The sequence below is a fragment of the Paenibacillus sp. NPDC056722 genome, from assembly GCF_042790635.1.
GTDB lineage: Bacteria > Bacillota > Bacilli > Paenibacillales > Paenibacillaceae > Paenibacillus_AQ > Paenibacillus_AQ agri.
In genome coordinates this window covers 517,285-632,627 of record NZ_JBHTYV010000001.1, presented here as the reverse complement: position 1 = coordinate 632,627, position 115,343 = coordinate 517,285, and the positions used below count along the sequence as shown (strand labels likewise).

Here is a 115,343-nt window from a genome sequence, read left to right as displayed (position 1 = left end):
GGGTCATTCGCCAGGCAAATGTAGGATACTATATGCGTTACGGTAATAATGTTAAAATTGCGGGGAATCAGCTCTTACTAACCGATGGGAAAACATTGCGTCTGATCGAAGATGGAACGGGCAATGTAACCCAGACCCTAGACCTGACCAAGCTCGGTGGTGTATCTGATACCTATTTGGTGGAAGGAATGGATGATGATTTTCTACTGATCCGTCCCAATCAACAAGGTTTCCTCATGCTGATCGACCGTAAAACAGGGTCCGAAACATTGCTTTACAAAGAACTGCTGGATCCCGAACAGCAAAACTTCGCGGAAACCAATGATCTTCCCTTCTTTGGGGACAATCTAAAGTTTGTGAAGCGAGAAGGCAATGCTCTGCTATTTACGAACGAATACGTACGAGATGGTAAGGTGTACAAATTTAATTTGAGTGGGAATAATAAATAATAAAACTACAGCTATATAAGCCGAACAAAAGAAAGTAAAAAAGTGAGGAGGAACGAAGGGGGAAGTTTGGAACTGTAGGAGCGAAAGCGATAGTTGTGCAAGAACAAGGAAAGGAATGAATAAAAGAATGTTTGTTTTAAGATTTACCCAAACTTTATTGAAAGATATGAAAATTACACCTGTAGAGTACGAAAATATTTCACCACTCTTGAGTTGGCATGCCAATATTATTCGATTGAATAAACGAAAACATATTTTATTTGTCAATGACCTTAGTCGACTAAGTATCATAATTGATGGCGTTAGAACTTCGCAGTTAAATATTTTATTAGATAAATTCCATTCAAGACTGTTTGAATACTTAGTAAGCGAAGGAATAGAGCAGAAAGTAATAGAGTCTTATTTGAAAGAGGGACTCGAAACGAACATCTCCAAAACTAACAGTAGAAGTGTCTTAGGGACAATGAAAGAAATAACAATGTATTGTGACGTAACGCAATTGGAATTTGCAGATCAAGAAGAAAGGGACAAATGGCTGAATAGAACAATACATAAACCCATTGACTATAAAAAACCTATTGATGTATTTAAAGAAGAGATTCGGAAATACTCTTTATAAAAGTTTTACGAACAAGTCGGAACATGATGGGTCATGTGCTCTGGCTTGTTTTTTGTTATTAAATATGATAATTTTAAATCAAGTTTTATCTAATGATATATAGTTTCATCTAATGAAACAAACAGAGAGGAGCTAATGTATGTCTGAGGAAATGAAGACACGAGTACAACAGCAATTTGGTAAGAATGCTGAGAAGTATGTAACAAGTGTTCGTCATGCCAAAGGGGAGGATCTGACACTGCTGGTATCTGCCGCGCAGGCCACTAAGGAGATGACTGTACTTGATATTGCGACAGGAGGAGGCCATGTAGCGAATGCGCTTGCTCCTCTTGTCAAGCAGGTTACTGCTTTGGATTTAACGCAAGAGATGCTGAATTCAGCTAAAGTGTTTATTGAAGGGAACGGTCACGGAAATGTGGAATTTGTGAAGGGGGATGCAGAGCAGTTACCCTTTGAGGATGCTTCGTTTGATATTGTGACTTGTCGAATTGCCGCCCATCATTTCCCTAATGTACCTGCTTTTTTGCGAGAAACTTACAGAGTTTTAAAACCAGGAGGCAAACTGCAGCTAATTGATAATGTATCTCCGGAAGATGGTCGTTTGGGGGAGTTTTATAATGAGGTTGAGCGATTGCGTGATCGGAGTCATGTTCGTGCCCTGTCCAAATCAGAATGGATTGGACAATTGGAACAAACCCATTTCCAACTGGACGCTTTAATTTGCTTTCAGAAGCCTTTTGAGTTCCAGAGCTGGTGCCAGCGGATGGGGCTTACGCCAGAAGAGCAGGATGAAGTCAAAGCTGAATTTATTAAGGCAGAACCGGCCACATGGGAGTTTTTCCGCATTACCGCAGATGCAGGGGAGATCATCAGCTTTGTTGGGCAATCTGCGTATTTTCAGGCTTCGAAATCATTATAAGTAATAGTAAAGCTAAATATCTCTTGAATCCATTTAAAACGGCCCATTCCTTTACAAGGGAATGGGCCGCTATTTTTACTTTGATAATTCTACAAAACCTTCTCCAAACACATCTCTTACATCATGAATGGTCAGGAAGGCGTCCTTATCGGCATTTTCAACGATTTTCTTGAGTGTGGACACTTCCTGTTTGCTAATGACGATATAGAGCACTTCTTTAGGCTCCTGGCTGTAGTAGCCTTTTCCTTGCAGCACGGTCACGCCTCTGTCCATGACCATGTTGACCTGTTCAGCGATTCTATCCTGCTGTTTAGAGATAATCGTAACTGCTTTTTTAGGGTTCAGTCCTTCAATAATAAAGTCCATTACCTTCGTACCGACATAAAGCATAATAATGGTTACCATAAGCTTTTCTGTCCCGATAATGAAGTAAGAAGCAAATACAACGATCAAATCAAAGAATAGCAGGGCGTAGCTAATATTCCAATGGAGATATTTATTAGCGATCTTTGCGAGAATAGTGGTACCCGCAGTACTGCCGCCAACCTTAATGATCAGCCCAATGCCTGATCCGACAAGTATGCCCCCAAATATCGCATTCACTATTAATTCATTAGATTGAATTCTCCAATCGTGGGTCAGATGGAGGAACATGGAATGAAGCAACACGGCGATAATTGTATAAATAATCATCTTCTTATCCAGGAATCGATATCCGAAAATCAGCAATAAAGCATTGATTACTAAGTTGACTATACTGGGTGACCATTGAAATAGGTAATACAAGATGATAGAAGTTCCGGTAACTCCTCCCTCGCCTAGTTCATTGGGAATGACAAATACATTGACTGCTAAGGCAAACAGAAATGCTCCAAGTATTAAGTAAAAAAGATCGTGCGTTATTTTCTTCAGCATTGTTACCATCCTTACGTTTCGCAATAATCACAATACTATATATCATCTCGGTGAGCTTAGGCAATCCTTTTTTTTCAAAGACTAAGGACTCATAAAAGTGCAAAGATTGCTGTACTGCTGCGATTATGCACTCTTCTGTATAAGGATAAATTGTCAGCTGTTCGATCCAGCTTTAACATTTCTTTAAATTCGTCTTGTATAATGGACTACTATATAAGACGAATAAAAGAAAGTAACAAAAGCGAGAAGGAACGAAGGGGGAAGTTTGGAACTGTAGGAGCGACAGCGCCCGCCTTTGTCTCCGGATTTCAACCGCAAACAGCGGTACCATAGAAAGAAATCTGGAGACAACAGCGGCCGGAAGTCCAAACATTCCACCGTAGTGACGACTGAGCCTTATGTTCGGATCTTAAGTTTGTCTTATATAGTTAAGGAAGGAGCAAACTAAGTGCAAAAAGACATCTTAATCGTCGAAGACGATATGAAAATAAGAAAGCTTTTAAGATTGTATTTGGAAAAAGAAGGATATAGCGTAATGGAGGCTCAGAACGGAGAAGAGGCCAGAGAGATGTTTCAACAGGATGAGCCTTGTTTCGTAATTACTGACCTGATGATGCCAAAGTTTAGCGGTGAACAATTATGCAGGTGGATTCGACATGAACAGAAAAGCGATATTCCTATTATGATGCTCACAGCTAAAATCACGGAATCCGAACGGATCGCAGGTCTGCAAATGGGTGCGGATGATTACATCATCAAGCCATTCAGTCCACAAGAAGTTGTTGTGCGGGTCAATACGATACTCAAACGGATGGCCAATCGCTGCAGCAAGATTAGTTACCGGGGACTGATGATCAAGACGCAATCCTGTGAGGTTAAGTATAACGGAGTCGATATTGCCTTAACGCAACATGAATTTAAGTTGTTGCACTTCCTTATGAAGCATCCCAATCAAATCTTGTCCCGTGAGCAAATTTTAAATGAGCTTTATCCCAATGATGAGCGGTCTGTGATCGATCGTACGGTTGATGTTCACGTTGGTAAGCTAAGAGAGAAGATTGAGGTATCCTGCCAGACGCCGTACTTCTTTCAAACGGTACGTGGAATGGGGTATCGCTTTGTTGCCTATTAAGAAACTGAATATATGGAAACAGTATGTCGCTTGGAAATTGATTTGGGTAAATGTGCTGGTGATGCTCGTTGTGATCTGGTTAGTAGGCGTATCTGTCAAAGACTTCGCGTGTGTGCTAGTTGCCAAGTATCAGCTTGTGGGCGATGTCAAAAATGATTTTTTTCAACGTACCATGCAGTTCTATCTTATTAGGGCAAGTGTGCTTGCCATTGTTGTGGCTGCCATCATTCATTTTATTTTTATTAAGAAGATTCTGTCTCCTTTGAAAAGATTAACAGAGTCGACTCGTCAATTAATGGAAGGATCATATCCTGAGCCCATCCAAGTAACCGCTGGGGATGAGATTGGAGAATTGACGAAGCGCTTTAATGCTATGACCCTAACCCTGCAGCGGACGGAACAGAATCGTAAAGTAATGCTCAGCAATGTGTCACATGATTTAAGAACGCCACTTAGCAATTTGAATGGTTATTTAGAGGCGTTAAGCAGTGGTGTTATTGAGGGAGACCGGGAATTGTATTTATCTCTGTTGGAAGAGTCGCAGCATATCACACGGCTTGTGGAACAGCTCCACCAACTATCCCTTTGGGAGGACAGGGGGGCTGACAGTATGGTTTTTAGCCGGATACCCATCGACGAGTTCATTACACGAAGCTTGCAATCTTTTCAACTAGAACTAGAGCGCAAAGGGATCACCTTGGAGGTTTCTCTAGAACCACATGTCATTGTTAGTAATGAGGATGGCTTGCGACAGGTCCTAACCAATCTGATACAGAACGCAATTACTTATAATTCGGGACATATAGTTTGGGTATCAGGGGTTGTGGCAGGCGAGGACTACCGAATTACAGTATGTAATTTGGGAGAAGCGTTGTCAGAGGAGCTGCAGGAGTTGGTTTTTGAACGTTTTTTCCAATCCGATGGTTCCAGACAGCGTAGAGAAGGGATGAAGGGGAGTGGACTTGGCCTAGCCATCGTGAAGGAGATTGTGGGGAAACTTGGAGGTCAGGTAGAGCTGACTTCAGACAAGGATAAGCATTCTTTTTCAATCACGGTACCGCTCAAACTGGTCAAGAACTGAAATATCATATCACTGAATAGGTCAGAAAGGAGGGCAGAGGTTATGGATAATATCCAGCTCGGATCATTATTAATAAACGGACGACTTGTGATGTACATGACTTTTGGAGTAATCGGGTGGCTTGTGCTGCATTACCGGTTACGGAATATTCCAGAACAAGAGCTGTTCACCTCCTATGCAAGCAATGCATTCTGGATATGGCTGCTTGTATGGAAAGGGAGCTTTATGTTTCTATATCCCATTGAATTTATAGAGACGCCTATAAGCTTGCTGTATTTTGACGGCGGCAAACGTGGGATGTGGCTGGCGAGCCTGCTTGCAATACTTTACCTGTGGGTACGATCGAGAAAACAGAATTTGCCCATAAAAATATGGATGGATATCGGACTATGGTTCATCTCTGGCTGCTGGCTAATCTATCCCATACTGCAGGTTATAGCCGGGCATCAGCCTGTTTTATATGATAAGTTAAGCGCTTTATGGTCAGGGGGATTCATGTTGATCCTGTTCCTGACACGAAGAACCTCCCGCTTTGGTGACCGGAGTGGGTATGCCATTTGGTTTCTAATTGGACATGTAGTTCTTCAGTTTCTGTTGCCTGACCGTACATTATGGCTGCTTTCATTTAGCCGGCTGCAAATCATATGTATTGCAATAGCCGCAGCCCTAACCGTATGGTCATACTTCCAGGAGAAGAACGAGAAAGGATGATGATATGAATCACATTACCATTGTAGTAGCTTTTGCCGCAGGAATGTTGTCTTTTCTATCCCCCTGTATCTTTCCATTGATTCCTGCTTATCTATCCCATTTGACAGGCTCCTCGCTGCAAGACGGCAAGCTTGTAGTACATAGAGGGAGATTGTTCTCCCAATCACTCTTTTTTATTCTGGGATTTAGTCTGATTTTTATCGCCATGGGCGCTTCGGCCAGCTTTATCGGCCAATTTTTTGCTCAGCAACGAGATTTGGTTCAGAAAATAAGCGGCTTATTCATTATTATCTTTGGTCTGCAAATGATCGGATTGCTCAATCTGTCCTTTCTAATGTCGGGCAAAACCTGGGAGACCAAAGGCGGACATAACCGTGGAGCTATTCGTTCTTTACTTACTGGATTTGCATTCGGAGCAGGTTGGAGTCCATGTGTTGGACTGGCATTATCTTCGATTCTACTGATGGCCGGCTCAGCTGATACATTATGGAGCGGTATAGGCATGTTGGCCGTGTATTCGCTTGGTCTCGGTATTCCGTTTCTGCTGATCTCCTGGCTGCTAACATACTCTATGAATGTGCTTAAAAAAATGAACAAATGGATGCCCCTGTTATCGAAGGTGAATGGGGTACTGCTTCTAGGGATGGGACTTCTCCTGTTCACAGGGCAGCTGCAGCAGCTGAGTGCTTGGCTGGCTAAATATACGTTATGGGATATTACTTTTTGATAGACTGGAGGTAGTTAATATGAAGAAAAACGTCATTGCCATCATCTTTATCATTGGATTAGTACTATATGGGGGATATGAATACTTCAACAAGTCTGAGCAACAACCCCTGCAAAGCGCAAGCTCAGAAGCGGAAAGTCATGATGTTGGTATTGAGAAAGGGCAAGTAGCTCCAGATTTCACATTACAAGATCTGAGTGGAAATCCAGTGCGGTTGTCCGATTTTCGAGGGAAAAGAGTAATGCTCAACTTCTGGGCTACATGGTGCCCTCCGTGCCGGGTAGAGATGCCGCATATGCAGAGCATTTATGAGAATTATGAATCGGAAGATGTAGTGATCCTCGGGGTGAATATGACCTTAACGGAAAAGGCGCTTGGAGATGTCCAGCCATTTGTTCAAGAGCAGAAGCTAACTTTCCCAATTGTATTGGATGAAGATGGGGAGCTTATGCAAACATATCAGATCGTTGCCTACCCAACGACTTATGTACTGGATGCCGATGGCGTCGTACGGGAGAAGGTGCGGGGCGCTATGAATTATGAGATGATGTCTGAACTGCTTGCAGAAGTGAAATAGATGTTAGAATAAGAATTGAACAGAAAAAAAGTGGCAGTTAGGACTTTATTATCTTGTCCAAGACTGCCACTATTTTTTATAATCGGGGTCAGTCTATATAGGACGAATATAAGAAATTACAAAGGGCGAGAAGGAACGAAGGGGAAGGTTTGGAACTGCAGGAGCGTTAGCGCTCGCCTGAAAGCTTTCCGCAGGAAAGCTCGCATCGGAAGCATGGGCTGTACCGGATTTCAACCGCGACCGGATGTCCAAACTATCACCGTAGTAACGACCAAGCTTTGAGTGAGAATCTTAAGTTCGTCTTATATATAGTACTGTAAACCAACAAGATATAATAAGGAGCAAAATTATGAATTGTCCTCATTGTGACAACGAATTAAGTGAACTTCCATTATGTTATGGAATTGAAGCACCACACTACTTTAATTTGGTACCAGAAGAGCAAAGAACAGAATTAACTGGCGATTTTTGTGTAATTGATGAACAGCACTTCTTTATTAGAGGGCATATTGAAATACCAATAGTGGGTAGTAATGAGAAGTTTATTTGGAGTGTGTGGGTGTCTCTTAGTGAAGAGAATTTTTTTAGAGCGAACGAATTATTGTTAGTAGAAGGCAGAGAAGAGGAAGGACCTTATTTCGGCTGGTTATCGACTGAACTTTCAATGTATCCAATATCGACGTTGTCATTGAAGACAATGGTACATACACAAGAAGTGGGTGTCGTTCCGCTAATCGAATTAGAACAAACAGACCATCCCCTTGCAGTTGAACAAAGGGACGGAATTACGATGGAAAGAGTTAAGGAGATTGCTCATTTGGTGTACCACGTGTAGTTGTAAGGAGATGGACGGCAAGTTGATGAATTATAAGTAGAACATAGGAGGGAGGCAGCAATTTTGATGAAACATAAACTGGACACATGGAAGCGGCAGTGGCAGTGGCTTGTTCAGGCCCTGGAGCAAAAGGGGGCAAGCACCTTTATTACCATTGATCACCCTGCACCAGAGCGGGAAATTGCTGAAGCTGAATCCCGGCTCAGAATCCAGTTGCCTGAGGAGTTCCGTTCACTGCTAAAGGATGGCTCGGGCAAAGTATTAGTATACTGGAGCTTGCCATGTGAGACGATTAAACCTTTTGATGTGAGTGGAGATATAGGCTGGGGTACAGATCAGCTTTGTTTCTCCGATTTTGCCGATGAGGAAATGGAGGGGCAACGGCGGTATCTTACCTTTCATGTCGCCGGTAACGGGGATGAATTACTGCTGGACTTGGGCAGTCCTTCCGGAACTTCCGTTGTGCATTGGGCACATGAGACGGCAGAATTCCGGCTCCTTGCGCCATCCATAACGGCTTTTGTAGACCGGGTAACAGAACTGGGTTGTGTCGGAGCCGAGGAATGGCAGTATCCGTATTTTTGCGGGGAGTTCGGCTTGGATTTGGAGAGTGGAAATAGCAAACGCTGGAAGGCATGGCTGAATCAATACCTAACGCTTTCATTGGAACAGGCTCAGGAGGAGCTTCCGCTGCTCATCACCTATACAGAGATGAACGGGGTGGACAAGGAGGTGGCAGCAGCCTTTGCCCGCTATGATGGAGAGGCAGTGCTGCAAGCCTGGTTGAAGCGAGCCAGTGCAGAGCAAGATCCCAATCAAATCGATGCTTTAATGTGCAGTGCAGGTGATGTTCTGAAGGAGAACGCAGCTGATGTGGTGCGATCACTGTGGTCGGAAGCTCCAACGGTTAAAGTGAGCCCCACTACTCGTGCTTATCTTTCTGCACGCTGTCTGCCGGAAGGTGAGGGACTTAATCGGGTCTTCGAAATGTTGGAAGGCTCTGCGAAACAGAATAAGCTGAGTGGTTATGAAGCGAATTCGCTGCTTCAGCATTTTGGAAGCGGCAAAGTGCTGAAGTGGATGGAGGAGAAGGTGTCTTTTCCTTATAACGGTTGGGATACGTTGTATGTCCATTCACAGCCTTCAGTATCCGACATCTTACACTGGCTCAGCGGCAAGGATGTACAGCGTCAGGTTGTCATTTCGGCCTTATCCAGTCTGCCGGAGAATTACGTGCTGTTCAATAGTGATGTGGACGCACAGCAGGTCCGCAGCTTGCTCGAACAGGCGTTGGACACAGCTGTGCTTAAAAAAGAAAAGCAAGTCATCCGTAAGGCGCTAGAACGGCTTGCTTAAAGCAACACCTGTTAATGTGAGCTGATAAGGGTAAATCATGAATAAATCAATGGAACTAAACAAAAACTTTACTGAATAACGTCACTACTTTGACAGTTCAGGAGGGATTGTTATAAAACCGTTGATTGTAATTGCAGCACTAGTACTCGTTACGGCTTGTTCTAGTAATCATTCGGCTGACAAGCAAATGACAACTAAACAAACGAAAGTTGAGACTCGTGCTCGCCATGGTGCTTCAGCGTCAACCTTAACTCAAGCTTCTTCCATTTCCACAGATGCTCCAAAGGATTCAATACTTAGAGCTAAACAAGCACAAGTACCTGGTGATGTTTCGGGTTTGTTAGGGGGGCTTTTAGGCAACAATACGCCGACAGAGAGAACACCTACGCAGACTGCGTATCCGCAATCAGCTACTAACCCGGAACCGTCAGCCAATCCACAGCAGTCTGCTTATCCAGGGCGGTCAACTAACCCGCAGAAGTCTGCCAATCCAGAAGCATCCGGCGATTCATCCCAATTTGTGCAGCAAGTATTGGATCTGGTGAACCAAGAACGAACGAAAGCAGGTTTGAAATCCCTTAGCTTAAATAGTGCGCTCTCGAAAATGGCTCTGGCCAAGGCGCAGGATATGTACGACAACAATTATTTTGACCATCAGTCTCCGACGTATGGCTCCCCATTTGATATGATGAAGGCGTTTGGGATCACCTATAATTCAGCAGGTGAGAACATCGCCAACGGCCAGACAAGCGCGGAGGAAGTGATGAACCAATGGATGAACAGTCCTGGTCATCGTGCGAACATCCTGAATAGCAGCTTCACCGAAATTGGAATTGGCTACTATAACAAAGAGTGGGTTCAAGAATTTACGGGCTAGTCTCGTTATAAAAAACAGGCCGGAGCGAGGGGATTCGCTTCGGCCTGTTTTTTTATTTAGTCGATACAGACTTGAACCATTCGTTCACTTCTTTGGTGATCTGGTCACCGCCGTTAGCTTTCCAATTGGTTACGAACTGGTCGAAGGCATCTACTGGCAGTTTGCCGTAAATGATTTTGTTGAACGTTTCCATTTCGGACTGACGAAGCAGGTTCCATTTGGAGACCATTGTTGGCGTCGCAGCACCTGTGAAGTAGTTTTGCTTACGAACGTCTAATTGCGACATAACCACTTTAGCAGCTGCCCAGTTTTCCGGTTTACGGAACTCAGCCATCTGTTTTTCATAAGGAGTTTCTGGTGTCTTACCATCTGCTAGTTTAACAAGTGTCTTCATGTACAGATCAGGAATACGTGCCGGACCAGTCAAGAAAGGGAACTCATTGGAAAAGTCTTTAATTTTCTCTTTATCACTGGTCGGTTGTCCATCAATAATGTCCCAATCGTAGCCCTTAGCGAAGCCATATTCGAATTCACTGCCTGCAGCCGGGTTAGCTAAATTATCAAGCAAGTAGTTATAGTATAAGAAAATCGCTTCAGGATGCTTGGCATCCTTGTTAATCATGATACTGGCGTTTACGCCGGAGTTCTGCCACTTCGTACCGATGAATCCATCTGGTCCCGCTGGAACTGGGTAAGCTTTAATCTTCGCCCCAGGTACATTTTTCAACAGATCGGGAGCAGGCCAGTCCGGCACCCAGTTCGCGCCTGGCAGGATTCCTGCTGCGCCTTTTGTCCAGCTCTCAGCAGATTTACCTTCATCCCACAGCGCGGAGTCTGTATGAATATAGCCTTTATCCATCCATTCACTAAGCTTTGCTAGTGCTTGCTTGGCACCAGGATTAATGGAGCCGTATTCAAGATTACCATCGACATCTTTGTTCCATTGCTCTTGAATGGTGCCGTAGGCTCCGAATAACCAATCGAGTGAGCCCATCCAGGTGTTTGTGTTATTTTTTAAAGAAATCGCCAGTGGGAAAACATCTTTAGGTGCTAAGCCATCCGGATTCTCGTTCTTGAATTTATCCATGATATTCTCAAGATCAGCGATGGTTTTCGGAGCTTCAAGATGCAGCTTTTCCATCCAATCTTCGCGCAACCACAGCAGCGTGTCGTCATTATCCGTATACTCAAGGATCGGCATATTGTATTTCTTACCGTTCTTGGTGAACGGGTACCACAGTTCCGGATGCGCTGCCGCATGGTCTTTCAAAATCTTATTGGCATACTTGTCAAAGAGTTCATCGATAGCAATGAACTGACCGGAATCAATCAGCTGATTGGTCAATACCGCGTTAGTTGGAACAGCCACGAAATCAGGCAGCTTCTCACCAGATGCAATGGCCAGCTGCAGCTTTTGTCTGTATTGATCGTCATTGGCAGGGTACCAGGTATCTTTATGCTTCATGCCCAGCGTCTCCAGCATCCAGCGATCGTGAACGTTATTTTCTTTCGTATCCCCTTGTACATATTTCTTCGGCATCAACACCGAGCTGAATTCGATGGGTGGATCGTATTTACCTTTTTCAAAAGCAGCATCTGCTTCGGATGAACTTGGAGTGGCATTGCCTGATTTGGCGTTCTCATTCGAAGTTCCGCCACTGCCACAGGCTGTGAGTGTGATAAGTGCGGTGACTGTGAGCATCGACCACATTTTTTTGAATTTGATCATTCTTCAATTCCCCCTACTGTGTATGATCTTTACAAGTGTAACTTTAACAAGTTGTCGGGGATGGCATCTATATGAGTTTTTTAGTTTCGATAGGACTCTATCATGCTATTTATTATTGTCTCTGTACTCCTGCGGCGTTACCCCAAACTGCCGTTTGAACACTTTGATAAAATAAGCCGGGTCCATATATCCAATCTCCATGCTGATTTCATACACTTTCTTGGAGGTTGTTTTCAGCTTGTGACAGGCACGATCCATGCGCAGGCGTGCGATATAATCGCTGATTCCTTCGCCCGTCTCGATCTTATAAATTTTAGATAAATGGGTCGGGTGGAGATTAACATGATCAGCTAGCACACGTAAGGAAACATCAAGATGGAGGTTTTTATCGGTAAAACCCTGAATTTTCTTCACATACTCTGACCGTATGTCTTTGATATCGTTGGATGTGCCTTCTTTAAGTTTGTCTAGGACACTGAGCGACCATTTTCTAAGCTTACTAATCGTGGTAAAAGCATCTCCGCTCTGTAGCTCCTCAATGTCAGTCCCCATTAACTTAGCCAGCGTAAACCCATTGCGGTGAGCGAGATTCGTGAACGAAGCCGTAATTAAAAAGCCAGCCTCCATACAGTGCTCCCAGGATTCAGACCATTTCTCATCCAGCTCCGCGCAGACAGCGAGTAATTTCTCTTCCGCCGCATCCCACTGCCCGCTTTCCAGCAGATGAATCAAAGAGGGCGGGGTATAGAGCGCGTCCAAAGGGCCATGTGCCGCAGAATGATCCACGTCACTAACCCGCATCACGAATTCGCGCTCGTCTCCGACGATTTGCCGGAAGTAACCCGTAGCCTGACGAAAACGATTGGACAGCTGTTCAGGAAACATGAACCACTCTGTGATAACAATGGAGAGGGAACCCTTCAGAAATTGCTTGACCTTATACTGAAGCTGTAAAGAAAGCTTCTCCAGCAAAGTTTCTTTTCCAATGTCGGTTCCTTGTTCTTTCAGCTGAAGCAGAAACACCAGATACCCATGCTCCTCCTTAACGCCCCAGACTTCCATAAATTCACCGAGAATCTCTTCCGCCATATTGATGATCGCATATTCGATCAAAGTCTGATCGTTGTTGTTGTATTGTCCAAACTCTTCTTCCAACCGTACAAGCATTAACGCGCAATCCCCGGCGTGGAAGGGGAGACCGTAATTCACAAGCTTACGTTCCCACTCGCCGGCTTGGAATCGATGTCCTTGCAAGGCATCCAGAAGTAATCGACCCCGTAATAGCGGCAGATTCTCGCGAAGGGTAAACTGGGTTCGTGTGAGGGAGCTTACGAGCTCCCATTCGTTGTTCAATTGATCAATGGCAGTCTTTACTGCACCCATCAATTCATCGTCAGTCGGTGGCTTGAGTAAGTAATCAATGGCCTCGTACTGCAGTGCTTTTTTGGCATAATCGAATTCGGAATGGCCGGATAAAATAATGCATTTTATCTTTTTATCACGTATTCTTATCCGCTCGATCAGTTCAATTCCCGTCATTTCCGGCATTTGAATATCTGAGATCACAATATCTATGGGGTGGGTATCGATAATTTGTAGCGCTTCATGCGCCGAATAGGCTTTGTGTACCTGTTCAATCCCCAGCGTATGCCAAGGTTTTGTTGTGGAAAGATTATCTACCCAGTGGGCTTCATCGTCTACGATGATCATCTGCATGTTGTTAGTCTCCTTGATGGTTTGTTATATAAGACGAACTTAAGTTCCTAACGTAAGGCTGGGTCGTCACTACGGTGGAATGTTTGGACTTCCGGTCGCTGTTGTCCCCAGATTTCTTCTTTATAACCGCTTCTAGCGGTTGAAATCTGGTGACAAATGCGAACGCTGCGCTCCTCCAGTTCCAAACTTCCCCCTTCGTTCCTACTCGCTTTTGTTGTGTTCTGTTGCTCATCTTATATAGTTATTGTTTTATTCCTCTATTGGGATTTCCCAGATGATCTCTGTGCGGAATCCTCCGAGAGGAGAGGGGCCAAATATAAGACAGGATTGATTGCCGAACAAGTGAATGATCCGCTGATTCGTATTCCAGAGACCACAGCCCATTTCCTCTTGCAGTGGCTGCTGCATTTTCCGATTCAAAGCTTCTAGCTGATCCGGGTTCAGGCCGGGTCCATCGTCATCAACGTAAATTTTGCAGAAACCGTTCGCACGTTCGCCGCTAATTCTGATTTCCCCTGATGAATAGGATTTCGCCACACCATGAATGACCGAATTCTCCACAATCGGCTGCAGCATTAAGCGTGGCACAGACTGGCTAAGCATAGGCTCAGGGATATCAATATGATATTCTATTCTGCCATTGCGCAGCTTTTGGATATCCAAGTAATTGACGAGTAATTTGATTTCATCATTCAGAGAAGCGGTCTCCCGTTCCATTCGGGTAGTATAGCGATAGTACGCACTTAAGTTATAAGCCATAGAGATGACGGCTTCCTGCTCTTTCATCTGGGCCATATTGATAATATAACCAAGGCAGTTATAGAGAAAATGGGGGTTGATCTGCGCTTGTAACTGCTTAAGCGTAGCTTCTCTGGCCCTAATCTTTTCATTGAACACATTCTCTATCAGATCTTGAATTTGATGTGACATATCATTAAACCGATGGAACAGAAATGAGAACTCATTCTGATCCTTGCTATGAAGACGAACGGAATAATCTCCCCGCTGCACGCGCCGTAAGCCTTGGATCAGCTTTTTGATAGGAGACTGCACGTTTCTGTATAGTAGAATCGAAGCCGAAATGCCCACAACAAATAGTAAAATCATCGAGATATAGAACAAGTCCCGGCTGAGTGAAATCGGTTGAAGAATTTGATAGAGTGGGACCACATCTACTAAATGCCAATCCAGATAGGAGGATTTCACCGAGCTGACCAGATAGTTCTTCCCATTCAGCTTCACTACATCCTGGGTCGTATTCTCAGGGGAGTGACTATCCAGATAACGAATAAGTTCTTCTGATAGCTGCTTGTCGGCACTACGGTTCAGAATGGGCAAATTGCCCTTATGATAAAAGAAGGGATCGCCTTGTCCACCTTCCTTGTACTTATCCAGCATGTTCTGAATGTTCTCATAGCTGAAGCTGGCTTCAATCACCAGATTGCTGCCCGTCAACATCCCCGGCTGGGCTAAGGAATCCGTAAAAAACCAGTAAAAGGATTGCAGCTTATTTTGCGACTCTCCCCCTTGATCACCATAGGTCCATTTTCCACTCATATTTCTCTTTAAGTAATCCTCATCATACCCCGTCGAACGGTTGTAATTGGCGATAACATCTTTATTCTGCTGTGAATGCACAGCGTATCTGGTGGGCCAAATATCGGTGACTCCAGACTGCAGCACCATTTTCTCCTGAATGACATAGCGGGTCTGCATCTGATCATAACGATCATCCCAAATATTCAAACCGTTGAAAGCTCTAACATTGGGATCTCTCGAAAGAATAAGACTAAAATCCATCATCTGATTGATTCGGGAATCGATTTGACTGGATAGAAAGGTGAGCTGTTTAGTATTGGAGACCTGTAACTCTTTGCTAACGACATCGAATGTGACGTTATTCGAATAGGTATACACGATGATAATCGGGATGAACAAGACAATGATCAGACAATTGATTTTGGCAAAGAGGCTAAACCGGGACCGTGCCTGTTCCTTTAGTAGTATAAAGCGCTTCCATAGATTCATGTATGACTCCTCCAGATGATGCCCTAATAAAACCATATCAAGCCTAACAATGTTATATAGTCAGACCTGAGAAAGGCCTGATACTATTTATAGCAGAGATCCCCATTACACACAAAATATTTTTTTGGGAACAGGAGAGCGCTATGGAGGCTAATATGGAGGTCAACTCGATACCGCAGGCGAACACCCGGAGTAAGCCGAATAGAAAAAGAAAAAAAGGCTTTAACCAGTCATGGATTCTCCATTTGATGGTATTGCCGGCGGTCATTATGGTGTTTATTTTTTCTTATATTCCGATGTCTGGAATTCTCATGGCCTTTCAAGAGTATAAACCTGCATTAGGTTTTTTTAATTCGGAGTGGGTCGGACTGAAGCATTTCAGGTACATGTGGGAAAATGATTATTTCCTGCAAATCACGTGGAATACGCTTTTTTTTGCCTGTTCCAAAATTGTGATGAACCTGATTATTCCCTTTATCTTCGCCTTATTATTGAACGAGGTACGGAAGATGGCGCTCAAAAGAACCATTCAAACGCTCGTGTATCTTCCACACTTCTTGTCTTGGGTTACACTGTCAGGCATTCTGATCGATATCCTGGCCCAGACAGGTCTCATTAATCAGTTCATATCATCTGTATTCGGCATCAAGCCGATTTTCTTCCTGGGAGATGGCAACTGGTTCCGCTTTACGATTATAGCGAGTGATGTCTGGAAGGAGTTCGGCTTCAATACCATCATCTTCCTGGCGGCATTATCCGGGATTAGTCCGTCACTCTATGAAGCTGCTGAAGTGGATGGGGCGGGGCGCTGGAAGCAGACGATGTATATTACCATACCTGCGCTGATTCCAATTGCGATCGTGATCGCGACTCTGGCTCTAGGCAATGTGCTCAACGCTAACTTCGACCAGGTGTTTAATCTCTATAGTCCTTTGATTTATCAGCAAGGGGATATCATTGATACCTTTGTGTACAGGGAAGGCCTTCTTAGCGGGCAGTTCAGCTTCGCTACTGCAGTGAATCTATTCAAATCGGTGATCAGCCTGATTTTAATCGTGATTTCTTACCGACTGGCCTATAGATTTGCAGGGTACCGAATCTTCTAGAAAGGATGAGAACAAATGTATCATAAAACAATCCCTTATCGCATTTTCAGCATATTCAACAATGTGTTCTTGACGATCCTTGCTGTACTCTGCTTATTGCCTTTGTATCACTTGCTCATGGTCTCACTTAGCGCGTCGGCTCCTGCTAATGCCGGATTGGTTACTTTCTGGCCGATAGGTTTCACGCTGGAAGCCTATGCGAAGACTTTTAACAACGCGAATTTCCTATCCTCCTTGTGGGTGTCTGTGGAGCGGACCGTACTTGGAACAGGACTTGCACTGGTGGTCAATACGATCGCAGCCTATGCGCTGTCCAAGGAGACACGGGTCTTCCGGGCGCGGAACATTTACCTTTGGTATTTTGTCGTAACTATGCTGTTCAGCGGAGGACTGATTCCGGGCTATATCCTGATTCTTAAGCTTGGGTTGATGAATTCTTTGTTAGCGCTGATTCTGCCTGGATTAGTTGCGGTATTCAACATTATTCTACTGCTTAATTTCTTCCGGACCGTACCCAAGGAGCTTGAGGAAGCTGCGTTTATTGATGGGGCAGGGCATTTTACGACCTTTTTGAAAATATACTTGCCGGTTTCCTTACCCGTGCTTGCTACGGTTTCTCTATTCCTGATGGTGGGGCATTGGAACTCCTATTTTGACGGTATCATTTATATTAGAGATTCAGACAAACTGCCACTGGCGACCTTTATGCAAACGATCATCGTTCAGGCAGATATGTCAAAGCTCGATCCGTCAGCCGTTGCCAATCTGTCACAACGTACCATTCGGGCTTCGCAGATCTTTATCAGTGCGCTGCCGATCCTGCTGGTATATCCGTTCCTGCAGCGTTATTTTGTGACGGGGATTGTGGTTGGGGCTGTGAAAGAGTAGTCACTGGAGAGAACCATCCTCCCGAATAGATTTGAAGTGTAAATAAGGGCACAGGATAACGAGAAGGAAGGAATTAACCAAAATATGTCGAATACGATGGATTAAGATAATGAAAGGGGGATTTGCTATGTGGTTTTACAGCTACAGAAAACCAATAAGAATCCGTCACCTCCCTCAATATTAAAAAAATTGAGGAGGATTACAATGAAAATAAATGATAATTATTTGAAGGAACAATTAAAGCATGTATATTGGTTAAATGGTGGTTGTTGTGCAGGGAAGTCCACAATGACAAAGAAATTTGTTAAAGAGTTAGGATTTCAAACACTGGAAGATAACGTGATGAAGTACAGACCATTCACAAATCCAGTTGAATACCCTGCCTTACAGTATCCTCATTCGGGTTTAGATTGGGATAAATGGTTCAATAAACCTAATGATGAACATGTTCATTGGCTTTTTCAAATTGTCGCAGAGATGATGGAATTTTTTGTTACGGATTTATTAAAAATGCCCACTGATAAACCAATCATTATAGACTTAGGAATTATGCCCGAGCGTATATTACCCTTTATTCCAAAAGAAAGAATGATTTGCCTCTATACTTCTGACGAAGAAATAGAAAGGCTATATTTCTTTAGAGAAGACCATAAGATGATTTTGGATGTTATTAATCTTACATCAAATCCAGCGGCAACAATCGCAAATGGTAATAAAAACATGGTGAGATTTTCACATGACGTAAAAAGCGCTTGCATTCGAAATGGCATCAAAACACTGGAAAGAACACCCGAAATGAGTGTTGAAGAACAGTTTAAATTAGTTCGTGAGCATTTTGGATTATGAGATGAAAACAAACAATTGTTGATTTCATTGGTAGGTAACACAGTTGGTAGCCTGTTGAACTAACGATGAATGATAGTGTAATAAAAGGCAAGTCCCTTCAAAAACCCACTTCCGTTAAAAAAAGGAGTGGGTTTTTGTTTAAATTGTTATACAACGTATGGATTTGGTTTGAATGACAGACTCACTCTTTAAAATAGGGCGTAATCCCTTTTGAATATAGGTTCTCCACTAACATGAAAAATTCTTCTGACGATAAATCCTGTTGACGCTGGAGCCAAAGACGAAATAAAGAAAGAGAAGTTGTCAGGTAAAACTCAACGAAGTACGGCGTTAAGGAATGGTTTTGCGGAACGTTTAATTCTAATTGATCCAAAGTGATTTCTTTTTTTAAGCGTTTTAAAAAACGCACACTTCCATAATCACCCAAAAGGGCATTAAGAACCAGGAGATGTTCTCTTTTGTCCAGACAAAAGAGCGTATCTTGAACCGTATGCATCGATAGCTCATTATTCGCCAATTCTTTTTTCATCTCATTCAATAAGTCATTTTCAACAGCGTCTAACAATTCGTAAATGTCAGTAAAGTATTGATAAAAGGTGCTGCGGTTATATCCTGACTTATTCGCAATTTCCTGAACCGAAATTTTCTCAATCGGCTTTTGGCTATATAACTCACAAAAAACTTCTACAAACTTTTGTCTTGTTTTCTCCGTTATTTGGGGTTGCTTGTTCATGTTTCCCTCCTGCTAGCGAATAAGAATATCATCCGACAAATCATAAAAAACTGATGGTTGATCAAGGAATAATGAAGATTTATAATCACATCATACAACATGTTGTCGGATAATCAAAAGGAAATGTTAATAAGTAGGGGTGGTTTTAATGACAGCAAAACAAGATAGAATTTTAATTTTTGGTGCAGGTGTCATCGGGAGCATGTACGCAATAAAGCTTATTGAAGCAGGGTTTGACGTTAGCCTGTTTGCACATTCTAATAGATTTAAATCATTAAAAGAAAATGGCCTGCAATATATAGAAAAAGGTACAGTTAGATCGATACAAGTGAATGTCATTGATACGCTCGAAAATGACGATGTATATGATTTTATTTTCGTTACCGTTCGTTATGACCGGTCCGAATCAGCGTTGTTAGCGCTAAAAGATAATCAAAGCAAAAATATAGTTACGATGACTAATAATTCAATTGGATTTTCTTCATGGCTGGATATCGTAGGGGATAGACTTTTACCAGCTTTTCCCGGCTTCGGCGGACAGATTAAAGATGGAGTATTGCATGCTCGATTTCTGCCAAAGATTATAGCGGCAACTGCATTTGGAGAAATTAATGGTGTAGTGACAGAACGCATAGAAAAACTCGCAAACGTATTTAAAACAGCAAAGCTTCCCTACGTTATAAAAAAGGATATGCAAGCGTATCTAATCACACATTCCGTATCAGACATTGCCATGTTGAGCTTTTTGCATTCAGAGAATAAGATAAATGACAAAAAAACAGCCAGAACCAAAAAGATAGCACGCAAAATAACAGTCACTTTAAAAGCGTATCTAAGGGCAATACAAAAAGCTGGCGTTCCAATTGATCCACCAATGCTTAGAATGGTGCTTAGATTGCCAAACTTATTGTTGGATCTTTTCTTTATGACATGGCTACGAACTAAAATGGTTAGGGATATGATGTTGCCGGATTATGCGAATAGTGCTAACAATGAGATTGTGCAGCTGAGTAATGATTTAATGAAATTTTTAAGCCAAAATGATATCAAATCGGAAATACAAGTTCAGTAATTTATTTACGGGAAACGATAATTGAACAACAACAGCGGCAGTCTAAGACTTTATTTATCAAGTCTTGTTCTGTCGCTGCTTTATTTTCACAGAACACAGGTGATTATTACACGGAAATAGTTTTTAATTGAAGAGATGACAATAGTAATACTTTTCCATCAAGTAATATAATAAGATTACAATTCATTAGGACGACGGTAGCGTGGGGGAAATGGAGAGTTATTATTCAAAAGGGCGGTTTCACTGATGATAAGAATTTGCATTTGTGATGATGACCAATTACATAGCTCCAAATTAGAGAAGATAATCATGGATTGTGTAAGCAAGTATCCAAACATAGCCCTAGATATTGATATTTATGGATCCGGAGCAACTTTACTGAATGCCTTACATGTTAGAAATGAAGAATATCAAATCTTATTCCTGGATATTGAAATGGACTCTTTGAATGGCATTGAAGTAGCCAGGAAAATCAGGGAAACAGATAAAAGTATGATTATCATTTATGTTACTAGCTATGCCGAATACACTATGGAAAGTTTTGAAGTATCACCTTTTCGCTATATCCTAAAACCTATTGATGATGAGAACATCAGTAAAGTGCTACTCCACGCAGTGGAAGAGATTACGAGAAATAATCAATATTTATTCTTCAAATCGCAAAATCTGAATTATCAAATCAAAAGTGAGACGATTCTTTCTATTTCATCACTAAAAGGTAGGATTATACATGTTGTAACTTGTGATAATGAGTTTACTTTTTATGGAACCATAAAGGATGTGGAAGACATGCTTGATCCGTTGTCCTTTATAAAAGTAAATCAAGGTACGATGGTGAATTTAAACTATATTCATATTATTTCCGGAACGGATGTTATTCTCACCAACAAAGAGAAATACGCTATTAGCAGGGGGCAGAAAAAAATAGTCAAAGATGCGTATAACCATTTTATTAAAAGGAGAATTGGATTTTGAGAGGCATAGAGGTTATAAGTGTTGCGATCCTAGCTGTGCTATATACACTTGTTCAAGTTACATCGATTTCTATTTACTTCAAAGGGTTCCTTAGTCTAAGAATTTCGAAGCAAAAATTTTATGTATTAGTCTTTCTCTGTATGGGGGCGATAAAATTTCTATCCAGTGACACAGACCCTATCGTCAGGTTGTTTTTATTCGTTGCTTTATTAAGCAGCTGCATTCTGTATTCATTTTATGGATCGATGGCTCAAAAGGGATTTCATATTATCTTCTTTACGCTGATTACTACATTGGCGGACTTGGCGCTGTCCATAATCACATTAAATTTTGAGCAAAAATTTGAAGGCGGTTGGTTTACTATGCTCACGATATATTTTGGTGCTAACTTTGTATCGTTGTTGATTGTAATGCTAACTGTCAAGCTGTTACTTTACTTCAAATCAGAGAGTGAAATAGGATTAAGTAATAAGGAAAGTTTGCTATTAAGTATAGTGCCTTGCTTGTCCTTATTGAGTATATACTGGATCTTTGAATACAAAGATTTGAATCAATTTATTCCATGTATCTTTTTATTAATTGTTAATGTGTGTATCATGGCGGTTTACAATAATCTAGTGAGTAAAAGTTTTCAGATTCATAAATATTCTATGCTTGAAGCCCAGAATAAGCATTATGAAGAGAGCCTAGCCAATCAGCGGGAAATCTCCAAGCTAAAACATGATCTCAAAAATATTTTAGTGAATATAGTTTATGGTTTAGAAAGAAAAAAGACAGACGAGGTAAAACAGGAGCTTGATGCGTTATTGCAAACGAATGTATTCTCATATCGACTGTTATCAGGTTGTATACCGATCGATGCCATTCTGAATAGTAAACTAGAACAAATCAAGAAGCTCAATATTGAGAGTAAGTTAGACCTGCAAGTCCCCCATGATTTAATTATTGAACATACGATTGATCTAGCGGCTATTTTAGGAAATCTACTAGATAATGCGATTGAAGCAGTACTTAGATTAGGAGAAGAGATAAAGAAGGAGATTGAAATCAACATCAAATTTAATGATAATAAGTTATTTATTATTATTGTTAATTCGTCTAACAACATTAATATAGACTTTTCAAGCGGGACATTGATTTCCGAAAAAGAAAATAACAGATACGGCCTTGGAATCAGCAGTATTAACGAAAGGGTGCAAAAATTAAAGGGCTATTATGACTTTTCTTACGAGGATGGATTTTTTAATTCGATTGTAGTTTTGCCTACTCCATAAAACGTGGGTGTTTCTGCAGATTACAACGAGAAATGTGCGGAATACAACGAGCCGAAAAAATGCGGGAAAATAGCAGCTAAAATGAATCATATAAGTAATCCATTCTTAAAGGGGAGAGGGAACAATATGATTCCATTAGTCTTATTAGTTGTTGTATTTGCGTTGCTGACTATAACGTTATCTTGTTTATGGATTTATAACGATTGCGTAGGTCGAGGACTAGTTCCTTGGATATGGGTAGTATTAATGATTATCACGACTCCTATATTGGGATACATTCTGTATTCGTTTATTGTCAGAAAAAATGGAACATTACCTTCAGATCAATCTAAAGAAGCTAAGTATTTAACCTCTTCGCTCTTTATTACTGTTCTGTTGCTGATCATGTCGAGCATCGGATTGGCATTTTATTCAGTGAGTTAGGTAGATGGTGCATTGGTGAAATCGATAAGGGACTATCTTTTAAGTCATTGAAAAGACTTAGGATAGCCCCTTATATCCGATTCAGGTAGCGTTATGATGGAACAGCTAACACGGAAGAGCCGGTGTCATTGTAATACTTAAGAATATAGTTGATATATTCTACCGCACTGTGATTGATCTCCTCATCGCTAGCTTGAAATGAAGCGCCGAAGACAGCAAAGTAGGGGAGTGCTACTGCGCCCACATGTTTAATACTGGCTTTGAAAGGCGTAGTCACTTCATCCACGGTAAAAGAAACAGAGCCTTCTGGCACATAATTTTCTTTTTTATCGCCTATGGACATGGCAAGCCCCATCTTCTTCCCTTTAAGCTTGTCACCGTTTGATCCATAAGCCCATCCATATGCAAACACATCATCAAACCACTTTTTCAATAACGGCGGATAACTGTACCAATACAAAGGGAATTGCAAGATAACATGGTTATGTGCTTCTAATAGCTTTTGTTCTCTATGAACATCAATGTTCCAGTCAGGATATTCCTTATAAATCTCATGAATGGTAATATCGTTTGGATATTGTAGCAGTTCTTCTTTCCATCTCTGGTTTACCCTTGAATCCTCAAGGTTCGGGTGCGCTATAATCACTAGTGTTTTCATTATGAAAATTCCTTTCTCAGGCCCATATCAAAGAGTGTATCCTCTGGTGCCTTGCCTTTTTTTGCGAATATCATCATTATGTTGCAGGCTTAATAAAAAGAAAATACACACAATGAGGTAAGATGGTTACTTCAAAGTAAGTACTGGACTCGAAAAAAAATGTATGCAACAATGAAATTTTAGACGACTGTAGCAGTCAGCATGAGTGAGGGGTTACTTTTATGAAACAATACAATCTGGGTATAGAAGCCACACTTGAAATCATCGGCGGTAAGTGGAAAGCTCTGATTATTTGCTTGTTAATGTCTGGGGTGAAGAGAACAAGCGAATTACAGCGCAATATTCACGGCATTTCACAAAAGGTTCTAATCCAGCAGCTTCGTGAGCTTGAAAAGGATGGACTTGTAAGCCGACACGTATATCAGCAGATGCCGCCAAAAGTCGAATATAGCCTTACGGAATATGGTGTCACCGCCAATAAAATCGTTGAAGTTATGTGTTCTTGGGGCAAAGAAAATATTCAAATGAGGCAACAGCGAGGAGAAGATATTGTCTTGCTGGAGGAGATGCCACCGGATCATTAATTCATCCTAATTGCCTTACTTACCTGCTGTGTTCTGTATTTATTATTAAATAGTTGACAGCGGGTAAAAGTCGGTCTAGAATCAAACAAACGTTTAATTTAAACGATCATTTAATTGAAGCGAATAAAAAAGGAGAGATACTTATGCTTAATGCTTTAAAAGCTTATCTGAAGAAACCGGCGACCATTGTCGGAATTGTGATGCTTCTGATGTTTCAAGTTATTTTTAGCATCATCTGGATGACGGGCTACAAAGGAATTAATGAGAATACGAGTAAGCTATCGATTGCGATAGTCAATGAAGACCAAGGGGCTGGTGCAAAGATCAGTGAACAGCTCGCAGCGTCACTTCCGTTTCATATGATAACAGGAATGAGTTTGGAAGAGGCGAAAGGAAGTCTGGAACGGCGCGAGGTGCAGATGGTGCTGCAGGTGCCAGCAGATTTCTCCCAACAACTCCAAAGCCAGGGGCAACAAGCTGAGCTTCGTTACACGATCAATGAATCCAATCCAATGATGATTAAGAGTGTGATGCAGAGCGTCGCAGCTCAAATTACAGCAACCGTGGGCAAGCAAGTTACGATTCAGGGAACGGAAGCTGTACTGAAGCAGGCAAATGTGCCGGCAGCTCAAGCGCAGGGTATCGCACAAGGCGTCGTAGATAAAGTCAATGCAAATATGACATTTACCAACCCTGTTCAGGGCATGAATAATCAGATGGTACCGATGATGATGGTGCTCGCCTCGTTTGTTGGCGCCATGATCATGGGGATGAATTTTCAGCAGGCGACGGATACGATAGGTCCTGGCATCTCAAAATGGAGCAAGTTTGGTGCCAGGGTGGTCATTAACGTTAGTTCCGCAGTCGTCGTCTCTTTGATCGGATCATCATTGATCGCCGGGCTGGGGGGCCAGCATGCAGGAGGCTTTATCTCTGTCTGGTTGTTCCAAGCATTATTCCTTCTGACCTTTATGTTCTTCGCTCAGATGTTCTTGATTGTTTTCGGTATGGCTGGAATGCTGTTCAATATGACCCTATTGTCGTTGCAGCTGGTTTCCTCGGGGGCGATGGTTCCACGGGAATTACTTAGTGGATTTTACCAAGGGTTAGGTCATTACCTGCCAGCGACCTATGCGGTGGATGGCTTGATGAATCTATTGTTCGGAGGTCCAAGCGTTGTCTCTGACGTTCTCTTGCTGGTGGCGATCCTCGCAGCTTCGCTTTTCGTGAGTCTGGCTGCGACAGGACTTCGCAAACAAACTCAGCGCGCGGTAGCACCTGTAGCGGTTCCTGTTAAATAGAAGGTCTCTGCGACAGACTTGCCTATCCGTCATAGAGCATCCATAATAGGTTCTATATGATCACGCGAGGAGATTGATTGAATCATGACTACAGCTGATCCCGACATGAAGCTGCGCATCCTGCTAGCGGCCAAGAAATTGTTTGCGCGACAAGGCTATGACGGTACCAGTGTCAGACAAATTTGTGAGGAAGCAGGAGCGAACGTGGCGCTCGTCTCTTATTATTTTGGCGGCAAGGAGAATTTGCTGCGTGCTATATTTGAACAGTTTTTTTCAGGGAATCGGATAAAGGACAGTGGCGACCTCTTGAGTCATCCTGTAGAGGGGCTGACTCTGCTGATCCGGGAGATTATTTTCTTCGGGCTAGAGGACTCAGAACTGAGTAACATCATCAAGCAGGAGATTGAACTCACCTCTCCACGTGCTGATATCGTGCTTATCTATGTCCAACCAGTATGGAAGAAGGTACGCGAACTGCTGGAGCGGGGCCGCAACGAAGGCTTCTTCCACTTTGATTCACTGGATCATACGCTGATGTTTGTCATTGGAGCCGCTCTTTCATTCAAGATTCATACCGCGCATAGCAGCTTGCTAGAGAATACACACTATGACTCTGCAGTGACCGCAGACCATATCGTTAAGCTCGTATTGGCTTCCTTACGTACAACTGACATAGACTCCTAAGCTTTGATGAGCTGGATAATGTTTATTTTAAACTTGACCGATGAAGACGTTAACGGATGTAATATATCTGGTTAGCGTCTTTTTCATTTTTAGTATTACAGCGGAAAAGGCACGAGCAGATCTCAAGAATGATTAAAGGATACATCTCCAGTCCGATCCACAAGGGTCGGTTTTTTTGTTTTAATAAATCATGAGAAAACGCTACTGACGTAGTGTGATGGGTTATTTTGAAACGTTAAGTTACGAGTTTAAATTCAGTTTATAAACGTCGGTTACCATCGTTACACAATCAATTGTTTAGGGGGAGTAGAACGTGAATCAATTTCAAAAAGCGAAAACAGCACGCGACAAAAGTGACTGGGCGATCGAGGCACAAGGGCTTGTCAAAACGTATGGAAGCAACCGTGCCGTTGATGGTGTGAATCTGAATGTAGGCACGGGGATGATCTATGGAGTGCTAGGTCCGAACGGGGCAGGGAAGACAACCGTAATTCGCATGCTGGCAACTTTATTGCTGCCGGATGGGGGTTCAGCGCGTGTCTTCGGTCATGATGTGGTTAAGGAGCCTCAGATTGTGCGTCAATTAATTGGCGTGACTGGCCAATATGCATCGGTTGATGAGTCACTTAGTGCGATCGAGAATCTGGTAATCTTCTCCAGACTCCTAGGCCTGGGGCGGGCCGAAGCACGGCAAAAATCTGCAGAACTTCTAGAGGAATTCGGACTGAGCGAAGCAGCGAAACGTCCACTTAAGAACTTCTCTGGTGGTATGCGCCGCCGGCTGGATTTAGCGGCAAGTCTCATTGCTCAGCCGCCGCTCATTTTCCTGGATGAACCAACAACCGGCCTTGATCCGCGGACGCGTAATCAAATGTGGGACACCATCCATCGGCTCGTAAGTACTGGATCAACCGTATTGTTAACTACGCAGTACCTGGAAGAAGCGGATCAGCTCGCTGACCGGATTGCGGTTATTGACAAAGGGCATGTCGTCGCTGAAGGTACCGTAGACGAACTGAAGGCATCCGTCGGTACTTCATCGTTGCATTTAAAGGTCCAGAATACGCAGGATTTAAAAAATGCCCGGCAGACTGTTGAACAAGTGCTTAAGGTTCGTTCTAATATATCGCTGGAAGCAGGGGAAATCACTGCCCCAATGGGGAACGTTGACGTGGTCACCGACCTGCTGATCGCGCTCCGCGAGGCGGGGATTCTATTATCAGAGATGAGTGTACAGAAACCAACACTTGACGAAGTTTTCCTAACGCTCACAGGCGATGGAGTGAAAGCGGACGCCCAGCTTGCGTCAGAGCAATTGAAGAATACGAAGGAGGTAACAGCGTGAGTACTTTAATAAAACCAGGTGCAGAGCGCCAATTAAAAAATCATACCAGCTTCGGTCAAACGGTACGTAATTCGTTGACTATGGCCTACAGGGGTCTGCTCAAAATCCGGCGCACTCCTGAACAACTGTTTGATGTTACGCTTCAACCCATCATTTTCACCCTGATGTTCACTTATATCTTTGGCGGGGCTATTTCAGGGGATGTAGTGAGTTATTTGCCCGTTATCATCCCCGGCATCCTTGTTCAGACGGTGATAACAACCTCCATCGTTACTGGCGTACAGCTACGTGAGGACATGGAAAAAGGTGTGTTCGACCGATTCAAATCACTGCCGATCTCGCGGATTGCCCCGCTCGCCGGAGCCCTGCTTGCAGATACAGTCCGGTATACCATAGCGACTGTGCTCACTTTTGTCATGGGCTATATCATGGGCTTCCGTCCAGAGGGTGGCCTTGGATACGTTGCACTTGCTGGACTTCTTGTCATCGCATGTTCGTGGGCAATTAGCTGGATATTCGCCTTCTTCGGCGTGATTGCACGTACTGCTTCCAGTGTGCAAGGGATCTCGATGATCGTCCTGTTTCCGCTCACGTTTCTCTCGAATGCCTTCGTACCCGTCGATACCATGCCGAACTGGCTCCAATGGTTTGTTAAGATCAATCCGATCTCGCATCTTGTCACCGCCGTCCGCAATCTGGTCAACCATGGAACCGTGGGCAGCGATCTTGTCTACTCTATAGTCGGCGCCGCAGTCATTGTGGCCATCTTCGTTCCAATTACTGTTCGCGCTTATATGCGCCGCACATAATTGAAGTGGTTCTTCTGAAGATTATGGTTTGTGATGTTCACGTGAATCTATTATTCGAAGCTTCCGCCATTGTTATTGGCGGAAGCTTTTTTTGCAAATAACTATATTGCCGCAGTGAAGTAGACGGATAGAACGTCAAATAGATAAAGAAACTCCGGAATATACGAAGTATGCAATGATTATGATCCGAAGGAAGGGGAAGCAATGGGTAAGTTCTTTAGGAGAAAAAAGGCAGTATCAGCAAGTATAGCCCTATTAATCGTGATCATTATTGCTGCTGTTTGTTGGCAACAGCTTGGGACTCTGTTCACAGTAGGGAAATATGAAAATGTCGATGAAATGGTAGAGACCATAATGACCAAAACAGCAACTCCTGGAGTTGCAATGGTTTCATCCAAGCAGGGCAGGACAGAATTTAAAGTATACGGGTTCGCGGATGTCGATCAACAAAAGGAAGGGAATGAAGAATCACTGTTTGAATTAGGATCGACTACCAAGGCATTTACGGCCCTGGCTATAATTCTATTGAAGGAAGAGGGATATTTAGCGTATTCGGATCATGTCTCAGATTATCTTCCCGCGTTCGCCCCAACCTTTAAAGGAGAGAAGGCCAATATTACAATTAACCAGCTGTTGGCTCATACAAGCGGGATTCCAGCATGGAGTATTCGATTGATTCCTGAAGGAACTACTTCGGAAATGCTTGGAAACACAATACATAAAATTTCAGACATTGCACTAGATACATACCCGGGTACAGAATATCAGTACGCAACCGTTAATTATGATATTTTGGCGATGATTATTGAAAATGTTACAGGTATAAGCTATCAGGATTATGTAACTCAGAATGTTCTACTTCCGCTGGGAATGACAGATAGCTATTTTTCCACAGGCCAGGAAAAGAAAGCGGATCAGCTTAGCAGAGGATATCGCTTATTTTTTGGCAAAAGCTTAGAGTATGATGCTCCCAGATATTATGGGAACATTGCTGCAGGGTATCTGGTGTCAAACATAAAGGATTTGGCGCGCTGGATCAATGCCCAGATGGGAATAGGGGATATACCAGATGATCTAAGAAAGGCTATACTGCAATCTCATGAAGCCGACCTGCAGAGTGCCGGATATGAAGCTGAGGGTCAGTACTATTCATATGGATGGAGCAATGAGCCGGCTACGCGGATGATTAGCCATACTGGAAGCAATCCTAATTATTCGTCACACGTCATGATTAATTTAGAACGGCAGGAGGCTGTATTCGTACTGTCTAATTTGAATTCAACTGCCCCGTCACTGATTGCGCAGAACATTTATGAGAATATGAACGGGAATCCCATGACGCCCTTTAAATATGATGATAGCAATATCTTAATGGATTGGGTATTTTCATTCTTAGTCCTGTTAGCAGTTATTAGCATAATTGTTAAGGCGGTTAAACTGGCTGGGGCAAACATACAAACCCTGCATACTAAACGATCAAGACGCAGGAAAAGAATTGGAACGGGTATCTATCTGTTCTTAAACGTGCTGTTACTGATATTAATTCTGATCTGGCCTTATCTGATCAACTACAATTACTATATGATTAGCGTATGGATGTCGTTTTCAGTATTATTATGGATGGGGCTTGCTGCGATCAGTTGCGTATTATCGGTTATAGCACTTGTTCTTGATGAGATGTTCGCGTAAATCAATTATTTTAGAAACTTCTGCCGATGGTACTGGCGGGAGTTTTTTGTTTGAAAGTATGATTTTAGTAATCGTCATATTCTTCCATTTAATAGTATGATAGAAATAAGTTCTAAAAGTTTGTTTAAACACGGTATTTTCATAAGTAGAATTATACATTTAACCAGACTTGGAGGTAGTTTTTTTGAAATCGACTGATGTTATACATGACTTTATGAATTGCTTAAATCAACTAAGAGCCTATGATATTTCCCCGACATTCGAAACTAACATGCCTGGATTTCATAATCATCCCTCACTCGGAATTGTGGAGAATGCAACTTTTGCCACCATGGTTATTATGCACAAACCTTAATTATTTCAGAGCATACGGGCTCTCATGTTGATGCCCCAGTCCATTGTCATGGAGAACAAGCAACGATTGATCAACTGCCCGTCGATTGTTTAATGGGTCCATATAAGAAATACGATCTTTCGTCCTTTGCTCCTGAGGCAGGTAAACCAGTTGAATTGCAAATCATTAAAGAAATTGAGAAGCGTGATGAATTCTCCCTTCAAGCGGGTGATATTGTCCTAATTGATTTTGGGTGGGACAAATATTACAAGCCGGATAGTAGCGGTAGTGAAAGAGAATGGTGGGGTAAAAATGAACCAGGTCTAACCAACGAAGTATGCAAATATTTTAGTGAGGCAGGAATTAAAGCAATTGGGGCAGATACCCCAGGTGTAGATATTTGCATGTTAGATGGGAAAATTCTAAGTGCTCCTGGACATGTTGAATATTTTTTGCCGAACAACATTTTAATTATGGAGGGATTCAGTAGAATGAGCCAAGCTCCTGCAATTGGGGTTTTTATGGCACTTCCATTGAAGATCAAAAATGGTTCTGGATCTCCTATTCGTCCTATTTTGTTGGCCTAGATATAACAGATCATTCCAACTGCGTCGCTTAAGCTAACGAAACACTATGAATACCTATGACAACAAGTTACTGTCAATATAGGTTGTCTGTCAGGGGAAAGGAGATACATAATGATAATAGATGAGGGCGTAGCAATAATTCCGTTGAAAATTGCTATCATGAACTCTCTGAATAATGCGCTAGTTATAATATCCAAAAAAATTATGGGGTGAAATATGAAGTTTTTTTCAAAGAAAGATAATGAAAAGAACCAAGATATATTATCTCTTGATTTGGAAGTAGATATAAGAAAAGAATATAAAAATATAACAAGACACAAAGGAAGAATGGTTCCTATTGTAGATTGGAGGATTGCATTATATATAAATGGAGAGAAATTGGATCAAGATGAAGTGTTCGTTGTAAACGAATTTTTCCAATCATTACTTTGTCCGGGAAAGTATCCTATGTTCACATGTACTTGCGGCATATTTGGTTGTGGAGGGTACTATGTTGAAGTCATCCATGAGGTTGAACACGTGTCTTGGTTAACTGAGCATTCACCTTTTTTGGATCGATCCATAAAGACTATTAATAAATTTGTTTTCTCATGGGGACAACTAATTAATTTTTCAGAAGAGTTAATACAAAAATTAGAGGAACTCAAAAAAATAATGGCTATAAATGGCTTGGAATTTCAATCTGATATAGAACGATACAGGGGAATAATTGAAGAGATAAACAGGCGAACTAAATGAATTAGTATTCTACTCGGGTTATTATTCCTTTGTTGTCTTATAATTAGGTAAAATGTAATTATCGATTATAATAATTATAATTAATGATATACTTTAGACCATGTTTGAGTGAATGACATACATAAGCTCGAAGCACTTTATTACATAAATATAGAAGAATAAGGAAAATACCACCAGGAGGAACAGAATGTCAAAGGAATATTCGCGCATGTATATTGAAAGTGTAAAGCTTGAGTTGTTAAACAGGCTCGGTTTGAAGCAGGTTTATTTTAAAGGACAAAACGGCGATGATTTGTTGTATGAGGCAACGGGTTTTGACCGAGGAACTCAGCATAAATTTTGCGTCAGAACGAAGAAGGGAACCATCGATGAGATGGTTGGGGGCAAATGGATGAAAGTCCGCAGCTTTACGATCAAAAGTAAAGAGCAATGATTAAAAAAATGACGCACTCAAATATAAGTGATTATAACAACTCGAACGAGAATTTCATGGTTTCAGGGCGAGTGCTTCCTAAGTATGAACATGGAAATTGGAGTTACACGAAAGAGATATTTTCTGAACCATACTTGAAGCAATATGAGAATGATGAGATCGACATATCTTATATTGAAGATACAGAAAAAGCCGTTTTTTTATATTATGATGGTGATATCTGCGTTGGACGGATTAGACTTTATGCTAATTGGAACGGATATGCTCTTGTTGAGGATATTGGGGTATCCAAGGCATGGCGGCATCAAGGGATTGGAACCAAGTTATTAGAAAAATCTAAAGAGTGGGCAAAGCAAAATAATCTGATGGGTCTTATGCTTGAAACGCAAGATATTAATGTGTCAGCTTGTGATTTTTATGCAAGAAACAATTTTATCATCGGCGGAGTGGATAGTATGCTCTACTCTAATTTCTCTACAGCTAATGAAAAGGCGATTTTTTGGTACTATAAGTTTTAGTTTCTAAGTATCTGCTTAGGCTGGAGAACGCTCAACTCATAATATTTCTAAAGGCAACCTTACAGGGTTGTCTTTATTTTTTTGTCTTTAACAACAATAATATATCTAATATCAGAAATTATTTATTGTAAAACGATAAATTGCATGTTAAAGTCTAAATAAATTCAATGATAAGTGAGGGGCTTTGTATGAAACGTGGAACAACACTTTTTTTAAAGGCAGCGGTGATTCTAATTGCAATTCCAGTTCTTGCTTTGTGCATCTTTTTGCTGCCTAAGTTCGGGAATTTTGCAGCTGAGCTGTATCCGGATATGGCTTATATTAAATATCTTTTCTTTATCGTTTTTTATGGATCGGCGATCCCTTTTTACATTGCGCTGTATCAAGCTTTGAAGCTATTAGGTTATATTGACAAGAATGAAGCGTTCTCTGAGTTATCCGTAAGCGTGTTAAACAAAATAAAATATTGTGCAATCACAATCAGTGGTTTGTATGTGCTTAGCTTGCCGCTGTTCTATCTTATCGCGCAGAAAGTGGATCCCCCGGGGGTGCCAGCGATTGGAGGAATCATAATTTTTGCCTCGATGGTGATTGCTGTGTTTGCTGCTGTTCTCCAAAGGCTTTTAAAAGAGGCAATAGCTATAAAATCTGAAAACGATTTGACAGTCTGAGGTGAAAACAATGGCAATTATAATCAATGTTGATGTGATGTTGGCGAAGAGAAAAATGAGCGTAACCGAACTTTCGGAGAGGGTAGGAATCACGATGGCTAACCTCTCTATATTGAAAAACGGAAAGGCAAAAGCGATTCGATTATCCACGTTAGAAGCGATTTGTAAAGCCTTAGAGTGCCAGCCTGGCGATATTTTAGAATATAAAAATGACGAAGATTCCACCAATATCGGTTAAAGAGCTGTACGGATTATTAAGATAAACCGCCAATAAATGCTGGGATCCATGGACTTGTACGTAAAAATGTACAGGTTCTTTGTTTAATTTTTAATATCTGTATGGAGTTGCGACGCTATAACCTTTATAATATGACGAGTATACTGTATAAAGGAAAAGGTGTTAATTCATGAGCATATTAAATGTAGAAAAACTAAGTCACGGGTTTGGAGATCGTGCAATTTTCACAGATGTATCTTTCCGCCTGCTGAAGGGCGAGCATATCGGTCTGATTGGTGCCAATGGGGAAGGTAAATCCACCTTCATGAACATTATCACAGGCAAACTTCAGCCGGACGAAGGTAAAGTCGAATGGGCCAGACGTATGCGGTCGGGCTATTTGGATCAGCACGCTGTGCTTACAAAAGGACAGACTATGCGCGACGTTCTGCGCGGGGCGTTCCAATATCTATTCGATATGGAGCAAGAGATGAACGACATGTACGGCAGAATGGGCGACGTGACCCCGGAGGAACTGGAACAGCTGCTGGAAGATGTCGGAACGATTCAGGATACGTTAACGAACCAGGATTTTTATATGATCGACGCCAAAATCGATGAAACGGCTCGTGGGCTGGGACTTACAGACATCGGTTTGGACAAGGACGTCCATGATCTCAGTGGTGGTCAACGGACCAAGGTGCTGCTAGCCAAGCTGCTGCTGGAGAAACCGGACATTCTGCTGCTTGACGAGCCTACGAACTATCTTGACGAGCAGCACATCGTATGGCTGAAGCGGTATTTGCAGGAATACGAAAATGCCTTCATCCTGATTTCCCATGATATTCCGTTCCTGAACAGCGTTATTAACCTGATCTATCATATGGAGAATCAGACGTTGTCGCGTTATGTGGGGGATTACGATTACTTCCAGCAAGTATATGAGGCGAAAAAGCAACAGCTTGAATCTGCTTTTAAACGCCAGCAGCAGGAAATTGCGGACTTGAAGGACTTCGTTGCGCGGAACAAAGCCAGTGTAGCTACCCGGAATATGGCGATGTCCCGGCAGAAGAAGCTGGATAAGATGGATGTTATCGAACTCTCCAAGGAGAAACCGAAGCCGCAATTCAACTTCAAGTCCGGACGCACTTCGGGCAAGATGATTTTTGAAACAAAGGATCTCGTAATCGGCTACGACTCACCGCTGTCCAGACCTTTGAACCTGAGCATGGAGCGTGGACAAAAAATCGCGCTTGTCGGTTCGAACGGAATCGGTAAAACTACGCTGCTGCGCAGCATTCTCGGCCAAATTCCAGCGATTTCAGGTTCCGCCAAGCTTGGTGACCTTCTAGACATTGGTTATTTCGAGCAGGAAATAAAGGAAGCGAACTACAACACCTGTATTGAAGAGATTTGGAACGAGTTCCCGTCCTTCACACAGTTTGAAATTCGGGCGGCTCTGGCCAAATGTGGTCTGACGACCAATCATATTGAGAGCAAGATAGCGGTCCTAAGCGGCGGCGAGAAAGCTAAAGTCCGCTTGTGCAAGCTGATTAATCGCGAGTCGAACCTGCTCGTATTCGATGAGCCTACCAACCACTTGGATGTGGATGCGAAAGACGAGTTGAAGCGTGCACTTCAAGCGTATAAGGGCAGCATTTTGCTGATTTCCCACGAACCTGAGTTTTACCAAGATATCGTGACGGAAACGTGGAACTGTGAATCGTGGACGACAAAAGTATTCTAAATCGCAACAAAGGGCTGTCTCATAGAGGCAGCCTTTTTTATGTCTCAATTAATGCATTTCACACCATTCCAATTAATAGTATAATATTACAAATAGTGCGTTGTTACATGTATAGCTACATAACAGAAAGGTGGTTAATCATTGCGAAGAATCGATGTCACTTACGTTCTAATAACGGATCAAGCTAAATCCAAAGTGCTTATGGTACATAATCTGGATCGAGATAGTTGGTCACTTCCAGGAGGCGGCGTAGAGCTCATTGAAACTTTAGAGCAAGCAGCAATCAGAGAAGCGAAAGAAGATTAGATATTAAAATATATGGATTAGTCGCCTTAAATGAATGCAAATTTGAGGAGCAAAATGAACATGCTCTATTTTTTACGTTCAGGGCTGAAATCATTGGTGGAAATGAAGAAATTGTAAGACCTGAAGAAATCTCAACGATTGCCTGGATCGATATTGAAAAGGCTGAAGAATTAATGCCGTATTACAAAGATGGTCTTAGGATACTAATTGAAGGTAATGGAATTACGTATCTCAATCAGGGCAGCGAGTAAAATGTAAGCGCATTTATTTTTGAGGATGAATTAAAACTAGGGCGGGTACAATTATGATATTATGGTTTCGCCATTTACCAGAAAAAAGCTTGGATGTTTCAGAATGGAAACCGTTCATTAAAAATGATTTCTTCCGAACCCATTATATGAAATTAGTCTATCTGTTAATGGTTATTTTTTTTCTAGCACCGGAGTGGTTCGGGGAAAGGTTTACATCTATCACCCATTTGCCGCTTATCCTAATCATTATTTTAGTGTTTATAATCCATGAAATCATACATATTTTTGTGATTAATAGTAAGGGTGATATTAGTTTAACGTTTAGAGGGATATTCTTTTGGCTTAATACGAACGCGATTTTGTCCAAAAAGCGATTTTGGATCTTTATGAGCTTGCCGTTTATCGCATTAACCATCATTCCAGCGATTACTTCGCTCTTTCTATACGGTGAGATCAAGTCGCTCATTTTATTTATCAGTTGGTTCAATCTGGTTATCTCTTCATCAGATATTGTAAATTCAATTCTAATCCTTATTAAACCTAATACATCTGAATTTTGCAGAGGCTACTACCGAGTGTAGCGTTTCAGTAGTGTAGAATAGATAACATCTCTTTAGGGAAATTTATACGTGAATTTTTCTAGGGGAGGGGGGAGTTCAGGCTTCCTCTTTTTGTGCTGACCAGATATTCTGCCTTCTGAAGCACTATGGTATTATGGTATGAACGACAATCAGTATCGAAAGGAATGAGTGAGTTGAAACATCCTTTTCATCTTAAAGCAGTATGGAATGGTGGACGTAATAGTGAAGGACATATCGATGCAGGCGGTTTAAAAACAATCATTTCGATTCCGCAGGAGATGGGTGGCCCTGGAACAGGTACTAATCCTGACGAAATGCTGTTGGGAGCAGCGTCAACTTGTTATCTGATTACCCTGGCAGCGATGCTTGAGCGTGCGGATATTACACCACAGGATCTGACACTGGAGTCAGAAGCGATTGTAGATGTAACCAATAACGTGTTTACGTACGAACGGATCGTGCACAAGCCACGGATTGTGCTTAAAAGTGATGCAACAGAGGCTGAACGGAGTAAGGCAGAGCTGCTGGCGCATAAGGCAGAAGAGTCTTGTATGATCTCCAGAGCGGTGGCGGGTAATGTCACTATCGAGACACAGCCTGTTATTGAAACAGCAGGGGATTTACCAGTGGAATGATCAGTAACCTAATATTGAAACATTGAGTTCTTGCCGCTTTGCCGGCAGGAGCTTTTTTATTGGAGCCATATTGCTAATCCTTTCGGCACTTTAGGATTTGTTAATAATTTATACTCTATACTGTGATCAATCCATTACGAAAGGAGACATCACGTGTTTTTCAAAATATTAAAGCGAGACCTAAAAATCAAAAACGCAATGAACATCGTGTTGTTTGTATTGATCACTTTGGCAGCCATGCTCCTGGCCAGCAGCAGTAACTTTATGTACTCTACGACCACGGCAGTGAGCAGTTTTATCAGGGACTCCAAAATCGCGGATTGTAATATCCTAATCCCTAATACGACGGAGAATAATGCGCAGATTGAGAAGTGGGCGGAGGGGGAAAAAGGAATTCAGGCCAGGTATAGCACAACATTAGTTCAACTGGCCGGAAGTGACATTATTGAGCCTAAAGAGCGAAAGAAGATATCTGGGAATACGATTTTACTGCTTAGCACTGTACCTGAAGATGTAAATCTTGTCTTCAATGGGGAGAATGAGCGATTTACCCTTCAATCTGGGGAGGTCGGCCTACCTGTCAGTATTAAGAATAAAACAGGCTTGAAACTTGGTGACGAGCTTTCTTTTGATATAGAAGGGGTACGTCATACATTTGTGATTGCAACTTTTTTCAAAGATGCCTTGATGGGATCTGAATTATTCACATTTAAGAGGCTTTTGGTTTCGCAGCAAGATTTTGATCTTGTCAAACAGAACCTGCCTCAAGAACAGCTACTCAAATTCTGGAGCATCATCGGGCAAGGTGATATTACAGCCTCTCTTTCAAAATCCAATATATATAGCACTTTTGAAATTAATAAAGAACTCGTTAAGATGTCCTTCATGACGGACCAGATTAGTGCAGCAATCCTGTTTGTTGTTAGTCTCTTCCTGATGTTTATTGCCTTCTTGACACTACGGTTCACGATTATCTCCTCCATCCAGAGAGATTACAAGGAGATTGGCGTGATGAAAGCAATTGGGTTTGCAGATGGAAGCATCCGTAAATTGTATCTGACGAAGTACTTAGGTATATCGATCATTAGTGGTGCGGTTGGTCTTGGGATCAGTGTGCCCTTAACGAACATGATGTCTGTAAAAGTATCTGACTACATTATTGTTCCTAGCGGTGTAGCCAATATCATGATTGCGGTGGCTAGTACAGTCGTTCTCGTAGCTATGACGCTGCTGTTCTGTTCTTTGTGTATGGTCAAGATCAATAAAGCTTCAGCGATTGATGCCATTCGGCACGGCCATAATGGTGAGACCTTTAGAGCTTCCCGGAAAATCAATTTGCATAAGCGAAAGTCGCTGCCCGCACCGTTGTTTCTAGCGATAAGTGATGTGTTGAACGGTTTAAAAGGCTATACGACTTTAATTTGCACATTTGTATTAAGTACAGCCATCATCCTCATTCCCATTAATCTGGCCAATACGATTGTTACACCCAAATTTATTACTTATCTCGGTGTAACCGAAGCCGATTTCTATACCAAAGGTGAGGCTTCAACCCGACCGATAAAGGATATTCAAAATGATATGCATAAGCTGGAGCAGAAGCTTCGTGATCACCACTTTGATGTCACTTTATCTGTGGATTATACGCTCAATACGAAATATGTATCGGATGATGGCAAGGATAGCTTCCGCTTGATGGGGATGAAGACAGAACTTCCTTCGGAGCGTTATCCATACCTGGAGGGCGTCGCACCTAAGCTCGCTAACGAAATTGCGATAACAAGTATTATTGCTGATAAATATAACAAGCATATTGGCGACAACATCAAATTTGAGATGGATGGCAAGGAACAGAGTTTTCTAATCTCGGGTATTATTCAGACGATTACGAATCAAGGCTATATGGTCAAGTTAGCAGATGATTATAAGCCACTGACTGCTGCAGGTTATCAACTGAATGGAAATATTCATGCTAGTGATAAGGAAAAGCCGCAAATCATAGAGAAGATGCAACAACAATTTGGGGATATGGGATTCAAAAGTGCTATGGATATCATAGGCGACACAACGGGAGGATTTGTAGGACAGCTGAAGCTGATTATCGTTGTGCTTATTGTTATCGTCAGCCTGATTACTTTTTTTATTACCGTTCTGTTCGTAAGACTGTTGATGACCAAAGAGATTCAAGGAATCGCTATTATGAAAAGCCTTGGCTTTAGTAACGGAGATATTAAGTTGTGGCAGATGCTGCGCATTCTGATTTTACTTCTAGCCTCTATTGTTATCGGTGTATTTGTGGCCAATGTGCTGGGAGAAGGACTGATCTCTAAGTTGTTTAGAATGTTCGGTGTTACTCAGATGAAGTTTATCATTATTCCGTTGCAGGTTTATGTTCTATGTCCACTGCTTATCCTCATTGTTGTGCTGCTTGCGGTATATGTCAGCTGCAATAATGTGAAGAGAATTCAAGTATGGAATATCCATGCGGAATAAAGCGTGCAAGTCGCATTGATTATCTTGTCTAGGAGGAATGAAGGAATGACTACCGTATTGGAAGTGAAAGATCTATGCAAAACCTATATTGTGAACAAGCAGCAGAATAATGTTTTAAAAAATATAAGTTTCACCTTGCAGCAAGGGGAGTTTGTCTCTATCATGGGGCCATCCGGCTCTGGGAAATCGACACTATTGTACACGGTTAGCGGTATGGATCGTTTAACAGCTGGCGAGGTATGGTTTGACGGAGACAGTCTTTCCAAGCTTTCGGAAAAAGGAATGGCAGAGCTGCGGCTTCATAAAATGGGTTTTATTTTTCAACAGATGCATATGCTGAAAAATTTATCCATTTATGATAATGTAATTCTATCAGGCTATCAGGCCTTGAAGGGCAGTGGGATCACACGAACTCGAAGTGATGTTAATGCCTACGCGGAGAATTTAATGAAGAAACTTGGCATTGTAGAGATTTCTTCACATGATATTACAGAAGTGTCAGGCGGGCAGCTGCAAAGAGCGTGTATCTGCCGGGCCTTGATTAATAAACCTAAAATGCTGTTCGCAGATGAACCTACAGGCGCACTTAATTCCAAATCGGCGCAGGAAGTGATGACAGAGCTCTGTCGCATTAATGAGGATGGCACAACAATTATGATTGTGACCCATGATATTAAAGTTGCTGCGCAGAGCAATAAAGTATTGTATATGGTGGATGGCAACATTCAGGGTGAACTGGCTCTGGACAAATTCAGCGGTGAACACAGTCTAAAGGAACGTGAGCGAAGCTTGACGGACTGGCTGATGGACATGGGCTGGTAAGACGAACAAAAGAAATAAACAAAAAGGGAGAAGGATTGGAGGGGAAGGTTGGAACTGTAGGAGCGTTAGCGATCGCCTAAAAGCTTTCCACAGGAAAGCTCGCATCGGAAGAGTAAGCTCTCCAGATTTCAACCGCTAGAGGCGGTTTATAAAGAAGAAATCTGGGCACAACAGCGACCGAAAGTCCAAGCTTCACCGGAATGACGCCGATCCTTGTGTTAGTGGCTTAAGTTCATTTAGACAATTATTAGATCAGACGTAGGGTGTGAGACATGTGGTGGATATTCTTATTATTGAAGATAACGTCGAGCTTGCCATGATTATTTCAGATTTTCTAGAGAACGAAGGGTTCTCGGTCTTTGTATCATCCAGTGGTGAAGAGGGACTCCAATATCTCAGTCAGCATACAGTTAAGCTGTTGTTATTAGACATTATGCTGCCTGAGCTGGATGGATTAGCCGTATGCAGAACGCTCCGTGAAAGGCACAACCTTCCGATTATTATGATGAGTGCAAGGCAGGGCGATGATAATAAGATTATTGGTCTTGATCTTGGTGCGGATGACTATCTGGAGAAACCGTTTACAGTGAATTTGCTAACGGCCAAAGTCAAATCACATCTGCGGCGCAGCTACGAAATGAATGAGAACAAGCAACTGCTAATCGATGGTGATATTACGATCAACAAAACATCCATGCAAGTGTATGTTAAGGACCAGCCACTGGTTATGGCAGCCAAAGAATATGAGCTATTGGTACTGCTGCTGAATAATAAGGGGAAAGTGCTTCGTAAAGAATGGTTGTTTGATAAGGTATGGGGAGTTGATAGCTTTAGCGAGCTGTCAACTCTTACTGTTCATATTAATAAATTGCGCGACAAAATCGAAAGCAATCCCAAGCAGACTAACCGTATTCTCACGGTGTGGGGGGTAGGGTATAAGTATATATGAAGTTTTTTAATCGGCTCATTGTATGGGTGGTTGTGGCTGGAATCGGAGTGATGGTCCTGTTCAGTATTATTGCTTATCAAAGCGGAGCTAGAAATAACAATAAACCATACATCATAGAGGCTAATCGTCTCTATAGTACAGTGCAATCCGGTGAATCTCTGAGTGATATTAGCCTTCCGCAAGAGGGGCTGATTCGTAAGATTGAATGGTTAGTTGGTGACGCCGAGTATGAGCCAATCGAACAATTCTTTAATGGGGCAGGGATTCCCGGCGGCAGCAGCTTTATTATCAAGCCAACCTATGATAACGGCCATGTTACAGGTTATTTGAGATTTATCTACCATGAACCGGATTCGAGATGGTCGACGATTATTATGGTGAATATTTTCCTCGGGATCGTACTGGTGTGTCTTGTACTACTGCTGCTCTTTATCCAAAGACAAATTATTAGCCCCTTTCATACGATTGAAGATCTGCCGCTGGAACTCTCGAAGGGTAACTTGAATCAAGCTTTAAAAGAACATAAAAGCCGTTTCTTTGGCAGGTTTATTTGGGGACTTAATTTGCTTCGAGAAACACTCCGTTCCCAAAAACAAATGAATTACCGGCTAGAAAAGGATAGGCAGACCCTTATCGCCTCCCTGTCACATGAGATTAAAACTCCAGTCTCTGCAATTAAGCTATATGCTACTGCGCTCTATGATAACTTGTACGAGAGCGAGGAGAAGCGGAGCGACTGTGCCAGAATGATTGAACAAAAAGCCATACATATCGAAAAACTGATCGCTGAACTGATGACTACTTCTGTCTCTTCATTAAGTGAATTCAATGTACAACAAGGGGAGTTTTATTTATCGAAGTGGGTACAGACCATAAAGGCGAATAATGCAGAAAGACTGGATTTACTTAAGATCCAATTTGACATCGCTCCCTTCGGGGATAAGCTGCTACAAGGAGACTTTGACCGGTTTGTGGAAATTGTCGATACGATTATTGACAACGCCATTAAGTATGGGGATGGAAATGATATTTCTATATCTTTCCTGGAGGAAGACTACCGTCAGCTAGTGCGAATTGAGAATTCGGGGCTACCGATTTCACCTAATGAGCTGCCGCATATGTTCACCAGCTTCTGGAGAGGCTCTAATGCCAGTAATCAGGAGGGAAATGGCCTAGGTCTCTACATTTGCAGACAACTGCTGCGGAAGATGGGCGGCGATATTTTTGCAGAAGCTACGGAAGAGGGTATGGCGATTGTGTTAGTGATTAAGATGTAAAAGAAGATAACAAAAATCCCTGGATCTAATGATCCAGGGATGTGTAATTTGTATAGGTGTTTTTACAAAGACCTTATTCAACATCATAACAAATCGGATAATATAAGTCTATATTTTTTTCGGGAATAGATGTACCATTTTCCTATAAATGGATTGAGGAGGATGGGGAAATGCTTAAAGAAATACTTGTCAGCGATGCAATGACATATGAATTTCCGCCTGACGGGGGAACGGTGCCGATTATTGATCCTTATGATGGATGTACCATTGGCTGTCCATACTGTTTCCAGTTAGAAGATGAAGAGTGGAATGTTGATTTAAAGGTTAAACTCAATATTGCTGATATTCTCCACGCTGAGCTGAAGAACTGGAATAAAGAAGATACGGTGTATCTGGGGAGCAGATGTGATCCCTATATGGAGATTGACCGGAAATATCAATTAACCAGAAAATGTCTGATCGAATTAGGCAAGCTAAACGTAAAGTGTATGGTGACAACGAAGTCTGGATCCAAGCTGATTTATAGAGACCTCGATGTAATAAAAGCGATGGGTGACAAGTTCACTCTGCTCTTAGGGCTATCGAATCTCCAGCAATTGAAGAAAATAGATGACTATACGCTATTAAGTAATATACAGACAGCAAACGAGTTACATCGAATGGGAATTCGTGTCTGGGCATTTATTACTCCGATTTTGCCTGGAATCACTAATGTGGAGTTAATGATGAATGCTTTAGATAAGGACATACCGGTATTCCTGGATAGGGTCAGATTAAAAAAAGACACCAAGCCTGCGATGACCGTGGAAAGCTTCATCCATAATCACCATCCGGAGCTGGCTAACCAATATCAAGACATCATCTATAATGATGCTGATATTTACTATGATCAGGTGAGAGAAAAGTGGAGTGGGGATCAGCGAGTGAAGTTTGTTTTTGAGTAAAGAGCCGCATTATCCTTTTTTTTCAATCATTACTTCGTTTTCTTCAATTTTTACTTGGTACTCAACAACTTCATCTTTTTCAAATTCTTCGCGGTCTCTTTAATCTTAGTTTCTTTATGATATATGTACTTTGGATTTCATAAACTTTAAGTCCGTTTAATTTTCTCATCCACTTTACCTCATGTAAAGATCCAATAAAACATGTTTTTATTAATTAAGAAATTAAAAACAGCAATCACTGACCGTAACTGTCAGTGATTGTTTTGTATGCTTGTAGAGCTTAAAGCCAATAATGAGATGGAGGAATAGATATGTTTACTAGAATTGAAGAGTTTGCGGTAGAGTGGAAAAACGAGGCGGAAATAACCGCCAGTGTACTAGATGCGCTTACGGATGACTCTCTTGGTCATGAGGTCATCGAAGGCAGGCGGACCCTTGGGCAAATCGCTTGGCATCTGGTTACTTCACTGCATTTTATGACATCCTTGGGTCTTGTGTTTGATGCTCCCACCGGTGGCGAAATGGCCCCGGCTTCTACAGCGTTTATAGCCTCAGAGTATCGGCGGATCAGTAACGAACTTTTGAATGCTGTTCGAACACAGTGGAAGGACGAAACGTTGCACGAATCGGTTATCATTCACCAAGAAGCTTGGTTGAACGGAGGTTCTCTTCGGTTCACGATGATGCATCAAGCGCACCATCGCGGACAGATGACTGTGCTTATGCGCCAGGCGGGTCTTCAATTGCCTGATGTCTACGGCCCGACTTATGATCATTGGATCGAGAAAGGGATAGCTCCCCTAGTCTAATTTCCTATACAATGGAGCTATTAGAAATAGCAGATGAATGCTTTTTCAAGAAAGTCTTAGGGAGTGAAGAATGGCATGTCCAAAGCAGATAATATGCTATCGATCCTATGGCTGCTTCGTTCGGGGAAGCGGGTAACGGCACAACAACTCGCGGACGAATTGGAGATACATGTACGGACCGTATACCGGTGCATTGATTCATTATGCGCGAGCGGAGTCCCGATTATTGCCGATTCCGGTCCAAACGGAGGTTACCGGCTACTTGGCGAGTTCATTGATTCCCCGCTGCTCTTCGATTCCGAAGAGCAGATAGCGCTCGTGCATGCATCCGTCTTCGCCCAAGAAGCGGGCTATCCGTTCACAGATGCGCTTGCACGTGCAGTCGATAAACTGAAACGGTACACCAATGAAGAGCAGCTCGAAAGGATAAATAGACATAGTATGGGGCTTGCAGTTATCCAGACACCCGCGGAAGGTAGAGAGCTTGAGCTGCTTCAATCCTTGGAAGAGGCAGCGGCCCATGGGGAGTCGTTGAAGATGGAATACGCCAAAGGAGTCGATCTGTCTTCCAGCAATCGAGTTCTCGATCCCTACGGGATTGTGCATTGGAAAGGAAATTGGTACGTTGTCGGATTTTGTCGTTTGAGGGGCGAGATTCGCAGCTTTCGGGTAGATCGCATTCTTCAATTGGAAGAAGCTAATCTCAACTTTGAGCGTCCGGCGGCCTTTTCCCCGAAGGATTTTCTCTTGCGTTCTTTACTTCCCAATCCGCTGGAAGCAGAGATGCAAGTCATCGTAAGGATCCAGGGACACGAACACGCACTAAACGAGATATGCAAGCACTGGTTATTTGGACATTCAATACTCGAACGCAAGCAGCCCGGCGAAGTTCTCTTTCAGCTAGAGGAGCAGTCGCTAAAGACATACGTGCCGTACTTTTTTCTGCCGTTCGGGCGGTCCATTGAGATCCTTGAGCCGCCGATGCTGATCGATCGAATGATGGAAGTCAGTCTGGAGATGTTCAAGCACTATGAGGCAATGCAAAAAAAGATGATTGGGAAGGACGAAGAATAAAATGAACAAGTTTACCATACTCGGTAAAATGACAGCACATCCTGGGAAGCGTGAGGAGCTACTCTCTATATTGCTTGAGGCTTCCCGGAGTCTCAATAATATGGAGAGCTGCGAGCTCTATATTATTAATGAATCCGTAGATGATCCTGATGTGATTTGGGTGACCGAGCTGTGGCGCGATACTGCGGCGCATGCCGACTCTCTCAAGAACGAAGAAGTACTTACCATTATTCAGCGCGCGAAGCCTTTAATCGCAGCCGTCGAGCCGGTTCGACTTCGGCCTGTCGGTGGTAAGGGATTGGGTCTATAACTTTTGATGACTCCAAATCGTTTATTGACATTGATCGATCGTTCGATTATATTTTGAGTATGAAAAATAAATCCGAAAACAAAGTGAACCTTATTTATCAGGCTACGATCGAACTTATCAATGAAAGTGGCCTTTCTGAAGTATCCATCTCAAAAATTGCTAAAAGAGCGAATATCTCTTCTTCGATCATTTATTTTTATTTTGAAAGCAAAGAGGATATGCTGATCAAATTGTATTTTCTGCTCAAGGATCAAATGCACCAGCTCATGTTTCATGGTGTAACAGAGAGTACGCCCGTAAAAGAGGGGTTCGAGCACATTCTGCGAAACTATTCAAATTATATCTTAAATCATAAGGACAGCTTTTTGTTAATGGAGCAGTTTATCGACTCACCCTTTATACGTAATAACTGTAAGGATCAAAATGGTGGTGTGTTCAAGCCGATGTACCCTTTGTTTGAGAGGGGAATTAAAGAAGGTTATTTTAAGGATTTAGAAACGAATTTATTGGTTACCTACTCCTGTTTACCTTTTGTCGAAATGGGAAAAGAGTATTTAAATGGGGCCTATGAGTTCAGTTCAATAAACATTGAGAAAATGATTCAAATGAGCTGGGATGCTATAAAAGTATAATCAGCTCTTTTTTTTGAAGAAATTGATCGATCGTTCGATATATTTTTTGCAGTATTTTGATCGATCGTTCGATAAAATTAAGGGGGTGATTTTCATTTTTACAATCGAATTTTCCAGGCCCTGATTCTCAATCATTTCAAACAATAAAATTAATAGATTCGACAAACAAAGGGGAACAATGCTCTCATGAAAAACTACAAATGGATTATTTACTTGCTTGCATTAGGCGCAACCGTGGTCGGTACGGCCGAATCAATTATTACAGGTATTCTGGACATGGTTGCCACGGATATAAATGTCTCTATTGGCTTGGCTGGACAATTGGTTGCCATGTATTCTATAGCCTACGCAGTAGGTACGCCAATTCTAATCGCGCTCACTTCAAAAGTAGATCGGAAAAAACTGCTGTTCATAGCACTTCTTATCTTCATTATCGGTAATGTCATCGCTGTCCTGAGCCCTAACTTTACTGTATTGATGATATCGCGGGCTATCTTGGGTGTGAGCGCAGGGGTATTCGCGGTAGTGGCTTTGGGGATTGCCGCACAAATTGCGCCTCCAGAGAAAAGAGGAAGTGCGATTGGCACGATCTTGATGGGTACGAGTCTTGCACTAGTTGTCGGCCTTCCTTTAGGAACCTTAATCGGTGAATATATGGGGTGGCGCTGGATCTTCGCAATTCTTGGAATGATCACCATCATTCCTATTATTGCAATTGTAAAAGCGATACCTAAAATGACAGGACAAGAAACGATTCCTTTATCCAAGCAATTGGCTGTTCTCAAAGATTTTAAAGTAATTAGCGGTTTATTAGCGTCCTTGTTCTTTATTACCGGTTACTCCGTTGTTTCCACATACATTGCGCCGTTACTACGCGAAAATGCTGGCCTCAATAGCAATACAATTAGTCTCGTCTTACTCGGCATGGGTTTAATGGCTGTTCTTGGAGCGCGTGTTGGCGGCAATGGCGCTGATAAATGGGGAATTGCCCCTACGCTGATTGTCAGTCTGTTGATTCACGCGATTGCTTTGTTTTTCCTCCCGTTCGCTGCGGTTACTTTTATAGGTGCCCTGTTTATTCTTGCACTCTGGATGCTTGGGGCTTGGACAACTGCTCCTGCACAACAGTTCTATCTGGTAACTTTGGCTCCTAAATCAACCGAGATTATACTGAGCTTGAACTCATCCGCCTTCCACCTTGGTGTTGCTCTGGGTGCAGCTCTGGGCGGAGTGGTTGTAGAGCGGTTAACCTTGTCGTCGATCGGCTGGGTTGGTGGTTTAGTCGTCATACTTGCAACTGTATTTGCAGTGATTTCTATAGTAATGGGAAAGAAAGAAGCATCAGGTGTGCTTGATCAGGGTGTATGAGTACTTGTAATAATTTTCTTAAAAAGGTTTTAAGTTAACAGACAGGTTAGTGAAACCACACAGTTGTTCTAACGTATAATCATTAATTAAATTTTTCCAATATGGCTCATGCGGAGGTGAACTTGACTGGAGCATTTTTATGACTTGGTTCAATTGGTATTCTCGATCGCTCTCATCTCTTCCATAGTATTACTTCCATTCACCTATTTTTCTTTACAAAAGATACACTGGGGTCATGAAATTGCTGCAGCAGGTTCAACTTGGTTTTTAGCTGTCAGAATATCGCAACAGAGCAGCGTTCAGCGGTGGATAGTACGTATCGCCAGACGAAGAGAAGCACCTGATGAAGAAGACAATGGTCCTTCCCCACATTGATATTCCATACTTTCAATTAGGGAGGACTACGATGAAAAATATTTTGTTGCTCCAAAAATGGGCGAAGCCCATTCTCGTCATGTTGATTGGGGTTATTCCGATCATTATGCTTAGCGGGTGTTCGCCAGCATCCCAATCAAACACGATTAATGCCGATTCACCAGGGATATTTAACCACTTTTTTATTTATCCATTTTCGCTCTTGATCAAATTTTTCGCGAATACATTTCACGGAGACTACGGATTATCGATCGTGCTGATGACTTTCATCATCAGACTTGCGATCATGCCGCTCATGATGAATCAAACCAAGAAACAAATGGACATGAAAGAAAAGATGGCCGTTCTCCAGCCGGAGTTAAATGCACTTAAGGAGAAGTATAAGAATGACGCCAGTGCGGATGCAAAAAAACAACAGCAAGTCGAGACGATGGAGCTCTACCAGAAGCATCAATTTAATCCCCTAAACATGGGGTGTTTACCGATGCTTATCCAATGGCCGATCACCCTCGCATTTTACTACGCCATTCGTCGTACCCCAGAGATTGCAGCTCACGATTTTCTGTGGTTTAGTTTGGGGAAAACAGATATGATTTTGCCGCTTATTGCCGCTGTGGTGTATTACGTTCAGTTCCGCGTGTCTCAATCCATTTCAGCGGAGTATCAGCAAAATCAAAATAACCAAATGGCTTTCATCGGATTATTGTCGCCGATAATGATGGGTGTATTTTCTTTTGGGATGCCCGCCGCGTTGCCATTATATTGGGCGGTTGGCGGTATATTCATTATCGTGCAAACGATTATAATCAATAAAATGTACACGAAGCCAAATGTAGCGAGTAAAAACCTACCCACCGGTGTAGAAGATTTATAAAATACAACCAGTTATAAAACAATACTAAATACAAGGCATCTGAGGCGCGACCTCAGATGCTCTGTTTTTTATGTTGGCAGCTCGTTAACGGGGAACATAAAAGCACGCTCTGTGTATGAAGCATAAGCAAGAGTGTGATGGTACTGACAAACAAAATCGATTCACAGCTCAATATGATCGTCAGCCGCCATTTTTCCAAGATAATGAGTGGGATGAGGGAGAACTAAGGTTGACTATGACCGATTTTTTTTCTGATCTGGAGCAATGAAAAGAGTGTCGTTCGAAAGTTTCTCTGCTTCTTCCCTGGACATTTCAAGATTTGTAGACAGCAGGTCAACAGGGTTGCCCGCAAGCCATTCGCTCAGATCAATGGCTTCGTAGTGAGCATTGTTGAATCCAATTAATACGCGGCAGACTTCATCACCCGTATTTTTGATATAGTGCCCTGCACCCATAGGGGCATAACCGACGTCTCCTGCCTCAAACTGCTCTGTTACCGAATTACCTTCCGCTAGAAATACAGTCATTTCAGCTTGTCCGCTGATATAATACTGCCATTCATCCGCATTGGGGTGCCAATGCATCTCCCGCAGTGCACCCGGCTGCAATTCGATCAGTGACCCCGACATTGTGGATGAGATGGGAAAATCTTCGACCGTTACCGTACGCTGCGTTCCACCTCCTGGCGCACGGCGGGGCTGCTTTGCACTCAAGGGATAACGGTGCGTTGACGTCAGCTCTGAATTGCGGCGATATGTTCCGTCCGAGGAGCTGTCATTCGGGACAGGACCTTTAACAAAATACGATTCTCCCTGAGGAAGCTGAGCAGCCCGTTCTTCCGTAATACCAAGATTCTGAGCTACAATATTGTCTGGTGTTTGGGTTAAGAAATCCGTGATGCTAAAAGTATGTTCCTCCGAGAAATCTCCGTTATCAAAAATCAGAATAAAGTGACATTCTTCTGGACCCAGTCCCTGAATGGAATGGCCATAACCACGCGGGAAGTACCAAACATCTCCTGGCTCAAACGTATCGGTATATGCGTGTCCATCAGGATGGATGACTGTCGTACGACAGGACCCGCTGATGACATAAGCCCATTCTGCCGCATTAGCATGCCAGTGAAGTTCACGCATACCTCCCGGTTCCAGCCGCATAGATACACCGGCAAGGCCTATGGAAGCGGGGAAATCCCGAACTGAAGCTCCGCGTGTAACGCCGCCCGTGCCTGTGTGAGGTTTTTTTTGCTCAAGTCGGTATTTGAAAGATGTCATGGTGATTGACGCTCCTCATTTCGAAGTGGGTATTCATGTAAATAGATTGATATAGCGTTATTATTACCCAGATCTTAGGGGGACGATTCAGAGCAGGGGACACAAAAGGATAGGTGAAAGGTATGAAATTACTCTTTATTTGCAGCCGTAATAAGTGGCGCAGCTTAACAGCTGAGAAGATTTTCGATGGAATAAACGGCTATGAGGTTCGATCTGCTGGTACTGAAGAAGGTGCACGAGTTAAGGTTACTGAAGGACACATTGGATGGTCCGATGTAATTTTTGTGATGGAAAAGAAGCATAAGAGAAGGCTTCAGGAGAAATTTTCAGACAAATTGAAAAATAAAGAATTATTCTGTCTTGATATACCAGATGAATATCGATTTATGGATGAGGAATTGATAGAGATTTTGAAATCGAGAGTATATGAATATATAGAAGAGGCTGATGGGAAGTAGAGTTAATTGTTTTCCACATAAAAAAAATAAAATTGAGCCTCAGCATATAATGACTCAGCTCAATTCTAATATCTGATTGTATCCATTATCCATAAAAATAAAAGTAATACACGAACAACAAAAACACCTGCTAACAGTGTATTGGTCAGTTGCCCAAGAACACCTTTCTATGGTTTATCTAGTAGTTCTATTTGTGTTTCTTCTATTCGTTTTTTTGAGATTTCTTCCTCGACAGAATCCAGGTTTTTGGGGAACACGACTTAGCACCTCCGAGTTAAAAATGTATTCCAATCTTTCATTATAAATATTATATTTGGATTAATTTATTAAAGAATAAAATTAGGTGTGATCCCCTGTCCTAGAAAAGGTCCAATAGTAAAGCGACATATAATAAGATTTGCGAACTCTATGTAGATTTTAAAATGTGCGAAGCATTTAGATAAGAGCTTCTGCCATAGTTTTAGTAGTAGTTTTTTTAGATAGGTTTCAGTGAGCGTGAAACATCATCCCACCATACAGCATAATTAGTAATATTAGTTACAGTACTCCGGATCTATTTAAATATATAGTTGGTATCTTCACGAACTATGCGGATAAAGCGTTATGCAAAAGGAGAGAAGATAATGAACAGAGTGAAATATTATTCTAGCAATGACCTTATGTATGGGAGTAATCTTAGGAGATGTAAAACCCTAATTGATCAATACGATGTGGGTTCAAGGGTAGGAATAGATATTAACGATATGATTGAACTGTATAATGCTAAAAAGTATTTAGATAATAAAATCTATTTTATAGATTGGACAGAGGAGATTGTTGGAAATTTAAGGACGGCGGTTAACAAATATTTTGCGGCTGTTGCTAAGTTTGTTAAGTCAATTGATAGCAACAGTCTGATAAGCATTTATAGCGAAGTCGAGTTTAACTACAGAAATGATTTTTGGGAACTTTTTGATAAATTAAAGGTGTATGTAAACATTACTGAAGAGTCTTTTCAAAAGTTCATGGATATATCTAAAGTAACATTGCATGAACTATTAAAGTGCAAAAATATAACAGACTACTATGGAAGAATTATCAGAGAAAAGATGCTTATTGATACTTCAACTGTTCAAATACTTCTAGATAAATATGAAATAAAACATAAAAGAGAAAGAGAGCCAATATATTTCCCTGAAGAATTAAGCTATTCAGACAAAGAGATTATTATTTCTAATTATATAGATAGTAAAGATCCTAATTTGAATTATCTGCGACTTATTGCCAATATTCAAAGTAGTAAGGATAAGTTAGGAATTTCACCGAAAACCATATTGAGAGCAAAAAGAAAAGCAGAGGAACAGGAACGGAAATTTTTTGAAGAGAATTCTGGTATACAAATGGAAACGAGTGTGAGTTTTTCTGCACTACAAGATGAAGAAGTCATTATGAGTAGTGAAGAGAATTCAATATCTGCAACCTATAGTACAAAATGGGTTGATAATAATTTTGATTACGCGACTTTGCTAAATAATTTTATTTATTTATTCGAATTTGTAGATATGCAAATGCGATGTACATTTGTTAATAAAACTAGTGAAATGGGTGTTTTTGAAAGATTTTTATTAACAACTTCCCAGAATGCATATGATATGAGTTTTGCATTTGAGCAGAAAAATTCCCTTTCAATGCTCCAAATGGCTGCTTATTATGAACAACTTCTTAGGAACAATATAAGACTAGAGGCAGTGATCGAATGGTTCTTTGAAGAATATCTTTCAATGGAGTTCGATGCCCGAAACTTTAAAGTAACTTTGCCTTCTGCAAATTCAACCTATCTAGAAAAATGCACTAGTATAATGCCGGCCTTGGAATCAGTTCTAAAGCAATTTACTCTATTTGTTGAAGATGGACATATTGATTTTGAATTACTTGAGATACGTTCCGAACATCTCATTTATAAAAGTATTCCATCATTAGTAGATAAAAAGTTTGTATATGGGTTTGGAGAGGAGTTTAAAACAGTAATCTTTTTACTTTTTTCAGATCAAAGTGGTTTAGGCTATTATGATAAGACAGAAGAATCCTATAGCAATTTCTATGAATTATTGTTAAAAAGAGAACTGAAAATAGGCGAAATTCCAGACTATAATCTTTCAAAAATCAGATGGCTTATTGAACAAAACTATCTTTTGATAAATGAAGAAGAGATTATAGTTTTTTATGATAATCATCTTATTGTGATTCTTTATGATTTGTATAGGAACGACGTAGTAGTTTATTGGAAATATTCTAATAAAGGAAGGCTCTTAATAGACGAATTAAAAAATAAGAACGTGGTCGAATATGAGAGCTCTCTTTTCACTAGACCAGAACATAACTACATAAACTATATTCTCAACAAATCACAATTCAATAATGGATTAGATTTAAGGAACCGATATAGTCACACACAACCTAATAGTGGAGAGGACGAAAGGATACACAATCAGAATTATTTAATATTTTTAAGATTATTTATTATTGCACTTATTAAAATAAATGACGATTTTTGTACAGCTGACGAAATAAAGAATTATGTATGAAACAATGAGTCTAAGGTCTGACATACAAATTTATTATTTTCTTAGTTTTAATAAACTTCGTATATATGATTTTACGCCTGATAGTGAGATTACTCCGGATTTTATTACTATTCTAAACTCCAACCGAATGTAAGTAATGATACCTAAAGTATATTTTATGATCTTATGGGGATTAATATCATCTAATCTAAAAAGATTGGAAGATGTTGAATTGAAACCAAAAATTAATAAAGAAGTTAAAGACTATATCAAATCTCTAGTAAAACAACATAATATCGAAATTCAAGAATTTGATAAACATAGAGAGCTTATGATTCCAACAGATGAAATTCTAAATACTATTTTTTATATCTCTTCAGTAAGTGAAAAAACCCATAAAACCATTTATGATAATTTCAGTGATGATTTAATATTATCATATACGGGCATCGCGTCTTTAAGCTATCTCAGTATTGCTGTATTTCAAGAAAATTGTAAAAATCCAATCGATCAAAACTGGTTTTTGGAAAAAAGTTCAGATCCGAATTTTGTGTTACAATCACAACTTGTTAACATAACAAATCATGCTTTATCTGTTGTGAAATTGATTGAATCTGGTCTCGATAATTCTGCTAGAGCTTTAATTAGAATTCTCGCAGAGATTATTTTTACAACGTCAATTACTTTTTCAAAAAAGGAACTGAATCTCATTTATAAAAGTGCTAAAAATAATGATGAAGCTGATAATGTTTGGTATAAGAACTTTAGGCCAAAGAAAATCAATTCTCACTTAAGTAGTATAGAAAAGGAAATAGGATTACCACTGGAAGTAACTGAAGAAATATCAAAAATTAGAAGTTCTATATTCAAGGAATATTCATCAGTAGTACACTCTTCATTTATATCAACTAGCTTAGGTGCATTTGCATTTGATATTGACAATTCAGTAAACTTGGGAGTTTGCGGAAGGGTCTCTACTACGTCGGTAAATTCCATCAGTAGTTTAAATTGGCTATTATTCTATTCGTTAATGATGAATAAATTGATACTGAAACATTATCATAACTACAAAGCTCCGGGTGATAATAAGGCATAGAGAACAGCAATCCCTATTCGAGAATGTTTCTTTAAACTATATTATAAGATTGTTTATGATGAGGATTTTGACGTTATTACAATGAAGGTCTAGTAACTTAAATTTTCTTTAATTTCTCATTTGGGTAACGAACCTTAAACACAAATTTATCAAAACTCTACCGAAAAGAGCTTGTGCCCATGACAACTCAAAAGTATCTTGCTTGAAAACATATATCTGCTTTAGTTTATTATCATGTAAATGAAGTAAATATCATTATGCACAAAAAAAGTTGACCTCGTCATAAGCGAAGTCAACTTTTTCTTTTCCCATATAAACAATCCTAATTCGCATCTTTACCATCATTATCCCTCAATCCCACTAACAAGACAACGCCCGATTAAACTTATCCACCACATGTTGAATGACAGGCTCAATCAACGAATCATCCACGATGTCGAGCTTATCTGCTTTGAATAGCTGTATTTTCTTGAGGTTGTAGTAATCGTATAATACCTGCTCGATGGAGATTTGATTTTGCAGCAGATACTTCACATTGATGATTTCACGCAGCAGCAGATCATCCTGGAGCAGGATCAGCCGCTCATTAATGGGATTGAAGATGCCTTTTTCTTTTCCTTCGCGGTAGAAGATGAGGGCCTGCTGCTCGCGTCTGCTCAGAACGGCTCTTAGTTGATCGTACAGTTCCGGGTATATCGTCTGAAGATCCTTGAGGAAAATGTCTGTGATTTTACCTACAAGCGCTACGGTCTGATCGAACAGCTTTTGGAACCAGATCCCGAATGAACGCTCATCATCCTCGGGGTTGCGGTCTGCGAGCCTTTCAATATAATCCACAAAAACTTGCACGACACCCGCTATAACTTCCTCTTTAGACGAGAAATATTTGTACATCGTAGCTCTGCTTACATCCATGTGCTTGGCAATGTCATCCATCCGCAAATGCTGGAATCCATCCTTCATTACGGAATTTATTAGTTTCTTGAGCAGCTTCACCCTTGGTTCCACTTGTGTACTCATTGTGCTGGATTCAACTCCAATCTCTCAAACCTTGTCACTTTATTATACAGCATTAAATACGAGAAATACACGAAATACAAAATAGACAAAATAAATACTTTTTGTTTACTTTGGTGAAAATGCGTGTTATTCTAATCCAGCGACGTCGATCCATGCTTTTGGCAAATAGCCAACTGCTAAGCACAGCTAAATTGAATTATTCAGATGGTTGTCAGCATTTAGCTTAAGTTTATTTATCAAGAAAGGATGATTGTTATCCGACAGTCAAATAATAATATTATTCTGGCCATCATCATTATTTGTCAGCTTATGGTTGTGCTCGATGCATCCATTATGATCACGGCACTTCCTGAGATTGGCCGCGGATTGCACCTTGCAACAACTAGCCTGACTTGGGTGCAAAATGCTTACGTTCTGGCATTCGGGGGCTTTTTGCTGCTCGGAGCAAGAGCGGGGGATCTCGTTGGTCGAAGACGGGTTTTTATAATCGGGACAGCGATTTTTACGGTTGCATCGTTATTGGCCGGGTTGGCTCAATCTGCTGAGATGCTCTTTTTCACTCGTGCTTTGCAAGGAATCGGGGCCGCGTTGGCCACGCCTTCAGCATTGGCACTGTTATCTGTTAGTTTTGTGGAGACCAAGGAACGGGTAAAAGCGATTGCCATGTACAGTGCGGTCAATGGTGCTGGTGGAAGCATTGGTTTAGTTGTAGGCGGTATGTTGACGGACTGGGTGTCCTGGCGCGTAGGTATGTTCATTAATGTACCGATCGGCATCCTGTTGCTCGTACTGGCACCGAAGTTTTTGCCTGAGACGAATAAAAGCACCGGCCGTTTTGATATTATGGGGGCCATTACTTCTGTGGTTGGTCTGACAGCTCTGGTATATGGCTTTGTCCGCGCGGCAGACGACGGATGGGGGAATGCTGTAACCATAACCTCATTGCTCACAGGAGTTATTCTGCTGGCAGCCTTTGCCTTTATCGAGTCACGGGTCGAACAGCCGATTACCCCGCTTCGTCTATTTTCAAGCCGTGAACGGTCTGGCGCATATTTGGGTAGACTACTGTTTGTAGGCGGCATGTTTTCGATGTTTTTCTTCATGTCACAATTCTTGCAGCATGTGCTTGGTTTTACGGCACTTGAGACTGGCCTTGCCTTTCTGCCTATGACTATGGTTCAGTTCGGGATGATGTATGCCATGCCATGGCTTGTCTCCCGTTTCGGAAATGCGAAAGTGCTCATTAGTGGTATTTTGATTGTCATCATCGCCATGAGCTTCATAAGCCAGATTTCAACAGATTTGAAGTTCTTCCCGGGGATTCTGATTCCGATGATCATATTGGGGATGGGTGCAGGCATTGTGTTTATTCCATTTACGACCTTTGGGCTGGCTGGTGTTGATCCGCGGGATGCAGGGGCTGCGTCGGGGCTGGTCAATGTAGCGCACCAAACGGGTGGATCGCTTGGGTTGGCTGTCCTTACGGCGGTATTCGGATCGTTCGTTCGAACTGGAACACCTACGGACGCGGAATTTACAGCAGGGATCTCAACAGCGATTATTGGCTCGATTGTATTTATTTCGGCATCATTTATTGTCGTGCTTCTGCTGTTACGGCCGGGTAGCAAGAAAGCTGCTAAACAGCAAGCCCAAGATGCGGCGTGAATTAACACGGTTGTAAAATAATAATGAAAATAGTCTGTCCCTTGCGTGGAGATTTCTGCAAAGAGGACAGACTATTTTTCGCTTTTACGAACAACTTTATTTTGAAATGATTGAAGTTGGTTGTAAACAGTGTTACTCTAACAACGGTAAACTCAAAATCTATGTTTGTAATCCATCTAATAATAGTCACCAATTTAGTTACAAAGAAAGGTAACACCATGATAAAAGTAGATAACTTATCCTTCTCATTTCCACAAAAAGAGCTATACAAAAACATTTCATTTACGCTTGAAGAGGCACAACATTGCGCTTTTATAGGAACAAGTGGTAGTGGGAAGAGCACACTGATAGATATACTGATGGATCCAGAAAGATATTTGTTCGAGGGCAAGTTAGAAATAGAGCCGACTTGTAAAATTGGGTTTGTAAGTCAGTTCTCTGAGCTAGACAGATCGAAAGAAACAACTGTTTTTGAATATATCGGAGAAGAATTTATTAAGAAACAAAATGAAATAGAAACCATTTGTACTGAAATGGAAACTTCATCGGATATTGAAGTGCTGTTAGAAAAGTATCAATTAGCTTTAGACGCATTTGATGCAATAGGTGGGAACGACTTTGAAAGCAACATTAATAAGAAGCTAAATCTGGCAAACCTCATGAAGCTAAAGGATATTAGGGTATCCGACCTGAGCGGTGGGGAATTCAAACTTATTCAAGTGATGAAGGAAATGCTTAATAGTCCAGACTTAATGATCATGGATGAACCAGATGTATTTTTAGACTTTGAAAACCTAAATGCGCTTAAAAATCTTATTAATGCACACAAAGGCATACTGTTAGTTGTTACGCACAACCGATATCTATTGAATCATTGCTTCAACAAAATTATCCACCTTGAAAACACGGAGATTCAAGAGTTTGATGGGCGGTATATTGAGTATAACTTCTCGTTACTTCAGACAAAAATAGAGTTGCAAGAAATCGCAGTCGCTGAAGCTGAAGAAATTGAGAGATATGATAGCATAATCGATAATCTTAGAGCTATCGCAACCTATAATTCAGAAGCATCTAGAGGGAGAGCCTTAAAAGCTAGAGTTAAGTTTCAAGAGAGATTGGAAGCACGTAGAATTAAAGCGCCTTTTGTTGATATTAAGCAACCGAAAATCAGTTTTGGTATTGAAAATGAGATTGAAGACACCGTTGTTGTAAATGTCAATAATTATGGCGTTACCTTTGACGAGTTGCTTTTAGACAATGTTAACTTTGAGATAAATTCTACAGATAAAGTAGCTATTATCGGGGCAAATGGTACTGGGAAAACGACTTTACTTCGAGAAATTTTTAAGAATAATCACGATTCAATTGTAATAAATGCTGATGCTAAAGTGGCTTATTTATCTCAGCTACAAGGCGAAGTGCTAAATGATTCTAATACAATTCTTGAAGAATTTATCGATGCTGGAATTAGTACCTATGACGAGGTTAGATCGTATCTTTCAAATTATGGATTTGAAGGAGAAAGCGTTAATCAGAAGATAGAATCATTATCTGGTGGAGAAAAAAATATACTTCAATTGGCTAAAGTTTCTGCCAGTAAAGCAAACGTATTGCTTCTTGATGAACCGACAAGCCATTTAGACACCTATACACAAATAGCACTGGAGAAAGCCATCGAAGACTATAAAGGTGCGATTCTCATGATTTCTCATGATTTCTATTCTGTTGTAAATGGTATGGATTATGTATTAATCATTGACGATAAAACGATTAGAAAAATGAAAATGAAAAAATTCAAACAGATGATTTATGCTAGACATTTTGATAAAGACTATTTAGAAACTGAACAAAAGAAAAAATCAGTTGAAATGCAAATAGAATTGGCCTTAAAAGATACTAATTTTGAACATGCAAAAGTATTGGTTGATGAGCTAGAAGAGCTGATTAAGTTGCTTTAAAAATACGACTCTGAGTTCAACGATGAAATATGATGTTGGTGGAAAAGTATCAACAAAAAGACACTGATGACTAGGATCTCAGTGTCTTTTTGCTGCGTTGATTTCTTGATAGCTTTTGCCGTGGACAGTGGTTCAGAAGGCTTGAATGGCGATCCAGAGAGCGCCTATCATGACGATAATACCGCTAACCTTGGTCATAAAGTAATAAAAGTCGTTAGGTTCGGGATCGTTCACCCAGATCCAACGAAGCGAGAGAAGAAACAGGATATTTTGAAATTTTAGATAGCGAAAGCTGCACCATCCGTAAATCAATACGGCTAATGCGAGATACAGAAGCACTGGTGCGCCTTGAGTGACATGATATTCGGGGTACGCAGCTGTTACCAGGGTAGAGGGTGAATATTGCTCTTCGCCGTCCTGAGGTATTCTTTGATTGTTAACGAAAATGGAGACTTCGGAGACGTAATTTCCATGTCCATCGGAGGTCAATAATATTCCGGAAGAATCATGGACTTCGTATTTGTGGCCGTTAGGATAGATCACTTTATAATTCGAACTGGGTGAAGAATCGATTTTCGTAATAAAATACTCCTGATGCTGGATGGTAACCGTACGCTTCCCATGATCAAGATTTACTTGTATGGGATCGTTTGTTTTGCTTCGATAGGTGACGAGATTATCTTGTTCGCTATAGAAGGAGTACTTGTAGTTATCTACATAGAAAATACGCTCTGTGAAGTAAGGTTTGGACAGAATCGCTACAATTACGGACAGGACCGGAACACAGGAAAAGAAAATAAAGGTAGGTGTCCGGATTTTTTTGAGCAGCGCCGACATCTGAACGTCATCCTTTCCAGTTTTTCTTTAATACGCCAATTTAGGGGGATGGTTGCGGCACTTCTGCTCAAGGATCGATGTCACTATTTTGGAGTCAAGGATTAGGCGAGGGCCAGAACAATGCTCAAACTCAGGGGATTAACGGGTCGACAAATACAAGTGACTTTGGTATGTTATTGACGTTCCCACAAACATAGATGAATTATTAATTTCTGTTAGATCTTAAGTTCATTAGCGGAAATTTCCTATATTCACTTACAGATTATAGGAGGGATTATTTTGAAGAGACCACTCATTGTTTTATTGATATTGAATATAGTTTGCATCTTTTTGGTTGACAGGACAACTTTTAAATATAGTTCTGGCAATAGTATTTCAGGAAATGGGAATCCAGGTATTATTGCGTTGGTGATGGGATTATTTTTGTTCGCCATTTTATTATATTATGTAGGTAGAGTAACTTGGAATTTAAATAATAGTAATAGAAACACCCACTTAAATATTATCCTCACCTTAACCTCTACATTTATCTTCACAATTATGATGATTGGAGAAATATCCAAAGTTCATACATTATCCAAAAATCTCAATGGTTTCACTAACGAAAAAGATTCCATCGTTTATCGTTTCGGTTGGATTAACCAATATACGAATAACCTTTTTTTAATTGGTATATTCTTTTTTCTGGTATGGCACTAACGGTTCTAGTTGTTTGGGTTATTTCAGTGATGTTCAGGTCTAACCGATAATATTAATTTGCTCATTAGTTCAATGAAATCATTCAGAAGTTACCCTCCACAATCTCTCTGTTTTGGTTAATAACCCTTCATCAAATTCCAGTTTATAAACATCAGGCTTTGAAGTCTTTAATAAAAAGTCCAAGCCAAACTGAGGGTCGAAGTATTCCATCATCATTGTCATAACGACTCCATGGGTTCCAATAACAATTTTCTGCCCTTTATATTTTCTTATAATGTTTTTAAAGATAGGTACGACACGATTTCGACAATTCATAAAGGACTCTCCACCAGGCAACAGAAAATCTGGTTCCGAAAACATTTTCTTTACTAACGGATACACTTCCTTATTAGACAATATCTTATTATCACCAAGGAATACTATTTCTTTTAGTTCCTCGATAATAATCACTTCTTTGCCTAAAGATTGGGCTAATCCCTCTATTGTTGATATTGCCCTTTTATATGGACTTGAGATGAATGTGTTTATCCCCTCAACGCTCAATAATTCAGCTACAATTTGAGCATCTAACTCCCCCTTTAAAGTCAGTCCACGTGTTCTTTCGTTGCCACCATCCACTTTAGGCGATTCTCCGTGCCTGACCATATATATAAAGGTTTTCATAAATTCCCGCACTCCTCAAATTCTGTAAATTAAATTCTATTGGAACAAATAACTTTCAATATGACTTCTACTTTTTTTATTCATGAATGAACCGTCGGCTGTTAAAGTCATAGTGTGATATTTCCATTCTAAGATATTCTTAAGATAACTGAAACTAACATTGAGAATGATGGGGGTAAAGGATGAATACAATTCATGTTGGAACACAATCGATAGAAACTGAAAGATTATCCTTAAGGCAATTTGTTTTAGAAGATGCTGAGGACATGTTCATGAACTGGATAAATGATAAGGAAGTACAATTTAATTATGGTGAACCTATTTATGAAACATTAGATGCTGTAAAGGAGAATTTAAGTCGCTGGATTTCTTCGTATTCCCGGAATGATTTTTATAAATGGGCTATTATCTTAAAAGAGAGCAATAAAAACATTGGGCAAATTGCTTTTTGCGGTAATGATCTAAAGCATCATTATGCTGATATTGAATACTGCATCAGTAGATCCTATCAGGGTAAAGGTTACGCAACAGAAGCTTTAAATGCAATTATAGAATTTACTTTTGAGAAAACAGGGATATACAGGCTGCAGGCTTTTCATAGAGGCGATAATGTGGCTTCAGGTAGAGTTTTGCAGAAGTCAAAGATGATATATGAGGGCACATTAAGACAATCATTCTACTATGAAGACGAAAATGAGTATGACGATAGGGTTTATTATGGAATTATTAAAACAGATTTTTTTCAAAAATAGTGAATTGAAGATAATGTAGAGGAACGATCTAAGATGATACAAGAAATTTTAACTTACTTTAAAGCAAATCCTGGCTGGTCTCTAGCAATTACAGTTTTTACTACCGTTCTTATTTGGTTGTATAAAGAATTCAAAGTATTGATGGAGAAAGATAATAACGATAAATTAGCTCTTCTTCAAAAACAGCTGGATCTTTATTCGTCTATGGAAGCTGCGATAGCTCAAGTCATTCATAGACCAAACGATGCTTTCGCTGTACAAAATTTCTATAATAAGCTTGGTAAATCAAGTTCCTACTTCACGAATGACATTAAAAAGATTGTAAGAGATTACTATTTGCGAGCAGATACGTCCATTTTACGGACACTGATGACTTTTATTCAATTAGAATGTGATAAGCTTCATAAAGAAAAATCGAAATTAATATCCTCTAATACTTCTTCTGATGTGTTTGAGACAGTTTTCAGGTTATATAAACCGTTTAAACCAATTGTATTAGTTTTCGTTATTGTTTTTGTGACTATATATTTTCTTCTTCTTTCACTGAATCAAAACAATATTCTAGCAGTTATTATTCTGTTTATAATTTTCATCTCATTGATTATAAGTGGATCAGTAATTTGGGGGATTATATCTTTAGCGATGGAAGGTGATTTAGGGATATATGGTAAATACAGATGGTCTCTTACAATTTTTTTGATAGGCTCACCATTTGTAATGTTGCTTGATTTAAGATTATCAATCTTATCCTTGTTAATACAGATTGTTCTCATTGTCTTATTGGCTAGAAGTAGGGAAAATCAACTGGTTAGATTATAGATATAAGGTATGAACGAATGAGAGATGTAGTGATCTTAAAAATGATATAAGCAAAATTCGAAGAGAAGACCAGATGTGATTCTGGTAAAGTTAGGATTTTAGCAAACAAGTCTCCCATCAATTATACTCTTCTTCTTAACAGTAAAAAGGGGACCACTTCCCAACTAACAGCATTTTTGTACCTTATATTTCTTAAATATAGGAAAATAAGTGTATTAAGTGCATTATTGTATCTTATTTTCCGAAAAAACGAACTGGAAGGCCTATTCTGGAAGATTTAAGGTACAATATTGCCTTTAATTCCCTCTTACCCGTAATTGCAGAATAATTAGGATACAAAAATGTCGTTAATTACACTTCAGCAATTATTAGGCTGCTCCCTAGCAGATCCTCTGCAACGGGAACGGTCTTGGGGCCGCTGTTTTTATAAATTCCAGAATTATTTCGTAATATCGCTATAACAAGAAGCTCAAACTGTAAAATGCACATCAAAAAGCCGTCACCCAGTAGAGATGCTACACAGGGACGGCCTTTTTACAGATAACACTGGTATCAGCATCGCATTCCACTATATCCCCGACCGACTCCGCAGCTCCTGCAGCCGCTCCATCACAATCTGCACAGCGATAGCATCATCCAGATAACCCAGCGGGAAAACATAATCCGGAATGATGTCAGTCGCCGAGACAAAATAGAACAATCCGCTTCCCAGAATAGCACGTTCCTCTGAGGGGAGGTCAGTGCTGCTGTAAAGCTCATACATGCGATGCAGTTCTTCAATGAAAGGTCCTGCACCGTTGACGCTTTTTACTTTGTCCGGAAAATCGTTATGGATCTTTCGTGCACCCTCTTCGGTGAGGACATACGGTTCGTATTTACTGAGTTCCCGTTGAACGAGTTCTGCAGTAAAATGATGATCGATCAGGTTGAAGGCCTGCAGGGTTTCCTTGATGCTGGTGATGGAGGAATGAATGTCGGAGGTCGGAACTGGGGGAGTGGGCACAGCAGCGCCATAACCGGCGGCCTGGAATAGATCGGAGAGGGGGGCTTCCAGATGCAGGGCGAACGCCTTCAGATGCTCTGGCTTGGCCCGCTGTTTGCCGTTCACAATGCGGGAGATCGTTGCGGTATCCATGCCGGTCAGGGCGCTTAACTTCCGCATGGAGAGCCTGCGCTCTTTGAGCAAATTCGTCAGCATCTCCCCGAGAGCAGGGCTTCTCTTCTCATCAGACATATGCATTTCACCTCCTGTACAGGGTGGTGTTGATATCAATTGTTGAGGAAATCTCAACAATTTTACTTGGGACGCGCACCATTTTGTGTATATCTCAATAGTATGACTGTAAACAGAAACAAGGAGTGAACAAAACCATGGTCGCGTGGCTTCTCATTTTCGGCTTTGCCCTCTCATCCAGTCTGGATAATTTAGGTGTTGGAATATCTTATGGGATTCGTGGCATCCGTATTAACCATTTCTCAAATTTAATCATCGCAGTGATCTGCTTTATTCTAAGTATGGTCGGTATTCTCTCGGGTCAATGGATGGCGAAGGTGTTGCCTGGTGTAATGCCCGTTGTGATCGGTGCCCTGCTGCTCTTTATCATCGGGGTGCGGATCATTCTGCTAGCGGCGCCGCGTAAGAAGCGGGAAGCTGTTCAAGAGAGTGAAGAAGCCCGTGAGGAAGGGGGTGGATCACTGACCGGAATTCTGCAAAATCCAGAACTGGCCGATAAAGATAAATCCGGCTCGATCGGCATTCTGGAAGCGATGGTCCTGGGGGTGGCCTTGGCCGCGAATGCAGTCACGAACGGCGTAGGCGCAGGGCTGATCGGACTGTCTCCGCTGGCGATCTCTTTAACGGCGGCCATCGGGAGTTATGTGACGGTTTGGCTCGGTGTAGTTCTCGGGCGAAAGCTGTCTGGTGTGCGGATTGGTTCGTTTACCTTAGGGCAATTCAGTACCGTGTTAAGCGGAATTATCATCATTTTGATTGCATGTAATTCATTTTTTGATTAAGCGGCGCATATTACTGGACGAAGCCGTCTCGACACTGGAAGCAGTGGAGGGACGGCTTTTTGGCGTGGGATTACAGTGACGTAGAACGGGTGCATTGACATCGTAGTTTTAGACAAAAAATCATGAATTCAGGTAAAGACAATTTCCTCAAAAAACCATACATTTAAAGGGATCAATGAACCTGAAGGAGTGACTACACAAATGAGAAATAGGAAAATTATGTTCGTCAGCCCAAATCAAGTAGAAACGGTGGAAGAGGCGTTTAAAGCCCCAACTCTCGGGGAGAATGAAGTCCTTGTTCAATTAATATATTCGCTGATTAGCCCTGGAACGGAGCTGGCGATGCTGGCGGGTACGGAGTGGTGGGCCAAGCTCCCGCTTAACCCGGGTTATGCCAGTGTTAGCCGAATTATTGAAGCTGGTGCAGGCGTTAAAGATGTACAAGTCGGAGATGCTGTTTTCCACTATGGCAGTCATAGCGAATACCAGGTGCTGGAGGTTAAGGACGTTGTACTGAAAGTGCCGGACGGTTTGGATTTGAGATGGATTCCTTTCACTCGGATGGCTACCGTAGCCTTTACTTCGGTTCGCGTGTCGAACATTGAGCTTGGCGACAAGGTAAGTGTATCCGGTCTTGGATTGGTCGGCAATCTGGCCGCTCAATTGGCCCGCTTGCAAGGTGCAACGGTGATCGGGGTCGACCTGTCGCAGGAACGACTCAAGACAGCTCGTGTGTGTGGTGTGGATTATGCGCTAGATGGTAGCAGTGGTAAGGTGAAAGAAGAATTGATGGCGCTTACTAATGGTCAGGGTGTATCATCTCATATAGAAGCCACTGGGATTTCCAAAGTTGCAGTTGACAGTCTGGAGTACATCGGCAGCCAGGGTGAGATCATTCTGCTCGGTAGTCCGCGTGGAGAGTACAACACAGATATTACAGATGTACTCAACTATTGCCATCTGTATAACCGTGGCTGTATTACGTTCAAAGGGGCGCATGAGTGGCGTTATCCGACAGAACCTAACCAGTTCGTGAAACACTCGCTGGTGCGTAATTCCAAGATCGTCTTCGAACTGATGCAGCAGAACCGTCTGCAGATCGAGCCGCTGATCAGCCATGTGATCAAGCCGGAGCAAGCCAGTGAAGCTTATGCAGGACTAAGAAATAACAAAGACCAATACAACGGCGTGCTGTTTGATTGGGCCTAAGGAGGACAAAGACATGTTAAGAGGATTGACTACGGCGGGTCTCGGCGAGATTGCGTCAAATGAAGAGTATATCAGAAGTGCGGCTGAGTTCGGGTTCCAGGCGGTGGATCTTAATCCGCTAGAGCTGATCCAGGAGCTTGGGCAAGAAAAAGCGTTAGCGCTGCTGGAAAGCACCGGGATTACCATCGGTTCCTTCGGTTTGGATGTGGATTGGCGGAGCACGGAAGAGAATTTCCGGGCGGGGTTGGAACCGCTTGTACGAGTGGCGGAAGCAGCAGCTGCTCTGAATTGTAAGGCGTGTTGCACATACATTCTGCCTTCTACCGACCTGCCAGCGGCTCCATTCATGATTGCTGCTACACGTCGTTTGAGACTGTGCGCGGACATTTTGGGGGCGTACGGTATCTCGCTGGGTCTGGAGTTTGTCGGCAGTAATCATCTTCGTACACAGTGGGCTAATCCATTCATCTGGACGATGGAGGATACGCTCGAGTGGATGGAGGCGATCAACTCCCGTAATGTTGGCCTGCTACTCGATTCCTACCATTGGTACACGAATGGGCTGACCACCGATGACCTGCTCAAGTTGAAGCCGGAGCAAATCACGCATGCTCATATCAATGATGCCAAGGAACTGCCAATCCCTGAACTTCAGGATGGTGACCGTCTGTATCCTGGCGAAGGTGTGATCGATCTTGCCGGCTTCTTGGAAAGTCTCGTGAAGATTGGTTATAAAGGTGTTGTCGCTCAGGAAGTGCTGGCTCCAGGCAGCGGGCAGACTTCGCAGGAATTGCTGGCTCGCTCTAAGGCTGGATTTGATAAAGTGTTCGCACCGCTAGGGTTATAAGATAACGGGCGGGGTTAGCGCACTAGTACGTGAAGCCCTGCCAATAAGGAGACCTATTCATGACTGAATTCAGAGGTAAAATCGCTGCCCATGCCATCACTTGGGGCCAGAATCATCTTCAGGCCGTGACAGAGATTTCTCAGCTTGGCTTTCGTGGAATCGAACCGTGGGCGTCCTTTGCGCTCCAGTACGAAGACAAGCCGGAAGAGTTCAAGGAACTGCTAGCCGGATACGGACTAGTGATCACTGGGCTGTACGGCGGAATGCCGGACGGGCAGCATCAGCGTTTTGGAAACTTGGAGAACCGGGAGGACATCATCCGTCATAATGTGCGGCTAGCCCAGCTTCTCGCGAACTTGGGCGCAGATATTCTCGTGCTGGGTCCCGGCGGGACAAGAGAGCAGCCAACTACGTTGGAAGAACTCAAAGTCGCAGCTGAGACAATAAATGAACTGGCTAAGCAGACGAAAGCGCTGGGAGTGAAAGCTTGCCTGCATCCTCACCTCTGGACGGAAATTCAGGATCAGAACGAACTGGAAACGTTGATGGACCTGACCGATCCGGAATACGTCTATCTGGCGCCGGATTCTGCTCACCTAAAGGGAGCTGGCATGGACCCGGCAGAGGTTATTAAAACCTACCGTGATAGAGTGGCTTATGTCCACCTCAAAGACCTGACGAAGCAGAAAGCCGAGGGCGGCAATGAGAACGAACCGTTCTTTTGCGAGCTAGGCAGAGGGGCAGTCAACTTCCAAGAGGTACTCGCGTCGCTGGAAGAAATTCAGTACACCGGTTGGGTAACGCTTGAAGTGGACGAAACGACGAATACCCCGTATGATAGCATGAAGACCTGTCGTGATTACGTGGAGAAGGAATTGTTGATTCCGGTCAAAGCCTAATACCGTTGCAGGATGGAGACACCGCAGAGAGAAGGGAGCCGCAGCCGTGGAGCAGTCTTGGATTAACCATATTTCCCCCTATGTCAGAGCCGCTAGAATTCAGAAGTCCACTTCACTAGCCGGAGAATGGATGGATCCGGATCATGTGTACACCTATATTGATCAGGGTGAGGCAGAGTTCTTTCTGAATGGCGTGAAATATCTGGTCAAGGAAGGGGATGTGCTGTTGATGCATCCTTTCATGCCCCATATCATCAAGTCATCCTCGGCGCTCCCGCTGGTGCAGTGTATTCTTCACTTTGATCTCTACTATGACGAGCAGAGGCATGCGGGCCGTCCCGATGCCATGAAGCACAGGGAAGAGGAGATGGAGCTGGCTTCCATCGCCCCGGTAACCCGTTTGCCTCTGGCAGACCGGATGGATATGAAGAAGAAATTCCTCATGCTGCAAAAAGAACTGAGCGATCCATCACCAGCCAGCCCGTTGCTGCTTAAATCTATCTGCCTGGAGCTACTCTACACCTTTATGAAGAGCCACTCGCTTCCCGGGGAAACGGAGGGCAAGTTAACGAAAGGCTGGCCGCTGCTGGAAGGTGCCATTCATTATATTCATGAGCATTATCACGATTCTCAACTCAGCAACGAAAGTATTGGCAAACATGCGGGTGTAACAGCGAATCATCTGTCTTACTTGTTCAAAAGCCAGCTTGGCATTACGATTCATAATTATCTGAAACATGTCCGAATTGAACAGGCGAAGCTGCGAATTCTGCAAGGCCGTCAGAATTTGACCGAGATCGCGGAGGAGACCGGGTTCTCCAGCATTCATCTGTTCAGCCGTATCTTCAAGAATACGGTAGGTGTCATGCCCAGTAAATATGCAGCTGCACAGTCGGCGCTGAACAAGCAAGATCTCCTCAGCCGCCCGATGTAGCGGCGCCTCATCCTCAAGAAGGATGAACAATCAACCTTTCACTCAACCGGAAGGTTGATTTTTTTATGTCCGTTTTAAGCTAGGATAGGGTTCAGTAGATGATAAAAAATGGAAAATATACTTCAATAGCATCTATCCAATAGAAGAAAACTACACTAGCAAGAGAGCCGAGTGCAAAAATCCTATGTGATGGAGTAGAGTAGACAGCTCATTTGGAAGATATTATGCTATGAATGTAGGGATGAAAGAAGCCCTATACTTTGAGCAAAGTGTATTCCAAGTAGACCACTTAAAGGAGCTAGAAACCGTGCACAAATCATTAATTGTACGGGGGAAAAAAATGCACGTAGAGATTTTTGGGAATCAGCAATTATCTGCTGTGCTTTTTCTTCACGGAGGCCCCGGGGAAAGCTGCTACGAATTTGTATATCATCAGGCTAAGAGACTCTCAGAGATATTTCATCTAGTAGCTATAGACCAAAGAGGAGTATGTCGTTCTGAGGAAATAAATTCAACAGAAGAATTTGGACTTCGTGATTTAGTTGAAGACTGTGAAGAGTTGAGGACTCAGTTGGGAATCAACATGTGGGCTGTGATTGGGCATTCGTTTGGTGGTTATGTTTCATTGCTGTATGCTTCGGCTTATCCGGATTCAATTACGAAAGTCATCTTTGAATGCCCAACGTTTGATTTTTCCTGGACTTCAAAAAGTTTGCTGAGAAGGGCGTCTTCTGTGTTCTTATCTTTAGGAGATCCTAATAAATCTGCAGAATGCAAAAGCTTAGCAACAAGTGACTTGCAGAGCAAAGAGCTTTTTGATCAGTACTTACGCCTTGGCGAAGAGTTAGGGGAGAAAAAGGCTGAAATTTACCGGGTGAATAATTTAACTTCAATTGATTATTCCGCTTATACGGATGAGGAATGGGAACTTTTCGCCGATCGAACTGAAATTCATCTGAACCGCCTGCGAGAAGAAGGGCGTATGTTCGAATCCATTGTACCATTGCTCACTACCCTCTCTGTCCCTTCAATGCTTATTTTAGGAGAGGCCGACCCTGTAACTTGCGATAGCCATATTCAAGCTTATGATCAGATATCAAATGGTAATAAAATTATGGTTGAAAATTGCGGCCATACCCCACATGCAGAAAGACCAGATTTATATGGATTAATTGTTTCTACATTTTTGTTGTCAGATAAATAGTAAGAAACATCATCGCATGTGTGGCAGTTGATATGGAGGAGATCAAGGGAACGTAATTAAATAATCAAAGACTTCAGTGGTGGTACGGGATATTCGCAGCGGTGGAAGCAGCTCGCACCAGCGGACTGCTTCAATAGCACTTTGCCTATGTGGTAAAATGTACTTAATCATTAAAGCACTAACTATAGGTGAGGAGGCAGTTTAAGATGGACTTGGGTTTGAAGGATAAGATTGCGTTGATTACCGGCGGAAGCAAGGGGATCGGGCTGGAGACGGCAGTGACACTGGCGGCGGAGGGCGCCAAGGTGGCGATCGTCGCCCGGAATCTGGAGTCGCTCCAGGCGGCAGCGGAGCGGATCAAGGAAGAGACCGGGGCAGAGGCGCTGATTCTCTCCGCCGATGTCTCGGTAGAGGAAGAGGCGCGCGGTGCAGTGGAGCAAGCGGCGCGGCATTTCGGCGGACTCGACATTCTGGTCAACAATGCCGGGACGTCGGCGGCGAAGCCGTTCGAAGAGGTCACAAGCGAAAGCTGGCATAGTGATCTCGATCTGAAGCTGCTGGGGTCGGTGAATACCGCCAAGGCAGCAGTTCCTCATTTGCGCCAACGCGGAGGCGGCGCGATTCTGAATGTGACGGCGATCAAGGGAAAGGCGCCATCTGCTTCGTCTCTGCCGACCTCGGTTAGCCGGGCGGCAGGTCTTGCACTCACGAAGGCGATGAGCAAGGATCTGGCCGGGGACAACATCCGCGTCAACGCGGTGTGCATCGGCCTGATCCGCAGCGACCAGATCGAGCGTAAGTGGAAGTCTGTCGCTCCTGAGCAGAGCTGGGAGGAATTTGCTTCGAACCCGAGCCACGGCATTCCGCTGGGGCGGATTGGCCAGACGGAAGAGGCTGCTAAGGTTATAGCTTTCTTAGTCTCCGGCGCGGCCTCTTATGTAACGGGAACCGCCGTGAATATTGACGGGGGAACATCGGCAGTGTTGTAGAGAATCAGATGTAATAGGCAGATTCGACACCATATGATTATGAAAAGGGCAATTTTTCAGGCCGCTTGGCCTAGAAATTGCCCTTTTTTGCGTGTAAGCACAAAAAAACATGTTTGACAAGTGATAAACTGAACTATTTTACCTGGTAAGTGTCACTTATAATGAACACGATAATGAAAGGAGAGTACCCTTTATGCCCATCAAGATTATCACTGACAGCGGTTCCGATCTACCTCTTGATTACATTAATAAGTACGATATTTCCGTGATCCATCTGCCGGTTCACTTCGGACATGAAGCCATGCCGGAGGGCGCTTGTACTGCGGAATTCTACGACAGAATGCGTGATTCCAAAGAGCTGCCAACGACAGCCAGTCCAAGTCCGATGGTATTCCTGGAAGCGTTCAAGAAAGTAGAGGAAGGCACCGACATCATGGTCATCTGCATGTCCTCTAATATCAGCAGCACGTATCAGGCTGCCGTGATTGCCAAGGAGATGTATGAGGATGAAGGGTATCCGAATGCTATTGAAGTTATCGATTCGAAGAGCTTCTCCGGGGGACTCAACGTTGTTTTGGCCCAAGCTGGGAAATGGTCGCAATCCTATACCACCTTACAAGATCTGAAAGACAAGGTTGTTCAGCAGAGCGAAGAAGTCAATGCCCTCTTCACACTAGACACATTGGAGAATGTAATCAAGGGTGGGCGGCTCAATCGGCTGTCCGGCGCCGTAGCATCTGTGCTGAACATCAAGCTCTTGCTCAAAATTGGTGACGACGGCACAGTAGAGGTGGTCGAGAAGACGCGCGGTCTTCCGAAAGCGCTGAACCAGCTTCTGGCCCGGCTTGAAGAAAAGCAGCATGATTACGAGAAGGCAGTCCTCGCGATTGTTCACAGCAATTGTGAGAAGCTGGCACTTGAGATCAAGGAACGGATTCTGGAGCGTCACCCTTTTAAGGAGGTCGTATTCTCCTGTATGGGACCTGTGATGGGAACTTATGCCGGCGAAGGCGGAATCGGAGTTGCTTTTTAAATAAATGAACAATATGAATAATCGTACATGGGGATAATATCCTGTGTACGATTTTTTGCTACAATCGTGGAATATTAATAATTTAGATAATCTTTAGATTCGGTTTAGATGAGATTTAGAATGGCAGGATATAGTTAGGTTGCCAGGGTCCTGCATTTTAGGATTTTACCCAAGACACCGGGCTGGCCTAGACTCGTATACAGATATAGATACATAAAGGGGGATCACCGTGTATACCATTCTGATTGCCGACGACGAGACAGAGATTGTGGAATTGCTGCAGCTCTATTTAGAGAAGGAGTACAACATTCTGGAGGCGCACAACGGCACACAGGCACTGCAACTGATGCAGTCCAATCACATCGACCTGGCGATACTCGATATTATGATGCCGGGCATGGACGGGCTGCAATTGTTGAAAAGAATTCGTGAAACGCATTTCTTTCCGGTTCTGTTCCTGTCCGCCAAGAGTCAATACCATGACAAGATTCTGGGTCTTGAATTGGGCGCTGATGATTATATCGCCAAGCCCTTTAATCCGCTGGAAATTGTCGCCCGGGTGGGCGCGTTACTGCGGCGGGTGAACCATTTTGACGCTCCGCCCGCAGAAGAGAAGAAACAGAATGAACGGATTGAGCTTGGAAGTCTGGTGCTGGACCGCAGCGAATGCGTTCTTTACCGCTCCGGGGAGAAGGTCAGCTTGACCTCGACCGAATATAAAATCCTTGAGCTGCTGATGGAACAGCCGGGACGTGTGTTTACCCGCAAAAAGATATATGAAGCCGTATGGGAAGATTTCTATGTGTATGAGGATAACAGCATCATGGTGCATATCAGCAACATTCGTGACAAAATCGAACGCGATTCCAAAAAGCCTGAGTATTTGAAGACGATTCGCGGATTGGGGTACAAATTTGAAGCGCCCGTGGAAAACTAGAGATCAGAGACCGCTGCACATTTCCCTTACGCTAGACTTTTTGCTATTTAACTGTATGCTGCTGATGCTCGTGCTGGGCGTCTATATTTTCATCAATATTGATGTCACTATTAATTCCGGCAAAAATGTCATCGCTGACGCCAACCTGAAGATAGAGGCCCGGGAATATCGGGGTCAGCCGGCAAATGGAATTGAAAACCGGCGTCTGCTGGAAAGCGGCGGATGGCTGGAGGTCCTCGATAATGAGAGGAATGTTGTGAGCACCGTTGGTGAAAAAAGAGATGAGGTATCCCAGTATAGCGAGGACGCTATTTACGAAGCACTGGAAAACAGGAAAGACCAGCCCTACTACTACTCCATGGCTCGTATGGATGAGGCGCATCATGACGCTGGGTGGCTGCTGCTCAAAATTCCGCGTGATCGTGTGAAAATCTCCATTAACAGCGATCCGCTTGAGGTCTACTTGAACCAGTCGGTATCGTTTTATGTCTTTGTTGGTACCGGACTGATTATTCTATTGACCGTTATTTACAGCTACTGGGTGGCCCGCCGGATCAAGAAGCCGCTGCGTATTATTACCCTGGGGCTCAACCAGATGACTGAGGGGAACTACAGCATGCGTATCAAGTTATATGCTGAGAAAGAATTTGCCCGCATCGGCGACACCTTCAATTATATGGCGGGCGTGATCGAGAGAACTACACGTGAGAAGGCTCAAGCCGAGGCGAGCAAGCAGCAGCTGATGGTGGATCTCTCCCATGATTTGAAGACACCGATTACGAGTATCCAGGGCTACGCTCAGGCGCTTGTGGAAGGACGCGGAGAGGACAAGGAGCGGCAGACGCGTTACTTGACCTATATTTATAACAAATCCTCACAGGTCACCAAGTTGATCCAGAATACACTGGAACTGCTGAAGATTGATTCACCAGACTTCTTACTGCGGGTGGAGCGCCAGGAGCTGGGAGAATTTTTGCGGGAGATCGTTGCCGAGACCTATGGTGAGATTGAGCAAAAGAACTTTGATCTGAAGCTTAACGTTCCTGATCATGAAGTCATGGCCAGCTATGATGCCGAGCTGCTGTCCCGGGTGATTCACAACCTCATCGCTAACGCTCTGGCTTATAACCCGCCGGGAACACGGCTGCGTGTTGAGCTGATGCCTTCAGATGATAAGATAGCGATTGAAATAGCCGACAACGGTATCGGCATTCCACAGGAGCTATGGCCGACCATCTTCGATCCGTTTGTTCGTGGGGATGAAGCGCGAACAGCTAGCGGAGGAACTGGACTTGGACTGTCCATCGCTAAACGCAATACAGAGAAGATGGGCGGGACGCTTCATCTGAGCCGAAAGGGCAAGGATGCAACGATTTTTACAATTGAGATACCTAAATAAAAAAACAAAGAGGATTGGAGGGATACTGTGGCGAAATTGAACGTGTTCATTCGTATTTGTATTGCTGTTCTACTGGTGCTGGGCATCGTGTATGTCGGCACCTTGGTGGATTTTATTTTCAAACCGGTGCTATCATTGTTCAGTGTAATTATCATTCCATTGATGCTGGCGGGATTCTTCTATTATCTGCTGCGTCCGCTGATCAATGCCATGGAGAAACGCAGGATCAACCGTTCGATCTCCATACTGATTGTGTATGTAGTGATAGCGCTATTGCTGCTGGTGCTCAGCATCGGCGTGTTCCCATCCCTGCGCACACAGCTAGTGAATTTGGTGAACAATGCACCAAGTCTCTTCGCCAACATGAACGAGCAGATTCGCAAGCTGGAGGAGATTCCATGGCTCTCGTCCCTACTGCCTGGAGATATTAGCCCGCTAACCCAGGTGACTGATTATTTGAGCCAAGGCTTCAACTTGTTGACGAACTATGTGTCAGGTCTGTTCTCCTTCGTGTCTAACTTTGCTATTATTTTATTTACCTTTCCGATCATTCTGTTCTTTATGCTTAAGGAAGGCGGCAAGTTCGGGCAGAGAATCGTTAGCTTCATGCCGCAGCGTTACAAGGATGAAGGCACAGCGATGATGAGTGAGATCGACAGTGCGCTCAGCAACTTTATTGTAGGCAGAGTGCTGGTGAATCTGGCGCTGGGTGTACTGATGTACATTGGCTTCCTGATCATTGGCCTGCCATATGCGCTGCTGCTTACACTTATCGCGGTTGTCATGAACTTCGTGCCGTTCATCGGTGCAATCCTGTCGAGTGTGCCGATCTTTATCGTGGGCCTGATTCAGTCGCCGTCAACGGCCATTTGGTCGATTGTGATTATTCTGATTGCCCAGCAGATCCAGGATAACCTGGTTGCGCCGTATATTTTCGGGAAAAAGCTCGATATCCACCCGCTCACCACGATTATCCTGGTGCTGGTCGGCGGCGATCTGGGCGGCATCCTGGCGATTCTACTGATCATCCCTGTCTATCTAATTCTCAAAATTATCGTAATCAAGCTGTATGAAGTGTTTATCAGACAACGGAAGACTGAGGCCAGTCCCCCAGTATCTTCTGAACCCATAGAATAAGGAGTGTATATTCATGTTGAAAGATATCAGAGAAGGGTTTGTCCATATTTCCGATGCTGTAGTCTCCAAGATGATCGGGCTGGCTGCGATTGAGACACCTGGTATTGCTTCCATGTCCAAAAACATGTCGGAGGGCCTGACCAAACGCCTGAGCGGCAAAAGCGGGCAGCAAGGAATTACTGTTGAAGTGAAGGAGCGGGAGGTCGAGGTAGACCTGCGGATCATCGTCAACTACGGGTATAAGATCCAGGAGGTATGCCAGGCGGTTCAGCACAATGTGCGTCATGCGGTGGAGACGATGATGGGACTGTCGCTTGTGGCTGTTAACGTCAAGGTAGAAGGGATCGCCCTCGTATAGAGGATTCATTAAGAGTTGTCTCTAGGCACCATTGAGTAGGCTACCGCATAGTATGGAGCAAATCCATCTGTGGAGGTCAAAAGATTATGTCGACATATAACACAGGTCAGCAGCAGGGAGTTATCTATCAAGCCGATCCCAATGTGATCCGGCATCTGCACGGCGTCCGTGACTCACTGCACAATTCCTGTAAGCCTTATATTAATCAAAGGGTGAGAGTGCAGACCGTAGACGGACTGATTCATGAAGGCACGATCTCCGGCGTAGACAGCAAACATCTGTATCTGGGTGTGACCGCTAATCAAGGAGCCCGGGGGTATTTTAACCCGTATGCACCTTACCCGACGCCGTATCCTTCACCTGGCTATAACAGTAATGTGATTTTGCCACTGGTACTGTACGAACTGTTGGTAATTTCCCTGCTTTAAGACTGCGGAGATTGAGGGTTATGGAGCAGCGGATTCGTGCGGATAGGCTAATACAGTGAAGGGGTACTGCATATGCGGTATCCCTTTTTGTGTGCCTGACTTTTGTGCTGATGGTGCTTCGTTTTACTTCTTTTCAGTATCCTTATAAAATCCTGATAATTGTCCTTTAATCTGTGACTACAGAAGGGAAAGGATGATGGATAGTGAAGGATTTGATTTTGGAAACAAGAAGTCTTTGTAAAAGCTTTGGCAAGCAAAAAGCAGTCGAGAACATCGGCTTGTCTGTGCCAAGGAATACAGTTTACGGATTGCTCGGCCCTAACGGTGCCGGGAAGTCGACTACACTGAAAATGCTGACCGGTCTGCTTAAGCCCACTTCGGGGAGCATCCGGTTCGACGGGCATGAGTGGCATCGCCGGGATCTGACGGACATCGGAGTGCTTATCGAGAGTCCCCCCCTGTATGAAAATCTGACGGCCCGGGAGAATCTGCGGGTGCGCACAATAATGCTGGGGTTGCCGGAGTCGCGCATTGATGAGGTCCTGTTAACCGTTGATCTGACGGGAACGGGTAAAAAAAGAGCAGGGCAATTCTCGATGGGTATGAAGCAGCGCCTCGGTATTGCCATCGCTCTGCTGAATCATCCGCGGCTGCTGATACTGGACGAACCGACGAACGGGCTGGACCCTATCGGTATCCAACAGCTCCGGGAGCTGATCCGCTCCTTTCCGGCGCAGGGCATCACCGTCATTTTATCCAGCCATGTACTCTCTGAGGTAGAGCAGGTTGTGGATGAAATCGGTATTATTGCCGGCGGTGTGCTCGGCTATCAGGGCAGCGCGCATGGGGAACAGGACCTGGAGACATTGTTCATGCAGGTGGCCGCTGCGCACAGAAGGGCCGGTGAATAAATTGCTGCAATATATGCTTGTGGAAAAGCTGAAGCTTAAACGCACCTTTGCCCCGCGGATGACCTGGCTGATGCCAGCCCTTACACTGCTAATCGCTTTCTTGCTAATGGGCGGGCGCCTTTTCCAGACCGGTGCCTACAACTGGTGGTATGTCATCATGTTGCCCGGCGCGACCACTCTATTCTGTACTCTGGTCGTCCAGAAGGATGCCAATATGAAATTTCAGGGCGTGCTTGCCCTGCCAGTGGACCCACGTAAACTTTGGCTAGGGAAAGCTCTGCTCTGCATGGTCTGGCTACTAACTGTCTGTCTAATCTTCTTTGTAGGGGCTATGCTCGGAGGGCTGTGGCTGGGGCAGACGATCTTGCCTGCCCAAGGATTAATGGCATCTGTTCTGCTCGCGGTCACATTCGCCTGGCAGATTCCACTCTGCCTGTTTCTTGCTGTGACATGTGGCATGTTCATGACCATCCTGATCAATCTTGCAGGGAATATTGTACTCGGTATTTTGTTTGCTACCCGGGAGATATGGTGGGTTGTTCCGTACGCTATTCCGATCCGGCTGATGTGTCCTGTACTCGAAATCCTGCCGAACGGGATTCCAGCAGAAGCAGGTGATCCCCTGCTGGCCTGGGGGGTTATCCTGCCGGGTGTCTTGGAGTCGTTGGCACTGTGTGGTGTGCTGCTTTGGCTCACGGCACAGTGGTTCAGCAAGCGGGAGGCTTTGTAGGATGAATAGATTTGACCGTATGTTACGAGCGGATTTTCTGAAAATTAAACGGACGCCGCTGCTGCTGATTCATCTGCTTCTGCCGCTTATCGGAGCAGGGGCGTTCCTGGCGTACGCTTCTATTTCGCCTATGGATGGTCTCTTACTCACTGTCGGATTTGTTGAAATATTAGCCGTGGCCTTCCCAACGCTAATTGGCGTTCTGACTGCGATGCTGGCCAGGCAGGAAGAGGCTGCTGGGCAATTCCAGAACCTGCTGGGAGGGGCTGCACCGAAGATGTGGACCTTTCTCAGTAAGCTGTTTCTGCTGCTCATTATGGGTTTTACAGGCACGCTATTGGCAGTAGTGATGTTCGGGGCAGGCCTCACGGAGCTGCTACACAAAGACGGACTACTACCCATGCATCTCTACCTGACTGTTGCCTGTGTGCTTGCCGGAAGCTGCATAATCCTGTATATTTTTCATTTGATGATAAGCTTGCGCTTTGGACAGGGGACTTCGATAGGCATGGGCATTATGGGGAGCCTGCTGGGAGCACTACTGCTCACAGGGCTTGGCGATGGGATTTGGATTCTGGTGCCTTGGAGTTGGCCTGTGCGATTGGCCAGTATGTGGGTATTGTACGCAACTGAAGTGCCACTTAGCTCTTCCATAATGGTTCAACTGCATAGCGGCATTTGGATAAGTATCATCGTCACGGCAGGTGTGCTGCTGCTGTCCTGTGTATGGTTTACCCGGTGGGAAGGCCGCAAATCGGAAGGATAACGGAAGGAAAAGCTTTAAGCGTTGAAAGGAGGAGGCTGGATGGCCCGAATACTGGCCGTAGATGATGAAGCGGGCATTCTGATACTGATTCGTAATATCCTGATCAAGGACGGACACAGTGTGACCACGTTATCTGAGCCGGAGCAGATCACAGCGCTAAATCCCGGTTTCTTTGACCTGATTCTGCTGGATGTCATGATGCCGGGAATCGACGGGTTTTCCCTCTGCGAGAGAATAAGGGGCATCGTTGATTGCCCGATTCTATTCCTCACGGCAAAAACACTAGAGGATGACATTATGTACGGATTGGGTCTGGGCGCAGATGACTATATCCTTAAGCCCTTCGGGACTGGTGAGCTACGGGCCAGGGTGAATGCACATTTGCGAAGAGAGCAGCGGGAGAGGCGCAGTATGCTGAGTATCGATGAGGTTCATTTCAACCTATTAGGCAAGGAAATGCATGTGCAGGAGGACAAGGTACCCCTCACCAAGAGTGAATATAAAATCTGTGAGTTTCTTGCCCGGAATCGGGGACAGGTCTTCTCCAAAGAGAGGATTTATGAATCGGTGTTTGGGTTTGATGGGGAGAGCGACAGTGCAGCGGTGGCGGAGCATGTTAAGAATATCCGTGCAAAGCTGTCGAGGTACGAGCTATCACCGATCGAGACCCTCTGGGGGATAGGTTATAAATGGAGAACTTAAAGCACAAGGCCCGCAAACCATTGGCTCTGAGTACTATTTTCCTAAGATATTTTATGCTGTTGTGTGGGGGAATGCTGCTATGGCTCGGCCTATTGATTGGAACTTATCTTATAGCTACGGCGACAGGAGAGATTCTCCCGGCCAATTATGTGGAGAAGCAGATTGCCGCTGCAAAGGATATACTAGTTTCCAGTCCCGAAATTAGACCAGATCAAATTCCTTCTCTGTCGGATTATGCTCTCTATACTCAGGAAGGGCAATATGTGAGCGGCAGTCTAAATAGGGAGCAAGCGCAGAAAGCATGGAAGGCTGTCGAGTCGGGCAGTAAAGGCGGAATCCGCGGTTATTACACCGTCATTCAAAGGGAGCAGCAGCGAGAGGTCCTTCTGCTCAGTTATTCTATTGTCATGAATTATCGCTCGGAATGGCTGAGAACCCATCTGCCTAATCCTGAGCTCCTGGGGATCATACTGATTGTGGTGGGCTTTCTGCTGCAAATTGCCTTATGGTCCTATCTGTTCGGCAAGAAGCTGGCGAAGAAAATGAAAGGTCTACAGTCAGTCATTGGCAAAATTCAGAATCAGGATCTCGAATTCACCGTGCAATCCAGTGGTGTGCATGAGATTGACACAGTCCTAGATTCACTAGACACGATGAAGAACGAGTTAAAGGCCTCACTCCGGCAACAATGGGAGGAGCAGCAGGCCCGCAGGGAGCAAATCTCCGCGCTCGCGCATGATATCAAAACACCGCTTACGATCATCCGAGGGAATGCGGAGCTGCTAAGCGAGACAGCCCAAGATGAGATCCAGCGGGATTACAATCGTTATATCCTGACTAGTTCGGCACAGATTGAACGTTATGCGAGGGAACTGATCGAAATTTCGAAGACGCAGGAAGGGCTGAAGCTGGAGCGGGTCACAATAGATACCGCTTCGCTGCTTGAGGATATTGAAGAACTTCTGAGAGCGGCCGCTGTTGAGAAAGAGATACAGGTTCACATGAACGCACACAACATGCCGGATTTCATCGCAATCGACAAGGATTTGTTCCAGCGGGCAATACTCAATGTTGTGATGAATGCAGTGGAACATACCCCTATTCAGGGCATCATCACACTGACTGCAGAAGGCAGGCCAGATAGTGTTTGCTTTACAGTGGACGACAGTGGCGGCGGCTTCACTTTTGCTGATCTGCGAGAGGCAACAAAGCAGTTTTATATGGGTGACCGCAGTCGAAGCTCGGGGCATCATCACGGCATGGGGCTTTACATTGCGCAATCCATCATGCTAAGGCATGGTGGGCAGCTGGTCTTAGGGAATGACGAAGTCTTGGGTGGGGCTAAAGTTACTTTAGAATTTCCCTTGTCCTGACAAGGATTGGAGGATCAGGCAGACGATAATAAATAAAAGACGGTACAGCCCAAGGGCTGTACCGTCTTTTATTTATTAATTTCAATCTGTAGTTACTACAGCTGTAATTTCTTCATCCAGATCCAACCGTACATCCTCGCGGTAAGCCCGGATCCCGTATTCGGTATGCACGTAACGCAGAATGGCTTCGATCATATTGGACTCCACCAGGAACTGGCTTCGGCCATGCACCCATACCTCCGCAGAATAGCCGGTGTCTTCTTCCCAGCTAAGCTCCACCTGCACTTCGGTAGGATTTACTGCCTTACGTTCAGCCATGTGTAGGCAGATCGCATTAATGATCTCATCCATGCTAAGAACAGTACTATTCATTAGGCGCGGTCATCCCGTTCTTGGAAGCTGCGGCGTTCCTGTCTGCGGCGGAAGAAGGAAAGAATCAAGGTAACTACCAGATAAATTGCGAGCATATTAACTACGAATCCGAGAATATTGCCCATAAAGCCCATACCGCCGAACAAACCGCCGAACAGCATGCCAGCAAGACCACCAATCATAAGGCCTTTCATCAATCCGCCGCCGCTAAAGAAGCCGCGTTTTGTATTTGCCATGCTTCCGGTGGTTGCGCCGCCGGTAGTGCTATCGCTTTTCTTCACGTTATTTGTGGTGGTAGATTTCTTCGGGGTGGTGGTGAAGCTACGCGTTCCGGATTTGAATCCGCCGCCCCCGCGTTTTGCGTCCACAAAATTCGGTGACGCTACAACAAAGAACAGAGTGAAGGCCATAACAATCATCATTACACGTTTCATTGGTTTCATTGACTAGGTGAACCCTCCTGTAAGCATTTTTTTTGTGTCTTTCCGGTAATACGGATAACTTTGAAGATGGTTTCATTTTTAATCATCATATTTCGAAATATTTTTAAAATAAAAAAAGCGCGGATATTGTATCCGCGCGTACAGCTTACGAGTGTGATTTCATCTTATTCGTAACCGTTTGAGAGCAGCTCAAGTGCTCCTGTATTCGGATCAATGATCATTCCGTGTACAGGAACATTCGGAGGCAGCAACGGATGACGCTTAATTAGCTCAACAGTCTGGATAACGCCTTCCTTCTCGTTGTCGAATCCTTTTAGCCACTTGGTGAGCTTGATTCCCGAATTCTCCAGGGTGGACAACACTTCTTCGGAGACTCCGCGTTCCTTGATGTGGCCGATCATCGTGTCGGGATTCAGGGATGCCATGCCACATTCATAGTGTCCCACAACGATGACTTCATCCGCATTCAACTCGTACAGAGCAACCATAACACTGCGCATAACACTGCCGAATGGTTGAGAGATAATGGCGCCGGCATTTTTAATGACTTTGACATCGCCATTCTTGAAATTCATAGCTTTAGGCAGTAGTTCTACGAGACGTGTATCCATACAGGTAATCACCAGCATTTTTTTAGCCGGGTACCGACCGGTCAGGTAGGCTTCATATTCTTTGTTTTCAACGAATTTTTGATTATGTTCTAGAATATTGGTTACTTGGCTCATGGTTTTGCTCCTCCTTGGGGTTAACGGGTAATTTCCACTGCGCACGCTGATCCTTCACCAGGAAGCGGGGCTTCAGTACCTCGTATATCTCTTACCAGTATATTTTTTCCGTAAATCTGTGAATCGCTATCCAGTTTAAATGAAGTGAACCGTTCTTCAGCATCCAGCCGCATTTTGTCTTCATAGAAGATTTCCTGCTGCCTACTGACGATGAAAGGCAGGCCGCCAGCGTCAATACTGAGATCTTCAGGACCACTTTGATCCACAATCAGGAGTACGTTGATGCCGTCACAGCCGCATCCTTCGGTATCATAAAAGAGCCTGAAAATTCCCGGCTGATCTCCAAGCCTTTCTTTCAACTTCCTCTCCGCTAAGGGTGTAACTTGAATGATCATTGCCTTTCACGCTCCTTTAGCATAATGTGAAGCCCAGTTGGCTTCGAGTAGTCTAATCAAAGTATTTCAAATTAGAGAGTTCAAGCTCTGAAACTGATTATACGGATTATAATTAACAGTAGTCAATATTCTGGAGTTTTCTTAGTTTTTTGAACTATGGTCAATATGTTCATCGTTGGTTCGAGAGAAGGTAAGACCTGCTTTTAAATAATGCCTACTAACTTCATTTAGCTATATTCTTGTAGGTGAAGTTGCTTATCAGTATTTAAAAAAGTATCATCAAGAGGAGCAGACAAAATAGAGAAAGCAGGTGCTCCATATATGGAACAACAAGTATCGCAAGAGTGGGAGAAATTCAGTGGTTTATTATCTAAAATGAGCGGTTACCGCGAGGCCATCGGGCTTCTGCATTGGGATCTGCGTACAGGCGCGCCGCGCAAGGGTGCGGAGATTCGTTCTCAGACTGTAGGGATGCTGAGCGGTGAATATTTCAGACTGGAGACCTCGCCCGAGATGGGGCAGTTCACTGAATATTTCAGCCGTCCTGATATTCAGAGTCAATTGAATGAGGTTCAGAATAAGATAGTGCATGATTGCCGCAAGGAATATGAGCGCTCCAAGAGCATTCCGCCGAAGAAATATGAGGAGTATGCTGTATTGGCAGCTCACTCGGAAACGAAGTGGGAAGATGCGAAGGAGAACAGCGATTTTGCTGGATTCGAGCCGTTCCTTACGAAGATTGTAGCCTTTAAGCAGGAGTTTATTGATTACTGGGGAGTCAATGGCACCCGCTACGACACTTTGCTCGATATGTATGAGCCGGATTTGACGGTTGAGAAGGTTGATGAAGTGTTCGGCCGTCTGCGCAGCCGTCTCGTTCCGCTAGTAGAGAAAATCGCAGCTTCCCCGAACAAGCCAGACACAAGCTTTTTGCAGCAAATCTTCGAACAAGAGGGGCAGGAGCAATTTGGACTCTTCATCTTGAAGCAGATGGGTTATGACTTTGATGCCGGACGTCTGGACGAGAGTGTGCATCCTTTTGCGACAGGACTGAATCCGGGAGATGTTCGCATTACGACTAACTATATTCCGGATAACGTTACTAGCGCTGTGTTCAGCTCCTTGCATGAAGGCGGACACGCCCTGTATGAGCAAAATATCAACCCCGAGCTTGTAGGCACACCACTTGCTCAAGGCGCATCGATGGGAATTCACGAATCCCAGTCCCGCTTGTGGGAGAACATGATCGGCCGCAGCCTGCCCTTCTGGGAGCGGTATTACAAGGATCTACAACATTACTTCCCAGTACAACTTGCCGGTGTTGATGTCAAGGATTTCTACCGGGCGATTAACAGTGTAGATAATACGTTCATTCGGATTGAAGCAGACGAGTTGACGTACAACCTCCATATTATTGTCCGCTATGAAATCGAGAAGCTAATCTTCAATGAAGGACTTGCCGTGAAGGATCTCCCGCAGGTCTGGAATGCCAAGTACCAGGAGTATCTGGGGATCACCCCTCCAACCGATGCGCTGGGCGTATTGCAGGACGTGCATTGGTCGGGTGGAGACTTCGGCTATTTTGCCTCCTATTCGCTTGGGAATATGTATGCCGCTCAGATTCTGAACACGCTCCGCAAAGAGCTGCCTACGTTCGATGAACTGGTTTCGTCCGGCAACCTGCTTCCTATTAAGGAATGGCTGACTGACAAAATTTACCAGTATGGACAAAGTTTAACGCCTTCACAAATTATTGAGCAAGTAACTGGCGAACCGCTGAACCCGGATTATCTGGCCGATTATCTGGAAGAGAAATACACAGCGCTCTATCAACTGTAAGCCATAAGGCAGGCGCGGGGGTCATCCGGCAGAGTGGAATGGCACCCGCGGAACGGCTATAATAGAAGGAAACCGCAAAACGGAAGGATTTGGGTATGGCAAATACGTATACTTACAGTCGCCGGGAAGAGGTCGCAAATGCAATTACGCATGGAATCGGTACGGTCCTTAGTGTAGCCGCGCTGGTCCTGCTTGTTGTTTTTGCAAGTTTGAAGGGAACGGCTTGGCATGTGGTCAGTTTCTCCATTTATGGAACTACCATGCTGCTTCTGTATCTCAATTCAACATTGGTTCATAGCCTCAAAGAGGGTAAGGCGAAGGATTTGTTCGAATTTTTCGATCATTCTTCCATTTACTTGTTCATCGCGGGAACGTACACTCCGTTTCTACTGGTAGCTATCCGAGGGACCCTCGGCTGGTCGTTGTTTGGCATTATTTGGGGAATTGCTGCTTTCGGTGTGTTCTTCAAGGCCTTTTTCGTCAAAAAGTTTCTGTTCATGTCCACCGTCTTTTACATTGCCATGGGCTGGCTGATCGTGATCGCCTGGAGCCCCTTGTCGGCTGTTGTGGCTAGTGGAGGGATGACGCTGTTGGTCGCCGGCGGTATCTTGTATACCTTAGGGACGGTCTTCTATGTGTGGCGTGGGTTCCCGTTCCATCATGCCGTCTGGCATGTCTTCGTGCTGGCAGGCAGCGTGACACACTTCTTCGCCGTGTTGATTTATTTGCTGCCCATCCGTTTATAAAGAGCAAAAATCGCATACATGGGGCACACATGGCAACAAATTTGCTTAAAGAAAAAGATGACAAGCAAAAAAGCTTGACATCTTTCTTTGTTTTGGGTAATATAAGGGACGTTGTGAAGCTGTAAAGTGTTTTTCCTTGACGAAGGGAGTGCCCTTAATGAGTCAGGAGAATAGGCTCGAGAAAACGAATCGAATCAACCTGCTTTTCGCTTTTTACGAACGGTTGCTTACGGATAAGCAGCAGACGTTCCTTAAATATTATTTTCACGATGATTTCTCCCTGGGTGAAATCGCTGCTGAGTTTGATATCAGCCGCCAGGCGGTGTACGAGCATATCAAGCGGGCGGAACAGGTTCTGGAGAATTATGAAGAGAAGCTCGGTTTGCTGGTGAAGCATGAGACCCGTAGCCGATATTTGGAAGAATTGCGCAGACTGCCGGATGATGGGATGCTGCCTGAGCAATATAAAGTGCGGTTCATGGACATTGTGGATCGTTTGCAGAGGTTAGAATAGCATGAAGGGAGGAACTGCATATGGCGTTTGAAGGTTTGACCGGAAGGTTGCAGAATGTATTCAGCAAGCTTCGCGGCAAGGGTAAGGTATCCGAAGATGATGTCAACGAAGCCATGCGCGAAGTGCGGCTGGCCCTGCTGGAAGCGGACGTTAACTTCAAGGTCGTCAAGGACTTTGTGTCCAAGGTGAAAGAGAAGTCCGTCGGCAAGGAAGTTATGGATAGCTTTACGCCCGGCATGGTCATTATCGATATCGTTAACAAAGAGTTAACTGAGCTGATGGGCGGAAGCCAGGCGAAGCTGGCCAAGTCGAACAAGCCACCTACCGTCATTATGATGGCGGGTCTACAAGGGGCGGGTAAGACTACCACTTCAGGCAAGCTGGCAAAATTGCTACAGAAGGGCAATCACCGTCCGCTTCTGGTAGCGTGTGATATTTACCGCCCGGCAGCGATCAAGCAGCTTGAAGTGCTTGGTGAGCAGATCAAGGTTCCGGTGTTCTCGCTGGGTGACAAGATCAGCCCGGTAGAAATCGCTAAGCAAGGCCTACAGCATGCCAAGGACAACAACTTGGATTATGTCATCATCGATACCGCAGGCCGCCTGCATATTGATGAAGCGTTGATGGAAGAGCTGAAGCAGATTCACACGGCTTTGACTCCTGATGAAGTGCTGCTCGTCGTTGACGCCATGACAGGTCAGGACGCCGTTAACGTCGCAGATAGCTTCAACAAACAGCTTGAACTGACTGGTGTTGTGCTGACCAAGCTGGATGGTGACACCCGTGGTGGTGCGGCATTATCCGTCAAAGCTGTTACTGGCTGCCCGATCAAGTTCGCCGCGCTAGGCGAGAAGATCGACGCACTGGAGCCGTTCCATCCGGAGCGGATGGCTTCTCGTATCCTGGGTATGGGCGACATGCTGTCGCTGATTGAGAAAGCTCAAGCGAACATTGATACAGAGAAAGCGAAGGAAATGGAACGTAAGATGCGTAACGCGGAATTTACGTTCGATGATTTCCTTGAGCAGATGGATCAGGTCAAGAAGCTTGGCCCGATCGACCAGATCCTCGGTATGCTCCCTGGTATGAACCAGGCCAAGGGCATCAAGGACCTCAAGGTCGATGACAAGCAGATGGACCGTGTCGAAGCCATTGTTCATTCCATGACTAAGGCTGAGAAACAGCAGCCTGAGATCATCAATCATAACCGTCGCAAACGGATTGCAGCCGGAAGCGGCACCTCAGTTGCTGAGGTTAACCGTCTCATCAAGCAGTTCGACGAGATGCGTAAGATGATGAAGCAGTTCTCTGGTATGATGGGTGGCGGAGGCAAGGGCTCCAAGAAGAATGCCATGAAGCAGCTCAAAGCACTTGGCGGTAAAGGCATGAAGTTCCCTTTCCGTTAAGTTAATTATCCACAGTATAACGTAGGATAATTCTTCTGCCCTTAGTCTTTAATGTTTTGACTTTAATCTTTTGAACTTGTTGATTGTCCACAGTATAACGTAGAGACAATCAATGGTCTTCCTAGATACAGTAAGTAATCAAGCGTGTCCCGTAAGGGACGATAAGCGCTCATGCATCTCCCGTCCCTAGGTACCGCCAATCTGAACACCCACGCTAGTTGCACTTAGCGGTGTCCAGAGGGTGCAGCCCTTTGGGGCCCTCCCTTGGAAGGGAGGGTTTGGGAGGGATCGAAACTATTTTAAGGAGGTGAATTTCGTGGCAGTACGTATTCGTCTGAAAAGAATGGGTGCACATAAAGCGCCTTTCTATCGTGTAGTGGTTTCCGATTCCCGGTCCCCTCGTGATGGTCGTTTCATCGAGGAAATCGGTTACTATAACCCGGTTGAACAACCGGCAGTAGTGAAGATCGATGAGGAAAAAGCTCTTAAATGGCTTCAAACAGGTGCGCAAGCATCCGACACCGTTCGCAACTTGCTTTCCAAAGCTGGTGTGTTGAAGAAGTTCCATGAGCTTAAGAATCAGAAATAATGACTGATTGCGAGGGTCCTCTATGGAAGAATTAGTTGGTGTTATTGCTAAGGCTTTAGTGGATCATCCAGAGGATGTGACCGTACGTATCGTGGAGAAGGATCACCTGATTGTCTATGAACTTTCCGTTCATCCTGATGATGTCGGCAAGGTCATCGGCAAGCAGGGTCGGATCGCCAAAGCGCTCCGTACCGTAGTCACGTCTGCAGCAGTCAAGAGCGATAAGCGCGTAACCGTAGATATTTTATCTTAACAGATACGCACAAAGAGGGGCTAGGGATTGTATATCCCGGCTCCTTTTTGTTCAATTATATAAGAACGGATAAGTCTCACATGGTAAAGGAGAGGAATGTATGACCGAAGAATTAACCGTAGGCAGGCTTGTCAACACTCACGGCATTCGCGGGGAGATCAAGATTCTGTCTCATACGGATTTTCCGGATGTGCGGTTTGCACCTGGCAAGAAGCTAATTGTGATTCCGGCAGATGGCAGTCCTAAATTTGATGTGATCGTAGACAGCGCCCGGGAGCACAAGGGCATGTATATTGTTAGACTCAAAGGCTATACCAACATCAACCAGATCGAAAAGTACAAGGGAAGCATGCTTAAAGTGCCAAGCGATGATTTGGTAGAGCTGCCGGAGAACGAGTACTATTTTCACCAGATTGTAGGCTGTGACGTGTACACCGAAGACAATGACAGTCAGCCACTTGGGACAATCACTGAAATTCTTCAGCCTGGAGCCAATGACGTATGGGTGGTTAAGCCACCGAAAGGACAGGATATCCTGATTCCAGTCATTAACGATGTGGTAGTGGATGTAGACATCGAGGCTAAGCGTATTAAAGTCCGTCTGATGGAAGGTCTACTTCCATGATCAGAATTGATGTGTTGACGCTCTTTCCTGAGATGTGCGAAGGCGTCTTCGGCACAAGCATTCTGGGGAAGGCTCGTGAAAAAGGAATTGTGTCGCTGAACGCGGTGAACTTCCGTGACTTCTCCGGCAATAAGCACAATACCGTGGATGACACGCCGTATGGCGGAGGTGGAGGGATGGTACTGAAGCCCGATCCAATTTTCGCAGCGGTGGAACATGTGCTGGCAGAGTCCACTGGTTCTACAGTTGTATCTTCTGAGCATGGGAATGCGGCGGAGCATTCTGCTGAGGGACACATGGACCAAGAAGGTATTAAACCTCGAATTATTCTTATGTGCCCGCAGGGCAAAACCTACACTCAGCAGATTGCCGAAGAATTGGCGCAGGAAGAACATCTGATCTTTATCTGCGGCCATTATGAGGGCTACGACGAGCGAATCCGTGAGCATCTGGTGACAGACGAGCTTTCCATTGGCGATTACGTACTGACTGGGGGAGAACTCCCGGCAATGACCGTTATTGATTCGATCGTTCGCTTGCAACCGGGAGCGCTAGGCAATGAGACCTCAGCAGTGAGTGATTCGTTCAGTACAGGACTGCTGGAGTATCCGCATTATACACGTCCAGCAGAGTTTCGTGGCTGGAAGGTGCCAGATATACTGCTCAGTGGTCATCATGCCAACATTGAAACTTGGCGGCGGGAGCAAGCCTTGCAGCGAACACTGGAACGTCGCCCGGATCTCTTAGAGACTGCAGAGCTTACAGCGAAGGATCGGAAGACCCTGGAGCGTCTGAAAAACGATGGTCAAGCCTGATTTGGAAAAAAGTTGCTCATATTTGTCATATTTAACGCCTCTTTAACGTATATATAACGTTGAGGAGGCGTTTTTTGTGATGTCTGTTTCTGAAAGCATCCTAATATCGTTTTTCTGAAAAATGATATATATAAGATGAACAAAAGAAAGTAACAAAAAGCGAGAAGGAACGAAGGGGGAAGTTTGGAACTGTAGGAGCGAAGCGCTCGCCTGAAAGCTTTTCGCAGGAAAGCTCGCATCGGAAGCCTAAGCTGTCTCCAGATTTCAACCGCTAGAAGCGGTTATAAAGAGGAAATCTGGGGACAACAGCGATCGGAAGTCCAAACATTCCGCCGTAGTGACGACTGAGTCTTACGTGAGGATCTTAAGTTCATATTATATAGAAGAATCACATCAAAAGGCCATTGTGCGTTGCAAGCTTATATTTGGGGTAATAAAGAGAGGTGCCGAAATAAACTATCCCGCTGAAGACGCAGCTAATTCAAGATAAGCGAAAGGAATGACTAAAGTGACTACGACTACGAATACGCAGAAAGAATTCAAGCAGACCGTGGACGATGTCCAGCAGCAAGCGGAGCCGCTCCGCACGGTGAACGATATTATCGATTTCTATACGAATCGAAAATCCTAAACGAATGAATTCTAGTCCGCATAATCAACTCCCTTAGCATAGCAAAAAGATAAAACCATTAAGGCCAGACGATGACAATCGCTGCTTTAATGGTTTTATTAATATTACGGTATGTTTCTGTGCAAAACATCATAGCTTTTAGGGGCAACTTGTCTCTTGTTATTTATTAGCAAAAACAGTACTATTATTATACCTATGCAACACCAAACCAAGGAGGGGCTGGTTGTATGGCTAAAAAGAGCAGTCTGTTTATTAACGAAGGTGTGCTGCGCATCGCCATATTCATTATGCTGTCATCGCTTACGTATACCGTCCGCAACTATTCATGGGCAGTTACATTCCTCGTACTGCTGGCCATTTACTCGCTTGTAACAGGTGTGTTCAAGCTCTTTAAGAAGTCTTGAATAGGCTTACAAGAGCGTCGGTTAAACTTTTCAAGGCAGGTTGGGTACCGCTAACTAATCTGCTCTTCGTTTAATTCATCAAGGCTCGTATCCTGGAGATATAATTTAAAACCAAAAGCAGCACCGCTCAGGCTACGAAACCTGAAAGGTGCTGCTTTCTTCTTCTTCTGAAATCGGAGTAACAGGATTTGAACCTGCGACCTCGCCCACCCCAAGGGCGTGCGCTACCAGGCTGCGCTATACCCCGGCAAATGTAGTTTGCTCGGCAATAAGAAAAAATGTTCTCAGATATATCCAAATATTTGTAATCCATAAACTATATATAACCCAAAATCGCTTATCGTTCAAGTGAAAAATGAAATATAGAGCAGATGTTTTTGAGTGCTATGTAAACGTTAACAATATGAATCTAGTATTGATGAATTGTTAATAAATAGTGTTGGATATTTTACAAAGGCTGTGCTATACTCTTGGCACAAGGAAAGGAGGTGCGTTCACATCAAGCATGACATGTTGAGCGTATCCCTTACCCGGACCAACGGCTAATATCATTAGCTTTGGTGGCGCGGGATACGGATCAAAGTTTTAAACTAGCGCCTCGGGTAGAAAGACCGTCTTCGGACGGTCTTTTTTATGTTTTCTACTTATATTTAGTGCTACCTTGTCTTCCGACACCTGTCACTTCGCCGTTACCGGCTGATCCCTCCCCTCATAAAATACACTACTACGAATGAGGAGGAGTTATTTGGTGGAGGCTTATCATAACTGTTTGCGCTGCATGAATAGACGCGTGCGAATTATGACTGTAGATGGACAACGGCATGAGGGAGTTATCGTGAATGTAGACCGAAACAATGTCTATTTAAAAAGAGACGGCGGACCTGAAAGGGTGAAGACGTCAGCATTTTTCGGAAATCCTTTTGCTGCCAATGATATTTTGGTCCTGAGCTTGTTTACGCTGCTCGCTATCGCGCTGGTATAAGGAATTAGGCTGCAAAAGACCGCCCCTCGTGATGAGTGGCGGTCTTTTGCAACTGCTTAGCAGCATATGGTCAGAGAGCTGCAGGGGCCTCATAGCCCGAGTTAATGTTACTTGTGAACGGTTATTGCGCCAATATCAGAGCTTAGGGAGACCAGCGGCCCGCCGTTACCCACCGTGCTCTTGCCTTTGGCAGCTCCTTTGATCTGTCCGATCTCACTGGCGGTCTCGAGACTATAGTTCAAACCGTCGGCCAGGGTAGCTGTAATGGCTCCGACATCCGTCTTGGCTTTCAGGCTGCTTCCTTCGTTGAGGGCGGCTATGTTCAGAGTAATGCTCCCTGTATCGGACTCAATGGTGGATTTGCCGGCAATTGTAGCATTGCTAATGTGGATAGCTCCTACGTCGGTGCTCACCCGGTACGTTCCTTGCAAACCGCTCAGCTGGATTTCACCGACATCGTTGGACACCTGATACATATCTACGCTCTTTGGAACCTCAATGACATAATCAATGCTGAAATCAGAAGAGCCGTACTTGCGCTGTGCCCAGCTCCACAGATCTTTCTTGGGAGCGTCTTTGGCATGGGTGGAGATGATTAGTTTATCTCCGCTGGTCAGAACAGAAACCTCGGCGTTGTCGAGTATTTCCTGACGTTCTTGCTCGCTGTTGAAGTTTTTATAGGACTGAACCGTGGCCTTTACGTTGATTTGATCTCCGCCAACGGCCCTAACCGCTATGGCACCTACGGAATTTTCGATACTAAGCGCGGATGCAGACCCGATTGTCTGAGAGACTTGTAGTTCCTTACTTATGCTGCCTTCCTTGAAGCCTGCCACGACTTTATCTGCTGTGTCCTGTGCGGCTTGTGTAACAGCTGCTGCGGCTTGGCCCAGCCCTTGCTTCACAGCCTCACCAAGGTTTTGTTCCAAGCCATCCGACCGGGATTGTTCCGATTCCTGGTTTACTTTGGCTTTGCCAGGCAACTCTGTGCATCCCGCCAGTAATGTTAAGGATACAACGGCGAGTGCTGCGATTATTTTTGGACTATTCTTTTTCATATGTATGGCTCCCCCTTGAAATTGTAAAGATCCTGCACTGCTAATTCGCTCATTGAATACGTACTATAATTAGTATAACTGTTATGGGAATTTATTGAAAACAGGCTACAGGCGGGTTGCGATACTAGACCTAAGACTAGGCCTGGGACCTCATCTGTATTTGAGCTTTTAAATGTGATAAAATCAGTTCATATGAAGCTTAGCTGCGGGTTCATCCAAAACAATTCAGGGAGGGAATGGCGAATGGCTTATATTGTTGGCCTTATTGTTTTGCTGGTGTTGACCGGGATGTATGTTATATTCCTGAAGCGAACGGCCAAACGCCAGAACGAGCGCAGTGGAATGAACAGCAAGGTCATCTCAATGGAAAGCCACCGCAGAGCGAAGCAGACCTCCGGCGAACAGCTATGCTCCTCCTGCAAAAAGAAAAACGGTAAGCTGATCTTTTATGCCCAAGATAATGGAACTGTAGTCGGATTATGCAAGGATTGCAAAGCTCAGGCCAAGAAACGTGACATGCTGCCGCTTTAATTTTCAAAAAAAAGTTTATCTTTTTGTTGAAATAGCCCGTCTTTTATGGTAACATTATTTTTGTTGTGTGGAATACGGTGGTCCGCTGTCGATAATGAGGGAGAGCATAAGATCTCTCCGGAAGAGGCATGAACACCTGTACGGAAGGAGGAAGTCCTTAATGAGTATCCTACAAGAAATTACCCAAGAGCAACTTCGCAAAGATATCCCGAGTTTTCGCCCGGGTGACACTTTGAAAGTGCACGTAAAAGTTATCGAGGGAACTCGTGAGCGTATCCAGTTGTTCGAAGGCGTTGTAATCAAACGTCGCGGCGGTGGAATCAGTGAGACTTTTACGGTTCGTAAAATTTCTTACGGTGTTGGTGTGGAAAGAACATTCCCTATCAACTCGCCTAAACTCGAGAAAATCGAAGTGGCTCGTCGCGGTAAAGTTCGTCGTGCGAAGCTGTACTATCTTCGTGAACTGCGCGGTAAAGCTGCGAGAATTAAAGAAATCCGTCGCTAGAATTAGTGACAAAGGGAAGGGGCTTGAATTCAAGCCCCTTTCGTTTTACCATGAGAGTATTAAGCGTGGGGATTTTCAGGCTGTTTCCTGAGATTACAGGGAGAATAATCATTTAGGATGGATTCGGCAGCATTTCAAAGAGACACTCTGTCTGGCTGGAGTACTCTCATTCAATTTGTATACAATGCATCAGAGATATAGAGCGCTGGGGATCGGCTTCTCCGAAAAGGCCTCCTGAAGGAGTAACTATGGAGGGGTTTTTGGCAGGAGTTTTTTTGTGTTGTATAGTTAGTGTAGCATAAAGAGAGGATGGTGAACTATGCAGCAGGAATTGCAGCAGGGTCAAGGGGAGTCCGAAGAGTCCACTCGGCAGAACCCACCCAAGCAGAAAAATGAGGTATTGGAATGGATTAAGGCAATAGCGATTGCATTAGTTCTGGTTATTCTGATCCGCTGGCTTTTGTTCAAGCCGTTTATTGTAGACGGACCTTCCATGCGGCCTAATTTTCACACCGGTGAGCGGGTAATCGTCAATGAGATACTGTACGACATTCGTTCTCCGCAGCGGGGAGAAGTCATTGTGTTCCACGTTCCATCCGAAGGTCGCGACTTTATTAAGCGTGTAATCGGGGTGGCCGGTGATACGGTGAAGGTTGAAGGGGATGTCGTTACAGTTAACGGCAAACCTGTGAATGAAACCTACATTCAGGGTGCTATTGATGCGGCACATAAGAATAATACGCTGTACAATAATAAGAACTTCCCTAATGAAGATTTTACCGACGGTACGGTACCTGAGGGCCATGTCTTCGTAATGGGAGATAACCGTTCAGACAGCACAGATAGCCGAATGATTGGTTATGTGCCGCTGGGTGATATTGTAGGCCGTGCGGATCTAATCTTCTGGCCGGTGAAGGATATTACCTGGATTAATCATTAAAAAGAATGACACAGAGATGAATCAAAGGAGGTGACGGCAATGGCCATTCAATGGTTTCCTGGTCATATGACGAAGGCTAGACGACAAATCGAAGATAAGCTGAAGCTAATTGATGTGGCGATAGAGCTGCTCGATTCCCGTCTGCCGCTTTCCAGCCGCAATCCGATGATTGACGATATTTTGCGGGATAAGCCCAGATTGATTATTTTGAACAAAGCAGACTTAGCCGATCCTGAGGCGACACGGAAATGGCTGGAGTATTTCAAGGCGCAGGGGCACGTAGCTTATCCTGTGGATGCTTCTACCGGAACAGGTGTCAAGGATATCCCTGAGCAGGTCAAGCTGCTGCTGAAAGAAAAGATTGATCGTCAGATTGCCAAAGGGATGAACCCGCGTCCGATGCGTGCACTGATCGTCGGTATTCCCAATGTCGGCAAGTCTACTCTGATTAACCGGATGGCAGGACGCAATATTGCTGCTACTGGAGATCGCCCTGGTGTAACTAAAGGGCAGCAGTGGATCAAAACAGGCGGAAATCTGGAACTGCTGGATACCCCTGGTATTCTGTGGCCTAAATTCGAGGACCAGAATGTTGGTTATCGTCTCGCAGTAACAGGGGCAATCAAGGAAGAAATCCTGAATGTCGAAGACATTGCTTTTTATGCGGTGAAGTATCTGGTGAAGGATTATGGTTCCAGATTCAAGGAGCGGTTCGGTGTAACCAAGCTTCCAGAAGATCTGGAGAATCCTGATGAGATTGTAGCCGTGATGGAAGCCGTCGGACGTAAGCGCGGTTGTCTGGTTAGCGGCGGCAGGGTTGATCTGGAAAAGGCTTCCCGTACGCTGCTGCACGAACTTCGTGCCGGCAAGCTCGGACGATTCACGTTGGAAGTGCCGGAAGACCAAGGTAGCTTGTAAATATAGAAGACCGGGTATGGACGAGCCATCCGCTTAGCGGGTGGCTTTTTTTGATCCATTTGTTTGGGGATGGTTCAACATGTAGGTTGACTTTTTATAAGGATTCCAAGGAGATGCTGTATTATTTTATAGGTTTTCGCAAGGGTAATCCTGTGTTAAGCTGGCTTAAAAGAAGAGCAGGCAGTTATTTTTTTATAATATTAATAGAATAGATGACTGGTAGGTGTAGAAGCGTGAGTATAGATATGTTGCTGTATGAAAAGGAAGGCTGGGAGCAGTCGTATCAGCGGATTGCTGGTGTAGATGAAGTAGGAAGGGGCTGTCTGTTCGGGGACGTCGTCGCTGCGGCGGTAATTCTGCCGGAAGGGCTGATCATTGAAGGTGTAGATGATTCCAAGAAACTGTCAGCGAAGAAGAGAGATGCTCTGTTTGAGCTAATTATGGAGCAGGCGCTGGCGGTTGGTGTAGGACATGTGAATGCTACGGTTATAGATGAGATTAACATTAAACAGGCGTCCAGGCTGGCGATGAGAAAAGCTGTGGAGGGTCTGAACCATTCCCCTGATTATATGCTGGTCGACGCGGAAAAGGTAGATCTGCCGCTGCCGCAGCGGGCTATAATCAAAGGGGATGCCAACAGTCAATCCATTGCCGCAGCTTCCATCGTAGCGAAAGTAACACGGGACAGGTTGTGTGAAGGTTTGTGGGAAGAATTATACCCGAACTACGGCATCGCGATACATAAAGGTTATGCGACCAAGCTGCATCGTGAACAGATTACAGCGCTCGGTCCGACACCGATGCACCGGCGCAGTTTTATCGGTAGAATTTTGGCAGAGCAGCAGACGCTGTTCTAGTTGGTCATGAGCCCGCAGGTTGTTCTTATAAAAGAATGATTTTTTCCGATATATATGTAAAAGAACAACTGGAGGAGGGCAAAAGATGAATATCGGTTCATTGATCCGTGGGCTGCTTGGTGACAGCAAGCCGGGTGAGCCCAAGTCTGTGGAATTAAAGGAAGGTCAGGTCGTTCGCGGTGTGGTTCTAAGCGTATCCGATTCGGGAAAAGAGGCTGTGGTGCAAATTCAAGGTGCCCCTGTCCGGGCGGAGCTGGAGTCACCGCTACAACCGGGGCAGACGTTGAATCTGCAAGTAGCTCCTCCTGGAGAAAACGGATTGCCGGTTCTAAAGCCGGTCTCTCCTGGGCAAACGACTGTCCCGCAGAGTATGGGTGAAGCATTGGAATCGCTTGGATTAAGTGATGCAAAAGCTGGACGGGAGATTGTACTGGCGATGCAGTCCGGAGGTCTGGCATTAACGAAGGAAACGGCTGCAAAGCTGAATATGATCATGAATGCCAAGCCACCCGATGTTCCTGCAGAACAGTGGCTGGAAGCGGCGGTGATCTCTGTCAAAAGAGGACTGCCGGTTACGGCTGAAAGTGTGAGAGGGCTGCAGCAGGCCGTGTTTGGTCCTCCATTGCATCATTTGTTGTCATCGCTTGAGGAACAATTGAACCTGTGGGCAGAACAGGGGGCTGGCAAAGCGGGAGCAGATGGCAAGGGATCGGCGGTTTCGCCAAACCCAGGAACTGCGAACGGTATGAATGCAACCCCGGCATCCGTTGGTAACTCTCAGCTGGAGGGAGGAGCTTCCCAAGGCAAAAATGCGGGTACAGCCGCCATACCAGTTGCAGACAATGGGGCTGGCAAAGGGAATGGACCCGTCGGAACAACGGGTGCTTCAGCTAACGTTGAAAATGTCAATAATTCGAGCGCTTCGGGAACGACGGGAACTGGAGTGAATTCAGCGGGTACAAGTCACGGCGGAGGTTCCATAGGCAGTTCTGTGCCGGTGAATGTGAATGGTGGCGTTAATCCCGATAGCAGCGGAGGGACCGTACCGGTAGATGCGGATCAAGCATCTACATTGATGGGTGCTGCCTCTATGGAAGGTGAAGAGGAGAGCCAGGTGGGCAATGTTGTTAGAGGCAATGAAGCATCCGTGTCAAAAGCGTCAGCAGCCGCGTCTTCTGCCGGGGCAGAGGCAGTTGGTGCCGCCGGAGAAGAGGCGGCACCGAATAGCTCCGCCAGAACCGTCAGCTTGCCTGCTGAGTCTGCAGCAGGCAAGCTGACGGCCGGACCGACAGAGCCGTCCGGCACTGCCCTGCTCGCGAAGCTGCAGGGCGTACTGTCCGAGCTGCGCAGCACGCTGCCGCAGCTCACAGCTGCCCCGCCAGCTAGCGCGGCGGGCGCTCCCCAGGCCCCTGCGGCTGATACGCCGCTGGGGCAGATCGCTCCGCCTCCAGCTGCGGCGGGGCAAGAGCCCGCGCTGGCAGCGCCGCGCGGGGAACAGCATGCTGCGGCAGTGACGCCGCAGCCGGGCACCGCCCTGGCCCACGACAGTGAGTCGTGGGTGGGGCGGGTGCTGAAGCTGCTCGGTGCGGAGCACGAGCAGCAGGCCGTCCGCGGCAGCGGCGCAGCCGCCGCGGAGGTGCGCCCCGCGGCCGTGCCTCTGGCGGCCGCGGGAGGGCGTGAGGCCCAGCTGCCGCAGGCTGCGCTGGGCGGGGCGTCCGGCGCCGGACATGACGGCGCCGAGACGCTCAAGGGCGTGCTGCTGCAGGTAATGGGCAGCAGCGAGGTTCCGCCCGCGGTCAAGGAAGCCGCGGGCCAATTAGTTCAGCAGCTGACCGGGCAACAGCTGCTGCTAAATACAGACCGAACGGCTCCATTTGCCCAGGTGACCTTGTTTCTGCCGCTTCATGGGCAAGATGGGCAAGAGACAGCCTCTGTCCATATTCAATCAAGACGGGGACGCAAGGGGGAATTGGATGCGGCGAATTGCCGGCTCTGGTTCGATCTGGATATGAAGCAGCTCGGGCAGACTCTGGTGGACGTGCAGGTGGTGAATCGTATTGTCAGCCTGAAGATGCACAACAACCATCCGGCGGTACTGGAATTGCTGGAGCAGCGGCGTGATGACATCGGGGCGGCTGTGGAGTCGATAGGTTATCAATTATTGTCTTTAAGAACAGAGCCGTTACCGGAGAAGAGCCTGACTGACAATTCAGATAGTGGCAGCAAGCTGGCTGACTATGTCCCGGATTCGTACAAAGGAGTAGATTACCGTATATGAATGAGCCTGAGAATGAAATCCGGCAAAATTTTAAAAAGGCAGTTGCGCTGAAATATTCCCCTGATCAGGCCGAGGCTCCAGTCGTGGTCGCCAAGGGACAGGGCGTTGTTGCGGATATCATTCTTCAGAAGGCCAAGGAGAGCGGTGTAGTTATCCAGGAGGATGCGGCGCTGGTTGAGGTACTCTCCAAGCTGGATCTGGATCAGCAGATTCCACCCGAACTGTATCAGCTGGTGGCGGAGATATTAAGCTTTGTCTACCAGAGCGACCGTGCTGCATCGGAGCTGGATCTATAATGGAGAGCGGTGCTTCAGGAATACCTTATAACCGCAAGCAAAAGGGTGCCGCTGCCGAGGCGGCGGCGGTGTATTACTTGTCCTCCCGGGGATACATCATTGTAGAGCGCAATTGGCGCTGCCGAAGTGGTGAGATAGACATCATAGCAGAGCACGAGGGTAGCCTGGTTTTTGTAGAGGTCAGAAGCCGAAGTGGAACGCTACGGCAGGGCACACCAGAAGAATCGGTCAATGGTCGCAAAATCCAACAGGTACGCAATATGGCACTAATTTATCTGCATATGACAGGTCAGGAGGAGCGACGGATCTTGTTTGACGTGATCGCTGTTTGGTTGCAGGAAGATCTTAGCGTAGCTTCCATGACCCATATCCGTGGGGCGTTTTAACAAGGCTTGTTTCCCGGTTACATCAAGAAGCCTTTCCGGAGCCTCTGCACAGGTGGGTCATTTCTGAAAAGAAATGGGTAAACATTAGTGTAACTTTTCATTAGCACCACGAGGAGGGCTTCCCATTGAAGAACCAGCCACTAGAGATACAGGTGAATTTTGCATGTCAGCATTGCGGAAAGAAGCTCGAAGCGAAATTGGGTGCCGAGCCAATGTCAATTGTCTGTTGTAGCCAGTGCAGCAAGACCTTTACCGTCATGCGGCCGGCCATTTCCGAAGAAATACTGATTGATTGGGAGAATGAAGCCCTGTTTCAGAAAATACGCGCCGAGAAGACCCAGAGCAGTAATAGCAGTCTCTTGGCACTAATTATAAGAGTTATAGAATTGCTGACATGGCGGGACAAGGGTAATGGACAGGTAGAAGCCATTAAGGAAATGCGGAGCTGGCTGATCGAGAATGAAAGGGTACCTCCTTTGGAAGAATTAATTCAGATGGATATGCAAGACCGGATAAACAGGCGGGATTTCGGAAAATAACCGGCAGAACCTATATTTATTCAGGAAAGAGGATGGATAATGGCAAAAGTATTTTTTACCTCTGATCATCATTTTGGTCATAAGCTGATTATTGACTTTGAATCCCGGCCGTTTGCCGATGTCACCCAAATGAATGAGAGCATGATCGCAAGCTGGAATACTGTCGTCGCCCCGGAAGATAAGGTGTTTCATCTGGGAGATTTTTCTTTTCTTAACAAAGAAGACACCAGCAGCATTGTAGCGCGGCTGAACGGTTACAAAACCCTCATTTTAGGTAACCATGACCGTGGACGAAGCCGCGATTGGTGGTTGGAGACGGGATTCCATGAAGTTAGCGAATATCCGATCATCTACAAGGACTTCTTTTTTCTCTCCCATGAACCGATGTACATGAACAAGCATATGCCTTACGTAAATGTGCACGGTCATATTCATGGGCAGAAATATGAAGGGAAAAATCATTTCAATATATGTGTAGAACATTGGGATTATCGCCCGCTTTCCTTTGAACAGATTAGGGATTCTGTTGTAGTTAGTGAAGAAGGATAATGACGAAGTGGGTTGCATATTTATGCATATTTGAGTCTTTTTACATGGGTGCGAGGAATGTTGGATGGGGACAACCTTTAGAAGCAGATTGCTTAAGGACAGCAATTGAATTTATAATGAACCTTAACCATGAAAATCATAGGATTTACCGGAAAATTAGGAAGCACCTATTTTCTTGAAACGATAGCGCCTGTTAAGGGCATATTTCAAGAGGAGAGGTGTTTTTGTTATGTACGGAAAGATTTATAGTGCCTGTTTGTATGGAATAGAAGGCATCATGATTGGCGTTGAGATCGATATAGCGGATGGATTGCCCCAAACGACTATTATCGGATTACCTGATTCAGCAATTCGTGAAGCTGTGGAACGAGTGCGTGCTGCCGTTAAAAATTGCGGGTACCGCTATCCACAGCAGCGGATCACGATTAATCTGGCTCCTGCGGATCTGCGCAAGGAAGGTTCAGCCTTTGATCTGGCAATAGCAATCGGCATTCTGAGTACGAGCGGTCAGCTTGTTATGCCCGCAGCATCAGAAATGCTGTTGCTTGGCGAACTTGCGCTTGATGGCAGCATAAGAGCAGTGAATGGCGTGCTGCCTATGGTTGAGGCGGCGCGTAGTGCCGGTTTTCGGTCCGTGCTGCTGCCCCGGGTCAACGCGGCGGAAGCCGCACTGATCAGTGGGATGACTATTTACGCTGCTGACCATCTGCGAGAAATCCCTGAACCGGATACAGGAGAGAGTGTCCAAATTAAAAGTAGTACGCAGATCAAGCAGACCCGTCCAACTGGGGACAAGCAATATACTGATTTAATGACCGCCGCACAATGCGATAATCGTTATGACACAGACACAGACACAGACACAGACACAGACACAGACACAGACACAGACACAGACAACATGGTTTATTCCAGAGGGGGTGCTCCCCAAGCAGAGCTTCCTTTTCCTGTAACCGTAGTTAATGGTGCTACTGTAAGAGAACGCCCGCCGACAAAGGCGCTTTCTCTGGAGCATCTTAAATATACTCCCCACAACCTCTCTTCCCGCGACTCTCAAATAACAGAGAATGAAATGACTGAGGATTACAGCGATGTATTGGGACAACAGCATGTCAAGCGCGCGCTGATCATCGCAGCCGCTGGGATGCACAACATTATGCTTATGGGCCCTCCAGGGACAGGGAAAACCATGTTGATTAAGCGGTTGCCGGGTATTTTGCCATCCTTGAATGAACGGGAAGCGCTGGAGGTGACCAAAATTTTCAGTGCCGCCGGAAAGCTAAAGGATGCAGGAAACGGGCTACTTCGAACCCGTCCGTTCCGCTCTCCGCATCATACGATTTCGGCGGCAGGTCTGATCGGCGGCGGAGGCACACCAAAACCGGGTGAAGTCAGCCTTGCTCACCGCGGAATTCTGTTTCTGGACGAACTTCCCGAGTTTTCACGAAATGTGCTTGAAGTACTGCGGCAACCGCTGGAAGATGGGGTGGTCACGATAAGCCGGGCACGGGCGGCTTTTACTTTTCCAGCTCGTGTGATGCTGGCCGCATCGATGAATCCGTGCAACTGCGGCTTTCTCGGAAGCGGGAATCCGCAGCAAGTATGCACGTGCAGCCCAGCCAAGATTGCAGCTTACCGGGCCAAGATTTCGGGGCCGCTGCTAGATCGTATTGATCTGCAAGTGGAGGTGCCACGTCCAAGAGAATGGGAACGGCAGGGACATGTGCAGTCTTCCGCCGAGATGCGTGCCGAAGTAGCTACAGCCCAAGCCATTCAGGCAGAGCGATACAAGCAGCTGCCGATCTCATGGAACAGCGAATTATCCGGCGCTGCCTTGCGCCGGTATGCCAAGCTAGGTCCGGCAAGTTCAGTGATACTATATGACATTCTGGAGAGTCTCGGGCTCAGTATGCGTGCGCACGACCGGATCATCAAGCTAGCCCGAACAATCGCCGATCTGGCCGGAGCATCGGACATAGAATCAAATCACATCGCCGAAGCGGTTCAATACCGCAACTTGGACCGGCAGGTGACGGCCTTGGAATAACAATGGAGAGTAAGATTCCTAATCATAAGTTATTGACTTGACTATATTAAGTGAAATTAAGATTCAAACAGAAGATCAGGTGTGATTCTAAGATACTGTTAATTATTCCGGTTTCTATCCAGTAGCTGGTGCAGTTAGGGCTTTAGGGTGCAAACCGCTCCTCTCCTTTACCAGGCGTTTTAACAGTGAAAAATGTTCTACCTCCCAATTTAAGTGCAATTTCGTACCTTATTTTTCTTTAATATAGGTAAAAAAATCAAATAAGGGCATTTTTGTATCTTAATTTTCGGAAAAGTACGCTGAACGGGGGATTCTGGAAGATTTAAGGTACAATATTGCACTTAATTCCCTCTAAGACTTAGCTGCAGAGTATTTAAGGTACAAAAATGCCGTTAATTGCAATTCGGGAATAACTTCTAGGCTTTGGTCCTTATTTCAATGCGTTCTATACAGCACGCGACCGGAAGTCGAAACATTCTACTGAAGTGACGAGCGAGCTTTACATTCGGATCTTTAGTTCGCCTTATAAAGCAAGAAAAAAGACACAACAACAACATTACCTTCCAAAGGAACAGATCAAACCATCTACATAACAGTAACCCCTTCCGTAGGCTGGAGTTTATTTATGGGAGCGAACGGACTGTATAGCCGTTAATGTTCACATGAAGTTGTCCTGAAAGATGGAGCGGATTCAGATAACGTTATTTCCTACAAAACAGCGAAAGCTGAACAGGGTTTCTATCCATAGCGTCTCTGGAGTCCGTTATCTTTCTAAATGGCTGGATGTATGGGTAATAAGGACTCTGGAGTCCGCTCCTTAACTAAGCAAGCAATGATTTTGTAGTCGTGACGCGAAAAACACCCCTCATTATAATTGAGGCCACTGAAAAAGACTCTACAAAAAATACACGAGAAAAACGAGCCTCTAGAATGGCTTCTACGGCTCGTTTCGCGTTCCGGGAATCATATTTGACCCCCTGAAATTGTTGTGCTTCGATAAAACAAGTAGTTTTTCAGTGGCCTCTTATAATTACTGGATATATCAATCAAGCATGTAGTCCAGTATTATTTTAAGAAGTGCACTTTTGGTGCCCTAGAGGGTCTTCTGTTATTTATGGCTTAGTTAAGGGCAGAAACATCTTTTTCGAATGCCTGCATGTACTGCTTGAGCTTGCCGTTATCCAGTTTATTGCTAGAATCGTTGGCCTTTGGAGGATTAGACTGCAGATGCTTATACAAGAGATCCACTTCAGCAGATAATTTTCCCCAAGTATTTTTAACCGAGCTGTATTCGTCGGAAAGAGATTGTATGTATTTATCGTACTCCGATTTTTTGTCGATGGCTTTCCCTAATTGCTCCATTGTAAAATCAATATCCAAGCTTTCACCTGTACTGCTTGTTCCGTCGGCGAGGTACCAGCTTATATCAACAAATCCGGTATTCCAAATGTCTGAAACAATAAAATTTTGAATTTCTTGAAGTGTAGCTTTAGGATCGGTAGCAGAATTCTCTACAGAAGAGTTCTCAGGAATTGGGTGCTTAAATTCTTTCCTAACTACATCAAATGTTTGCTTGTCCGTAGCACTTGTAACCCAAACTATTTTTTCGTCTACGAACAGTACGATTATTTCACTGTTAGGAAGGGATGATTTTGTTCCTTCTATTAGGACGATCTTGTTTTTCTTGCCTTCCTTATCTTTATAATCTTGCGATTCAAGGACTTTGGGGTCTTGAAGCTTTGAAGATTCGGGGACCTCTTTAGCTGCAAGTAATTGGAATATCGGCTGGACCTCCGTGTGGATATTGTCAGTTATGAATGCTTTCTTAGCTTCAGGATCAGTTCCGTTCATAAAAACATTAACATATTCAAGAGCTGTCTTTTCATATGCATTTAGTTTCTTCTCTTTTTTTGAATCTGCAGCAACGGTGTTTTTATTTGTGTTAGAATCTGTATTTGCTTTAGAATTTGTGTTTATGTTTGTATTCGATGCTTTACCGTCAGAAGAGCTACAGCCAGATAGTAAAGTTGCCGTAATAACAATACCTAGAGCCAATTGTTTTTTAGAAATCTTAATTACCCCCTCAAAATATTAATTAATAAAAGTATAATTATAGAAATAGATGTTAATATTACCTTTTTGCTGTTGATATCCAAATTATACGATGGGTAATGTATAAGGTTTCGTAAATTTAGCAGAAGGCAGTGAACAGTATGGTTTCGACAATTAGACAATAAGGAATCTGAAAATACTAAATCGAATAGGAAAGATATGTTAATCAATGCATGGTTCTTTAAGATAGATCAAACTTTCGATACCATGAGAACTATGAAAATTACCGCGTAGGATGGAGTGATGCTGTACATGGAATGTTTAGGATGTAGAATCGCTAACGGTATTGAACCCAACTTGAATATTGTTTATGAAAATGAACTCATTACTTGTGTGCTTGATATTGCTCCATTTAATGAAGGACATACTCTAATCCTCCCCAAAAAGCATTATAGGGATGTCGAAGAGATGGAGTCAGAGACTGCTTATGCTATTATGGATGCTTCGTAAAAACTTTCAATTGCCTTGAAAAGTTTGTTTAAACCTGACGGTATAAGGATTTGTCAAGATGGAGGACAATTTAACGACCTTACCCATTACCATATGCATCTGATTCCAAGGTACGAAGGTGATGGATTTACCTGGGGTGAACCACTACACCCACATGGTGCTGAGAAACGATTAAACCAAACCAAAGAAAATACTCTCAAGGAATTAAGTGAGGAATAAATCAACATTGTAGTTAAATGTAACTAAAAGTAAAGTCTAGAGACAGAACTTTGAAACGCAAAAACAGCCACCCGGCACTCCGGGTGGCTTGTTTGTATCGCGCTGATTCCAAGCGTATAAGGCATATTACATAACAGAGGCAAAGATTAATTTTTTTGAAGAGGTGCAGTAGATAAGTCCAGCTTGCTTACAGTACGTTCAATTCCACTGAAATATTACCGCGGGTAGCGCGGGAGTAAGGACAGGCGCCGTGAGCGGCTTCTACAAGAGAAACTGCGGTGTCGTGGTCAACACCTTTTACAAGGACATCCAGTTTGACAGCAATGCCGAAGCCGCCATCTTCCACTTTGCCTAAGCTCACAGTTGCAGTGACTTCGCTGCCTTCGATTTTTACTTTACCCAGTCGTGCTACCATGTTCAGCGCACTGTCGAAACAAGCAGAATATCCTGCAGCGAACAGTTGCTCAGGATTAGTTCCTTCACCGCCAGCACCACCCAATTCACGTGGTGTGCTGATATTCAAGTTAAGCTTTGGAGTTTCGGATTCGATGTAGCCGTTTCTTCCACCCACCGCTTTTACTGTTGTTTCATACATTTTTTGTTGGATAGTCATCATTATAAATCTCTCCGTTCCGTTATTTATATATTGTACACAATTTAATTTAACACAAATAAAATAATAGTCAAACTATTTTTTGCAATAATTATGATATCGAGAGTGATTTATGATAAAATAGTTCTATAAGGTGGGTGAAGAGATATGCAAGAAAAGTCAACAAACACCGAGCTTTTGCTCGATAATCATCTATGTTTTACCATTTATGCCTGTTCACGTGAGATAACGAAGCTGTATCAGCCTTATCTCGACAAAATAGGCGTGACGTATTCGCAATACCTCGTAATGATCGTGTTATGGGAACGAGAACAATGCACGGTGAAGGAACTGGGTGAAGCTCTGTTTTTGGACTCCGGCACGCTGACACCACTCCTGAAGCGTCTTCAGGCGGCAGGTCTTATTTTGCGGGAGCGTTCGCTTCAGGATGAGCGCAAGGTACTCATTTCCCTGACACCGCTCGGATGGGATTTGCAGAAGGAAGCAGCTTGTATTCCAAGTAAAATGATGGAAGGGACGGACATGTCCGAGAAAGAACTGGGAGACCTTCTGGTTCAGTTCAAAGATTTGCTGGGGCGTGTTCATAGTGCGAATACGAGTGCATCCAAGAAATAGTAGCGGAATGAAGTCAAGATGATTGTTCGCATTCCGGCATGAAACCAAGCGAAAATATGTGTATAAATTATGAATTATTTTAAGGAAAGCGTTTCAAAAACGTGTTACAATATTCTGGGTTTCCTTTTTGGGCATATAGGTTATATGTAAGCTAAGTCTTAGATGAGACCTTATGTTTCCCGCAGAAACGCGAGCCGTCCATACGGGCGGTTAATCCGTTTCTACCTGCTCCGGGCAAGTGAACTGTTGTACCGGCCTGAACCCGGGCATCGCGGCAATCAAAACGGAAAGCGGAATGACTGCAGGCTGCCTGCTCGGTCACCGCAACACTTTAGGAGGCTTCCGGAATGAATATCCACGAGTATCAGGGAAAAGAAGTGCTTAAGAAGTACGGCGTAGCCGTACCGAACGGAAAAGTAGCTTATACGGTGGAAGAAGCGGTCGCAGCCGCAGAATCACTGAGCACCCCGGTGGTAGTTGTGAAAGCTCAGATTCATGCAGGTGGACGCGGCAAAGCTGGCGGCGTGAAGGTGGCCAAGAATTTGGATGAGGTTCGCAGCTATGCTGCTGAGATTCTCGGCAAGACACTTGTCACTCATCAGACCGGCCCGGAAGGTAAAGTGGTGAAACGGCTCCTCATCGAAGAGGGCTGCCAAATTGTGAAGGAATATTATATCGGACTTGTTGTGGACCGCGGAACTGGCCGCGTCGTAATGATGGCTTCCGAGGAGGGCGGAACGGAGATTGAAGAAGTTGCCGCTACACATCCCGAGAAGATTTTTAAGGAAATTATTGATCCGGCAGTAGGGCTTCAGACCTTTCAGGCCCGTAAACTTGCATACAGCATAGCCATTCCGAGCGAATTGGTAAATAAAGCCGTCAAGTTCATGCAAGCGCTATATTTGGCTTTTGTGGATAAGGATTGCTCCATTGCAGAGATCAACCCGCTGGTCGTTACAGGTGACGGAAATGTTATGGCGCTGGATGCCAAACTGAATTTTGATTCCAACGCTCTGTTCCGTCATAAGGACATTCTGGAGCTTCGTGATCTGGAGGAAGAAGATGAGAAAGAGATCGAAGCCTCCAAATACGACCTTAGCTACATTGCCCTGGATGGCAATATTGGCTGTATGGTAAATGGTGCGGGCTTGGCTATGGCTACTATGGATATTATTAAATATTATGGCGGAGAACCCGCCAACTTCCTCGATGTAGGGGGCGGTGCCACTACTGAGAAAGTTACTGAAGCATTTAAGATTATTTTGTCCGATGCTAAGGTTAACGGAATTTTTGTCAACATCTTCGGCGGTATCATGCGCTGTGATGTCATTGCCAACGGTGTGGTGGAAGCTGCCAAGCAACTCGGATTGACCAAACCACTGGTGGTGCGTCTTGAAGGTACCAATGTGGCACTAGGTAAGGAGATTCTGGCCGGATCGGGACTGAATATCGTACCTGCCGACTCGATGGCGGATGGAGCCCGTAAGATTGTTTCTCTCGTATAATAATAGCCCTGCGGAGTGGTTTCGCAGTGGATCGTATTTGACAAAATGATTAGGGATGTGACGAAGAATGAGCATTCTTGTAGATAAAAATACGAAAGTGATCACGCAGGGAATTACGGGTTCGACCGGTTTGTTTCATACCAAAGGCGCGCTGGATTACGGAACCCAGATGGTTGGTGGTGTAACGCCAGGGAAAGGCGGAACGACGGTCAATATTACGCTGGAGAATGGGGAAGAGGTCAGTCTGCCGGTATTTGACACTGTAGTCGCAGCCAAAGCGGCAACAGGTGCAACCGCTAGTGTAATCTATGTACCGCCAGCATTCGCCGCAGACTCTATCATGGAAGCCGTAGATGCGGAACTGGATCTCGTAATCTGTATTACAGAGGGGATTCCGGTACTTGATATGGTGAAGGTATCGCGTTATATGGAAGGCCGTTCCACAGTCCTGATCGGGCCTAACTGTCCTGGAGTCATTACCCCTGGAGAATGCAAAATTGGCATAATGCCAGGTTATATCCACTTGCCGGGCTATGTCGGCGTAGTCTCACGCAGTGGAACTTTGACCTATGAGGCGGTTCATCAGCTGACTACGCGGGGAATTGGACAATCCTCTGCCGTAGGTATCGGTGGTGATCCTGTCAAAGGTTCGGAGTTTATTGATATTTTGAAGTTGTTTAATGAAGATCCGGGTACTAAAGCGGTCGTCATGATCGGTGAAATCGGCGGTACAGCGGAGGAAGAAGCAGCGGTTTGGATTCGCGATAATATGACTAAGCCGGTAGTCGGCTTTATTGGCGGGGCTACTGCACCTCCAGGCAAGCGGATGGGTCATGCCGGTGCCATTATTTCGGGCGGAAAAGGCACAGCCAGTGAGAAGATCGCTGTTCTGGAAGCATGCGGAATTAAAGTGGCGCCGACTCCGGCAGAGATGGGCTCTACTTTGGTAAGCGTGCTTGAAGAACGCGGTATTTTAAGTACATTTACCACTCACTAGCATTTATTTTAACGTTAATAATATGTACATGAAAGGCTCTGCGCTGCAGGGTTCTTTCGTGTATAATGTGATCAGAGGTAAGCAACCTTTTGTTCCTGCGGGAATGGAAGGTTGCTTTTTTGCATATTTGCGCAAATTCGGGATTTCAGAGAGGACTTGCAATTATAAGCGGTGTGTCACAAAATAGGGAGGTCGGTCCTTCCATTAAAAGGGAGAGAGTGCAAAATGAAGGAACGGGATTTATTATTCGGTTTGAATGAGGTTCAAGGGGTCGGTTGGAAGAGCATTGATAAGATTTGTGCTGCCGGTTTATTGTCGGAAAAAGCATTTTCTTGTGTTCCTGAGGATTGGGAGCGCATCGGACTGAACGGGAAAGTGGCGGCTGCCCTTGCCTCCATATATACACCCGAATGGATCGCCGAGAGACACTCTTTAATAGAAGAAAGAGGAATTGGTCTGGTAACTATACTGGATGAAGATTACCCCGATATGTTAAAGGAAACGGTAGAGCCCCCTTGGGTACTGTACTATCGCGGAAGACTGGAACTATTATCCCGTCCTGCAATTGCCATGGTGGGTACCCGTGTGCCTACTGCATACGGTATCAAGATTGGTGAGATGCTGGCAGAGGAATTAAGTGCAGCCGGTCTGACGGTAGTCAGTGGTCTTGCCAGAGGGATCGACAGCGTCTGTCACAAAGCTGCCCTGAAAAGTCGCGGAAGTACGATTGCTGTGACCGCAACGGGAATGGATAAGGTCTACCCTCCCGAGAACCGGGAGTTACTACGGGCTGTAGCCCAAGATGGGCTAGTGCTGACCGAGTACCCTTTGGGCACGCCGAGTCACCCGGGTCTTTTTCCACGGCGCAACCGGATTATTGCGGGTCTGTCCCTTGGAACCGTGGTAGTGGAAGCCGACAGCCGCAGCGGTTCACTTATTACAGCTGATGCAGCTTTGGAGGCAGGACGTGATGTGTTTGCTGTTCCAGGACCACTTACATCTCCCAAAAGCAGAGGGGCTCTGGACTTGATTAAGCAGGGGGCGAAGCTTGTCACAGGCAGTGCAGATATTGTTGAAGATTATCAGTTTTGTCTGTCTCAACCTCCAGTAAATGCAAGAAATAACGGGGATGCTGAACCTCTCGATAAAGAGGGGCTTGGTGAAAAGAAATTGACAAGAGAGGAGTCCCAACTATACCATATACTGCATCAGGGGCCCTTTACCTTGGATGAGCTTCTAGCGAGAAGCCAGTGGGATTTTGGACTTTTGCATTCAGTTCTGTTATCTTTAATCATAAAAAAAGCGGTAACACAATTACCGGGTGCCATTTATAAGATTATTTAAAAATATAAGAGGACATCATGATGATGAATCTTCCTTGTATTTTCGAAGGAACTTATTTATTTTCGAAGGTCCCCGCCAATTTTTGAAGAAGACCGCAGTATAAAGGTTTGGGTAGAGGGGCTATCTTGTATAGAAGGTTTTAGTGTTAATGAGGAGGACGTATTATGGCGGATACATTGGTCATTGTCGAGTCGCCCGCGAAAGCGAAGACGATCGGCAAATATTTGGGCAGTAAATATATTGTTAAAGCATCCATGGGGCATGTTCGTGACTTGCCTAAAAGTCAGATCGGCGTAGAGGTCGAGAATGACTTCAACCCGAAGTACATTACCATTCGTGGCAAAGGCTCCGTGTTGAAAGAATTGAAGGATGCCCGCAAAAAAGTGAAAAAAGTATATCTGGCGGCTGACCCGGACCGCGAAGGAGAAGCTATTGCCTGGCATTTGGCCCATGCGCTGGATCTGGATAATACCGAAGAATGTCGGGTGGTTTTTAACGAAATTACCAAGCAGGCGGTTAAGGACGCATTCAAGACCCCGCGGAAAATCAACATGGATCTGGTGAATGCGCAGCAGGCTCGCCGGATTCTGGATCGGCTTGTGGGTTACAAGATCAGTCCATTATTATGGAAGAAAGTCAAAAAAGGCTTGTCTGCCGGACGGGTTCAATCGGTTGCTGTCAAAATTATTATGGACCGCGAGAACGAGATCGGTGAGTTTGTTCCTACGGAATATTGGAGCATTACCGCCAAACTTGGTATCCGCGATACGAACTTTGAAGCTAAGTTCCATAAGCTGAACGGTGAGAAGAAAGAACTGAACCAAGAGAGTGATGTTCAGGAAGTTCTTCAGGCGATCAAGGGAGCCGATTTTACAGTTAGTCAGGTAAAGGAAAAGGAACGGCAGCGTCATCCTTCTGCGCCGTTTACCACCAGTTCATTGCAGCAGGAAGCGGCTCGTAAGCTCGGTTTCCGGGCAGCCAAGACTATGTCGGTAGCTCAGCAGCTGTATGAAGGTGTGGAATTAGGCAAAGAAGGTACTGTCGGTCTTATAACTTACATGCGTACGGACTCTACGCGGATTTCGGCGACGGCGCAAGAAGAAGCAAAAGAACTGATTCTGTCCAAGTACGGTGAGAAGTTTGTACCAGAATCTCCGCGTCAATATTCCAAGAAGGCTGCTGGAGCCCAGGATGCGCACGAAGCGATTCGTCCAACCTCGGCTCTGCGTGAACCTGAGACAGTAAAAGAGTTCATGAGTCGTGATCAATTCCGTCTCTATAAACTCGTCTGGGAACGGTTTGTTTCCAGCCAGATGTCTTCAGCCCTGCTGGATACGCTTTCGGTGGATATTGCCGCAGGACCAGCCATTTTCCGTGCTGTGGGCTCCAAGGTATCTTTCCCCGGCTTCATGAAAGTGTATGTGGAAGGGAATGATGACGGCACGACGGATGAGGAGAAGTTCCTTCCGCCGCTTCAGTCAGGAGATCACCTGAATACACAAGACATCGATCCGAAGCAGCATTTTACACAGCCGCCGCCACGTTATACGGAAGCAAGGCTCGTTAAGACGCTGGAGGAGCTGGGCATAGGGCGTCCAAGTACGTATGCCCCAACGCTGGAGACGATCCAGAAGCGTGGTTATGTGGCCATTGAAGAGAAGAAATTCATGCCGACAGAGCTGGGTGAATTAGTCATCGAGCAGATGGAGGAATTCTTCCCGGAGATTCTGAACGTTGAATTCACAGCCAACATGGAAGGCGATCTTGACCATGTGGAGGAAGGCTCAGAGGACTGGGTGAAGGTACTGGCTGAGTTCTATGAATCCTTCGAGAAGCGGCTGGAGTTCGCTGAAGAAGAAATGAAAGAAATCGAGATCGAGGATGAAGTCTCCGACGAGCTCTGTGAAAAATGTGGCAAGCCAATGGTGTATAAGCTTGGCCGCTTCGGGAAGTTTCTGGCTTGTTCGGGATTCCCGGATTGCCGGAATACGAAGCCAATTGTCAAAGATATTGGCGTTAACTGTCCGAAATGCCATGAGGGTAAAGTAGTAGAACGCCGCAGCAAGAAGGGTCGCGTCTTCTACGGCTGTGATCAGTACCCGGGTTGTGATTTTGTCTCTTGGGATCGTCCATCTGTGAAGCCTTGTCCTGCTTGCGGTTCTTGGATGGTAGAGAAGCGCAACAAACAAGGGGTCAAGCTGCAGTGTACCTCATGTGATCATACAGAAGCAGTTCTGGACAATGATAGCGACAACGAAGAATTAGCAGAATAATAGGTTCAGGAGGAAAAGAAGTTGACGGATATTTCGAGAGTTACAGTAATTGGTGCCGGTTTGGCCGGTAGTGAAGCAGCCTGGCAGATTGCCTCGCAAGGGGTGCCGGTTAGATTATATGAGATGAGACCGGTTGTGAAGACTCCGGCCCATCATACAGACAAATTTGCCGAACTGGTGTGCAGCAACTCGCTGCGCGCCAACGGACTAGGCAATGCTGTAGGCGTATTGAAGGAAGAAATGCGCCGCTTAAATTCGCTTGTTCTGGGAGCAGCGGACCGGAATGCGGTCCCGGCTGGTGGTGCGCTTGCAGTGGATCGCGACGGTTTCTCCGGCGAGATCACCTCTACTTTGCACAATCATCCTCTCATTGAGGTTATAAATGAAGAGCTTACGCATATACCGGAGGAAGGGATCGTTGTCATTGCGACCGGTCCGCTGACCTCCCCATCGTTGTCCGCTGAGATTAAGGCTTTGCTGGGAGAAGAATATTTCTACTTCTATGATGCGGCTGCTCCAATCGTCGAGAAGGACTCTATCGACATGGATAAAGTCTATTTGGCTTCCCGTTATGACAAAGGTGAGGCGGCATATTTGAACTGCCCGATGACAGAAGAGGAATTTGATGTCTTCTATGATGCGCTGATCACTGCAGAAACAGCGGCACTTAAAGAATTTGAGAAAGAGATTTATTTTGAAGGCTGCATGCCGATTGAGATTATGATGAAACGTGGCAAGCAGACCGCGTTGTTCGGGCCGATGAAGCCAGTAGGCTTGGTTAACCCGCATACAGGCAAGCTACCTTATGCCGTTGTGCAATTGCGTCAGGATAATGCGGCAGGAACGCTGTATAACCTTGTAGGATTTCAAACCCATCTCAAATGGGGCGAGCAAAAGCGAGTGTTCTCTCTGATTCCAGGACTTGAGAATGCGGAGTATGTTCGTTATGGCGTTATGCACCGCAACACCTTTATTAACTCGCCTAAGCTGTTACATCCTACCTATCAGATGAAGGGTCATGAGCGGCTGTATTTTGCCGGTCAAATGACAGGTGTAGAAGGTTATGTAGAATCGGCAGCTTCCGGCCTGATCGCTGGTATTAACGCCGCCAGAGCCGCTAAGGGACAGGAAGGTCTGATCTTCCCTGGGGATAGCGTTCTTGGTAGTATGCCTGCTTATATCACTTCGGCCGACCCAGAGCACTTCCAGCCGATGAATGCTAACTTTGGATTGTTGCCGAAGCCTGAAAAGAAAATTCGCAACAAGAAGGAAAAGAACGAGCTGCTGGCCCACCGTGCGCTGGATAGCCTGGCTGAATACGCAATTCTTGAACAATTGAATTATATCGAACCTGAGATCAGCGAAGTCCAAGAAGAGGAAGAGAGCTTATCTTGATAAGGAGGCAGCAATCATGATTCCCAGCTTTCATGCAACTACAATTTGTGCAGTAAGACATAACGGTCAGGCGGCGATAGCCGGCGACGGCCAGGTTACATTCGGAGAAAGCGTCATTATGAAGACGACAGCCAGAAAAGTACGGCGCCTCTATCGGGGTCAAGTCATTGCTGGCTTCGCAGGTTCTGTCTCTGACGCTATTACATTGTTCGAGAAGTTTGAGGGTAAGCTGGAGGAGCATCACGGTAACTTGCAGCGCGCAGCAGTAGAACTGGCCAAGGACTGGCGTCAGGACCGTGTCCTGCGCAAGCTGGAGGCACTGATGATTGTGATGAACAAGGAAGGCATGCTGCTGATTTCCGGTAACGGAGAGATCATTGAACCGGATGATGATGTGTTGGCTATCGGTTCGGGCGGCAACTTTGCCCTAGCTTCTGGTCGTGCTCTTAAACGTCACGCGTCCAATCTGACTGCGGCAGAGATTGCGAAGGAAGCATTGCAGATTGCATCCGAGATTTGTGTATATACGAATTCCAATATTATTGTTGAACAATTATAGGCATAGCAGCCATAGAAGAGATGGAGGAAGTCACGATGGTGAATCAATCGCTAACCCCGCGCCAAATCGTAGCTGAGCTGGATAAATATATCGTAGGTCAGAAGCAGGCCAAAAAATCCGTGGCCGTTGCACTCCGAAATCGGTATCGGCGCAGTCTGCTTGCCGAAGAACTGCGTGATGAAGTCGTTCCGAAGAACATTCTGATGATCGGACCCACCGGTGTGGGTAAAACTGAGATCGCCCGGCGTCTGGCCAAGCTGGTCAATGCGCCTTTCATCAAGGTCGAGGCTACAAAGTTTACCGAGGTTGGTTACGTTGGCCGTGATGTAGAGTCCATGGTTCGGGATCTTGTGGAGACTGCTATCCGGATGGTGAAGCTGGAGCGGACCGAGAAGGTTCAGGACCGGGCGGAAGAGCTGGCTAACGAACGGATCGTTTCTATTCTGGTGCCTTCCTCCTCCAAGAACAAATCCCAGCGTAACCCCTTTGAGATGATCTTTGGCGGGAATGGGGGCCAGGATGAGTCCAAGGAGGAGACCGAGCAGGACAGTAGCCTCAGCGAACGCCGTAGAGGGGTCAGATTCAAACTTCTGGCCGGGCAACTGGAAGAGGATATCATCGAAGTGGATGTAGAGGACGCATCCCCTAATATGATGGATATGTTTGCCGGGCAGGGCAATGAGCAGATGGGGATGAACATGCAAGAAATGTTCGGCAGCCTTCTGCCTAAACGCACCAAGAAGCGCAAGCTCCCGATTAAGGAAGCCCGCAAGGTGCTGATCCAGGATGAAGCTTCCAAGCTGATTGATATGGATGATGTAATCCAGGAGTCTGTGGCGAGAGCCGAGCAGTCCGGGATTATTTTTATCGATGAGATCGACAAGGTAGCCAGCCAAGGCAAAGGTTCGGGTCCAGATGTCTCCCGTGAAGGCGTGCAGCGTGATATTTTACCAATCGTC

Annotated in this window: 118 protein-coding genes, 1 tRNA gene and 1 pseudogene (2 of these 120 only partly in view); 101 read left to right on the top strand and 19 right to left on the bottom strand. The window is 44.4% G+C overall.

Features of this window, described 5'->3' with window-relative positions; all coding sequences use genetic code 11:
• The 3 genes from ACFRAM_RS03075 to ACFRAM_RS03065 form a co-directional block, all read left to right on the top strand.
• Window positions 1-449, top strand: the 3' end of a protein-coding gene (locus ACFRAM_RS03075; protein ID WP_379464473.1) for a copper amine oxidase N-terminal domain-containing protein. It extends 676 nt beyond the left edge of the window; 449 of the gene's 1,125 nt are visible here — the last part of the coding sequence; its start codon lies beyond the left edge, outside the window; it ends in the stop codon at window positions 447-449.
• Window positions 450-564: 115 nt separating this feature from the next.
• A complete protein-coding gene (locus ACFRAM_RS03070) occupies window positions 565-1,068 on the top strand; it encodes a DUF6933 domain-containing protein (protein WP_379464472.1) in 504 nt (167 codons plus the stop codon).
• Between the two features lie 139 nt (window positions 1,069-1,207).
• Window positions 1,208-1,987 carry a methyltransferase domain-containing protein gene (locus ACFRAM_RS03065; RefSeq protein WP_379464471.1) on the top strand — a complete coding sequence of 260 codons (780 nt, stop codon included), beginning with the start codon at window positions 1,208-1,210 and terminating at the stop codon, window positions 1,985-1,987.
• A gap of 75 nt (window positions 1,988-2,062) precedes the next feature.
• Here the strand turns inward: ACFRAM_RS03065 and ACFRAM_RS03060 are convergent, their stop codons facing one another.
• Complete coding sequence (locus ACFRAM_RS03060) at window positions 2,063-2,902, bottom strand: YitT family protein (RefSeq protein ID WP_376767044.1); 840 nt, start codon at window positions 2,900-2,902, stop codon at window positions 2,063-2,065.
• 448 nt (window positions 2,903-3,350) lie between these two features.
• Between ACFRAM_RS03060 and ACFRAM_RS03055 the strand changes: the two genes are divergently transcribed.
• The 8 genes from ACFRAM_RS03055 (at window position 3,351) to ACFRAM_RS03020 (ending at window position 10,198) form a co-directional block, all read left to right on the top strand.
• Window positions 3,351-4,034 (top strand): response regulator transcription factor, encoded by a 684-nt coding sequence (locus ACFRAM_RS03055; RefSeq protein WP_379464470.1) that lies wholly within the window; start codon window positions 3,351-3,353, stop codon window positions 4,032-4,034.
• Window positions 4,024-5,115 carry a sensor histidine kinase gene (locus ACFRAM_RS03050; RefSeq protein WP_379464469.1) on the top strand — a complete coding sequence of 364 codons (1,092 nt, stop codon included), beginning with the start codon at window positions 4,024-4,026 and terminating at the stop codon, window positions 5,113-5,115. The genes ACFRAM_RS03055 and ACFRAM_RS03050 overlap by 11 nt, the downstream gene beginning before the upstream one ends.
• Before the next feature lie 42 nt (window positions 5,116-5,157).
• Complete coding sequence (locus ACFRAM_RS03045; RefSeq protein WP_175372558.1) at window positions 5,158-5,826, top strand: hypothetical protein; 669 nt, start codon at window positions 5,158-5,160, stop codon at window positions 5,824-5,826.
• A gap of 4 nt (window positions 5,827-5,830) precedes the next feature.
• Window positions 5,831-6,553 carry a cytochrome c biogenesis CcdA family protein gene (locus ACFRAM_RS03040; RefSeq protein WP_175372559.1) on the top strand — a complete coding sequence of 241 codons (723 nt, stop codon included), beginning with the start codon at window positions 5,831-5,833 and terminating at the stop codon, window positions 6,551-6,553.
• 19 nt (window positions 6,554-6,572) lie between these two features.
• Window positions 6,573-7,130, top strand: a complete 558-nt coding sequence (locus ACFRAM_RS03035) for a peroxiredoxin family protein (protein WP_379464468.1) — start codon at window positions 6,573-6,575, stop codon at window positions 7,128-7,130.
• 349 nt (window positions 7,131-7,479) lie between these two features.
• Window positions 7,480-7,965, top strand: a complete 486-nt coding sequence (locus ACFRAM_RS03030; protein ID WP_379464467.1) for a DUF2199 domain-containing protein — start codon at window positions 7,480-7,482, stop codon at window positions 7,963-7,965.
• Between the two features lie 66 nt (window positions 7,966-8,031).
• Window positions 8,032-9,321, top strand: coding sequence for an SMI1/KNR4 family protein (locus ACFRAM_RS03025; RefSeq protein WP_379464745.1), 1,290 nt, complete (start codon window positions 8,032-8,034; stop codon window positions 9,319-9,321).
• A 187-nt stretch (window positions 9,322-9,508) separates the two neighbouring features.
• Window positions 9,509-10,198 carry a CAP domain-containing protein gene (locus ACFRAM_RS03020; protein WP_379464466.1) on the top strand — a complete coding sequence of 230 codons (690 nt, stop codon included), beginning with the start codon at window positions 9,509-9,511 and terminating at the stop codon, window positions 10,196-10,198.
• A 52-nt stretch (window positions 10,199-10,250) separates the two neighbouring features.
• On the opposite strand, the gene ACFRAM_RS03015 is transcribed toward ACFRAM_RS03020, so the two are convergent.
• The 3 genes from ACFRAM_RS03015 to ACFRAM_RS03005 all read right to left on the bottom strand — a co-directional run bounded on the left by ACFRAM_RS03015 (window position 10,251) and on the right by ACFRAM_RS03005 (window position 15,671).
• Complete coding sequence (locus tag ACFRAM_RS03015) at window positions 10,251-11,927, bottom strand: type 2 periplasmic-binding domain-containing protein (RefSeq protein WP_379464465.1); 1,677 nt, start codon at window positions 11,925-11,927, stop codon at window positions 10,251-10,253.
• Between the two features lie 105 nt (window positions 11,928-12,032).
• The gene (locus ACFRAM_RS03010) at window positions 12,033-13,643 is read right to left on the bottom strand and encodes a response regulator transcription factor (RefSeq protein WP_379464464.1); all 1,611 of its coding nucleotides are present in this window, start codon (window positions 13,641-13,643) and stop codon (window positions 12,033-12,035) included.
• Between the two features lie 249 nt (window positions 13,644-13,892).
• Window positions 13,893-15,671 (bottom strand): sensor histidine kinase, encoded by a 1,779-nt coding sequence (locus tag ACFRAM_RS03005; protein ID WP_379464463.1) that lies wholly within the window; start codon window positions 15,669-15,671, stop codon window positions 13,893-13,895.
• 155 nt (window positions 15,672-15,826) lie between these two features.
• Here ACFRAM_RS03005 and ACFRAM_RS03000 point away from each other — a divergent pair, with 155 nt between their 5' ends.
• From ACFRAM_RS03000 to ACFRAM_RS02990, 3 genes are all read left to right on the top strand, one after another.
• Window positions 15,827-16,777, top strand: coding sequence for an ABC transporter permease (locus tag ACFRAM_RS03000; protein ID WP_379464744.1), 951 nt, complete (start codon window positions 15,827-15,829; stop codon window positions 16,775-16,777).
• A gap of 15 nt (window positions 16,778-16,792) precedes the next feature.
• On the top strand, window positions 16,793-17,665 hold the full coding sequence (locus ACFRAM_RS02995; RefSeq protein ID WP_066362436.1) for a carbohydrate ABC transporter permease: 873 nt from the start codon (window positions 16,793-16,795) through the stop codon (window positions 17,663-17,665).
• Window positions 17,666-17,869: 204 nt separating this feature from the next.
• On the top strand, window positions 17,870-18,511 hold the full coding sequence (locus tag ACFRAM_RS02990) for a hypothetical protein (RefSeq protein ID WP_379464462.1): 642 nt from the start codon (window positions 17,870-17,872) through the stop codon (window positions 18,509-18,511).
• A 181-nt stretch (window positions 18,512-18,692) separates the two neighbouring features.
• Here ACFRAM_RS02990 and ACFRAM_RS02985 read toward each other — a convergent pair whose 3' ends face one another.
• Window positions 18,693-19,244, bottom strand: coding sequence for a TetR/AcrR family transcriptional regulator (locus tag ACFRAM_RS02985; protein ID WP_379464461.1), 552 nt, complete (start codon window positions 19,242-19,244; stop codon window positions 18,693-18,695).
• 148 nt (window positions 19,245-19,392) lie between these two features.
• On the opposite strand from ACFRAM_RS02985, the gene ACFRAM_RS02980 reads away from it, so the two are divergent.
• From ACFRAM_RS02980 to ACFRAM_RS02970, 3 genes are all read left to right on the top strand, one after another.
• Window positions 19,393-20,316 carry a ketopantoate reductase family protein gene (locus ACFRAM_RS02980; RefSeq protein ID WP_379464460.1) on the top strand — a complete coding sequence of 308 codons (924 nt, stop codon included), beginning with the start codon at window positions 19,393-19,395 and terminating at the stop codon, window positions 20,314-20,316.
• Window positions 20,317-20,562: 246 nt separating this feature from the next.
• Complete coding sequence (locus tag ACFRAM_RS02975) at window positions 20,563-21,291, top strand: LytR/AlgR family response regulator transcription factor (RefSeq protein WP_379464459.1); 729 nt, start codon at window positions 20,563-20,565, stop codon at window positions 21,289-21,291.
• Complete coding sequence (locus ACFRAM_RS02970; protein ID WP_379464458.1) at window positions 21,288-22,565, top strand: GHKL domain-containing protein; 1,278 nt, start codon at window positions 21,288-21,290, stop codon at window positions 22,563-22,565. Before ACFRAM_RS02975 ends, ACFRAM_RS02970 begins: the two co-directional genes overlap by 4 nt.
• 514 nt (window positions 22,566-23,079) lie before the next feature.
• Here ACFRAM_RS02970 and ACFRAM_RS02965 read toward each other — a convergent pair.
• On the bottom strand, window positions 23,080-23,646 hold the full coding sequence (locus tag ACFRAM_RS02965; protein WP_379464457.1) for an NAD(P)H-dependent oxidoreductase: 567 nt from the start codon (window positions 23,644-23,646) through the stop codon (window positions 23,080-23,082).
• A 221-nt stretch (window positions 23,647-23,867) separates the two neighbouring features.
• On the opposite strand from ACFRAM_RS02965, the gene ACFRAM_RS02960 reads away from it, so the two are divergent.
• The 27 genes and pseudogenes from ACFRAM_RS02960 to yidC all read left to right on the top strand — a co-directional run bounded on the left by ACFRAM_RS02960 (window position 23,868) and on the right by yidC (window position 49,003).
• Window positions 23,868-24,230 (top strand): winged helix-turn-helix transcriptional regulator, encoded by a 363-nt coding sequence (locus ACFRAM_RS02960; RefSeq protein WP_379464456.1) that lies wholly within the window; start codon window positions 23,868-23,870, stop codon window positions 24,228-24,230.
• A gap of 143 nt (window positions 24,231-24,373) precedes the next feature.
• Window positions 24,374-25,531: a YhgE/Pip domain-containing protein gene (locus ACFRAM_RS02955; protein WP_379464455.1), complete on the top strand. Its 1,158-nt coding sequence runs from the start codon at window positions 24,374-24,376 to the stop codon at window positions 25,529-25,531.
• A gap of 84 nt (window positions 25,532-25,615) precedes the next feature.
• Window positions 25,616-26,215: a TetR family transcriptional regulator gene (locus tag ACFRAM_RS02950; RefSeq protein WP_379464454.1), complete on the top strand. Its 600-nt coding sequence runs from the start codon at window positions 25,616-25,618 to the stop codon at window positions 26,213-26,215.
• A 313-nt stretch (window positions 26,216-26,528) separates the two neighbouring features.
• Window positions 26,529-27,560 carry an ATP-binding cassette domain-containing protein gene (locus ACFRAM_RS02945; protein ID WP_379464453.1) on the top strand — a complete coding sequence of 344 codons (1,032 nt, stop codon included), beginning with the start codon at window positions 26,529-26,531 and terminating at the stop codon, window positions 27,558-27,560.
• Window positions 27,557-28,369, top strand: coding sequence for an ABC transporter permease (locus ACFRAM_RS02940; protein ID WP_379464452.1), 813 nt, complete (start codon window positions 27,557-27,559; stop codon window positions 28,367-28,369). Before ACFRAM_RS02945 ends, ACFRAM_RS02940 begins: the two co-directional genes overlap by 4 nt.
• Window positions 28,370-28,573: 204 nt before the next feature.
• Complete coding sequence (locus ACFRAM_RS02935; RefSeq protein ID WP_379464451.1) at window positions 28,574-30,058, top strand: serine hydrolase domain-containing protein; 1,485 nt, start codon at window positions 28,574-28,576, stop codon at window positions 30,056-30,058.
• A gap of 354 nt (window positions 30,059-30,412) precedes the next feature.
• A complete protein-coding gene (locus tag ACFRAM_RS02930; protein ID WP_379464743.1) occupies window positions 30,413-30,979 on the top strand; it encodes a cyclase family protein in 567 nt (188 codons plus the stop codon).
• Between the two features lie 216 nt (window positions 30,980-31,195).
• A complete protein-coding gene (locus ACFRAM_RS02925) occupies window positions 31,196-31,717 on the top strand; it encodes a hypothetical protein (protein ID WP_379464450.1) in 522 nt (173 codons plus the stop codon).
• 187 nt (window positions 31,718-31,904) lie between these two features.
• Window positions 31,905-32,150 carry a hypothetical protein gene (locus tag ACFRAM_RS02920; protein ID WP_379464449.1) on the top strand — a complete coding sequence of 82 codons (246 nt, stop codon included), beginning with the start codon at window positions 31,905-31,907 and terminating at the stop codon, window positions 32,148-32,150.
• A complete protein-coding gene (locus ACFRAM_RS02915) occupies window positions 32,147-32,668 on the top strand; it encodes a GNAT family N-acetyltransferase (RefSeq protein WP_379464448.1) in 522 nt (173 codons plus the stop codon). The genes ACFRAM_RS02920 and ACFRAM_RS02915 overlap by 4 nt, the downstream gene beginning before the upstream one ends.
• 188 nt (window positions 32,669-32,856) lie before the next feature.
• Window positions 32,857-33,339: a DUF2975 domain-containing protein gene (locus ACFRAM_RS02910; RefSeq protein WP_379464447.1), complete on the top strand. Its 483-nt coding sequence runs from the start codon at window positions 32,857-32,859 to the stop codon at window positions 33,337-33,339.
• Window positions 33,340-33,349: 10 nt separating this feature from the next.
• Window positions 33,350-33,577 carry a helix-turn-helix domain-containing protein gene (locus ACFRAM_RS02905; protein ID WP_175372578.1) on the top strand — a complete coding sequence of 76 codons (228 nt, stop codon included), beginning with the start codon at window positions 33,350-33,352 and terminating at the stop codon, window positions 33,575-33,577.
• Between the two features lie 169 nt (window positions 33,578-33,746).
• Window positions 33,747-35,303, top strand: coding sequence for an ABC-F family ATP-binding cassette domain-containing protein (locus ACFRAM_RS02900; protein ID WP_175372579.1), 1,557 nt, complete (start codon window positions 33,747-33,749; stop codon window positions 35,301-35,303).
• A 141-nt stretch (window positions 35,304-35,444) separates the two neighbouring features.
• Window positions 35,445-35,860, top strand: a pseudogene (locus tag ACFRAM_RS02895) (NUDIX hydrolase).
• Between the two features lie 53 nt (window positions 35,861-35,913).
• Window positions 35,914-36,441, top strand: coding sequence for a DUF3267 domain-containing protein (locus ACFRAM_RS02890; RefSeq protein WP_379464446.1), 528 nt, complete (start codon window positions 35,914-35,916; stop codon window positions 36,439-36,441).
• A gap of 173 nt (window positions 36,442-36,614) precedes the next feature.
• Window positions 36,615-37,076: an OsmC family protein gene (locus ACFRAM_RS02885; protein ID WP_379464445.1), complete on the top strand. Its 462-nt coding sequence runs from the start codon at window positions 36,615-36,617 to the stop codon at window positions 37,074-37,076.
• A gap of 153 nt (window positions 37,077-37,229) precedes the next feature.
• Window positions 37,230-39,569: an ABC transporter permease gene (locus ACFRAM_RS02880; protein ID WP_379464444.1), complete on the top strand. Its 2,340-nt coding sequence runs from the start codon at window positions 37,230-37,232 to the stop codon at window positions 39,567-39,569.
• Window positions 39,570-39,614: 45 nt separating this feature from the next.
• On the top strand, window positions 39,615-40,391 hold the full coding sequence (locus tag ACFRAM_RS02875) for an ABC transporter ATP-binding protein (RefSeq protein ID WP_379464443.1): 777 nt from the start codon (window positions 39,615-39,617) through the stop codon (window positions 40,389-40,391).
• Between the two features lie 274 nt (window positions 40,392-40,665).
• On the top strand, window positions 40,666-41,340 hold the full coding sequence (locus ACFRAM_RS02870; RefSeq protein ID WP_379464442.1) for a response regulator transcription factor: 675 nt from the start codon (window positions 40,666-40,668) through the stop codon (window positions 41,338-41,340).
• Window positions 41,337-42,617, top strand: a complete 1,281-nt coding sequence (locus ACFRAM_RS02865) for a sensor histidine kinase (RefSeq protein ID WP_379464441.1) — start codon at window positions 41,337-41,339, stop codon at window positions 42,615-42,617. Before ACFRAM_RS02870 ends, ACFRAM_RS02865 begins: the two co-directional genes overlap by 4 nt.
• A gap of 170 nt (window positions 42,618-42,787) precedes the next feature.
• On the top strand, window positions 42,788-43,561 hold the full coding sequence (locus ACFRAM_RS02860; RefSeq protein WP_379464440.1) for an SPL family radical SAM protein: 774 nt from the start codon (window positions 42,788-42,790) through the stop codon (window positions 43,559-43,561).
• Window positions 43,562-43,872: 311 nt separating this feature from the next.
• On the top strand, window positions 43,873-44,370 hold the full coding sequence (locus ACFRAM_RS02855; RefSeq protein WP_379464439.1) for a DinB family protein: 498 nt from the start codon (window positions 43,873-43,875) through the stop codon (window positions 44,368-44,370).
• Window positions 44,371-44,445: 75 nt separating this feature from the next.
• Window positions 44,446-45,444: a helix-turn-helix transcriptional regulator gene (locus tag ACFRAM_RS02850; protein WP_379464438.1), complete on the top strand. Its 999-nt coding sequence runs from the start codon at window positions 44,446-44,448 to the stop codon at window positions 45,442-45,444.
• Window position 45,445: 1 nt separating this feature from the next.
• Complete coding sequence (locus ACFRAM_RS02845; RefSeq protein ID WP_379464437.1) at window positions 45,446-45,754, top strand: putative quinol monooxygenase; 309 nt, start codon at window positions 45,446-45,448, stop codon at window positions 45,752-45,754.
• Between the two features lie 59 nt (window positions 45,755-45,813).
• Complete coding sequence (locus tag ACFRAM_RS02840; protein WP_066362376.1) at window positions 45,814-46,386, top strand: TetR/AcrR family transcriptional regulator; 573 nt, start codon at window positions 45,814-45,816, stop codon at window positions 46,384-46,386.
• A 186-nt stretch (window positions 46,387-46,572) separates the two neighbouring features.
• Entirely contained in the window at window positions 46,573-47,754 is a 1,182-nt protein-coding gene (locus ACFRAM_RS02835; RefSeq protein ID WP_379464436.1) for an MFS transporter, read from the top strand.
• A 406-nt stretch (window positions 47,755-48,160) separates the two neighbouring features.
• The gene (gene yidC, locus ACFRAM_RS02830) at window positions 48,161-49,003 is read left to right on the top strand and encodes a membrane protein insertase YidC (RefSeq protein ID WP_379464435.1); all 843 of its coding nucleotides are present in this window, start codon (window positions 48,161-48,163) and stop codon (window positions 49,001-49,003) included.
• A 233-nt stretch (window positions 49,004-49,236) separates the two neighbouring features.
• Here yidC and ACFRAM_RS02825 read toward each other — a convergent pair whose 3' ends face one another.
• Complete coding sequence (locus tag ACFRAM_RS02825; RefSeq protein ID WP_379464434.1) at window positions 49,237-50,277, bottom strand: cupin domain-containing protein; 1,041 nt, start codon at window positions 50,275-50,277, stop codon at window positions 49,237-49,239.
• Between the two features lie 122 nt (window positions 50,278-50,399).
• Here ACFRAM_RS02825 and ACFRAM_RS02820 point away from each other — a divergent pair, with 122 nt between their 5' ends.
• From ACFRAM_RS02820 to ACFRAM_RS02810, 3 genes are all read left to right on the top strand, one after another.
• The gene (locus tag ACFRAM_RS02820) at window positions 50,400-50,735 is read left to right on the top strand and encodes a low molecular weight protein tyrosine phosphatase family protein (protein WP_379464742.1); all 336 of its coding nucleotides are present in this window, start codon (window positions 50,400-50,402) and stop codon (window positions 50,733-50,735) included.
• 623 nt (window positions 50,736-51,358) lie between these two features.
• Entirely contained in the window at window positions 51,359-53,299 is a 1,941-nt protein-coding gene (locus tag ACFRAM_RS02815; RefSeq protein ID WP_379464433.1) for a hypothetical protein, read from the top strand.
• Between the two features lie 211 nt (window positions 53,300-53,510).
• Window positions 53,511-54,374: a hypothetical protein gene (locus tag ACFRAM_RS02810; RefSeq protein WP_379464432.1), complete on the top strand. Its 864-nt coding sequence runs from the start codon at window positions 53,511-53,513 to the stop codon at window positions 54,372-54,374.
• A 360-nt stretch (window positions 54,375-54,734) separates the two neighbouring features.
• Here the strand turns inward: ACFRAM_RS02810 and ACFRAM_RS02805 are convergent, their stop codons facing one another.
• Window positions 54,735-55,394: a TetR/AcrR family transcriptional regulator gene (locus tag ACFRAM_RS02805; protein ID WP_379464431.1), complete on the bottom strand. Its 660-nt coding sequence runs from the start codon at window positions 55,392-55,394 to the stop codon at window positions 54,735-54,737.
• A gap of 246 nt (window positions 55,395-55,640) precedes the next feature.
• Here ACFRAM_RS02805 and ACFRAM_RS02800 point away from each other — a divergent pair, with 246 nt between their 5' ends.
• Together ACFRAM_RS02800 and ACFRAM_RS02795 are read left to right on the top strand one after the other, a co-directional pair.
• Window positions 55,641-57,059: an MFS transporter gene (locus ACFRAM_RS02800; protein WP_379464430.1), complete on the top strand. Its 1,419-nt coding sequence runs from the start codon at window positions 55,641-55,643 to the stop codon at window positions 57,057-57,059.
• Window positions 57,060-57,277: 218 nt separating this feature from the next.
• Complete coding sequence (locus tag ACFRAM_RS02795; protein WP_379464429.1) at window positions 57,278-59,017, top strand: ABC-F family ATP-binding cassette domain-containing protein; 1,740 nt, start codon at window positions 57,278-57,280, stop codon at window positions 59,015-59,017.
• A gap of 132 nt (window positions 59,018-59,149) precedes the next feature.
• On the opposite strand, the gene ACFRAM_RS02790 is transcribed toward ACFRAM_RS02795, so the two are convergent.
• Entirely contained in the window at window positions 59,150-59,854 is a 705-nt protein-coding gene (locus ACFRAM_RS02790) for a DUF6199 family natural product biosynthesis protein (RefSeq protein WP_379464428.1), read from the bottom strand.
• A 279-nt stretch (window positions 59,855-60,133) separates the two neighbouring features.
• Between ACFRAM_RS02790 and ACFRAM_RS02785 the strand changes: the two genes are divergently transcribed.
• A complete protein-coding gene (locus tag ACFRAM_RS02785; protein WP_379464427.1) occupies window positions 60,134-60,553 on the top strand; it encodes a hypothetical protein in 420 nt (139 codons plus the stop codon).
• A 78-nt stretch (window positions 60,554-60,631) separates the two neighbouring features.
• Here the strand turns inward: ACFRAM_RS02785 and ACFRAM_RS02780 are convergent, their stop codons facing one another.
• Window positions 60,632-61,216 (bottom strand): histidine phosphatase family protein, encoded by a 585-nt coding sequence (locus ACFRAM_RS02780; RefSeq protein ID WP_379464426.1) that lies wholly within the window; start codon window positions 61,214-61,216, stop codon window positions 60,632-60,634.
• A gap of 182 nt (window positions 61,217-61,398) precedes the next feature.
• Here ACFRAM_RS02780 and ACFRAM_RS02775 point away from each other — a divergent pair, with 182 nt between their 5' ends.
• Together ACFRAM_RS02775 and ACFRAM_RS02770 are read left to right on the top strand one after the other, a co-directional pair.
• Entirely contained in the window at window positions 61,399-61,968 is a 570-nt protein-coding gene (locus ACFRAM_RS02775) for a GNAT family N-acetyltransferase (RefSeq protein ID WP_379464425.1), read from the top strand.
• Between the two features lie 33 nt (window positions 61,969-62,001).
• Entirely contained in the window at window positions 62,002-62,787 is a 786-nt protein-coding gene (locus tag ACFRAM_RS02770) for a hypothetical protein (RefSeq protein WP_379464424.1), read from the top strand.
• A gap of 568 nt (window positions 62,788-63,355) precedes the next feature.
• Here ACFRAM_RS02770 and ACFRAM_RS02765 read toward each other — a convergent pair.
• Window positions 63,356-64,021, bottom strand: coding sequence for a DUF1232 domain-containing protein (locus ACFRAM_RS02765; RefSeq protein ID WP_379464423.1), 666 nt, complete (start codon window positions 64,019-64,021; stop codon window positions 63,356-63,358).
• 137 nt (window positions 64,022-64,158) lie between these two features.
• Here ACFRAM_RS02765 and ytaF point away from each other — a divergent pair, with 137 nt between their 5' ends.
• The 18 genes from ytaF to ACFRAM_RS02675 all read left to right on the top strand — a co-directional run bounded on the left by ytaF (window position 64,159) and on the right by ACFRAM_RS02675 (window position 80,659).
• Window positions 64,159-64,803, top strand: coding sequence for a sporulation membrane protein YtaF (gene ytaF / locus ACFRAM_RS02760; protein WP_379464422.1), 645 nt, complete (start codon window positions 64,159-64,161; stop codon window positions 64,801-64,803).
• A gap of 201 nt (window positions 64,804-65,004) precedes the next feature.
• Window positions 65,005-66,012, top strand: coding sequence for a zinc-dependent alcohol dehydrogenase (locus ACFRAM_RS02755; protein WP_379464421.1), 1,008 nt, complete (start codon window positions 65,005-65,007; stop codon window positions 66,010-66,012).
• A gap of 13 nt (window positions 66,013-66,025) precedes the next feature.
• Window positions 66,026-66,859, top strand: a complete 834-nt coding sequence (locus ACFRAM_RS02750; RefSeq protein ID WP_379464420.1) for a sugar phosphate isomerase/epimerase family protein — start codon at window positions 66,026-66,028, stop codon at window positions 66,857-66,859.
• 59 nt (window positions 66,860-66,918) lie between these two features.
• A complete protein-coding gene (locus tag ACFRAM_RS02745; RefSeq protein WP_379464419.1) occupies window positions 66,919-67,758 on the top strand; it encodes a sugar phosphate isomerase/epimerase family protein in 840 nt (279 codons plus the stop codon).
• A gap of 46 nt (window positions 67,759-67,804) precedes the next feature.
• The gene (locus ACFRAM_RS02740) at window positions 67,805-68,692 is read left to right on the top strand and encodes a helix-turn-helix domain-containing protein (RefSeq protein WP_379464418.1); all 888 of its coding nucleotides are present in this window, start codon (window positions 67,805-67,807) and stop codon (window positions 68,690-68,692) included.
• A gap of 229 nt (window positions 68,693-68,921) precedes the next feature.
• Window positions 68,922-69,896: an alpha/beta fold hydrolase gene (locus ACFRAM_RS02735; RefSeq protein WP_379464417.1), complete on the top strand. Its 975-nt coding sequence runs from the start codon at window positions 68,922-68,924 to the stop codon at window positions 69,894-69,896.
• Between the two features lie 206 nt (window positions 69,897-70,102).
• Window positions 70,103-70,885, top strand: coding sequence for an SDR family NAD(P)-dependent oxidoreductase (locus tag ACFRAM_RS02730; protein WP_379464416.1), 783 nt, complete (start codon window positions 70,103-70,105; stop codon window positions 70,883-70,885).
• 193 nt (window positions 70,886-71,078) lie between these two features.
• Window positions 71,079-71,918 (top strand): DegV family protein, encoded by an 840-nt coding sequence (locus tag ACFRAM_RS02725; RefSeq protein WP_379464415.1) that lies wholly within the window; start codon window positions 71,079-71,081, stop codon window positions 71,916-71,918.
• A gap of 229 nt (window positions 71,919-72,147) precedes the next feature.
• Window positions 72,148-72,855 carry a response regulator transcription factor gene (locus tag ACFRAM_RS02720; RefSeq protein ID WP_379464414.1) on the top strand — a complete coding sequence of 236 codons (708 nt, stop codon included), beginning with the start codon at window positions 72,148-72,150 and terminating at the stop codon, window positions 72,853-72,855.
• Complete coding sequence (locus ACFRAM_RS02715; protein WP_379464413.1) at window positions 72,833-74,254, top strand: sensor histidine kinase; 1,422 nt, start codon at window positions 72,833-72,835, stop codon at window positions 74,252-74,254. Before ACFRAM_RS02720 ends, ACFRAM_RS02715 begins: the two co-directional genes overlap by 23 nt.
• A 27-nt stretch (window positions 74,255-74,281) precedes the next feature.
• Window positions 74,282-75,391 (top strand): AI-2E family transporter, encoded by a 1,110-nt coding sequence (locus ACFRAM_RS02710; RefSeq protein ID WP_379464412.1) that lies wholly within the window; start codon window positions 74,282-74,284, stop codon window positions 75,389-75,391.
• A gap of 13 nt (window positions 75,392-75,404) precedes the next feature.
• Window positions 75,405-75,749, top strand: a complete 345-nt coding sequence (locus tag ACFRAM_RS02705; RefSeq protein ID WP_175369840.1) for an Asp23/Gls24 family envelope stress response protein — start codon at window positions 75,405-75,407, stop codon at window positions 75,747-75,749.
• Window positions 75,750-75,835: 86 nt separating this feature from the next.
• The gene (locus tag ACFRAM_RS02700) at window positions 75,836-76,177 is read left to right on the top strand and encodes a hypothetical protein (RefSeq protein WP_379464411.1); all 342 of its coding nucleotides are present in this window, start codon (window positions 75,836-75,838) and stop codon (window positions 76,175-76,177) included.
• Window positions 76,178-76,380: 203 nt separating this feature from the next.
• Window positions 76,381-77,088, top strand: a complete 708-nt coding sequence (locus ACFRAM_RS02695; RefSeq protein ID WP_379464410.1) for a lantibiotic protection ABC transporter ATP-binding protein — start codon at window positions 76,381-76,383, stop codon at window positions 77,086-77,088.
• A complete protein-coding gene (locus ACFRAM_RS02690; RefSeq protein WP_379464409.1) occupies window positions 77,081-77,818 on the top strand; it encodes a lantibiotic immunity ABC transporter MutE/EpiE family permease subunit in 738 nt (245 codons plus the stop codon). Before ACFRAM_RS02695 ends, ACFRAM_RS02690 begins: the two co-directional genes overlap by 8 nt.
• Before the next feature lies 1 nt (window position 77,819).
• Window positions 77,820-78,584, top strand: coding sequence for a lantibiotic immunity ABC transporter MutG family permease subunit (locus ACFRAM_RS02685; protein WP_379464408.1), 765 nt, complete (start codon window positions 77,820-77,822; stop codon window positions 78,582-78,584).
• A gap of 39 nt (window positions 78,585-78,623) precedes the next feature.
• Window positions 78,624-79,286 carry a response regulator transcription factor gene (locus ACFRAM_RS02680; RefSeq protein WP_379464407.1) on the top strand — a complete coding sequence of 221 codons (663 nt, stop codon included), beginning with the start codon at window positions 78,624-78,626 and terminating at the stop codon, window positions 79,284-79,286.
• Complete coding sequence (locus ACFRAM_RS02675; protein WP_379464406.1) at window positions 79,274-80,659, top strand: sensor histidine kinase; 1,386 nt, start codon at window positions 79,274-79,276, stop codon at window positions 80,657-80,659. Before ACFRAM_RS02680 ends, ACFRAM_RS02675 begins: the two co-directional genes overlap by 13 nt.
• Before the next feature lie 81 nt (window positions 80,660-80,740).
• On the opposite strand, the gene ACFRAM_RS02670 is transcribed toward ACFRAM_RS02675, so the two are convergent.
• The 4 genes from ACFRAM_RS02670 to ACFRAM_RS02655 form a co-directional block, all read right to left on the bottom strand.
• The gene (locus ACFRAM_RS02670) at window positions 80,741-81,031 is read right to left on the bottom strand and encodes a YxcD family protein (RefSeq protein ID WP_175369833.1); all 291 of its coding nucleotides are present in this window, start codon (window positions 81,029-81,031) and stop codon (window positions 80,741-80,743) included.
• On the bottom strand, window positions 81,031-81,474 hold the full coding sequence (locus ACFRAM_RS02665) for a hypothetical protein (protein WP_379464405.1): 444 nt from the start codon (window positions 81,472-81,474) through the stop codon (window positions 81,031-81,033). Before ACFRAM_RS02665 ends, ACFRAM_RS02670 begins: the two co-directional genes overlap by 1 nt.
• Window positions 81,475-81,638: 164 nt before the next feature.
• Window positions 81,639-82,199 carry a beta-class carbonic anhydrase gene (locus ACFRAM_RS02660; RefSeq protein ID WP_066362250.1) on the bottom strand — a complete coding sequence of 187 codons (561 nt, stop codon included), beginning with the start codon at window positions 82,197-82,199 and terminating at the stop codon, window positions 81,639-81,641.
• Between the two features lie 20 nt (window positions 82,200-82,219).
• Window positions 82,220-82,594, bottom strand: coding sequence for an iron-sulfur cluster biosynthesis family protein (locus ACFRAM_RS02655; RefSeq protein WP_379464404.1), 375 nt, complete (start codon window positions 82,592-82,594; stop codon window positions 82,220-82,222).
• A 321-nt stretch (window positions 82,595-82,915) separates the two neighbouring features.
• Here ACFRAM_RS02655 and ACFRAM_RS02650 point away from each other — a divergent pair, with 321 nt between their 5' ends.
• The 10 genes from ACFRAM_RS02650 (at window position 82,916) to ACFRAM_RS02605 (ending at window position 90,416) form a co-directional block, all read left to right on the top strand.
• Window positions 82,916-84,433: a carboxypeptidase M32 gene (locus tag ACFRAM_RS02650; RefSeq protein WP_379464403.1), complete on the top strand. Its 1,518-nt coding sequence runs from the start codon at window positions 82,916-82,918 to the stop codon at window positions 84,431-84,433.
• A 95-nt stretch (window positions 84,434-84,528) separates the two neighbouring features.
• Window positions 84,529-85,179: a PAQR family membrane homeostasis protein TrhA gene (gene trhA / locus ACFRAM_RS02645; protein WP_379464402.1), complete on the top strand. Its 651-nt coding sequence runs from the start codon at window positions 84,529-84,531 to the stop codon at window positions 85,177-85,179.
• 157 nt (window positions 85,180-85,336) lie between these two features.
• A complete protein-coding gene (locus tag ACFRAM_RS02640) occupies window positions 85,337-85,693 on the top strand; it encodes a putative DNA-binding protein (RefSeq protein ID WP_175371973.1) in 357 nt (118 codons plus the stop codon).
• 20 nt (window positions 85,694-85,713) lie between these two features.
• Window positions 85,714-87,099, top strand: a complete 1,386-nt coding sequence (ffh, locus tag ACFRAM_RS02635; RefSeq protein WP_175371972.1) for a signal recognition particle protein — start codon at window positions 85,714-85,716, stop codon at window positions 87,097-87,099.
• 316 nt (window positions 87,100-87,415) lie between these two features.
• A complete protein-coding gene (gene rpsP / locus ACFRAM_RS02630) occupies window positions 87,416-87,688 on the top strand; it encodes a 30S ribosomal protein S16 (protein ID WP_066362232.1) in 273 nt (90 codons plus the stop codon).
• Window positions 87,689-87,710: 22 nt separating this feature from the next.
• Entirely contained in the window at window positions 87,711-87,941 is a 231-nt protein-coding gene (locus ACFRAM_RS02625; protein ID WP_379464401.1) for a KH domain-containing protein, read from the top strand.
• Window positions 87,942-88,041: 100 nt separating this feature from the next.
• Window positions 88,042-88,566, top strand: coding sequence for a ribosome maturation factor RimM (rimM, locus tag ACFRAM_RS02620; RefSeq protein ID WP_379464400.1), 525 nt, complete (start codon window positions 88,042-88,044; stop codon window positions 88,564-88,566).
• Window positions 88,566-89,381: a tRNA (guanosine(37)-N1)-methyltransferase TrmD gene (gene trmD / locus ACFRAM_RS02615; protein ID WP_379464741.1), complete on the top strand. Its 816-nt coding sequence runs from the start codon at window positions 88,566-88,568 to the stop codon at window positions 89,379-89,381. Before rimM ends, trmD begins: the two co-directional genes overlap by 1 nt.
• 499 nt (window positions 89,382-89,880) lie before the next feature.
• Complete coding sequence (locus ACFRAM_RS02610) at window positions 89,881-90,012, top strand: hypothetical protein (RefSeq protein ID WP_286154900.1); 132 nt, start codon at window positions 89,881-89,883, stop codon at window positions 90,010-90,012.
• Window positions 90,013-90,239: 227 nt separating this feature from the next.
• Window positions 90,240-90,416 carry a hypothetical protein gene (locus ACFRAM_RS02605; RefSeq protein WP_379464399.1) on the top strand — a complete coding sequence of 59 codons (177 nt, stop codon included), beginning with the start codon at window positions 90,240-90,242 and terminating at the stop codon, window positions 90,414-90,416.
• A 173-nt stretch (window positions 90,417-90,589) separates the two neighbouring features.
• Here ACFRAM_RS02605 and ACFRAM_RS02600 read toward each other — a convergent pair.
• Window positions 90,590-90,663: transfer RNA gene (locus ACFRAM_RS02600), tRNA-Pro, on the bottom strand.
• Between the two features lie 501 nt (window positions 90,664-91,164).
• On the opposite strand from ACFRAM_RS02600, the gene ACFRAM_RS02595 reads away from it, so the two are divergent.
• Window positions 91,165-91,398 (top strand): hypothetical protein, encoded by a 234-nt coding sequence (locus ACFRAM_RS02595; RefSeq protein ID WP_379464398.1) that lies wholly within the window; start codon window positions 91,165-91,167, stop codon window positions 91,396-91,398.
• Window positions 91,399-91,505: 107 nt separating this feature from the next.
• On the opposite strand, the gene ACFRAM_RS02590 is transcribed toward ACFRAM_RS02595, so the two are convergent.
• Window positions 91,506-92,456 carry a DUF4097 family beta strand repeat-containing protein gene (locus ACFRAM_RS02590; RefSeq protein WP_379464397.1) on the bottom strand — a complete coding sequence of 317 codons (951 nt, stop codon included), beginning with the start codon at window positions 92,454-92,456 and terminating at the stop codon, window positions 91,506-91,508.
• A 243-nt stretch (window positions 92,457-92,699) separates the two neighbouring features.
• Here ACFRAM_RS02590 and ACFRAM_RS02585 point away from each other — a divergent pair, with 243 nt between their 5' ends.
• The 11 genes from ACFRAM_RS02585 (at window position 92,700) to ACFRAM_RS02535 (ending at window position 102,302) form a co-directional block, all read left to right on the top strand.
• On the top strand, window positions 92,700-92,987 hold the full coding sequence (locus tag ACFRAM_RS02585) for a hypothetical protein (RefSeq protein ID WP_066362227.1): 288 nt from the start codon (window positions 92,700-92,702) through the stop codon (window positions 92,985-92,987).
• A gap of 160 nt (window positions 92,988-93,147) precedes the next feature.
• Window positions 93,148-93,492: a 50S ribosomal protein L19 gene (gene rplS, locus ACFRAM_RS02580; RefSeq protein WP_066362226.1), complete on the top strand. Its 345-nt coding sequence runs from the start codon at window positions 93,148-93,150 to the stop codon at window positions 93,490-93,492.
• A gap of 319 nt (window positions 93,493-93,811) precedes the next feature.
• Entirely contained in the window at window positions 93,812-94,432 is a 621-nt protein-coding gene (gene lepB, locus ACFRAM_RS02575; RefSeq protein WP_379464396.1) for a signal peptidase I, read from the top strand.
• Window positions 94,433-94,471: 39 nt separating this feature from the next.
• The gene (gene ylqF, locus ACFRAM_RS02570) at window positions 94,472-95,350 is read left to right on the top strand and encodes a ribosome biogenesis GTPase YlqF (RefSeq protein ID WP_379464395.1); all 879 of its coding nucleotides are present in this window, start codon (window positions 94,472-94,474) and stop codon (window positions 95,348-95,350) included.
• A gap of 212 nt (window positions 95,351-95,562) precedes the next feature.
• Entirely contained in the window at window positions 95,563-96,207 is a 645-nt protein-coding gene (locus ACFRAM_RS02565) for a ribonuclease HII (RefSeq protein ID WP_379464394.1), read from the top strand.
• Between the two features lie 85 nt (window positions 96,208-96,292).
• Window positions 96,293-98,485, top strand: coding sequence for a DNA ligase (locus ACFRAM_RS02560; protein WP_379464393.1), 2,193 nt, complete (start codon window positions 96,293-96,295; stop codon window positions 98,483-98,485).
• Window positions 98,482-98,781 (top strand): EscU/YscU/HrcU family type III secretion system export apparatus switch protein, encoded by a 300-nt coding sequence (locus ACFRAM_RS02555; RefSeq protein ID WP_066362218.1) that lies wholly within the window; start codon window positions 98,482-98,484, stop codon window positions 98,779-98,781. Before ACFRAM_RS02560 ends, ACFRAM_RS02555 begins: the two co-directional genes overlap by 4 nt.
• Complete coding sequence (locus tag ACFRAM_RS02550) at window positions 98,781-99,167, top strand: YraN family protein (RefSeq protein WP_379464392.1); 387 nt, start codon at window positions 98,781-98,783, stop codon at window positions 99,165-99,167. Before ACFRAM_RS02555 ends, ACFRAM_RS02550 begins: the two co-directional genes overlap by 1 nt.
• Before the next feature lie 125 nt (window positions 99,168-99,292).
• A complete protein-coding gene (locus tag ACFRAM_RS02545; protein ID WP_379464391.1) occupies window positions 99,293-99,706 on the top strand; it encodes a hypothetical protein in 414 nt (137 codons plus the stop codon).
• Window positions 99,707-99,745: 39 nt separating this feature from the next.
• The gene (locus tag ACFRAM_RS02540; protein WP_379464390.1) at window positions 99,746-100,255 is read left to right on the top strand and encodes a phosphoesterase; all 510 of its coding nucleotides are present in this window, start codon (window positions 99,746-99,748) and stop codon (window positions 100,253-100,255) included.
• 229 nt (window positions 100,256-100,484) lie between these two features.
• Window positions 100,485-102,302, top strand: coding sequence for a YifB family Mg chelatase-like AAA ATPase (locus ACFRAM_RS02535; protein WP_379464389.1), 1,818 nt, complete (start codon window positions 100,485-100,487; stop codon window positions 102,300-102,302).
• Between the two features lie 1,119 nt (window positions 102,303-103,421).
• On the opposite strand, the gene ACFRAM_RS02530 is transcribed toward ACFRAM_RS02535, so the two are convergent.
• On the bottom strand, window positions 103,422-104,357 hold the full coding sequence (locus ACFRAM_RS02530; RefSeq protein ID WP_379464388.1) for a hypothetical protein: 936 nt from the start codon (window positions 104,355-104,357) through the stop codon (window positions 103,422-103,424).
• 309 nt (window positions 104,358-104,666) lie between these two features.
• On the opposite strand from ACFRAM_RS02530, the gene ACFRAM_RS02525 reads away from it, so the two are divergent.
• Window positions 104,667-104,864: an HIT family protein gene (locus ACFRAM_RS02525; protein WP_379464387.1), complete on the top strand. Its 198-nt coding sequence runs from the start codon at window positions 104,667-104,669 to the stop codon at window positions 104,862-104,864.
• Between the two features lie 406 nt (window positions 104,865-105,270).
• Here the strand turns inward: ACFRAM_RS02525 and ACFRAM_RS02520 are convergent, their stop codons facing one another.
• Window positions 105,271-105,699 carry an organic hydroperoxide resistance protein gene (locus ACFRAM_RS02520; protein ID WP_379464386.1) on the bottom strand — a complete coding sequence of 143 codons (429 nt, stop codon included), beginning with the start codon at window positions 105,697-105,699 and terminating at the stop codon, window positions 105,271-105,273.
• 144 nt (window positions 105,700-105,843) lie between these two features.
• Here ACFRAM_RS02520 and ACFRAM_RS02515 point away from each other — a divergent pair, with 144 nt between their 5' ends.
• The 8 genes from ACFRAM_RS02515 to hslU all read left to right on the top strand — a co-directional run.
• A complete protein-coding gene (locus ACFRAM_RS02515) occupies window positions 105,844-106,311 on the top strand; it encodes a MarR family winged helix-turn-helix transcriptional regulator (RefSeq protein ID WP_066362202.1) in 468 nt (155 codons plus the stop codon).
• Window positions 106,312-106,658: 347 nt separating this feature from the next.
• Entirely contained in the window at window positions 106,659-107,816 is a 1,158-nt protein-coding gene (gene sucC, locus ACFRAM_RS02510; RefSeq protein WP_175371955.1) for an ADP-forming succinate--CoA ligase subunit beta, read from the top strand.
• Between the two features lie 67 nt (window positions 107,817-107,883).
• Window positions 107,884-108,813: a succinate--CoA ligase subunit alpha gene (gene sucD, locus ACFRAM_RS02505; protein ID WP_175371954.1), complete on the top strand. Its 930-nt coding sequence runs from the start codon at window positions 107,884-107,886 to the stop codon at window positions 108,811-108,813.
• Between the two features lie 225 nt (window positions 108,814-109,038).
• Complete coding sequence (gene dprA, locus ACFRAM_RS02500) at window positions 109,039-110,157, top strand: DNA-processing protein DprA (RefSeq protein WP_379464385.1); 1,119 nt, start codon at window positions 109,039-109,041, stop codon at window positions 110,155-110,157.
• Between the two features lie 164 nt (window positions 110,158-110,321).
• Entirely contained in the window at window positions 110,322-112,430 is a 2,109-nt protein-coding gene (gene topA, locus ACFRAM_RS02495) for a type I DNA topoisomerase (protein WP_379464384.1), read from the top strand.
• Window positions 112,431-112,451: 21 nt separating this feature from the next.
• Window positions 112,452-113,825 carry an FADH(2)-oxidizing methylenetetrahydrofolate--tRNA-(uracil(54)-C(5))-methyltransferase TrmFO gene (gene trmFO, locus ACFRAM_RS02490; RefSeq protein WP_379464383.1) on the top strand — a complete coding sequence of 458 codons (1,374 nt, stop codon included), beginning with the start codon at window positions 112,452-112,454 and terminating at the stop codon, window positions 113,823-113,825.
• Window positions 113,826-113,841: 16 nt separating this feature from the next.
• Window positions 113,842-114,384 carry an ATP-dependent protease subunit HslV gene (hslV, locus tag ACFRAM_RS02485; RefSeq protein WP_066362188.1) on the top strand — a complete coding sequence of 181 codons (543 nt, stop codon included), beginning with the start codon at window positions 113,842-113,844 and terminating at the stop codon, window positions 114,382-114,384.
• A gap of 35 nt (window positions 114,385-114,419) precedes the next feature.
• Window positions 114,420-115,343: the 5' portion of an ATP-dependent protease ATPase subunit HslU gene (hslU, locus tag ACFRAM_RS02480; RefSeq protein ID WP_175371950.1), read on the top strand. 477 nt of this gene lie beyond the right edge of the window; 924 of the gene's 1,401 nt are visible here — the first part of the coding sequence; the start codon lies at window positions 114,420-114,422; its stop codon lies off the right edge, out of view.

What these genes read in the sequence shown, in the direction of transcription:
- ACFRAM_RS02540 (WP_379464390.1), top strand. Translation starts at nt 99,746, where the DNA reads ATGGCAAAAGTATTTTTTACCTCTGATCATCATTTTGGTCATAAGCTG.
- ACFRAM_RS02905 (WP_175372578.1), top strand. Translation starts at nt 33,350, where the DNA reads ATGGCAATTATAATCAATGTTGATGTGATGTTGGCGAAGAGAAAAATG.
- trhA (WP_379464402.1), top strand. Translation starts at nt 84,529, where the DNA reads ATGGCAAATACGTATACTTACAGTCGCCGGGAAGAGGTCGCAAATGCA.
- ACFRAM_RS03040 (WP_175372559.1), top strand. Translation starts at nt 5,831, where the DNA reads ATGAATCACATTACCATTGTAGTAGCTTTTGCCGCAGGAATGTTGTCT.
- ACFRAM_RS02515 (WP_066362202.1), top strand. Translation starts at nt 105,844, where the DNA reads ATGCAAGAAAAGTCAACAAACACCGAGCTTTTGCTCGATAATCATCTA.
- dprA (WP_379464385.1), top strand. Translation starts at nt 109,039, where the DNA reads ATGAAGGAACGGGATTTATTATTCGGTTTGAATGAGGTTCAAGGGGTC.
- ACFRAM_RS02555 (WP_066362218.1), top strand. Translation starts at nt 98,482, where the DNA reads ATGAATGAGCCTGAGAATGAAATCCGGCAAAATTTTAAAAAGGCAGTT.
- ACFRAM_RS02705 (WP_175369840.1), top strand. Translation starts at nt 75,405, where the DNA reads ATGTTGAAAGATATCAGAGAAGGGTTTGTCCATATTTCCGATGCTGTA.
- ACFRAM_RS02850 (WP_379464438.1), top strand. Translation starts at nt 44,446, where the DNA reads ATGTCCAAAGCAGATAATATGCTATCGATCCTATGGCTGCTTCGTTCG.
- ACFRAM_RS03000 (WP_379464744.1), top strand. Translation starts at nt 15,827, where the DNA reads ATGGAGGTCAACTCGATACCGCAGGCGAACACCCGGAGTAAGCCGAAT.
- ACFRAM_RS02855 (WP_379464439.1), top strand. Translation starts at nt 43,873, where the DNA reads ATGTTTACTAGAATTGAAGAGTTTGCGGTAGAGTGGAAAAACGAGGCG.
- ACFRAM_RS02765 (WP_379464423.1), bottom strand. Translation starts at nt 64,021, where the DNA reads ATGTCTGATGAGAAGAGAAGCCCTGCTCTCGGGGAGATGCTGACGAAT.
- ACFRAM_RS02960 (WP_379464456.1), top strand. Translation starts at nt 23,868, where the DNA reads ATGAAACAATACAATCTGGGTATAGAAGCCACACTTGAAATCATCGGC.
- ACFRAM_RS02725 (WP_379464415.1), top strand. Translation starts at nt 71,079, where the DNA reads ATGCCCATCAAGATTATCACTGACAGCGGTTCCGATCTACCTCTTGAT.
- ACFRAM_RS02825 (WP_379464434.1), bottom strand. Translation starts at nt 50,277, where the DNA reads ATGACATCTTTCAAATACCGACTTGAGCAAAAAAAACCTCACACAGGC.
- ytaF (WP_379464422.1), top strand. Translation starts at nt 64,159, where the DNA reads ATGGTCGCGTGGCTTCTCATTTTCGGCTTTGCCCTCTCATCCAGTCTG.
- sucC (WP_175371955.1), top strand. Translation starts at nt 106,659, where the DNA reads ATGAATATCCACGAGTATCAGGGAAAAGAAGTGCTTAAGAAGTACGGC.
- ACFRAM_RS02915 (WP_379464448.1), top strand. Translation starts at nt 32,147, where the DNA reads ATGATTAAAAAAATGACGCACTCAAATATAAGTGATTATAACAACTCG.
- ACFRAM_RS02875 (WP_379464443.1), top strand. Translation starts at nt 39,615, where the DNA reads ATGACTACCGTATTGGAAGTGAAAGATCTATGCAAAACCTATATTGTG.
- ACFRAM_RS02735 (WP_379464417.1), top strand. Translation starts at nt 68,922, where the DNA reads ATGAATGTAGGGATGAAAGAAGCCCTATACTTTGAGCAAAGTGTATTC.
- hslV (WP_066362188.1), top strand. Translation starts at nt 113,842, where the DNA reads ATGATTCCCAGCTTTCATGCAACTACAATTTGTGCAGTAAGACATAAC.
- ACFRAM_RS03070 (WP_379464472.1), top strand. Translation starts at nt 565, where the DNA reads ATGAATAAAAGAATGTTTGTTTTAAGATTTACCCAAACTTTATTGAAA.
- ACFRAM_RS03025 (WP_379464745.1), top strand. Translation starts at nt 8,032, where the DNA reads ATGAAACATAAACTGGACACATGGAAGCGGCAGTGGCAGTGGCTTGTT.
- ACFRAM_RS02900 (WP_175372579.1), top strand. Translation starts at nt 33,747, where the DNA reads ATGAGCATATTAAATGTAGAAAAACTAAGTCACGGGTTTGGAGATCGT.
- ACFRAM_RS02745 (WP_379464419.1), top strand. Translation starts at nt 66,919, where the DNA reads ATGACTGAATTCAGAGGTAAAATCGCTGCCCATGCCATCACTTGGGGC.
- ACFRAM_RS03060 (WP_376767044.1), bottom strand. Translation starts at nt 2,902, where the DNA reads ATGCTGAAGAAAATAACGCACGATCTTTTTTACTTAATACTTGGAGCA.
- ACFRAM_RS02640 (WP_175371973.1), top strand. Translation starts at nt 85,337, where the DNA reads ATGAGTCAGGAGAATAGGCTCGAGAAAACGAATCGAATCAACCTGCTT.
- ACFRAM_RS02610 (WP_286154900.1), top strand. Translation starts at nt 89,881, where the DNA reads ATGACTAAAGTGACTACGACTACGAATACGCAGAAAGAATTCAAGCAG.
- lepB (WP_379464396.1), top strand. Translation starts at nt 93,812, where the DNA reads ATGCAGCAGGAATTGCAGCAGGGTCAAGGGGAGTCCGAAGAGTCCACT.
- ACFRAM_RS03015 (WP_379464465.1), bottom strand. Translation starts at nt 11,927, where the DNA reads ATGATCAAATTCAAAAAAATGTGGTCGATGCTCACAGTCACCGCACTT.
- ACFRAM_RS02775 (WP_379464425.1), top strand. Translation starts at nt 61,399, where the DNA reads ATGAATACAATTCATGTTGGAACACAATCGATAGAAACTGAAAGATTA.
- ACFRAM_RS02520 (WP_379464386.1), bottom strand. Translation starts at nt 105,699, where the DNA reads ATGATGACTATCCAACAAAAAATGTATGAAACAACAGTAAAAGCGGTG.
- ACFRAM_RS02990 (WP_379464462.1), top strand. Translation starts at nt 17,870, where the DNA reads ATGAAAATAAATGATAATTATTTGAAGGAACAATTAAAGCATGTATAT.
- ACFRAM_RS02730 (WP_379464416.1), top strand. Translation starts at nt 70,103, where the DNA reads ATGGACTTGGGTTTGAAGGATAAGATTGCGTTGATTACCGGCGGAAGC.
- ACFRAM_RS02660 (WP_066362250.1), bottom strand. Translation starts at nt 82,199, where the DNA reads ATGAGCCAAGTAACCAATATTCTAGAACATAATCAAAAATTCGTTGAA.
- ACFRAM_RS02920 (WP_379464449.1), top strand. Translation starts at nt 31,905, where the DNA reads ATGTCAAAGGAATATTCGCGCATGTATATTGAAAGTGTAAAGCTTGAG.
- ACFRAM_RS02650 (WP_379464403.1), top strand. Translation starts at nt 82,916, where the DNA reads ATGGAACAACAAGTATCGCAAGAGTGGGAGAAATTCAGTGGTTTATTA.
- ACFRAM_RS03030 (WP_379464467.1), top strand. Translation starts at nt 7,480, where the DNA reads ATGAATTGTCCTCATTGTGACAACGAATTAAGTGAACTTCCATTATGT.
- ACFRAM_RS02860 (WP_379464440.1), top strand. Translation starts at nt 42,788, where the DNA reads ATGCTTAAAGAAATACTTGTCAGCGATGCAATGACATATGAATTTCCG.
- ACFRAM_RS02805 (WP_379464431.1), bottom strand. Translation starts at nt 55,394, where the DNA reads ATGAGTACACAAGTGGAACCAAGGGTGAAGCTGCTCAAGAAACTAATA.
- ffh (WP_175371972.1), top strand. Translation starts at nt 85,714, where the DNA reads ATGGCGTTTGAAGGTTTGACCGGAAGGTTGCAGAATGTATTCAGCAAG.
- ACFRAM_RS02535 (WP_379464389.1), top strand. Translation starts at nt 100,485, where the DNA reads ATGTACGGAAAGATTTATAGTGCCTGTTTGTATGGAATAGAAGGCATC.
- ACFRAM_RS02995 (WP_066362436.1), top strand. Translation starts at nt 16,793, where the DNA reads ATGTATCATAAAACAATCCCTTATCGCATTTTCAGCATATTCAACAAT.
- ACFRAM_RS02525 (WP_379464387.1), top strand. Translation starts at nt 104,667, where the DNA reads ATGGAATGTTTAGGATGTAGAATCGCTAACGGTATTGAACCCAACTTG.
- topA (WP_379464384.1), top strand. Translation starts at nt 110,322, where the DNA reads ATGGCGGATACATTGGTCATTGTCGAGTCGCCCGCGAAAGCGAAGACG.
- ACFRAM_RS02935 (WP_379464451.1), top strand. Translation starts at nt 28,574, where the DNA reads ATGGGTAAGTTCTTTAGGAGAAAAAAGGCAGTATCAGCAAGTATAGCC.
- rimM (WP_379464400.1), top strand. Translation starts at nt 88,042, where the DNA reads ATGACCGAAGAATTAACCGTAGGCAGGCTTGTCAACACTCACGGCATT.
- ACFRAM_RS02590 (WP_379464397.1), bottom strand. Translation starts at nt 92,456, where the DNA reads ATGAAAAAGAATAGTCCAAAAATAATCGCAGCACTCGCCGTTGTATCC.
- ACFRAM_RS02800 (WP_379464430.1), top strand. Translation starts at nt 55,641, where the DNA reads ATGATTGTTATCCGACAGTCAAATAATAATATTATTCTGGCCATCATC.
- ACFRAM_RS02845 (WP_379464437.1), top strand. Translation starts at nt 45,446, where the DNA reads ATGAACAAGTTTACCATACTCGGTAAAATGACAGCACATCCTGGGAAG.
- ACFRAM_RS03065 (WP_379464471.1), top strand. Translation starts at nt 1,208, where the DNA reads ATGTCTGAGGAAATGAAGACACGAGTACAACAGCAATTTGGTAAGAAT.
- ACFRAM_RS02910 (WP_379464447.1), top strand. Translation starts at nt 32,857, where the DNA reads ATGAAACGTGGAACAACACTTTTTTTAAAGGCAGCGGTGATTCTAATT.
- ACFRAM_RS02795 (WP_379464429.1), top strand. Translation starts at nt 57,278, where the DNA reads ATGATAAAAGTAGATAACTTATCCTTCTCATTTCCACAAAAAGAGCTA.
- ACFRAM_RS02625 (WP_379464401.1), top strand. Translation starts at nt 87,711, where the DNA reads ATGGAAGAATTAGTTGGTGTTATTGCTAAGGCTTTAGTGGATCATCCA.
- ACFRAM_RS02770 (WP_379464424.1), top strand. Translation starts at nt 62,002, where the DNA reads ATGATACAAGAAATTTTAACTTACTTTAAAGCAAATCCTGGCTGGTCT.
- ylqF (WP_379464395.1), top strand. Translation starts at nt 94,472, where the DNA reads ATGGCCATTCAATGGTTTCCTGGTCATATGACGAAGGCTAGACGACAA.
- ACFRAM_RS02680 (WP_379464407.1), top strand. Translation starts at nt 78,624, where the DNA reads ATGGCCCGAATACTGGCCGTAGATGATGAAGCGGGCATTCTGATACTG.
- ACFRAM_RS02955 (WP_379464455.1), top strand. Translation starts at nt 24,374, where the DNA reads ATGCTTAATGCTTTAAAAGCTTATCTGAAGAAACCGGCGACCATTGTC.
- ACFRAM_RS02975 (WP_379464459.1), top strand. Translation starts at nt 20,563, where the DNA reads ATGATAAGAATTTGCATTTGTGATGATGACCAATTACATAGCTCCAAA.
- ACFRAM_RS02835 (WP_379464436.1), top strand. Translation starts at nt 46,573, where the DNA reads ATGAAAAACTACAAATGGATTATTTACTTGCTTGCATTAGGCGCAACC.
- ACFRAM_RS02865 (WP_379464441.1), top strand. Translation starts at nt 41,337, where the DNA reads ATGAAGTTTTTTAATCGGCTCATTGTATGGGTGGTTGTGGCTGGAATC.
- rplS (WP_066362226.1), top strand. Translation starts at nt 93,148, where the DNA reads ATGAGTATCCTACAAGAAATTACCCAAGAGCAACTTCGCAAAGATATC.
- ACFRAM_RS02700 (WP_379464411.1), top strand. Translation starts at nt 75,836, where the DNA reads ATGTCGACATATAACACAGGTCAGCAGCAGGGAGTTATCTATCAAGCC.
- ACFRAM_RS03005 (WP_379464463.1), bottom strand. Translation starts at nt 15,671, where the DNA reads ATGAATCTATGGAAGCGCTTTATACTACTAAAGGAACAGGCACGGTCC.
- ACFRAM_RS03010 (WP_379464464.1), bottom strand. Translation starts at nt 13,643, where the DNA reads ATGCAGATGATCATCGTAGACGATGAAGCCCACTGGGTAGATAATCTT.
- ACFRAM_RS02985 (WP_379464461.1), bottom strand. Translation starts at nt 19,244, where the DNA reads ATGAACAAGCAACCCCAAATAACGGAGAAAACAAGACAAAAGTTTGTA.
- ACFRAM_RS03035 (WP_379464468.1), top strand. Translation starts at nt 6,573, where the DNA reads ATGAAGAAAAACGTCATTGCCATCATCTTTATCATTGGATTAGTACTA.
- ACFRAM_RS02670 (WP_175369833.1), bottom strand. Translation starts at nt 81,031, where the DNA reads ATGAATAGTACTGTTCTTAGCATGGATGAGATCATTAATGCGATCTGC.
- ACFRAM_RS02655 (WP_379464404.1), bottom strand. Translation starts at nt 82,594, where the DNA reads ATGATCATTCAAGTTACACCCTTAGCGGAGAGGAAGTTGAAAGAAAGG.
- ACFRAM_RS02755 (WP_379464421.1), top strand. Translation starts at nt 65,005, where the DNA reads ATGAGAAATAGGAAAATTATGTTCGTCAGCCCAAATCAAGTAGAAACG.
- ACFRAM_RS02685 (WP_379464408.1), top strand. Translation starts at nt 77,820, where the DNA reads ATGAATAGATTTGACCGTATGTTACGAGCGGATTTTCTGAAAATTAAA.
- ACFRAM_RS02820 (WP_379464742.1), top strand. Translation starts at nt 50,400, where the DNA reads ATGAAATTACTCTTTATTTGCAGCCGTAATAAGTGGCGCAGCTTAACA.
- ACFRAM_RS02605 (WP_379464399.1), top strand. Translation starts at nt 90,240, where the DNA reads ATGGCTAAAAAGAGCAGTCTGTTTATTAACGAAGGTGTGCTGCGCATC.
- ACFRAM_RS02565 (WP_379464394.1), top strand. Translation starts at nt 95,563, where the DNA reads ATGACTGGTAGGTGTAGAAGCGTGAGTATAGATATGTTGCTGTATGAA.
- ACFRAM_RS02550 (WP_379464392.1), top strand. Translation starts at nt 98,781, where the DNA reads ATGGAGAGCGGTGCTTCAGGAATACCTTATAACCGCAAGCAAAAGGGT.
- yidC (WP_379464435.1), top strand. Translation starts at nt 48,161, where the DNA reads ATGAAAAATATTTTGTTGCTCCAAAAATGGGCGAAGCCCATTCTCGTC.
- ACFRAM_RS02780 (WP_379464426.1), bottom strand. Translation starts at nt 61,216, where the DNA reads ATGAAAACCTTTATATATATGGTCAGGCACGGAGAATCGCCTAAAGTG.
- ACFRAM_RS02560 (WP_379464393.1), top strand. Translation starts at nt 96,293, where the DNA reads ATGAATATCGGTTCATTGATCCGTGGGCTGCTTGGTGACAGCAAGCCG.
- ACFRAM_RS02815 (WP_379464433.1), top strand. Translation starts at nt 51,359, where the DNA reads ATGAACAGAGTGAAATATTATTCTAGCAATGACCTTATGTATGGGAGT.
- ACFRAM_RS02585 (WP_066362227.1), top strand. Translation starts at nt 92,700, where the DNA reads ATGGCTTATATTGTTGGCCTTATTGTTTTGCTGGTGTTGACCGGGATG.
- ACFRAM_RS02840 (WP_066362376.1), top strand. Translation starts at nt 45,814, where the DNA reads ATGAAAAATAAATCCGAAAACAAAGTGAACCTTATTTATCAGGCTACG.
- ACFRAM_RS02950 (WP_379464454.1), top strand. Translation starts at nt 25,616, where the DNA reads ATGACTACAGCTGATCCCGACATGAAGCTGCGCATCCTGCTAGCGGCC.
- ACFRAM_RS03020 (WP_379464466.1), top strand. Translation starts at nt 9,509, where the DNA reads ATGACAACTAAACAAACGAAAGTTGAGACTCGTGCTCGCCATGGTGCT.
- ACFRAM_RS02965 (WP_379464457.1), bottom strand. Translation starts at nt 23,646, where the DNA reads ATGAAAACACTAGTGATTATAGCGCACCCGAACCTTGAGGATTCAAGG.
- sucD (WP_175371954.1), top strand. Translation starts at nt 107,884, where the DNA reads ATGAGCATTCTTGTAGATAAAAATACGAAAGTGATCACGCAGGGAATT.
- ACFRAM_RS02790 (WP_379464428.1), bottom strand. Translation starts at nt 59,854, where the DNA reads ATGTCGGCGCTGCTCAAAAAAATCCGGACACCTACCTTTATTTTCTTT.
- ACFRAM_RS02980 (WP_379464460.1), top strand. Translation starts at nt 19,393, where the DNA reads ATGACAGCAAAACAAGATAGAATTTTAATTTTTGGTGCAGGTGTCATC.
- ACFRAM_RS02750 (WP_379464420.1), top strand. Translation starts at nt 66,026, where the DNA reads ATGTTAAGAGGATTGACTACGGCGGGTCTCGGCGAGATTGCGTCAAAT.
- ACFRAM_RS02675 (WP_379464406.1), top strand. Translation starts at nt 79,274, where the DNA reads ATGGAGAACTTAAAGCACAAGGCCCGCAAACCATTGGCTCTGAGTACT.
- ACFRAM_RS02665 (WP_379464405.1), bottom strand. Translation starts at nt 81,474, where the DNA reads ATGAAACCAATGAAACGTGTAATGATGATTGTTATGGCCTTCACTCTG.
- ACFRAM_RS02890 (WP_379464446.1), top strand. Translation starts at nt 35,914, where the DNA reads ATGATATTATGGTTTCGCCATTTACCAGAAAAAAGCTTGGATGTTTCA.
- ACFRAM_RS02925 (WP_379464450.1), top strand. Translation starts at nt 31,196, where the DNA reads ATGAAGTTTTTTTCAAAGAAAGATAATGAAAAGAACCAAGATATATTA.
- ACFRAM_RS03045 (WP_175372558.1), top strand. Translation starts at nt 5,158, where the DNA reads ATGGATAATATCCAGCTCGGATCATTATTAATAAACGGACGACTTGTG.